Annotated in this window: 117 protein-coding genes, 3 tRNA genes and 2 pseudogenes (1 of these 122 running past the window's edge); 29 read left to right on the top strand and 93 right to left on the bottom strand. The window is 35.3% G+C overall.

Going from position 1 to position 115,343, the window contains the following annotated elements; all coding sequences use genetic code 11:
* The 12 genes from LS70_RS05250 to LS70_RS05195 form a co-directional block, all read right to left on the bottom strand.
* Positions 1-120 carry the 5' portion of a bifunctional diaminohydroxyphosphoribosylaminopyrimidine deaminase/5-amino-6-(5-phosphoribosylamino)uracil reductase RibD gene (locus tag LS70_RS05250; RefSeq protein ID WP_034290752.1) on the bottom strand. Its footprint begins 930 nt before the window's first position, so the window shows 120 of its 1,050 coding nt (coding positions 1-120); it begins with the start codon at positions 118-120; its stop codon lies off the left edge, out of view.
* A gap of 3 nt (positions 121-123) precedes the next feature.
* Entirely contained in the window at positions 124-591 is a 468-nt protein-coding gene (rimP, locus tag LS70_RS05245) for a ribosome maturation factor RimP (protein ID WP_034290755.1), read from the bottom strand.
* 1 nt (position 592) lies between these two features.
* Positions 593-961 (bottom strand): 30S ribosome-binding factor RbfA, encoded by a 369-nt coding sequence (gene rbfA, locus LS70_RS05240; protein WP_034290758.1) that lies wholly within the window; start codon positions 959-961, stop codon positions 593-595.
* A complete protein-coding gene (infB, locus tag LS70_RS05235; protein WP_034290761.1) occupies positions 961-3,696 on the bottom strand; it encodes a translation initiation factor IF-2 in 2,736 nt (911 codons plus the stop codon). The genes rbfA and infB overlap by 1 nt, the downstream gene beginning before the upstream one ends.
* Positions 3,689-3,934 carry a DUF448 domain-containing protein gene (locus LS70_RS05230; RefSeq protein ID WP_034290764.1) on the bottom strand — a complete coding sequence of 82 codons (246 nt, stop codon included), beginning with the start codon at positions 3,932-3,934 and terminating at the stop codon, positions 3,689-3,691. The genes infB and LS70_RS05230 overlap by 8 nt, the downstream gene beginning before the upstream one ends.
* A 49-nt stretch (positions 3,935-3,983) precedes the next feature.
* On the bottom strand, positions 3,984-4,877 hold the full coding sequence (gene thrB / locus LS70_RS05225; protein WP_034290767.1) for a homoserine kinase: 894 nt from the start codon (positions 4,875-4,877) through the stop codon (positions 3,984-3,986).
* A gap of 9 nt (positions 4,878-4,886) precedes the next feature.
* Complete coding sequence (locus LS70_RS05220) at positions 4,887-5,447, bottom strand: DUF6115 domain-containing protein (protein ID WP_052083431.1); 561 nt, start codon at positions 5,445-5,447, stop codon at positions 4,887-4,889.
* Positions 5,440-5,985, bottom strand: a complete 546-nt coding sequence (locus tag LS70_RS05215) for a hypothetical protein (RefSeq protein ID WP_034290770.1) — start codon at positions 5,983-5,985, stop codon at positions 5,440-5,442. Before LS70_RS05215 ends, LS70_RS05220 begins: the two co-directional genes overlap by 8 nt.
* Entirely contained in the window at positions 5,986-6,843 is an 858-nt protein-coding gene (mqnP, locus tag LS70_RS05210; RefSeq protein WP_034290773.1) for a menaquinone biosynthesis prenyltransferase MqnP, read from the bottom strand.
* 8 nt (positions 6,844-6,851) lie between these two features.
* On the bottom strand, positions 6,852-7,394 hold the full coding sequence (locus LS70_RS05205) for a DUF502 domain-containing protein (RefSeq protein ID WP_034290776.1): 543 nt from the start codon (positions 7,392-7,394) through the stop codon (positions 6,852-6,854).
* Positions 7,395-7,440: 46 nt separating this feature from the next.
* On the bottom strand, positions 7,441-8,592 hold the full coding sequence (locus LS70_RS05200; RefSeq protein WP_236096442.1) for a ComEC/Rec2 family competence protein: 1,152 nt from the start codon (positions 8,590-8,592) through the stop codon (positions 7,441-7,443).
* A 159-nt stretch (positions 8,593-8,751) separates the two neighbouring features.
* On the bottom strand, positions 8,752-9,573 hold the full coding sequence (locus LS70_RS05195) for a universal stress protein (protein ID WP_034290782.1): 822 nt from the start codon (positions 9,571-9,573) through the stop codon (positions 8,752-8,754).
* Positions 9,574-9,835: 262 nt separating this feature from the next.
* On the opposite strand from LS70_RS05195, the gene LS70_RS05190 reads away from it, so the two are divergent.
* Positions 9,836-12,409: an ATP-dependent Clp protease ATP-binding subunit gene (locus LS70_RS05190; RefSeq protein ID WP_034290785.1), complete on the top strand. Its 2,574-nt coding sequence runs from the start codon at positions 9,836-9,838 to the stop codon at positions 12,407-12,409.
* A gap of 155 nt (positions 12,410-12,564) precedes the next feature.
* On the opposite strand, the gene flgG is transcribed toward LS70_RS05190, so the two are convergent.
* The 3 genes from flgG to LS70_RS05175 all read right to left on the bottom strand — a co-directional run bounded on the left by flgG (position 12,565) and on the right by LS70_RS05175 (position 15,864).
* Complete coding sequence (flgG, locus tag LS70_RS05185; protein ID WP_034290788.1) at positions 12,565-13,356, bottom strand: flagellar basal-body rod protein FlgG; 792 nt, start codon at positions 13,354-13,356, stop codon at positions 12,565-12,567.
* Between the two features lie 18 nt (positions 13,357-13,374).
* A complete protein-coding gene (locus LS70_RS05180) occupies positions 13,375-14,208 on the bottom strand; it encodes a flagellar hook-basal body protein (RefSeq protein ID WP_034290791.1) in 834 nt (277 codons plus the stop codon).
* 162 nt (positions 14,209-14,370) lie between these two features.
* Entirely contained in the window at positions 14,371-15,864 is a 1,494-nt protein-coding gene (locus LS70_RS05175; RefSeq protein ID WP_034290792.1) for a flagellin B, read from the bottom strand.
* Between the two features lie 260 nt (positions 15,865-16,124).
* On the opposite strand from LS70_RS05175, the gene LS70_RS05170 reads away from it, so the two are divergent.
* Positions 16,125-17,414: an O-acetylhomoserine aminocarboxypropyltransferase/cysteine synthase family protein gene (locus LS70_RS05170; RefSeq protein WP_138109369.1), complete on the top strand. Its 1,290-nt coding sequence runs from the start codon at positions 16,125-16,127 to the stop codon at positions 17,412-17,414.
* 9 nt (positions 17,415-17,423) lie between these two features.
* Positions 17,424-18,311 (top strand): homoserine O-succinyltransferase, encoded by an 888-nt coding sequence (locus tag LS70_RS05165; protein WP_034290795.1) that lies wholly within the window; start codon positions 17,424-17,426, stop codon positions 18,309-18,311.
* Here the strand turns inward: LS70_RS05165 and LS70_RS05160 are convergent.
* The 5 genes from LS70_RS05160 to LS70_RS05140 form a co-directional block, all read right to left on the bottom strand.
* On the bottom strand, positions 18,298-18,762 hold the full coding sequence (locus LS70_RS05160) for a hypothetical protein (RefSeq protein WP_034290798.1): 465 nt from the start codon (positions 18,760-18,762) through the stop codon (positions 18,298-18,300). The two genes, LS70_RS05165 and LS70_RS05160, sit on opposite strands and share 14 nt — an antisense overlap.
* Positions 18,763-18,766: 4 nt before the next feature.
* Positions 18,767-19,240 carry a hypothetical protein gene (locus LS70_RS05155; protein ID WP_052083432.1) on the bottom strand — a complete coding sequence of 158 codons (474 nt, stop codon included), beginning with the start codon at positions 19,238-19,240 and terminating at the stop codon, positions 18,767-18,769.
* Positions 19,240-22,500 carry a carbamoyl-phosphate synthase large subunit gene (gene carB / locus LS70_RS05150; protein ID WP_034290801.1) on the bottom strand — a complete coding sequence of 1,087 codons (3,261 nt, stop codon included), beginning with the start codon at positions 22,498-22,500 and terminating at the stop codon, positions 19,240-19,242. The genes LS70_RS05155 and carB overlap by 1 nt, the downstream gene beginning before the upstream one ends.
* Positions 22,501-22,576: 76 nt before the next feature.
* Positions 22,577-23,191: a guanylate kinase gene (gmk, locus tag LS70_RS05145; RefSeq protein WP_034290804.1), complete on the bottom strand. Its 615-nt coding sequence runs from the start codon at positions 23,189-23,191 to the stop codon at positions 22,577-22,579.
* Positions 23,191-25,032: a hypothetical protein gene (locus tag LS70_RS05140; protein ID WP_081949867.1), complete on the bottom strand. Its 1,842-nt coding sequence runs from the start codon at positions 25,030-25,032 to the stop codon at positions 23,191-23,193. Before LS70_RS05140 ends, gmk begins: the two co-directional genes overlap by 1 nt.
* 80 nt (positions 25,033-25,112) lie before the next feature.
* On the opposite strand from LS70_RS05140, the gene LS70_RS05135 reads away from it, so the two are divergent.
* Positions 25,113-25,646, top strand: a complete 534-nt coding sequence (locus tag LS70_RS05135; protein ID WP_034290807.1) for a phospholipase D-like domain-containing protein — start codon at positions 25,113-25,115, stop codon at positions 25,644-25,646.
* A gap of 25 nt (positions 25,647-25,671) precedes the next feature.
* On the opposite strand, the gene pseH (LS70_RS05130) is transcribed toward LS70_RS05135, so the two are convergent.
* The 12 genes from pseH (LS70_RS05130) to aspS all read right to left on the bottom strand — a co-directional run bounded on the left by pseH (LS70_RS05130) (position 25,672) and on the right by aspS (position 36,200).
* The gene (gene pseH, locus LS70_RS05130) at positions 25,672-26,193 is read right to left on the bottom strand and encodes a UDP-4-amino-4,6-dideoxy-N-acetyl-beta-L-altrosamine N-acetyltransferase (protein WP_138109368.1); all 522 of its coding nucleotides are present in this window, start codon (positions 26,191-26,193) and stop codon (positions 25,672-25,674) included.
* Positions 26,150-26,824 (bottom strand): formyltransferase family protein, encoded by a 675-nt coding sequence (locus LS70_RS05125; RefSeq protein WP_138109367.1) that lies wholly within the window; start codon positions 26,822-26,824, stop codon positions 26,150-26,152. Before LS70_RS05125 ends, pseH (LS70_RS05130) begins: the two co-directional genes overlap by 44 nt.
* A 163-nt stretch (positions 26,825-26,987) precedes the next feature.
* Positions 26,988-28,196: a UDP-4-amino-4,6-dideoxy-N-acetyl-beta-L-altrosamine N-acetyltransferase gene (pseH, locus tag LS70_RS10210; RefSeq protein WP_161594703.1), complete on the bottom strand. Its 1,209-nt coding sequence runs from the start codon at positions 28,194-28,196 to the stop codon at positions 26,988-26,990.
* A complete protein-coding gene (locus tag LS70_RS05115) occupies positions 28,181-28,870 on the bottom strand; it encodes a hypothetical protein (protein ID WP_034291455.1) in 690 nt (229 codons plus the stop codon). The genes pseH (LS70_RS10210) and LS70_RS05115 overlap by 16 nt, the downstream gene beginning before the upstream one ends.
* A gap of 57 nt (positions 28,871-28,927) precedes the next feature.
* Positions 28,928-29,464 (bottom strand): UDP-4-amino-4,6-dideoxy-N-acetyl-beta-L-altrosamine N-acetyltransferase, encoded by a 537-nt coding sequence (gene pseH / locus LS70_RS05110; protein WP_138109366.1) that lies wholly within the window; start codon positions 29,462-29,464, stop codon positions 28,928-28,930.
* A gap of 3 nt (positions 29,465-29,467) precedes the next feature.
* Positions 29,468-30,214 carry a cytochrome c biogenesis protein CcdA gene (locus tag LS70_RS05105; protein WP_034288429.1) on the bottom strand — a complete coding sequence of 249 codons (747 nt, stop codon included), beginning with the start codon at positions 30,212-30,214 and terminating at the stop codon, positions 29,468-29,470.
* 9 nt (positions 30,215-30,223) lie between these two features.
* Entirely contained in the window at positions 30,224-31,498 is a 1,275-nt protein-coding gene (locus tag LS70_RS05100) for a TRAP transporter large permease (protein ID WP_138109365.1), read from the bottom strand.
* A gap of 17 nt (positions 31,499-31,515) precedes the next feature.
* Positions 31,516-32,118 carry a TRAP transporter small permease gene (locus tag LS70_RS05095; RefSeq protein ID WP_052083458.1) on the bottom strand — a complete coding sequence of 201 codons (603 nt, stop codon included), beginning with the start codon at positions 32,116-32,118 and terminating at the stop codon, positions 31,516-31,518.
* Between the two features lie 44 nt (positions 32,119-32,162).
* Complete coding sequence (locus LS70_RS05090; RefSeq protein WP_034291102.1) at positions 32,163-33,185, bottom strand: DctP family TRAP transporter solute-binding subunit; 1,023 nt, start codon at positions 33,183-33,185, stop codon at positions 32,163-32,165.
* 152 nt (positions 33,186-33,337) lie between these two features.
* The gene (gene ppa, locus LS70_RS05085) at positions 33,338-33,856 is read right to left on the bottom strand and encodes an inorganic diphosphatase (RefSeq protein WP_034291101.1); all 519 of its coding nucleotides are present in this window, start codon (positions 33,854-33,856) and stop codon (positions 33,338-33,340) included.
* 10 nt (positions 33,857-33,866) lie between these two features.
* Positions 33,867-34,439 carry an adenylate kinase gene (locus tag LS70_RS05080; RefSeq protein ID WP_034291100.1) on the bottom strand — a complete coding sequence of 191 codons (573 nt, stop codon included), beginning with the start codon at positions 34,437-34,439 and terminating at the stop codon, positions 33,867-33,869.
* A 9-nt stretch (positions 34,440-34,448) separates the two neighbouring features.
* The gene (gene aspS, locus LS70_RS05075) at positions 34,449-36,200 is read right to left on the bottom strand and encodes an aspartate--tRNA ligase (protein ID WP_034291099.1); all 1,752 of its coding nucleotides are present in this window, start codon (positions 36,198-36,200) and stop codon (positions 34,449-34,451) included.
* Between the two features lie 554 nt (positions 36,201-36,754).
* Here aspS and LS70_RS05070 point away from each other — a divergent pair.
* From LS70_RS05070 to LS70_RS05060, 3 genes and pseudogenes are all read left to right on the top strand, one after another.
* Positions 36,755-37,980: pseudogene (locus LS70_RS05070) on the top strand (phosphoethanolamine transferase).
* Positions 37,977-38,330, top strand: coding sequence for a diacylglycerol kinase (locus LS70_RS05065; RefSeq protein WP_034291098.1), 354 nt, complete (start codon positions 37,977-37,979; stop codon positions 38,328-38,330). The pseudogene LS70_RS05070 and the gene LS70_RS05065 overlap by 4 nt, the downstream one beginning before the upstream one ends.
* A gap of 101 nt (positions 38,331-38,431) precedes the next feature.
* Entirely contained in the window at positions 38,432-39,166 is a 735-nt protein-coding gene (locus tag LS70_RS05060) for an LEM-3-like GIY-YIG domain-containing protein (RefSeq protein ID WP_034291097.1), read from the top strand.
* A gap of 65 nt (positions 39,167-39,231) precedes the next feature.
* On the opposite strand, the gene LS70_RS05055 is transcribed toward LS70_RS05060, so the two are convergent.
* Both LS70_RS05055 and LS70_RS05050 read right to left on the bottom strand, forming a co-directional pair.
* Complete coding sequence (locus tag LS70_RS05055) at positions 39,232-41,751, bottom strand: molybdopterin guanine dinucleotide-containing S/N-oxide reductase (RefSeq protein ID WP_034291096.1); 2,520 nt, start codon at positions 41,749-41,751, stop codon at positions 39,232-39,234.
* Between the two features lies 1 nt (position 41,752).
* A pseudogene (locus LS70_RS05050) lies at positions 41,753-42,330 on the bottom strand (cytochrome c3 family protein).
* 194 nt (positions 42,331-42,524) lie between these two features.
* On the opposite strand from LS70_RS05050, the gene yedE reads away from it, so the two are divergent.
* The 4 genes from yedE to LS70_RS05030 all read left to right on the top strand — a co-directional run bounded on the left by yedE (position 42,525) and on the right by LS70_RS05030 (position 45,310).
* Positions 42,525-43,586 carry a YedE family putative selenium transporter gene (yedE, locus tag LS70_RS05045; protein ID WP_034291094.1) on the top strand — a complete coding sequence of 354 codons (1,062 nt, stop codon included), beginning with the start codon at positions 42,525-42,527 and terminating at the stop codon, positions 43,584-43,586.
* 2 nt (positions 43,587-43,588) lie between these two features.
* Positions 43,589-43,801 (top strand): sulfurtransferase TusA family protein, encoded by a 213-nt coding sequence (locus tag LS70_RS05040; RefSeq protein WP_034291092.1) that lies wholly within the window; start codon positions 43,589-43,591, stop codon positions 43,799-43,801.
* A 103-nt stretch (positions 43,802-43,904) separates the two neighbouring features.
* Positions 43,905-45,074, top strand: coding sequence for an aminotransferase class V-fold PLP-dependent enzyme (locus LS70_RS05035; protein ID WP_034291090.1), 1,170 nt, complete (start codon positions 43,905-43,907; stop codon positions 45,072-45,074).
* A gap of 8 nt (positions 45,075-45,082) precedes the next feature.
* Entirely contained in the window at positions 45,083-45,310 is a 228-nt protein-coding gene (locus LS70_RS05030; RefSeq protein ID WP_034291088.1) for a DUF3343 domain-containing protein, read from the top strand.
* A gap of 253 nt (positions 45,311-45,563) precedes the next feature.
* On the opposite strand, the gene LS70_RS05025 is transcribed toward LS70_RS05030, so the two are convergent.
* The 6 genes from LS70_RS05025 to LS70_RS05000 all read right to left on the bottom strand — a co-directional run bounded on the left by LS70_RS05025 (position 45,564) and on the right by LS70_RS05000 (position 49,525).
* Positions 45,564-46,319, bottom strand: a complete 756-nt coding sequence (locus LS70_RS05025; RefSeq protein ID WP_034291086.1) for a phosphate ABC transporter ATP-binding protein — start codon at positions 46,317-46,319, stop codon at positions 45,564-45,566.
* Positions 46,297-47,187: a PstA family ABC transporter permease gene (locus LS70_RS05020; protein ID WP_034291085.1), complete on the bottom strand. Its 891-nt coding sequence runs from the start codon at positions 47,185-47,187 to the stop codon at positions 46,297-46,299. The genes LS70_RS05025 and LS70_RS05020 overlap by 23 nt, the downstream gene beginning before the upstream one ends.
* 10 nt (positions 47,188-47,197) lie before the next feature.
* Positions 47,198-48,040: a PstC family ABC transporter permease gene (locus tag LS70_RS05015; protein ID WP_052083455.1), complete on the bottom strand. Its 843-nt coding sequence runs from the start codon at positions 48,038-48,040 to the stop codon at positions 47,198-47,200.
* On the bottom strand, positions 48,037-48,921 hold the full coding sequence (locus tag LS70_RS05010; RefSeq protein WP_201273966.1) for a phosphate ABC transporter substrate-binding protein: 885 nt from the start codon (positions 48,919-48,921) through the stop codon (positions 48,037-48,039). Before LS70_RS05010 ends, LS70_RS05015 begins: the two co-directional genes overlap by 4 nt.
* A 68-nt stretch (positions 48,922-48,989) precedes the next feature.
* Positions 48,990-49,229: an EexN family lipoprotein gene (locus tag LS70_RS05005; RefSeq protein WP_034291084.1), complete on the bottom strand. Its 240-nt coding sequence runs from the start codon at positions 49,227-49,229 to the stop codon at positions 48,990-48,992.
* A gap of 221 nt (positions 49,230-49,450) precedes the next feature.
* A tRNA-Asn gene (locus LS70_RS05000) sits at positions 49,451-49,525 on the bottom strand.
* A 147-nt stretch (positions 49,526-49,672) separates the two neighbouring features.
* On the opposite strand from LS70_RS05000, the gene LS70_RS04995 reads away from it, so the two are divergent.
* Entirely contained in the window at positions 49,673-50,383 is a 711-nt protein-coding gene (locus tag LS70_RS04995; protein ID WP_034290095.1) for a YebC/PmpR family DNA-binding transcriptional regulator, read from the top strand.
* 81 nt (positions 50,384-50,464) lie between these two features.
* Positions 50,465-50,791, top strand: coding sequence for a thioredoxin family protein (locus tag LS70_RS04990; protein WP_328591100.1), 327 nt, complete (start codon positions 50,465-50,467; stop codon positions 50,789-50,791).
* Positions 50,792-50,815: 24 nt separating this feature from the next.
* On the opposite strand, the gene LS70_RS04985 is transcribed toward LS70_RS04990, so the two are convergent.
* The 11 genes from LS70_RS04985 to LS70_RS04935 form a co-directional block, all read right to left on the bottom strand.
* On the bottom strand, positions 50,816-51,259 hold the full coding sequence (locus LS70_RS04985; protein WP_442906999.1) for a YqaA family protein: 444 nt from the start codon (positions 51,257-51,259) through the stop codon (positions 50,816-50,818).
* 2 nt (positions 51,260-51,261) lie between these two features.
* Entirely contained in the window at positions 51,262-52,587 is a 1,326-nt protein-coding gene (locus LS70_RS04980) for a sodium-dependent transporter (protein ID WP_034290102.1), read from the bottom strand.
* Between the two features lie 154 nt (positions 52,588-52,741).
* Positions 52,742-54,187 carry a glycosyltransferase family 2 protein gene (locus LS70_RS04975; protein ID WP_034290104.1) on the bottom strand — a complete coding sequence of 482 codons (1,446 nt, stop codon included), beginning with the start codon at positions 54,185-54,187 and terminating at the stop codon, positions 52,742-52,744.
* 35 nt (positions 54,188-54,222) lie between these two features.
* Positions 54,223-55,950 (bottom strand): ATP-binding protein, encoded by a 1,728-nt coding sequence (locus LS70_RS04970; protein WP_034290106.1) that lies wholly within the window; start codon positions 55,948-55,950, stop codon positions 54,223-54,225.
* Positions 55,938-56,819 carry a cation diffusion facilitator family transporter gene (locus LS70_RS04965; protein WP_034290194.1) on the bottom strand — a complete coding sequence of 294 codons (882 nt, stop codon included), beginning with the start codon at positions 56,817-56,819 and terminating at the stop codon, positions 55,938-55,940. Before LS70_RS04965 ends, LS70_RS04970 begins: the two co-directional genes overlap by 13 nt.
* 69 nt (positions 56,820-56,888) lie before the next feature.
* Complete coding sequence (locus LS70_RS04960; protein WP_236096441.1) at positions 56,889-57,395, bottom strand: hypothetical protein; 507 nt, start codon at positions 57,393-57,395, stop codon at positions 56,889-56,891.
* Positions 57,370-58,257: a UDP-3-O-acyl-N-acetylglucosamine deacetylase gene (gene lpxC / locus LS70_RS04955; protein ID WP_034290108.1), complete on the bottom strand. Its 888-nt coding sequence runs from the start codon at positions 58,255-58,257 to the stop codon at positions 57,370-57,372. The genes LS70_RS04960 and lpxC overlap by 26 nt, the downstream gene beginning before the upstream one ends.
* Positions 58,254-58,871 (bottom strand): septum site-determining protein MinC, encoded by a 618-nt coding sequence (locus LS70_RS04950; RefSeq protein ID WP_034290110.1) that lies wholly within the window; start codon positions 58,869-58,871, stop codon positions 58,254-58,256. Before LS70_RS04950 ends, lpxC begins: the two co-directional genes overlap by 4 nt.
* 9 nt (positions 58,872-58,880) lie before the next feature.
* The gene (locus LS70_RS04945) at positions 58,881-60,329 is read right to left on the bottom strand and encodes a M23 family metallopeptidase (RefSeq protein ID WP_034290112.1); all 1,449 of its coding nucleotides are present in this window, start codon (positions 60,327-60,329) and stop codon (positions 58,881-58,883) included.
* Positions 60,330-60,509: 180 nt separating this feature from the next.
* Positions 60,510-61,631, bottom strand: coding sequence for a sugar transporter (locus LS70_RS04940; RefSeq protein WP_034290114.1), 1,122 nt, complete (start codon positions 61,629-61,631; stop codon positions 60,510-60,512).
* 102 nt (positions 61,632-61,733) lie between these two features.
* Positions 61,734-62,330, bottom strand: coding sequence for a peroxiredoxin (locus tag LS70_RS04935; RefSeq protein WP_034290116.1), 597 nt, complete (start codon positions 62,328-62,330; stop codon positions 61,734-61,736).
* Positions 62,331-62,471: 141 nt separating this feature from the next.
* Here LS70_RS04935 and metK point away from each other — a divergent pair, with 141 nt between their 5' ends.
* Positions 62,472-63,632 carry a methionine adenosyltransferase gene (gene metK, locus LS70_RS04930; RefSeq protein WP_034290118.1) on the top strand — a complete coding sequence of 387 codons (1,161 nt, stop codon included), beginning with the start codon at positions 62,472-62,474 and terminating at the stop codon, positions 63,630-63,632.
* Positions 63,633-63,758: 126 nt separating this feature from the next.
* On the opposite strand, the gene LS70_RS04925 is transcribed toward metK, so the two are convergent.
* The 3 genes from LS70_RS04925 to ileS are packed head-to-tail and all read right to left on the bottom strand — an operon-like array spanning position 63,759 to position 67,507.
* Positions 63,759-64,589, bottom strand: coding sequence for an FkbM family methyltransferase (locus tag LS70_RS04925; RefSeq protein ID WP_034290120.1), 831 nt, complete (start codon positions 64,587-64,589; stop codon positions 63,759-63,761).
* Positions 64,590-64,591: 2 nt separating this feature from the next.
* Entirely contained in the window at positions 64,592-64,720 is a 129-nt protein-coding gene (locus LS70_RS10310) for a hypothetical protein (protein ID WP_268902944.1), read from the bottom strand.
* Positions 64,721-67,507 carry an isoleucine--tRNA ligase gene (gene ileS / locus LS70_RS04920; protein WP_034290122.1) on the bottom strand — a complete coding sequence of 929 codons (2,787 nt, stop codon included), beginning with the start codon at positions 67,505-67,507 and terminating at the stop codon, positions 64,721-64,723. It lies immediately after the preceding gene.
* 105 nt (positions 67,508-67,612) lie between these two features.
* Between ileS and LS70_RS04915 the strand changes: the two genes are divergently transcribed.
* The 4 genes from LS70_RS04915 (at position 67,613) to LS70_RS04900 (ending at position 71,475) form a co-directional block, all read left to right on the top strand.
* Complete coding sequence (locus tag LS70_RS04915) at positions 67,613-67,918, top strand: hypothetical protein (RefSeq protein WP_138109364.1); 306 nt, start codon at positions 67,613-67,615, stop codon at positions 67,916-67,918.
* Between the two features lie 12 nt (positions 67,919-67,930).
* Positions 67,931-69,925 carry a hypothetical protein gene (locus LS70_RS04910; protein WP_034290128.1) on the top strand — a complete coding sequence of 665 codons (1,995 nt, stop codon included), beginning with the start codon at positions 67,931-67,933 and terminating at the stop codon, positions 69,923-69,925.
* Positions 69,926-70,022: 97 nt separating this feature from the next.
* Positions 70,023-71,258, top strand: coding sequence for a malic enzyme-like NAD(P)-binding protein (locus LS70_RS04905; RefSeq protein ID WP_034290129.1), 1,236 nt, complete (start codon positions 70,023-70,025; stop codon positions 71,256-71,258).
* Positions 71,259-71,268: 10 nt separating this feature from the next.
* Positions 71,269-71,475, top strand: coding sequence for a hypothetical protein (locus tag LS70_RS04900; protein ID WP_034290131.1), 207 nt, complete (start codon positions 71,269-71,271; stop codon positions 71,473-71,475).
* Here LS70_RS04900 and LS70_RS04895 read toward each other — a convergent pair.
* The 16 genes from LS70_RS04895 to LS70_RS04820 all read right to left on the bottom strand — a co-directional run bounded on the left by LS70_RS04895 (position 71,472) and on the right by LS70_RS04820 (position 84,351).
* Entirely contained in the window at positions 71,472-72,038 is a 567-nt protein-coding gene (locus LS70_RS04895) for a thiamine phosphate synthase (protein ID WP_034290133.1), read from the bottom strand. The two genes, LS70_RS04900 and LS70_RS04895, sit on opposite strands and share 4 nt — an antisense overlap.
* Positions 72,022-72,705 carry a F0F1 ATP synthase subunit A gene (locus tag LS70_RS04890; protein ID WP_034290135.1) on the bottom strand — a complete coding sequence of 228 codons (684 nt, stop codon included), beginning with the start codon at positions 72,703-72,705 and terminating at the stop codon, positions 72,022-72,024. Before LS70_RS04890 ends, LS70_RS04895 begins: the two co-directional genes overlap by 17 nt.
* Before the next feature lie 65 nt (positions 72,706-72,770).
* On the bottom strand, positions 72,771-73,331 hold the full coding sequence (locus LS70_RS04885) for an RDD family protein (protein WP_081949803.1): 561 nt from the start codon (positions 73,329-73,331) through the stop codon (positions 72,771-72,773).
* An 8-nt stretch (positions 73,332-73,339) separates the two neighbouring features.
* Positions 73,340-73,951, bottom strand: coding sequence for an orotate phosphoribosyltransferase (pyrE, locus tag LS70_RS04880; protein WP_034290136.1), 612 nt, complete (start codon positions 73,949-73,951; stop codon positions 73,340-73,342).
* Positions 73,952-73,964: 13 nt separating this feature from the next.
* Positions 73,965-74,525, bottom strand: a complete 561-nt coding sequence (gene frr, locus LS70_RS04875) for a ribosome recycling factor (protein WP_034290138.1) — start codon at positions 74,523-74,525, stop codon at positions 73,965-73,967.
* Positions 74,526-74,534: 9 nt separating this feature from the next.
* Positions 74,535-74,852 (bottom strand): preprotein translocase subunit SecG, encoded by a 318-nt coding sequence (gene secG, locus LS70_RS04870; protein ID WP_034290140.1) that lies wholly within the window; start codon positions 74,850-74,852, stop codon positions 74,535-74,537.
* A gap of 153 nt (positions 74,853-75,005) precedes the next feature.
* Positions 75,006-76,529 (bottom strand): 2-isopropylmalate synthase, encoded by a 1,524-nt coding sequence (locus LS70_RS04865; protein WP_034290142.1) that lies wholly within the window; start codon positions 76,527-76,529, stop codon positions 75,006-75,008.
* 124 nt (positions 76,530-76,653) lie between these two features.
* The gene (gene pssA / locus LS70_RS04860; RefSeq protein ID WP_034290144.1) at positions 76,654-77,382 is read right to left on the bottom strand and encodes a CDP-diacylglycerol--serine O-phosphatidyltransferase; all 729 of its coding nucleotides are present in this window, start codon (positions 77,380-77,382) and stop codon (positions 76,654-76,656) included.
* On the bottom strand, positions 77,382-78,011 hold the full coding sequence (locus tag LS70_RS04855; RefSeq protein ID WP_034290146.1) for a hypothetical protein: 630 nt from the start codon (positions 78,009-78,011) through the stop codon (positions 77,382-77,384). The genes pssA and LS70_RS04855 overlap by 1 nt, the downstream gene beginning before the upstream one ends.
* 9 nt (positions 78,012-78,020) lie before the next feature.
* The gene (gene ftsH, locus LS70_RS04850; protein ID WP_034290148.1) at positions 78,021-79,946 is read right to left on the bottom strand and encodes an ATP-dependent zinc metalloprotease FtsH; all 1,926 of its coding nucleotides are present in this window, start codon (positions 79,944-79,946) and stop codon (positions 78,021-78,023) included.
* Positions 79,947-79,955: 9 nt separating this feature from the next.
* On the bottom strand, positions 79,956-80,792 hold the full coding sequence (gene prmA, locus LS70_RS04845; RefSeq protein ID WP_034290150.1) for a 50S ribosomal protein L11 methyltransferase: 837 nt from the start codon (positions 80,790-80,792) through the stop codon (positions 79,956-79,958).
* 2 nt (positions 80,793-80,794) lie between these two features.
* The gene (locus LS70_RS04840) at positions 80,795-81,169 is read right to left on the bottom strand and encodes a chemotaxis response regulator CheY (RefSeq protein ID WP_034290152.1); all 375 of its coding nucleotides are present in this window, start codon (positions 81,167-81,169) and stop codon (positions 80,795-80,797) included.
* A gap of 117 nt (positions 81,170-81,286) precedes the next feature.
* Positions 81,287-81,997, bottom strand: coding sequence for a 1-(5-phosphoribosyl)-5-[(5-phosphoribosylamino)methylideneamino]imidazole-4-carboxamide isomerase (gene hisA / locus LS70_RS04835; protein WP_034290154.1), 711 nt, complete (start codon positions 81,995-81,997; stop codon positions 81,287-81,289).
* A gap of 8 nt (positions 81,998-82,005) precedes the next feature.
* The gene (hisH, locus tag LS70_RS04830; protein WP_138109363.1) at positions 82,006-82,608 is read right to left on the bottom strand and encodes an imidazole glycerol phosphate synthase subunit HisH; all 603 of its coding nucleotides are present in this window, start codon (positions 82,606-82,608) and stop codon (positions 82,006-82,008) included.
* Complete coding sequence (locus tag LS70_RS04825) at positions 82,608-83,513, bottom strand: PDC sensor domain-containing protein (protein WP_034290156.1); 906 nt, start codon at positions 83,511-83,513, stop codon at positions 82,608-82,610. Before LS70_RS04825 ends, hisH begins: the two co-directional genes overlap by 1 nt.
* Positions 83,503-84,351 (bottom strand): 3'-5' exonuclease, encoded by an 849-nt coding sequence (locus tag LS70_RS04820; protein WP_034290200.1) that lies wholly within the window; start codon positions 84,349-84,351, stop codon positions 83,503-83,505. The genes LS70_RS04825 and LS70_RS04820 overlap by 11 nt, the downstream gene beginning before the upstream one ends.
* Positions 84,352-84,437: 86 nt before the next feature.
* Between LS70_RS04820 and LS70_RS04815 the strand changes: the two genes are divergently transcribed.
* Positions 84,438-85,223 carry a pyridoxine 5'-phosphate synthase gene (locus tag LS70_RS04815; protein WP_034290158.1) on the top strand — a complete coding sequence of 262 codons (786 nt, stop codon included), beginning with the start codon at positions 84,438-84,440 and terminating at the stop codon, positions 85,221-85,223.
* Positions 85,224-85,352: 129 nt separating this feature from the next.
* On the opposite strand, the gene LS70_RS04810 is transcribed toward LS70_RS04815, so the two are convergent.
* From LS70_RS04810 to rpsT, 3 genes are all read right to left on the bottom strand, one after another.
* A tRNA-Ser gene (locus LS70_RS04810) sits at positions 85,353-85,443 on the bottom strand.
* A 64-nt stretch (positions 85,444-85,507) separates the two neighbouring features.
* A complete protein-coding gene (prfA, locus tag LS70_RS04805) occupies positions 85,508-86,578 on the bottom strand; it encodes a peptide chain release factor 1 (RefSeq protein ID WP_034290160.1) in 1,071 nt (356 codons plus the stop codon).
* Positions 86,579-86,610: 32 nt separating this feature from the next.
* Positions 86,611-86,886 (bottom strand): 30S ribosomal protein S20, encoded by a 276-nt coding sequence (gene rpsT / locus LS70_RS04800; RefSeq protein WP_034290161.1) that lies wholly within the window; start codon positions 86,884-86,886, stop codon positions 86,611-86,613.
* A gap of 80 nt (positions 86,887-86,966) precedes the next feature.
* Here rpsT and glmM point away from each other — a divergent pair, with 80 nt between their 5' ends.
* The 3 genes from glmM (at position 86,967) to LS70_RS04785 (ending at position 88,904) form a co-directional block, all read left to right on the top strand.
* On the top strand, positions 86,967-88,304 hold the full coding sequence (gene glmM / locus LS70_RS04795) for a phosphoglucosamine mutase (RefSeq protein ID WP_034290163.1): 1,338 nt from the start codon (positions 86,967-86,969) through the stop codon (positions 88,302-88,304).
* Complete coding sequence (lspA, locus tag LS70_RS04790) at positions 88,298-88,786, top strand: signal peptidase II (RefSeq protein ID WP_081949806.1); 489 nt, start codon at positions 88,298-88,300, stop codon at positions 88,784-88,786. The genes glmM and lspA overlap by 7 nt, the downstream gene beginning before the upstream one ends.
* A 42-nt stretch (positions 88,787-88,828) precedes the next feature.
* Positions 88,829-88,904 (top strand) — tRNA-Val (locus LS70_RS04785).
* 34 nt (positions 88,905-88,938) lie between these two features.
* On the opposite strand, the gene glmS is transcribed toward LS70_RS04785, so the two are convergent.
* Complete coding sequence (glmS, locus tag LS70_RS04780) at positions 88,939-90,732, bottom strand: glutamine--fructose-6-phosphate transaminase (isomerizing) (protein ID WP_034290204.1); 1,794 nt, start codon at positions 90,730-90,732, stop codon at positions 88,939-88,941.
* Between the two features lie 144 nt (positions 90,733-90,876).
* Between glmS and galE the strand changes: the two genes are divergently transcribed.
* Both galE and LS70_RS04770 read left to right on the top strand, forming a co-directional pair.
* On the top strand, positions 90,877-91,896 hold the full coding sequence (gene galE / locus LS70_RS04775) for a UDP-glucose 4-epimerase GalE (RefSeq protein ID WP_034290165.1): 1,020 nt from the start codon (positions 90,877-90,879) through the stop codon (positions 91,894-91,896).
* Between the two features lie 4 nt (positions 91,897-91,900).
* On the top strand, positions 91,901-93,022 hold the full coding sequence (locus LS70_RS04770) for a phospholipase A (protein ID WP_034290167.1): 1,122 nt from the start codon (positions 91,901-91,903) through the stop codon (positions 93,020-93,022).
* A 43-nt stretch (positions 93,023-93,065) separates the two neighbouring features.
* Here LS70_RS04770 and dnaK read toward each other — a convergent pair whose 3' ends face one another.
* Both dnaK and grpE read right to left on the bottom strand, forming a co-directional pair.
* Entirely contained in the window at positions 93,066-94,946 is a 1,881-nt protein-coding gene (gene dnaK, locus LS70_RS04765; RefSeq protein WP_034290170.1) for a molecular chaperone DnaK, read from the bottom strand.
* A 26-nt stretch (positions 94,947-94,972) separates the two neighbouring features.
* A complete protein-coding gene (gene grpE, locus LS70_RS04760; protein ID WP_034290206.1) occupies positions 94,973-95,521 on the bottom strand; it encodes a nucleotide exchange factor GrpE in 549 nt (182 codons plus the stop codon).
* Between the two features lie 270 nt (positions 95,522-95,791).
* On the opposite strand from grpE, the gene LS70_RS04755 reads away from it, so the two are divergent.
* Both LS70_RS04755 and LS70_RS04750 read left to right on the top strand, forming a co-directional pair.
* A complete protein-coding gene (locus LS70_RS04755) occupies positions 95,792-96,643 on the top strand; it encodes a M23 family metallopeptidase (RefSeq protein ID WP_034290172.1) in 852 nt (283 codons plus the stop codon).
* Between the two features lie 9 nt (positions 96,644-96,652).
* Positions 96,653-97,270: a class II aldolase and adducin N-terminal domain-containing protein gene (locus LS70_RS04750; RefSeq protein ID WP_034290174.1), complete on the top strand. Its 618-nt coding sequence runs from the start codon at positions 96,653-96,655 to the stop codon at positions 97,268-97,270.
* Here the strand turns inward: LS70_RS04750 and LS70_RS04745 are convergent.
* Positions 97,267-98,478 (bottom strand): NAD(P)/FAD-dependent oxidoreductase, encoded by a 1,212-nt coding sequence (locus LS70_RS04745; RefSeq protein WP_034290176.1) that lies wholly within the window; start codon positions 98,476-98,478, stop codon positions 97,267-97,269. The two genes, LS70_RS04750 and LS70_RS04745, sit on opposite strands and share 4 nt — an antisense overlap.
* A 158-nt stretch (positions 98,479-98,636) precedes the next feature.
* Between LS70_RS04745 and LS70_RS04740 the strand changes: the two genes are divergently transcribed.
* On the top strand, positions 98,637-99,650 hold the full coding sequence (locus tag LS70_RS04740; protein WP_034290178.1) for a hypothetical protein: 1,014 nt from the start codon (positions 98,637-98,639) through the stop codon (positions 99,648-99,650).
* Between the two features lie 47 nt (positions 99,651-99,697).
* Positions 99,698-101,473 (top strand): Na/Pi cotransporter family protein, encoded by a 1,776-nt coding sequence (locus LS70_RS04735; protein ID WP_034290181.1) that lies wholly within the window; start codon positions 99,698-99,700, stop codon positions 101,471-101,473.
* 27 nt (positions 101,474-101,500) lie between these two features.
* Here LS70_RS04735 and LS70_RS04730 read toward each other — a convergent pair whose 3' ends face one another.
* From LS70_RS04730 to LS70_RS09935, 14 genes are all read right to left on the bottom strand, one after another.
* Positions 101,501-103,258: a peptidoglycan D,D-transpeptidase FtsI family protein gene (locus LS70_RS04730; protein WP_034290183.1), complete on the bottom strand. Its 1,758-nt coding sequence runs from the start codon at positions 103,256-103,258 to the stop codon at positions 101,501-101,503.
* A gap of 3 nt (positions 103,259-103,261) precedes the next feature.
* The gene (fliE, locus tag LS70_RS04725) at positions 103,262-103,579 is read right to left on the bottom strand and encodes a flagellar hook-basal body complex protein FliE (RefSeq protein WP_034290185.1); all 318 of its coding nucleotides are present in this window, start codon (positions 103,577-103,579) and stop codon (positions 103,262-103,264) included.
* A 10-nt stretch (positions 103,580-103,589) separates the two neighbouring features.
* Positions 103,590-104,090: a flagellar basal body rod protein FlgC gene (flgC, locus tag LS70_RS04720; RefSeq protein WP_034290187.1), complete on the bottom strand. Its 501-nt coding sequence runs from the start codon at positions 104,088-104,090 to the stop codon at positions 103,590-103,592.
* Positions 104,091-104,102: 12 nt separating this feature from the next.
* Positions 104,103-104,537 (bottom strand): flagellar basal body rod protein FlgB, encoded by a 435-nt coding sequence (gene flgB, locus LS70_RS04715; RefSeq protein WP_034290189.1) that lies wholly within the window; start codon positions 104,535-104,537, stop codon positions 104,103-104,105.
* Between the two features lie 62 nt (positions 104,538-104,599).
* Positions 104,600-105,382: an AAC(3) family N-acetyltransferase gene (locus LS70_RS04710; protein ID WP_052083405.1), complete on the bottom strand. Its 783-nt coding sequence runs from the start codon at positions 105,380-105,382 to the stop codon at positions 104,600-104,602.
* 2 nt (positions 105,383-105,384) lie between these two features.
* Positions 105,385-105,618, bottom strand: coding sequence for a phosphopantetheine-binding protein (locus tag LS70_RS04705; RefSeq protein ID WP_034290191.1), 234 nt, complete (start codon positions 105,616-105,618; stop codon positions 105,385-105,387).
* On the bottom strand, positions 105,611-106,408 hold the full coding sequence (locus LS70_RS04700) for a formyltransferase family protein (protein WP_052083406.1): 798 nt from the start codon (positions 106,406-106,408) through the stop codon (positions 105,611-105,613). Before LS70_RS04700 ends, LS70_RS04705 begins: the two co-directional genes overlap by 8 nt.
* A gap of 3 nt (positions 106,409-106,411) precedes the next feature.
* Positions 106,412-107,323, bottom strand: a complete 912-nt coding sequence (locus tag LS70_RS04695) for an AAC(3) family N-acetyltransferase (protein ID WP_138109362.1) — start codon at positions 107,321-107,323, stop codon at positions 106,412-106,414.
* Complete coding sequence (locus tag LS70_RS04690) at positions 107,320-108,039, bottom strand: hypothetical protein (protein WP_034291361.1); 720 nt, start codon at positions 108,037-108,039, stop codon at positions 107,320-107,322. The genes LS70_RS04695 and LS70_RS04690 overlap by 4 nt, the downstream gene beginning before the upstream one ends.
* Positions 108,026-108,277: a phosphopantetheine-binding protein gene (locus tag LS70_RS04685; protein WP_034291358.1), complete on the bottom strand. Its 252-nt coding sequence runs from the start codon at positions 108,275-108,277 to the stop codon at positions 108,026-108,028. Before LS70_RS04685 ends, LS70_RS04690 begins: the two co-directional genes overlap by 14 nt.
* The gene (locus LS70_RS04680; protein ID WP_034291363.1) at positions 108,271-109,563 is read right to left on the bottom strand and encodes a DUF4910 domain-containing protein; all 1,293 of its coding nucleotides are present in this window, start codon (positions 109,561-109,563) and stop codon (positions 108,271-108,273) included. Before LS70_RS04680 ends, LS70_RS04685 begins: the two co-directional genes overlap by 7 nt.
* A complete protein-coding gene (locus tag LS70_RS04675; RefSeq protein WP_138109361.1) occupies positions 109,535-111,205 on the bottom strand; it encodes an AMP-binding protein in 1,671 nt (556 codons plus the stop codon). Before LS70_RS04675 ends, LS70_RS04680 begins: the two co-directional genes overlap by 29 nt.
* Positions 111,206-111,276: 71 nt before the next feature.
* On the bottom strand, positions 111,277-112,383 hold the full coding sequence (locus LS70_RS04670) for a hypothetical protein (RefSeq protein WP_034291495.1): 1,107 nt from the start codon (positions 112,381-112,383) through the stop codon (positions 111,277-111,279).
* Positions 112,384-112,395: 12 nt separating this feature from the next.
* The gene (locus tag LS70_RS09935; RefSeq protein ID WP_161594702.1) at positions 112,396-112,560 is read right to left on the bottom strand and encodes a hypothetical protein; all 165 of its coding nucleotides are present in this window, start codon (positions 112,558-112,560) and stop codon (positions 112,396-112,398) included.
* A gap of 491 nt (positions 112,561-113,051) precedes the next feature.
* Between LS70_RS09935 and LS70_RS04665 the strand changes: the two genes are divergently transcribed.
* On the top strand, positions 113,052-113,258 hold the full coding sequence (locus LS70_RS04665) for a hypothetical protein (protein ID WP_138109360.1): 207 nt from the start codon (positions 113,052-113,054) through the stop codon (positions 113,256-113,258).
* 544 nt (positions 113,259-113,802) lie between these two features.
* Here LS70_RS04665 and LS70_RS04655 read toward each other — a convergent pair.
* Both LS70_RS04655 and LS70_RS09930 read right to left on the bottom strand, forming a co-directional pair.
* A complete protein-coding gene (locus tag LS70_RS04655; RefSeq protein ID WP_034291495.1) occupies positions 113,803-114,909 on the bottom strand; it encodes a hypothetical protein in 1,107 nt (368 codons plus the stop codon).
* Positions 114,910-114,921: 12 nt separating this feature from the next.
* On the bottom strand, positions 114,922-115,086 hold the full coding sequence (locus LS70_RS09930; RefSeq protein WP_161594702.1) for a hypothetical protein: 165 nt from the start codon (positions 115,084-115,086) through the stop codon (positions 114,922-114,924).
* Between the last annotated feature and the right edge of the window lie 257 nt (positions 115,087-115,343).

The raw sequence follows: 115,343 nt of genomic DNA, 5'->3' as shown, positions 1-115,343 counted from the left end.
TAAAATCGCTCCATTTTTATCAAGCACAAGAGAAGCAACTGCGGGATTTGGGAGTGTTTTTAGCTGTTCTTTCCACGCACATTGCAAGCATAAGTCTAAATAAAAATGATGCGCTAGCATTTTTTACCACTCAAAATAAGTTTGTGCCTTTTTAATCACATTAAATGGAATCTTTGCACCATTTTCTAAAATCAGCATATCTTCCCCAACACTTACTAACTTGCCTTTAAATTCTTTCTTGCCATCAATTTCTTGGAGAGTTTTAATCTTTACAAGCTCATTTACTGCACCTTGATAATGGGAAGATGTTTTTAATACGCGTTCAACTCCCGGAGAGCTTACTTCTAAAAAATATTTTTCAAAATTTGGCATCTCTACATCTAATAAAGGAGATAAAGCAAGGCTGACTTCTTGGCAATCTTCAAGATTGACTTTTTGAGAATCCATCAAATTTGCATTGCCTTGTTTTGTAATACAAACACGCAAAATTTGATTTTCATTTTCCTTTAGGCTTAAAATATCATACAATTCGAATCCCAAACTTTCTACTAAATTTTTAATCTTCTCTTCTAGGTTTGAAGAAAGTGTCATTTTAAGATTCCTTTTCTTTATTTTGACGTTCTTTTTGCAAAGTTTCAAAAATCTTATCAAGGCGATTTTCTTTCTCCAAACTTCCATCAAATAAAAATTTAAAATCTGGACAACGAAACCAACCTGTTTCCTCTAAACAAAATTCCTTAATCAAACTATGTGCTTTTTTTAATTGTTTTAAAATTTCTGCTTTTTCTTTATCTGTGGCAAAAGGCGCACTTAAAAATACTTCCGCAGAATATTTACCACGAGAACAACGCACATCGACAACATTTAGTGCATTTAAGCGCGTATCACTTAGATTTGCCAATGCACTAGGCAGAATCTCTTTTAACAAAGATTGCGTGCGCGCTAACTTGATTTCCTGCATCAAAGCGTCCTTTGTTTCTCCACTTCCCTATAAGTTTCAAACACATCACCTACTTGAATGTCGTTATAATCTTCCAACATAATTCCACACTCAAAGCCCTTAGCAACTTCTCTTACATCGTCTTTAAAACGTTTTAAAGAAATAATATTTCCATTGTGGATTACTACACCATTGCGGATTAAACGCACTTTTATTCCACGCTGAATCGTCCCTTCTGCAACAAAACATCCCGCAATTGTGCCAACTTTTGCAATACTAAAAATTTCTCTAACTTCAGCTTGTCCTGTATTTTCCTCTTCCATAACAGGTGATAAAAGCCCTCCTAGTAAGGCTTTAATATCATCTAGTAAAGAATAAATAATAGAATAAGTTTTAATCTCAACTCCTAATTCTTTCGCTTTATTCTTTACACTACCTGTTGGACGCACGTTAAAACCTAAAATCACACAATTTGTACTAGCTCCTGCTAAAGTTATATCACTTTCTGTAATTCCACCAATACCTTTATGGATAATATTGACTTTTACTTCTTCATTTTGAAGTTTCTCTAAGCTTCCGCGAATTGCCTCCAAGCTTCCTTGTGTGTCTGCTTTAATAATCACTGGAAGGCTTTTTAGTTGCCCAAGAGCAACCATTGAACTCAACTCGTCAAACGAAACTTTTGTAGAATGTGAAAGCTCTTTTTGGCGTAAATGCGCAGAACGTTTTTGTGCATAATCTCTAGCAATGGTATCATTTTCCACTGCTAAAAGGATAGAACCTGCTGGCGGCACTTCATTTAATCCCGTAATTACACCAACACCAGATGGTGCAATGCTAGCAATAGAACGTCCTAAATCATCGCTAATTGCCCTTACGCGACCAAAAGCCGTATCAGCAATGATGCTATCTCCAACTTTTAATGTTCCATTTTGAACGATTAATGTCGCTACTGGTCCCTTTCCTTTTTCTAAGCTACTTTCAATCACAACTGCGCGTGCAGGACGATTTGGATTTGCCTTTAAATCTAAGATTTCAGCTTGTAAGAGGATTGTCTCCAACAAATCATCAATCCCTTCACCTGTTTTTGCAGAAATATGCACAAATTCATATTCCCCCCCCCATTCTAGCGGAGTAAATCCAAGCTCTGCTGCTTCTGCTTTTAGCTTATCTGGGTTTGCATCTGGTTTGTCAATCTTATTTACAGCAATGATAATAGGTGCATTTGCTGCTTTTGCGTGATTTAATGCTTCAATAGTTTGGGGTTTTACACCATCATCAGCAGCGATAACAATAATTGCTACATCTGTAACAGAAGCTCCTCTAGCACGCATTTCACTAAATGCTTCGTGTCCTGGTGTATCAATAAATGTAATTTCTTTCCCGTTTTTACTAATCGTATAAGCTCCAATATGTTGCGTGATTCCTCCTGCTTCACCAGAAGCAATTTTTGTGTTTCTAATATAGTCTAACAAAGAAGTTTTTCCATGATCAACATGTCCCATAATCGTAACAACTGGGGCACGCACAACTAAGTGTTCTTCTCTATCTTCACCATTATGTAATTGCGTATAATCTAACTCATCAGCGGTATTTAATAATTCAATTTCTACACCAAACTCTTCAGCTAGAATTTCAATAGCATCTTTTTCTAAAAAATCATTTTTAGTAATCATCATTCCAAGGCTAAAAAGCACTTTAATCACTTCTCCTGTGGTTCTTCCGATTCTTTCTGCAAATTCATAAGCCCTAATTTCCTCTGGAATCTTAACTACACCACTTATAGCTTCTTGCACTTTTTGCACTTTAGGGGCTTTTTTGCGACTTGAACGTCTTGTGCTTCCTTGTTCCATAAAAGGATTATGACGTTGAACTTTAATGCGTTCGGTTGTCGCCTTACGCTCATTCTCCTCCTCGTCCATATCACGTTCATCTTGCACGCTTAAATCAAACAAAATGATTCCATCTTCCTCGTCTTCATCATCATGCATACTTTGGAACTCTCGATTATCCAACAAATCCATTTTCTGCTGCCCAAGATTCTTACTTGTTTGCAAGCCTGTTTTATCTTTTTTCTTTTTTTTATCTTTATGTTGTATATGATTCTCTTCTAAATTTCCAAGTAAATCCTGCAAAGTGCGTGGAGATTCTTTACGTTCTTCTTTTTGCTCTTCTTGTTTTTGACTTCCTGTATCTTTAAAATCACGCTTTTTAACAATACGCAATCCTGTGCGTTTAATTGCAAGATTATCTTGTATTCCATCACTTTTCTCTTTTAATATCTCACTTGAACTCTGATTTGCAGTATCTTGCACGTTTTCTTGCGTATTTTTAACATTTTCAAATTCTTTTATATCTTCTTGTGTAGAATCTTTAGACAAATCCGCCACAACTTGTGTTTTTGAGTCTTTAATAACCTCTTTCTTTGATGACTTTTTTGACTCTTTGGCTTCGTCTTTTATTTTACTTTTTGTGCTAGATTTCGCACTCTCTTTTGCATTTTTTTTACTTTCATCTTTTTTGGATTCTGTGTTTTTAGACTTTGTTGCCTTGCTTTTTGGCACACTTGCTTTTTGCGCGCCTTCATTTGGATTTATTCCTGATAAAATATAATTATATAAAACATCAGCCTGTGTGGCAGTAACAGTGCTTGAAGCAGTTTTAACTTCAAACCCTAACTCCTCTGCTTTTTGTAAGACTTCTTTACTTGTTTTACTTAATTCTTTGGCAATTTGACTAATACGGACTTTATCCATATAAAAAAATCTCCTTTAATGCGGATTTAATCATCTCTTTGTATTTTTTATCCAATCTACAAACTTTTATAATGTGTTCGCTTAATTTTGGCGCACTTTGACAATTTTGACAAACATAAAAACTTCTGCCAATTCCTTTAAAAGTTTGCAACTTAAAATCTTGATATTGCAAGCGCAACAAAGATTCTTGCGGAAATCTTCCTCTGCACACAATGCACATTCTAATCGGACTAGACATAAACTCTCATTATAGCAAACCAGAACTTAAATTCATCACCAAAATGCTCTTAGTCATCATTTTCAAGCGACACTCCAACATTGTCAAAATCTAAGCTCAAAACCCTAAGTTTTGAGAATTTTTGGCTAAGTGTATCAAATAAACGTTTTGCATCATCTCTATAACACAAGTTAAAAAAGCTTGAACCGCTTCCTGATAATGTGCTCATCAATGCACCATTTTGCAATGCAGCGCGCTGCACTTCAAAGAGTAAAGGAATCTGCTTCATTCTATAAAATTGGTGCATTCTATCTTGACTAGCTTCACGCAATAAATCAAAACGTTCTGTTATAAATGCACTTGAAAGCAAACTTGCGTGCGAGAGATTAAAGACTGCATCTTTTTGAAAATAACGTTTAGGGAGCGTTTGACGTGAAAGATGTGTAGAAGTTGATTGATTTGGAATCACAATCACTGCTGCAATACTTTTTGGCAAATCCTTATGGATAAAACGCACCTCTCTATCTCGATTTGCTAGCATACAAACATTAAATCCTCCCATACATGCTGGAGTAATATTATCCGGATGCGATTCATAATGTAAGGCAAGATTTAGAATTTTTTGCTTATCAAAGGGAACTTGCGCAGCCTTAAAAGCAGCAGAAATTGCTCCAATAATTACTGCTGAACTGCTCCCTAGACCCCTTGAAATTGGAATTGCATTATCAAATGTAAATTTAAAAGGAAGTGTTGAACCAATAAGTTTCTTTAATTGCTCATTAAAGATTCTTACAAAAACATTATCCGCACGCAATTTAGGATTCTTAGAACCCTCTCCATGAATTTGGATAGAAGTGATTTTAGAAGGTTTTAGGCTAATATGATTATATAAACCTAAAGCCAAACCTAAGCTATCAAAACCCGGTCCTAAGTTTGCACTTGTTGCAGGGACGCGAAACTCCATCTCTATTCCTTAGCCTAGATTTGCAAATTTTAGAGTAAATTCCACTTCACCTTTACCAATGCGCAATTCTTTGGCAATAGAATCCACACTCCAACCATCTTTAAACATTGCAATAATACGCCCTTCATCAATATTTGTAGGGTTTGTCGGTGTATAGGCAAATTCTTTGATTCTATCTTCAAGCGCAAAAATCTTATGTTCTAAATGCTCTAAATTTTCTAAATGAGTTTTATTCGCTTGCCATTGGGATTTTAGCGATTCCATATCATTGCGCAATGGCACTACTTGCGCACTTAAATTTGTATCAAGTAAATTTTTCATCTCCAAGCGCGTATCTTGATAAATTTGCGCCTTAATGCTGGCTTTAAAACGTTCTAACTCACTTTCTTGTTCTTTTATGCGTTTTTGCAGGCGATACACTTCTTTGTTTAGTTCTTCAATAGATTTCTCATAACGCCTTGTTCGCTTATTATTTTCACTTTCTTTAAGGTATAAATACACAATTAAAAGAATAAAAACAATAGCAATTCCAATTCCGCCCCAAAGCATTAGATTTATATCACTACCCATTTTCTGCCTTTTTGCTATTCTTAATAGAGCGGATTAACGCTCTCTCCTTGCTTGCAACATAGCTATCCCATTCTACCTCATCACGCCCATGAATACGTTCAATCCAAGCTAATCCAGAATGATAGATAAAATATGCAGGGACAATGCGCGTAGGAAAAGTTGGAATCTCTATTCTACCATAATAAAGTGTGTTTTCTAAAAGTTTGGAATCTAAAAGCGCAAAACAACTATGCCCAATCGTGCAAATACTCCCTTTATTTTCTAATGCAACATAATTTTTAGTTACCCCACTTATACGAGACTCTAACGATTCTATCTTTCTATAAATCTCTACGAGTAATTCTAAAATCACCACATTATCAGATTCTAAATTTCCTTTTTTGGCACGCGTTAAACGCAACCATTCGCCAATAGGGTCTTCATCGCTTTGTGTGAGTTTATTAAATTCTTGCGCAAAGGCTTCTGCATTATTATGCACAACTTCATATTCAATCTTTAAAATTGTTTCAATTAAACGACTTTTGGCAAATTCTTCCATTTAACCCCCGATAAAATTCATCACACAAAACCCTAAAAACACGATTCCTAAATAACCATTTACCGTGAAAAATGCGCGTGGGATATGGCGAAAATTTTTAGAAACCAAATATTGCTCAAAACACAAAGCGACAACTGCAACACACAGCCCAATCCACATCCACTCTCCAAGACCTGCTGTTTTAATAAATAAGCCCCAAAAAATAAGTGTTAGAATATGAAAAACACGCGAAATCCAAAGTGTTTTTTTCACACCAAAAACACTAGGAATAGAATACAAACCTTCCTTTTTATCGTGTTCTATGTCTTGTAAAGCATAGAGCAAATCAAATCCAGCTACCCAAAATAATACTCCAACACATAAATACACACTCCAAAGCGGAATCTCTCCACTTGCTGCTGCAACTCCCGCAATAGGTGCAAGCCCCAAAGAAAGCCCTAACACCAAATGCACCGAACTTGAAAATCTCTTCATCAAAGAATAGCTTGCAAGAATAATAAGAATCGGAAAAGAAAGATAAAAACACAAAGGATTAATAATATAACCCATTGCAATAAAAATTAACGCATTAATAATAATAAAAAATAGTATTGCTTGCGGAGAAATTCTCCCATCTACACTTGGACGATTCTTTGTGCGCGGATTTGTTTCATCAAATTTTCTATCGACATAGCGATTAAATGCCATTGCAAAATTCCTAGCACTTATGCTTGCAATAATCCCAAAAATAAGCAACTTAAAACCAAACCAACCTTGTGCTGCTGTAAGCATAGCAATAAAAATAAATGGCATAGAAAAAACACTATGCTCAAACATTACAAGTTCTCTAAAATCTTTAATTTTTTGCAAAAACTGCATAAAATTCCTTATTTCACACCCAAAGAGATAATTTTCTTAAAACCCTCACTCACAGATAAATCCGAGATTCTAACCTTATCTTTTGCGATTTTTAGCACAAAGCCTGAAGTTGGATTTGGTGTTGTTGGCACAAACACCCAAAATACATTTTCTTCTTCTTTTGTGATAAAACCAATAAGCTCCATATTCCCGACATCGACATACGCCACACCCAAATATCCCTCTTTATTCTTTCCTAAAAAGATATTTAAAACTTCTTTGATTCCAGAATAAACACTTTTGACAAAAGGGATTCTACCAATAACCACTTCTGTAATTTTGATGAACAATACTTCTTTATTTTTATCTACTAAATGCCCAACATAATAGAGCAAAACCACACTTAAAATAAAAATCAAAAGTGTGATAAAAAGATTTGCGTTTGTGATTCCAAAGATAGAATAAAAGATTTTCGCGCAAAACTCATAAACAAAAGAAAAAATCCAAAACAATAACAAAAAAGGCAGAATCGCAAAAAGCCCTTTACTAATCTTGGAAATTATGGTATCCACAAAAATTCCTTACTTGTAAAATTACACAAATTCTAGCTTAAAAACCCTAAAAATACAAATATAATCCATAGCAAAAATATGCAAGATTAATTCCCAAAAGCACTAAAAATACAATTTTGTATTTAAGAGCTACAAAAGTGAGGATATTACAAAGGATTAGCAAAAAGATTCCGGGATTTAGTGCAATAGTATGTGTCTTAATCCCCAACCACCAAAGCAAAGGTGCATCTAGGATTCCACCAAACCCAAATAAATGCGCTAAAAATATAAAAGGATAATAAAGGCTAAAAAGTGGTGTTAAAACTAAAGAATACAAAGATAAAGCAGAAAATGGGGGAAAGAAATAATACACAATAATTCCCATTAAGAAAAATGTAGAAGCATTAAGGGCGATTCCATATAATAGCTTCTTTATAACACCCTTTGGCAATGCAAAATATTTAAAAAAGAGAAAAATATAAAGCACACCAAGGCAAGAAAAATAAAAACCCACAGAAAATATAAGTTGCGGAAAAAGGGAGAGCAGAATCATAACACACCAAAACAGCATTTCAATACGCCAAATATCAATTCCCCTCCATAATGCAAAAAATACAACCGCACTCATTGTAACTGCGCGTAGATATGATGGAGATTGCGTAAGGATAAAATAATATGCTAAAAGCAACACAAGCACTAAAAAACCAACATCAAAAAAGAAATTCCTAAAAGGAAAAAATCTTGCTTGCAAGGGTTTATACAATAATCCTAAAATAAAAAATCCCATTGCGCTTAAAATCCCTGTATGAAAACCCGAAATTGCAAAAATATGCGCAATCCCATAGCTTTGCGCTAAATCTCTCCATTCCTTTGGTAGCCCATCTGCTAAAAAAATCGCAAGATAAAATTCCCCCATAATTTGCGTAGAATGTTGGGATAAAATCCTTTGGCGTAAATCCTTTTTAAAACTAGAATCCTGCAATAAGATAATACTAAAACTTGGAGCATAAAAACCTTTTAAAAATTCCCAAAAACTTATATTTTTAAACACCAAACGCAACAATACTTGTCTATGCTTAATATCACGCAAATCTTCATAACTTGTTGTATAAAAAACTCCAAAATCACTTTTTAACTTTAAAACAAAATAAGTTTTATTGTCTTTTTCTTTTGTATATTGCAGCAAAACTTCTGCTTGCACTTGCGGTGTTTGCTGCATTTTTAAACTATAAAATTGATAATACTTCCAACAAAGGGTAGAACAAAAAAGAATGATTAAAATGCTCAATAAAACAAAACGTTCTTTAAGGCTAAAAAATAGGGGGATTAATAAGGGTTGCATTGCGCTAAAGAATCGCGATAAGCGATTCTTATTGCATTAAAATTTACAAATAAAAACATCTACATGAGAATTTTGCAAAACATCTAACGCGAAAAAGCTGATTTTACCACTTGTTGGCAATGCAATTAAAGAAGCATTTTTAGATTCTGCGACACTCAATAACCTTGTATAAGATAAGATTCCGCTATCTAGCACAACTTCGCTTTTTCCCGGAAAATTCTTTAGGAGTTTTTTAGAAATTTCTTTTGCTTCATTTTCAGAATCTTTATTGAAATTTGAAATTTGGTCATCATCTGCACCATAATGCCCTAAACGTAACTCAAAAGGACGCGCAATCATATGATAGAAAATCAAATTTGTATTAGGGAAGAATTTGCGCGTTGCTTTTGCTGTTTTTAAAGAATGCTCTGAAAAATCTGTTGGAGAAAAAATATTAACATAATCTGGCAAAGATTCATTTTTAGTTACAAGCACAGGAATTTCAGACTTTCTTACAATCCTTTTTGCCACAGAACCTAGCAAAACTTCTGTTAAATGCTGTGTCTCTCCTGCTGCACCAATAACCAACAGCCGACATTCTCTATTTTTTATATGTTTATGAATCTCTTTATGGATTGTCCCAACATAACAAAACTGCGAAATCTCCACTTCTGGATTTGGAAAATTATCTGCAATAAACTTTGCTAAAGCTTCTTTTCCAGCTTTTTTATCCTTTTTAGGGTCGTGAAAAACGGAATATTCCACAATATGCACAATATCAAGCGAATATTTTAATTTTTTTACTAAATACATCGCCTTTGTTATGCTTGTTAAACTGCTTTTTGAAAAATCTGTTGCGACTACGATTCTATCTTTCATAACAAACCTCCAACTTGTTACAATAAAAGTAAATAGCTTATATTATACCAAAGATAAATATTAAATCAAGCCAAAGATTCTATAAACCTTGAATTTTTTGCAAACATTTTCAAAACTACCCATACCTTAAAAATTTTGCATAAAATTACATATTTTAGTTTATAACATTTAGAAAATCTTAGTAATTTATTATTATGAAACTTGACAATATTAGACTAAAGTTATATAATACACACAATTTTTAAACAAACAAGGAGTTCTTATGAATCTTTTAGAAAAACTCACAAATGCCTTACAAGAAATCTTAGAACAAGGCGCATCACTTGCCTTGCATAATCAAAATCAAGAAATCGAACCTATCCATCTCTTTTGGGCAATGCTAACAAACACAAATTCCTTGCTTAATCAAGCTCTAAATCGCCTAAATATTGATAAAGTAGCTCTTGAGCTTGAAGCAAAAAGTCTTGCTAACAATCTCCCAAAAAGTAGCAATGTTTCAAAAGAGAATCTAAAAATCTCTAACAATTTAAGTCAAGCTCTAAGCCAAGCCGATGGGCTAGCAACGAGCAATGGGGATTCTTATATCGCCCTAGATACCTTTATTTTAGCAAATCTACAAGAACCAACGATTAAAAATCTTTTTACAAAATATTTAGATATTAATGAGCTTAAAAAGACTTTTGAAGCAATGCGCGCAGGAGCAAAAATAGATTCCAAAAGCAGTGATGAAAACTTAGAATCCTTAGAAAAATTTGGGATTGATTTAACAAAAAAAGCCATTGATGGCAAGCTTGACCCAGTCATTGGCAGAGATGAAGAAATCACGCATATGATGCAAATTTTAATCCGCAAAACCAAAAATAATCCGATTCTACTAGGAGAACCCGGCGTTGGAAAAACCGCTGTTGTAGAAGGGCTTGCACAAAGAATTGTCAAAAAAGAAGTGCCTTTATCCTTACAAAATAAACGCGTAATTGCCCTTGATATGAGTGCGTTAGTCGCTGGAGCAAAATATCGTGGCGAGTTTGAAGACCGCTTAAAAAAGGTGATTGATGAAGTCAAAAAAAATGGAAATGTTATTTTGTTTATTGATGAAATCCATACTATTGTCGGAGCGGGCGCGAGTGAAGGAGGAATGGACGCTGCAAACATTCTAAAACCCGCTCTTGCAAGGGGAGAACTCCACACCATTGGCGCAACCACGCTTAAAGAATATCGCAAATACTTCGAAAAAGACGCGGCATTGCAAAGGAGATTCCAACCTGTAATGCTAAATGAACCTAATGTCAATGAAGCCTTGCAAATCTTGCGCGGAATCAAAGAAAGACTAGAAGCGCACCATAATGTAACCATAACAGATAGCGCGTTAGTCGCCGCTGCGAAACTTTCAAACCGCTACATTACAGATAGATTCTTGCCTGATAAAGCGATTGATTTAATCGATGAAGCTGCAGCAGAACTTAAAATGCAAATAGAATCCGAACCAAGTGAGTTAGCAAAAATCAAGCGCGAAATGGAATCTTTGCAAGTCGAAAAAGAAGCTCTATTAATGGAAAAAAACGATAGAAATAACGCACGCATTGAGGAGATTAAAAAAGAAATTGAAAACAAAAATGAAAAGAAAAAAGCCTTAGAAGCGCAGTTTGAAAATGAAAAACAAGTCTTTAATGCGATTGCAAATATTAAAGTCAAGATTGATTCTCTAAGGACAGAAAGCTCGCTTGCAAAGCGCAATAGCGATTTTAACAAAGCCGCAGAAATTGACTATGGCAAGATTCCAGAGCTAGAAAAAGAACTCCAATCCCAAAATGAAAAATGGGAGAAAATGCAAGAAGCAGGAACACTGCTAAGAAATGCAGTCTTGCCAGAATCCATTGCCGCAGTGATTAGCCGCTGGACTCAGATTCCGATTAAAAAAATGCTACAAGATGAAAAAGATAAAATTCTAGGCATTGAAGAGGAGCTTAAAAAAGATGTTGTCGGACAAGATAACGCATTACACGCTATTGCGCGCGCTATCAAGCGCAACAAAGCGGGCTTAAGCGAGCTAAATCGCCCTATTGGAAGTTTCTTGTTTTTAGGACCAACAGGGGTTGGAAAAACAGAATCCGCAAAAACTTTGGCGCGATTCTTATTTGATAGCGACAAAAACCTTATCCGCATTGATATGAGCGAATATATGGAAAAACATGCTGCAAGCAGACTTGTTGGCGCACCTCCGGGATATGTCGGCTATGAAGAAGGCGGGCAACTCACAGAAGCAGTGCGCAGAAAACCTTATAGTGTCGTTCTTTTTGATGAGATAGAAAAGGCACACCCAGATGTCTTTAATATGCTTTTACAAGTGCTTGATGATGGGCGATTGACAGATAATAAAGGCGTAACTATAGATTTTAGAAACACAATTATCATTTTGACAAGCAATATCGCAAGCAGCGCAATTATGGAAATTAGCGATTCTAATGCACGCGAAAAAGCGGTTAAAGAAGCTCTAAAAGGCTATTTTAAACCAGAATTTCTAAACCGCTTAGATGATATTATTATCTTTAATCCTTTAGGTTTAGAGCAAATCACGCGCATTGTGGATATTCTCTTTAAAGGAATCCAGAAAAAACTTGTAGAGCGCGATATTCACATTACATTAGAAGACAGCGCAAAAGAGTTTATCGCGCAAGCAGGATTCGACCCTGTTTATGGTGCTAGACCACTTAAACGCGCACTTTATGAAGAAGTAGAAGACCGCTTAGCAGATTTGATTTTACAAGACAAAATCAAAGAAGGTAGCAAAGTTAGCTTCTACGCGCAAGAAAATAGCATACAAACTAGAATCTCTTAAGATTCTAGGCTTATTAGATTCTCAACCAAACTTCAAAAAACCCTAGAATCACACTTGATGCAATGAAAGATTTTATAGCAATAAGCTAGAATTAGATTCCACAATTTTTAAAAGCAAAACTAAGAAACGCAACCCGCGCTCTTAGTTATCTAGCGTTAGTTACGTTTAAGTTGATTGACAATTTGGAGCATAGAATCCGCTGTTTGGATAGACTTAGAATTGGCTTCATAGGCTCTTTGCCCGACAATTAAATCTGTCATCTCCTCTACCAACTTCACATTGCTTGTTTCTACAAATCCCTGTCTTAGCAGCCCGAAGCCATTAAGTCCCGGAGTGCCAACGATTGGGTCTCCTGAAGCGTTGGTGTTGAGATAAAGATTATCGCCTAGCGCGTGCAAGCCTGCGGGGTTGATAAAATTCACGGTTTCAATCTGTCCTAACTGATTGACTTCAGTAGCGTTGCCTTGCACAACGGTTACCGTCCCGTCTGTTCCGATATTGATTTCTCTTGCGTCATCTGGAATCGTGATATTTGGCACGAGTAAATAACCTTGAGAATTGACGACATTACCCTCATCATCACGTTTAAATGCTCCATCACGCGTATAGGCAATCGTGCCATCAGGAAGTTCAATTTGAAAGAATCCATTGCCCGTGATTGCAATATCAAGGTTTTGCTCTGTTTCTTTGAAGTTTCCTTGAGAAAATAGCTTTTGAACCGAAGTAGGGCGCACACCTAATCCCACTTCAATTCCTGTTGGGCTAAGAGTAGTCTCTGAAGTGCTTGAACCTGCGTATTGAATCACTTGGTGGAACAAATCCGCAAATTCAGCGCGTTCCTTGCGATAGCCAAAGGTATTGACATTGGAAATATTGTTTGAAGTAACATCAATAAATAATTGCTGTCCTAACATACCTGTTGTTGCTGTATAAAGTGCGCGCATCATGGTTTATCCTTTATTATATTATGCTTTTGCTGCTAGTTTAGTGATTGCTTCTGTGTTTAGCTCGTCCATATGTGTTTTTAACACTTTAGAATACGCTTCTACAAGACGATTTGTTTCAATAAGCCCTGTCATTTCATAAACGACATTAATATTACTTTTTTCTAAAAACCCTTGTCTTACTGCCCCGCTTTGCTCCAAAGCTTCGCGCTCATTTGTGCGTTCTTCTGGATAAGAGTAGAGATTATCACCGATTTTTTTGAGATATTTTGGATTCTCAAAAGACACAACGCCGATATTTGCCATTAACGCCATTTCGCTAATACCTTCGTTATTTAAGTCTCTTGTATAAATATTTCCATTGCTATCCACTTCTACTTGGAATCCATCAATAAACTCAATATATTGCGGAGCGTCCAAATATTCGCGCGGAAGCACGGGATAGCCTTCTTTATTGACCAATCTGCCTTGTTCATTTAGCACAAATGAACCATCACGCGTATAGCGGATTCCATCTGGAGTTTCTATCATAAAATACATATTTTCTTTGCTTAATGCAAAGTCAAAAGTATTATCCGTCATCATCATTCCGCCGACTTTATTATCTGTATATTCCTCCACAATGTGTGGGACACGATTTAAAGAGCGGTTATAAAATTTCGCTGCGTCTTTTGTCTGCTCATCGATAGGCAAAAACTCTTTGTATTGCTCATACAAACGCATAAAATCGCCAATCACAACATCATCGCGTTTAAAGCCTGTTGTATTAGCGTTTGCAATGTTATTTGCTATCACATCTAAGCGGTTGATTTGCGTAACCATACCACCGACAGAATTATAATATCCACCTTGCATTTTCAGCCTTTTTACTAAACTTTTCTAAGGTTAAAGCAAAAGGTATTCCACAATGCAAATTTTTAAAAGAATCACTAAAAAATAAAAAGAAAAAAGATAAAGAAAGAAAAAAAGAGAGTTAAAAAGCACAAAAGAATCCAAAAAGGATTCCTTTGTTTAAAACTACTGAAGTAGTCTTAAGATATTTTGTTGAACTGCGTTTGCTTGGCTCATCGCATAACTTCCAGCTTGAGCTAGAATGTTAAGGTTAGAGTAGTTTGCAGATTCCGCAGCGAAATCTACTTCACGGATTCCACTTTCAGCAGACTTAACATTTACTTGAGTTACAGTAATGTTATTGACTGTTGATTGCATTTGTTGTTGCACAGAACCTAAGTCTGAACGAATGCTATCAAGTTGTTTAATCGCAGATTCTGCAATATCCATTACTAGCATAGCACCTTTAAGAGATGTAACACCTGATGGATAATTCAAATCTAATGCTGAACCTACCGCTGTAGTAGTAATACCAAGAGATGCTAGAGTATCACCATTAAATGCACCTTTGATATTTCTTAGAGTTGTTACAGCTTGCGCAACTGATGCTGAAGTAACTGCAAATTGTCCGCCTGTATTTGTTCCTGAAACTTTAATATCATTTGCACCAAGTTGAGTAAGATTCAATGAACCAATAGTTATTCCAGCTGCAATGTTAACAGCCCCTGACATACCTTCACCTTGGATATTAATCGCTCTACCATCTGTAGAAGTCAATCTCAATGCACCATTTTTATCAATAGAAGCTTGAACACCTGTTGTGTCTTTTAGGTTATTAATAGCTTGGACAAGACGACCATCACTATCGTTTTCTTTAATATCTAAAATCGTTCCGATGCTTACACCATTGATTGAAAGGCTTACGATATTTCCACCTACAATAGCTGTGTCATCTCCTGATACCTCTACGGTTGCTGTTGCGCGCACACCACCAAGTTCATCAGAATATTTGTTGATAGTCTCAGCGACTACACCTAGACCTGTTCCAGCACTTGTTGAAACCACAACAGATTGTAAATCAACTTTTCTATTACCTACCGTAAATGTTAATTGTAAGCTTCCTGTTGAACCACTAAATACTTCTGCTCCGTAGCTCTCTGTTCTTGCGTGTCCGATTTTATCAGAGCTTGTCGCACCGATACTTGCGCGGACTGTTTGGTTAGAATACGCACCAACTTGGAATTCTTTGTTTGTAAATCCACCAGCGAGCAAAGACAAACCATTATAACTTGTAGTTGCAGCAATGTTATCCAAAGACTCAATTAAGCGGTTAATATCAGATTGAATCGCTTTTCTTGTAGTTTCTGTTTGACCATCTTGCGCAGCTTGAGTTGCTTTTGTCTTGATTGTATCAAGAATTTTAACTTGCTCGTCCATCGCTTTATCCGCAATTTGGATAATTCCCATACCATCGTTTGTATTTCTAATCGCTTGTCCTAAAGCATTTGCTTGAGAACGCAAACTATCAGCAATCGCCATACCTGAAGCATCGTCTTTTGCAGAGTTGATTCTTAACCCTGAACTTAACTTTTGAAGTGAGCTAGCTAAGCTAGTTTGTGTAAATGTGCTTTGAGCTGTTGCGTTTAACGCATTAACGTTAGTATTGACTTGAAATGCCATCTTAAACTCCTTTTATTTGCGCTAATCCTTCCTTGGATATGCGTTAGATGAAATTTAGCTAAGCCAAAGACTTGATTGCCTTGTAAAGTTTAGCTATGCAATTATATCGGATAAAAAACAAAAAAGATTAGACAAAAGAAGAGAAAATTATAAAAAATTTACAAAATTTTAAAAAAGTAGAATAATTTTTTATAATACATATTGTATTTTTAATATTTTATGCTATAATTCTGAAAATTTTAAATAAAAAGGACAAAAAAATGGCAACACAAAACTACAAACAAGAGACTTTAGCACTCCATGCAGGCTATGATTTTGATACACAGCGCACACTTAGCGTGCCAATCTATCAAAATACAGCTTATAGCTTTGAGAGTTTAGAGCAAGCAGCAGCAAGATTTGGTTTGCAAGAACTTGGAAATATTTATACAAGACTTACAAATCCTACCTATAAAATCTTGGGCGATAGACTAGCAGCAGTAGAAGGCGGGGCTTTTGGTGTCGCAGCAGCAAGCGGAACAGCAGCAATCTTTTATGCACTTGTCAATTTGGCACAAAATGGCGATAATATCGTGTATTCTAATAAAATCTATGGTGGCACACAAACACTTATCGCGCATACACTAAAACGTTTTGGGATTCAATCAAAAGTTTTTGATATTGATAATATTGAAGAATCTTTAGAAAAAGCGATTGATTCTAACACTAAAGTGATTTTATTTGAAAGCTTATCTAACCCACAAATTGCAATCGCAGATACAGAAAAAATCACAAAAATCGCCAAAAAACACGGAATCGCAACGCTTTGTGATAACACGGTTGCCACACCATTTTTACATAAGCCTTTTGATTTTGGTGTGGATATTGTCGTGTATAGCCTTAGTAAATACATTAATGGACAAGGAAATGCGATTGGCGGAGCGATTATTGAGCGCAATGGATTAAATGATTTAATCGTCAATAATCCACGCTATCCAGCATTTAACACACCTGATGAAAGCTATCATGGATTAGTTTATGCAAGCTTAGCAGGTGCATTACCGATTTTTGGCGTGCGCTTAATCACAGAATGGCTAAGAAATATCGGCGCAACACTTTCTCCACAAAATGCGTGGTTGATTATTCAAGGGCTAGAAACGCTAGAATTGCGTATCAAACGCCATAGCCAAAATGCACTAGAAGTTGCGCAATTCTTACAATCACACCCAAAAGTTAAAGGCGTCTTCTATCCGGGCTTAAAAGAGAATCCTTATAACGCGCTTCTACAAAAATACTTTAAAGATTCCAACTCTAGTGGGCTTTTGAGCTTTGAAGTGGAAAGCTATGAAGAAGCAAAAAAAGTTTGCAACGCACTAGAGATTTTTGAGATTGTTGCAAATATCGGCGATTCTAAATCGCTTGTGATTCACCCAGCATCAACAACACATTCTCAACTAAGTCAAGAAGAGCTCAAATCTGCAGGAATCACACCTTGCATAATCCGCTTAAGTATCGGATTAGAATCTCCAAAAGATTTAATCGCGGATTTAAAACAAGCATTAGAAAAATAAGGATATTAAATGCCCCTTGTGATTCCAGAAGATATTCCAGCATTTTCTCTGCTTAAGCAGCACGCTTTTATTATGGGCTGCAATCGTGCAAAAACGCAAGATATTCGCCCATTAGAAGTGCTGATTATCAATCTAATGCCAACAAAGATTCAAACAGAAAATCAAATTTTATCTTTGCTTGCAAACTCTCCTTTGCAAGTGAATATCACACTTTTAGCCACAGCAAGCTACACAGGAAAAAACACGCCAAAATCACATTTGGATAGATTTTATGTGAATTTTGATGGAATAAAGAATAAAAAATTTGATGGGGCGATTGTTACAGGTGCGCCTATTGAGCATTTAGAGTTTGAAGAAGTCAAATACTGGAATGAGCTTATTTGCATTATGGATTTTTTAAAGACGCATTGCACAAGCACGCTTTATCTATGCTGGGGAGCAATGGCGGGATTATATTATTTTCATAAGATTCCAAAAATCTCTTTAGATTCCAAACTTTTTGGAGTGTTTGAGCATTTTTGGGTCGAGCAAGATTTAATCCTAAATGGGCTTGATGAGTTTGTCAAGATTCCACATTCTAGGCATTCTGGGATTGATGAAGCGCGAGCTAGGGCAAATGCGCATTTAAAAATTTTGCTTGAAGGTGAAGAGAGCGGAATCACCGCGCTAAAAGATGATAAAGATTTTTTCATCTTAGGGCACCCAGAGTATTCTAAAGAAACATTAGACTTAGAATACAAGCGCGATTTAGAAAAAGGCTTAGAGATTGCAAAGCCAAAAAACTACTATGGCGCGGAACTTCAACCCATTTTTTCTTGGCGTTCAAGTGCTAGCGTGCTTTTTGCAAACTGGTTAAACTTCTCTGTCTATCAAGATACGCCTTTTATTTTGCAATAGGCTTTTCATGATAGACAAGATTCCGCTTGCGCGTCTCAAAATCATCAGAATCTGCGCTTAAATACACAATATAACGATGATTTTCATAAAGGCTATGGATTACTTTTTGCTCACCATTTAGAGTGATAATCTGTTCTTTGGCTAAAAAAATGCTTCCTACGCTTCTTCCAAAAGGTGGGATAAATAGCAATAATTCGCACGCTAAAAGCACAAAAAATAGAATCTTAAAAAAAGAACCGATAAAAGGGAGCATTAATCCTATCCCAAAAATCCCAACAAGAATAAAAAATCCAGCAGGATTAAAAACATTTCTAAAAAAAGGATTAAAAAATTCTCCGATTCCATAATACTGCATATAGCTAGAATAAATTGTTGCCCAAAAAATGGCGAATAATAAAAAAACCAACACAAACCCTAGCAAAAAAGACTGCACAATATTTACGACTTTCATCATCTCACCTTATTTTTTTAATCATTGTATTTGTGATTTTATACATTTTTGATGGTTTTTGCGCACTTAAAAACCGCCAATCTAACACCAAAATATCAGCACTTTGCAGCGCAAATTCCAAATTAAATTCCGCATTGTGCGCATTTGCGGAACTTGAATACAAAAAAGGAAAAAACTCTAGCATAGCACTATGTGAAACTTCTTTGCCCATTTCTTTTGGCACAAGACGAATCGCTAAAGATTCTTGATTTAAAGAGTTTTTACCCCGATAAACAAAAGTGCTTTTTGTGCTTTTGCGCACCCTATTTTTATGCGCATTAGGGACGCGCACAAGGTTTTTTAGCTTATTTAATGTATCAAGTGTCAAAAGCACATTTTGCTTTGCATTGCGCCCTTTTATGCGGTTTAATGTTTCAAAATTTTCACACAAAAACCCTGCTGTTGTGTCGCTTTGTGCAAGAAAAATCAGAGATTTCATTATTTAAGATAATCTTGAATAGCTTTTGCTACATTTGGATTTTTGTTTTTAATCTCACTAATCGCACTCACTGCGACAAACGCTGCTTCTATGGTTGTGAAATATGGCACATTATGGCGCAAAACTTGTGTGCGGATTTTATCTGTATCATCTTTGCTTGATGCAGCATCGCTTGTATTAATCGCTAATGCGATTTCACCATTTGCAAGCCTATCGCCGATATTTGGACGCCCTTCACTGATTTTTAGCTCCTCTTCACAAGCGATTCCATTTTGGTTTAGAATCTCTGCTGTGCCTTTTGTCGCACAAAGTGTAAAACCTAAGCTTTGCAAATCTTTTGCTAGAGGCAGAGCTTGAGGCTTATCAAATGCACGCAAAGAAATAAAAACTTTGCCACTTGTTGGCAGAGCGTTTTTACACGCCATTTGGCTTTTTGCAAAACTTAGCCCAAAACTCTCACTAATCCCCATCACTTCACCAGTAGAGCGCATTTCAGGACCTAGAAGCATGACTGCTCCACTTAATTTATCAAAAGGAAAAACAGATTCTTTAACTGCAATGTGCTTAGAATCTTTTGGTTTATAAAGCCCATTTTTAAATTCTACTTTCTTAAAAGTATCATAACGCTCCAGTGCTGCTTTTAGATTTTGATTCACCATAACATCTGTTGCGACTTTTGCAAGCGGAATCCCTGTTGCTTTACTCACAAAAGGCACGGTGCGGCTTGCTCTAGGATTTACTTCAATCAGATAAAGCGTATCTTCAAAAATCGCATATTGTGTATTCATAAGCCCTATAACACCCAAGTTTCTAGCAATTTTTGCAGTGGTTTCCTCTATCTCTCTGATTTTTTCATTTGCAATACTAATTGTAGGCAAGGAGCATGCAGAATCCCCGCTATGGATTCCAGCTTCTTCAATATGCTGCATAATCCCTGCGATATACACATCTTTGCCATCACAAATAATATCCACATCAAGTTCAACAGCATTGTTTAAGAACTTATCAATCAGCACAGGGCTATCCTCACTCACGCTTACTGCTTCACTCATATATTCTTGTAATTCTGCAACATTATACACAATGCGCATTGCACGCCCGCCCAAAACATAGCTAGGACGCACAAGCACAGGGAATCCGATATTTTGTGCGATTGTTATGGCTTCTTCTTTGGTATAAGCTGTGCCATTTTTGGGTTGGATTAGCCCATTTTCTTCTACAAATTTTGCAAACTTCTCCCTATCTTCTGCAATATCAATCGTTTTTGCGCTTGTTCCGATGATTTTTGCACCAATGGTTGTAAGTTTTTTGGCAAGTTTCAAAGGAGTTTGCCCACCAAAATGCACAATGATTCCATCGGGATTCTCTCTTTCAATCACGCTGCGCACATTCTCAAAAGTGATTGGCTCAAAATACAACACATCGCTTGTATCATAATCTGTGCTTACCGTCTCTGGGTTGCAATTATACATAATACTTGTATAACCCATATCGCGCAATGCAAAGCTCGCATGCACGCAACAATAATCAAACTCGATTCCTTGCCCAATGCGATTTGGTCCCCCTCCAATAATCATCACTTTTTTGCGCGGATTTTCTTGATTTTGCGCATTTTCTACCATACCTGCAAATGGAATCGTAGAATATAAATAAGCTGTTTTTGTCGCAAACTCTGCCGCGCAAGTATCCACTGTATTATAAGCAAGCTGCACGCCTACTTTTTCTCTAAGTGTGTAAATATCTTCTTCGCGCAATTCTAATGCTTCATTTTTGTTAATCACAAACGCAAGCATTTTATCGCTAAAACCACTTGCTTTTAATGTTCTTAAAAACTCTGCATTGCTTAATTCCTCAAAAGAGATTCTTTTCTCTAAGGCAACAATTTCTGCAATTTGCCCTAAGAAATAAGAATCAATTTTACACCATTTTTGCACTTCTTCCACGCTCACACCACAGCGGAAAGCATCGGCAACATAAAGCAATCTTTGCGCATTTGGTCGGCGTATTTCGCGTTGGATTTCGCTTAAATCCGTGCTTAAAGGATTAAAACCAAAGATTCCGGTCTCCAAACTATTTAGAGCTTTTTGCAAAGATTCTTTAAAAGTCGTTCCAATCGCCATAACCTCGCCAATAGACTTCATAGAAGTTGTAAGCGTGGAATCTGCTTGTGGGAATTTTTCAAAAGTAAAGCGCGGAATCTTTGTAACAATATAATCAATACTAGGCTCAAAGCTCGCAGGCGTTCCTGTCATATCATTTTTAATCTCATCTAAAGTATAACCCACTGCTAAAAGGGTAGCAACTTTGGCAATCGGATAACCTGTAGCTTTTGAAGCAAGTGCAGAACTCCTTGAAACGCGTGGATTCATTTCAATCACCGTCATTCTGCCACTTTGTGGATTTATCGCAAATTGCACATTGCTTCCACCTGTATCTACGCCAATTTCTCGCAAAATCGCAAAAGAAGCATCGCGCATTCTTTGATACTCTTTATCTGTAAGCGTTAGCGCAGGTGCTATGGTGATAGAATCTCCCGTATGCACGCCCATAGGGTCGAGATTTTCAATACTGCACACGATAATACAATTATCCACACTATCGCGGATAACTTCCATTTCGTATTCTTTCCAACCTAGCAAGGATTCTTCGATTAAAATCTCATTAATCGGGCTAACTTCTAACCCATTTTGCGCTAATGCTTTAAACTCATCAATATTATAAGCAACGCCACTTCCTCCCCCTGCTAGCGTGTAGCTTGCGCGAATAATTAGCGGAAAGCCAATTTCTTTTGCTGCGTCTAATGCTTCTTCTAATGTATAGGCATAGCGGGATTTGGGTAAATCCATTCCGATTTTTAACATTGCTTCTTTGAAAGCTTGCCTATCTTCACCCTTTTTTATGGCTTCAGGTTTTGCACCTAAGAATTGAACGCCATCAAGCATTCCTTTTTCAAACATACGCATTGCAATATTTAGAGCAGTTTGTCCGCCCATTGTGGGCAAAATAGCATCAACTTTTTCTTTTTTTATAATATCAGCAACAATTTCTTCAGTAATAGGCTCAATATAAGTTCTATCAGCAAATTCCGGGTCTGTCATAATTGTCGCAGGATTTGAGTTAATCAAAACAACTTTATAGCCGAGCTCTTTTAGTGTTTTTGCAGCCTGTGTGCCAGAATAGTCAAACTCGCAAGCTTGCCCAATCACAATAGGACCAGAGCCGATTAACAAAATAGTGTGAATATCATTGCGTTTTGGCATGGAATCTCTCTAAATATTTGGGTTAAAATTTGATAATTCTAACGTTTTATGACTTAAAGTCTTGTAGAAAATAGTTTTATTTTTCCCAATTTTGCAAGAAAGACTGCATTTCATAAAGAGAAGTTTTGCAAAATGCACTTCTTGCAATACATAGTAGCTTGCTTGTAGAATCTTCTAAATCATCATTAATGATTAAATAATCATAGTTTTCTAAACTTCTTACCTCATCAAAAGCATTTTCTAGGCGTTTTTGGATAACGCTATCTCCATCACTTCCGCGACTACCTAATCTCTCTTGTAAAATACTTTTATTTGGCGTTGTAACAAAAACACTCGTTGTGTGGCGCGGAAAAGCTTTTTTAAGATTGGCTTGCCCTTGCACATCAATATCAAAGACAACAAGTTTGTCTTCTTCTAGTGCCTTAATCACTTGTGCTTTAGAAGTGCCATAATAATTATCATGCACCTTTGCCCATTCTAAAAACTCTCCCTTAGCAATCCCTTCTTCAAAGCTTTCTTTGGAGATAAAATTATAATGCACGCCGTGGATTTCTCCCTCACGCTTTTGACGCGTTGTTGATGAGATAGAAAAATAATGATTAGGAAAAGCTTGCGCTAATTGTTTATATAAAGAGCTTTTACCTGCTCCACTAGGACCAGATAAAATAAGAATCGCTCCTTTTAATTTCATTATTGCTCATCTTTTTTAGGAAATTGAATGCTAACATTAATCGTTGCACCACTTAATAAATCTTTTAAAGATTGTGTTTGGAGCGTTTGTAACGCACTAATTAACGATTCTAGGGAATTTGCTTGAATATTGCTAGGAAGCTGCGATTCTGCAGTTTTTGGTGTATCTTGAGCGACAATTGGTGTAGGGATTGGCTCTTTTTGGATAGGCTCTCCTAGTGCTTCTCCCATTCCTTCTAAACTAAGTGCGTCAAACTCATCATCTGTTGCTTGCTCGATACTTTCTAGCCCTTCTATATCTGATTGTGATTGACTTGATTGTGATTCTAGCTCAAAATCTGCTTCGGATTCTTGTGCTTCTAATGACAATTCTTTTAATGCTTCCTCTTCTGGTGCGATTTCTTCTTCTGGAATCTCTTGTGTGGCTTTGGTATCTTCTTGTATTTCTGCACTTTCTTGTGTATCATCAAGACTGAAACTCTCCAAATCAAGCTCTGCTAGAGTATCATCTAAACCATCTCCTTCTGCGCCCTCTGCACTGATTGTATCTTGTGCATTTTCAGATTCCATATTTACATTTTCTAAACTTTCTTCTAATCCTTCTGGCAAAGATTCTAAAGACTCTTGCTCTTGTGAAGATTCTTGTTCTAACCCTATATCTGCACCCTCTGCGCCAAGCTCTAAATCCTCTAAATTTAATTCCAAATCATCACTTATATCTTGCGCTTCAGAGATTGCATTTTGAGATTCTATTGTTTCTTGTAATTCTACTTCTGCACCGCCAACTTCTTCTTTTTGCGCTTGTTCATCAAGATTTTCTTCTTGACTAGCATCTTCTAAGCCACCAAGGTCGAAATCACCTAAATCTAACTCCATATCTTGTGCAATATCGGCATTTTCAACATTTGAAGATTCTGTGCTTTCTGATTCTATTTTTTGTGATTCTTCTGCGTTAGAATCTACATTCATCATCTCATCTAAAGTGGAATCAAAATTATTTTCCTCATCTGCAATGTCCTTAGAATCTGCAGAATCTGCAACTAAATCTCCTAATTCTTGTTCTAATGCTAAATCTTGATTTTCTTCTTTTTGTTCGGTTGTTTCAAGCTCGTTTTCTAAAGTATCTTCTACTACTTCGATACCATTTTCTGGAGTATCAGAAATTTCACTAAGCTCTTTATCAAAATCTACCATAGAATCTGCACTCTCATCTGTAGAATCTTTAGAATCATCTAGCAAATCTTTAATCGCATCTACATCTCCTTTGTCTAAAACTTGTGGAGCTTCCTCTGCATTCTCTGCTGATTCTTCAGATTCTAAACTCTTTTCATCTGAAAGTCCATCATCACCGCCAAAGTCTAGTTGCACATCACCATCATCTAAACTTAGCTCTTTATTGTCCTCATCTAAACTTAAATCATCTAAATTTGAAAAATCAATCTCATCATCTAAGTTTAAATCTCCTAAATCATCGCTATTATCAAGCTCTAAAATATCACTTTCCACTTTTTTATGCTCTTCTTTTTCTAAACCAATCCCAGAAATCTCACTTAAGATTTTCACTAAATCTGTTGGCAAAAATGGCTTTTGGATATAAGTATCAAAACCTTCAATGCGCTCTGTTGCCTTAGAATAGAATAAAATCGTTTTTACCACAGCATTTTCTGCCTTATATGTAGCAAAACCTTCTGCTTCAAAACATTCATCATCTATTAATACAATCTCGGCACTAATACTAGTATCCACTTCTTGAGTTTCCACCATTTCTACACCAAGCTTAGAAGCACTCAAACCTACAAGCTTATTGATAATCGGATTTTTGTTGATGAGATATAACTTCATAAATGCTCCATTTCTCTTTGCTTAATCAAAGAATTGCTACAATTTTATCAATTTGTATCTTAATTTTTATAAGGATTGTAATGTTTAAAAAAGTTTTCACTCTGTTTTGTTTAAACACATTGTGTTTTAGCATGCTTAATGCTAGTAATTTGTATTTTATGCCAAAAGAACAAAAAAGGGCATTAGAAGCACTTTTACACACGATTAAAAACACACAAAATACATTAGATATTGCAATTTACAGCTTCACAAACCGCGAAATTAGCAAAGCAATTAGAGATATTGCCAAAAAAGGTGTGAAAGTTAGGATTATTTATGATAAAAAAAGCAATCAAAATGCCAACAAATCCACAATTGGCTATCTTGCAAAGCTTAAAAACATAGAAACTTGCTTGCTTGAAGGGGAACGCTCAAAAAATGGAAAATATAATGGCTTAATGCACATTAAAATGGCAATTAGTGATAGTAAATACCTTATGCTAGGGTCTGCAAACTGGTCAAAAAGCGCGTTTGAAACAAATTATGAAACATTTTTAATCTTAAATGATACAAAACTTGCGCAACAATCCAACAAGGCATTTGAAGAAATGTTTAGCAAATGTGAAAAATATTAACAAAATAGTAAGATTCCACAAAATCTTACCGCTTAAGCGACATTTCTAGCACTTCCTTGTTGCCAACTAATTTTGTGCCATTGCTTAAAAAGCCAAATTTTTTGTGCAAATTAATCACTGCTTTGTTGCTACAAAATACTTCCAAACATAGCCTTTTTGCGCCCAAAATATGAAAAACATAAAACAAGCTAATCTGCTCTAACACTCGCCCGATTCCGCCAACTTTTAGATTTGGATTTGCAAAAAATCCAAATTCCACTTCCTTAGCATTTCTAAAAATAAAATTAACACTTCCGATGATTTGGCTGCAAAATTTTATAGCAAAATACTGCTTGTTTGGATTGTGCTTTAAGGATTCCACAAAGGCAAAATGCTCATTAAATGAAATTTCATGTTGGTTATAAAGATTAGATTTTACGCGCAAATCATTGCGGTATTTTAGAATCTCTTTGTGTTCGCACTCCCTTAAATCAACATAATTTTCAAGCTCCAAACAAATTGCGTCAATTATTTGCCCCCCCCCCCGCACTAGAAGTAGAATCTGCATAAATTTTTAGAATAAATTTCTTGCCATTTTTATAAAAAAACGCCGGAAATTCCTCATTACTCACAATGCGCAGGAGATTAAATTGCGATTCTATACTCTTTGTAATATCAAGTTCGCTATCTTCTTGCGTGCGCTTTTTATAAAAACTTGGCTCACCAATTTGCGGTTTTGGTGAGAGATAGAGATTTTTAAACCCTTCTAAAAACTCCAAACACATTTGCTCACACATTATCGCTTGCTTCTCTCTTAACTCCTCATAAAGCTCCAAACCGCTTAGAGACAAAGTTTTTTGCAAATAAATCTCTCCACTATCTGCTTTGGAATCTGCGCTAAAAAGCGTGAAAATGATAGAATCCTTACCTTCTAAAACTTGCCAAAATAGTGGCGACCAACCCTTGCCCTTTGGCAAAGAAGAAGCATGAATGACAAGATTTAAAGAATGTTTATCTAAAAATTCTTGTGCAATGATTTGATGATAAGAAAGAATAAAAACAATCGCATAGGATTCTTTAATATCTAAATGAGAAAAATACAAATCACATTGCGGAATCTTTTTTTGCAAATCTTTGGCATAAGGGACAAACCACTGATTAGGAGAAGTTAAGATTGCGATTTTTTGTTTTATGCACATAAATCGCTCCTATCATCAAGGCTTGGAATCTGTAAATGGCTGAAACTTAGGAATTTATTAGGGCTTTTAAGTTGTTGAAAATTTGTTAGATTTGCAAAAAGATTGGAATCTTGGGTATAAATTATACAATCTTGATTTTTATAACTTTGCAATAAAGAGGCAATTAACTCTCTAAAATGCCCCCCCCCCCCGCAGAGTTATTAGGAATCGCAGTTTGGGATTCTGTATTTTTGCAGTTTGTATCACAAGTGTTTGCAGAAATCTCTGAAAGCTCAAAATAGCTCATCGTTGTATCCTTTTTGGTAAGACAAAAGCCAAATTTTGTATAAAGCGCGATTGCTTTTGTGTTATGATTAAACGCACAAGCATGAAGCCTTAAAACACCTAGCGTATTAAAAGCATACAGCTTAATTTGCTGAAGCAAAAGATAGCCCACACCTTTAAGATTTGGATTAGAATATAACCCAAACTCGCAAGAATCTTTTGTTATATTTGTAAAATAAATTACCCCCAAAGGTTCTTCATTTTTAAGCAATAAAAAATATTTTTTATCTGTGGATTCCCTAAGACTTTCAATAAAGTGCAAATGCTCCTCTTTTACTATATTCTTTGTGCGCATAAATTTGGAGATATTTGCGTCATTTCTCCATTCAAACACAAGTTGTTTTTGTAAGTCATTTAAATTTTCAAAATTTACTAATTCAATATCTTTTCTCACATCACGCACAAGGATAAAAGATTCTGCATATTCCATTCCTACGCGCATTCCTTGCAATCTCGCTTGAATTTCTATACCCTTAAGGCTTCGTGGGTGTGGATACTCACAAAGCTCTGATTGGTAATACCGCATTGCTTTAATTTTATCTTCTATTGTTTCGCTAATATCAAAAAACACATTACCGCCAAAACTCACTCCAAAATTCCACTCCGTAGAAGATAAAATCTCAAAACTATAAATTTGCTTCACACATTCATTAGGTAGCGGACGCGTAGCAGTAAGAACCGCTTGATAGGTAATCTTATGGTCAATATTTAAATCATTTTCAAAATGCGTAAAAATAATATTTGGTTTAACAATATTTTTGATTTTTTCTACTGCTTTTACAATATCAAGCAAACTCACAGAATCAAAACAATTATCAGGGAAATATTCTCTAAAAACTTTTTTAATACCAATGCTTTTGTTTGCTAATTCAAATTCTTGATTTAGAATCTCTAGCTCTTCTTTACTTGTTGTGCCTCTGCTTGTTTTGCCCTCACCAAGTATTAGCGTATAAGCTTCCGCACCTTGTTTAATAAATCTAGCAACACTTCCAAAACAACCCAAAACTTCATCATCTGGGTGTGCAGCTACAATTAAGATTCTTTGCATATTTTAAACTTTCCTTTCAAAGATTTTTGCTTTGTTTTAACGCTACTAAATTCTATTTTGAATGGATTAAAATCCAAAAAAGCTCTAGGATAGGCTGGGGCGTCCAACATTCTTATAAAATCATAAACTTGAGATAAGGTTGGGTTTTTTAAGCTCTCTAAATTGCTTTGTTCTGGCTTTCTTCTCTTAAAATTAGTGATTGTCCCACTTTGGGATTGTGGGATTGGTTTGTTGTTTATTATGTTTGGAATCATTTTGAAAAAAATTATCTTAGAAGCTTTTTTATAGATTTTTTTAGCACTTCCTTTAGAAATATCTAGTGATTTTTTAAGATAAATTTCACCCCCATCTAAAACTTCGCATACCCTTAGAGCAGAAATCCTTGTCTTTTTTACGTTTTGCAAGATAAGATTTTGCAAAGGGCTTCCACCGCGCCCAAATGGCAAATCTGTCATATGAAATACAATGCACTCATATTTTGCATAAATATCTTGTGGAATCCTATATGACCAATGCGGAAAAAATATAAATCTAGGCTTGATAGAATCAATAAAAGCTAAAGTTAAATCTTTGTGATTTTCTATTAATGTTGTTTGAATATTGGGAAAAATTTTTTGGAATTTCTTAAAATTTTTAAGATTCCAAGTTTTTGAAGTTGCTATTATAATTCTCATGCAGCAACTTTTTGTAAGTGATTTAAGAAATGATTAAAGTTAAAGGCAATTAACTCTCTAAATGCCCCCCCCCCCCGCAGAGTTATTAGGAATCGCAGTTTGGGATTCTGTATTTTTGCAGTTTGTATCACAAGTGTTTGCAGAAATTTCTAAAAGAAAATAGCTCATCGTTGTGTCCTTTTTGGTGAGACAAAAGCCAAATTTTGTATAAAGCGCGATTGCTTTTTTGTTATGATTAAACGCGCAAGCATGAAGAATCTTAACCTTTAAAACTTCAGAAGCATATTGTAGCATAGCTTCCATAAGCTTAGCCCCAAATCCTCGCAAATCAGGATTTTGATAAATCCCAAATTCACAAGAGATTCCAAGCTTTATATCCACAAAACATACGACACCCAAAACCTCATCTCCATCTATAACCAAAAAATATCGCTTTGATTTATCTTGTTTTAAAGATTCTATAAATTTTAAATGCTCTTTTAGGGGAATTGTTTGCGTTTTCATCAATGGGGCAATATGCAAATGATTGCGCCAAGCAAAAACCAAAACTCTTTCTACTGCATTTAAATCAACAAAATTTTTAAACTCTATCATAATTTAAGCCAAAACTCTTACAAAATATTCTGATATTACGCTCATTCCTCCACTTGCTACTAAGATTCCAATACTTATAAGCAAGATTCCAGCGCACCATTCAATCACCCTAAAATAGGCTTTAATCTTATCCAAAAAATAAAAAGCATATCCAATGAGCAAAGCACAAAGCAAAAAGGGAAGCGTAAGCCCAAGTGTATAAATGACAAGCAATGTGATTCCACTTTGTCCATCTAAACTTGCTAAGGCAATAATACTTGCTAGAATCGGACCTACACAAGGTGTCCAACCAAGCGAAAAACTAATGCCAAGCAAAAAGGGGGTAAAAAAATCTCTTAAGATTCCAAAGTTTGCATTTGTTCGTAATGTTTTTTGGTAATTTAAAAATGGAATCCTAAAAACTCCTAATGTATGTAGCCCAAAAACGATTAATAACCCCCCAGCAAAATAACGCAAAACAGGGCTTAACAGAATCCCGCCTTGTAAAATTCTAGCTGCCACTGCACCAAATAATACAAAAACGATTCCAAGCCCTAAGACAAAAAACACTGCACTTCTTAGAATCTTAAAACGTTTTTTTAAATCTAAAGAACCACTACTTTTTAACTCTTCAAGTGAAATTTCAGAAATATAGGAAAGATATGCAGGGATAAGGGGCAAAACGCAAGGGCTAATAAAAGTCAGAATCCCAGCTATTAGGCTCATCAAATGCGGAGCATTCTCAAAAAGCCCAAGTAATGATTCTTCCATTGATTTTAACTACCCTAGCAAACTAGGCAACCAAAGCGAAATTTCTGGGATATAAGTGATAAGCCCAAGCCCAACTAAAAGCACACAAAGCCAAGGAATAATGGATAATGTAATATCTTTTAAACTTAGTCCCGTAAGCGAGCTAGCTACAAAGAGATTTAACCCAACAGGGGGCGTTAGCATTCCAAGCTCCATATTTACAATCATCACGATTCCAAAGTGAATCGGGTCGATTCCAAGTTTCATCGCAATAGGCAAAAGCAAAGGCGTCATAATCATCACAACCGAGCTAGGCTCCATAAACTGCCCCATAATAAACAAAGCAATATTAACGAAGATTAAGAACATCCACCAACTCATCTGCATATCTACAAGGTATTCTGCAATCATATGCGGGATTCTCTCACCTGTTAAAAAATGTGCAAATACAACAGCAAAACCGATAATAAAGAAAATCATCGCTGTTGTAATTGCTGCATCTAAAAAGACGCTATACAAGTCTTTAAACTTAATATCCTTATACACGAATAAAGACACAACAAACGCATATACTGCGCTAATCCCTGCTGCTTCTGTGGCAGTAAAAATTCCAGCATAGATTCCACCAATCACAACAAAAACAATCAACAAAGCCCAAAAAGCTTCTTTGAATTTCGCCCAACGCTCACCAAAACTAGCGGGTTTAGTCGCCTTAAAACCTAATCGTTTTGCGCCAAAATACGCATACACCATCATCATTCCGCCAATCATCACGCCCGGAACAACACCAGCCATAAATAATTTTTCAATGGAAACTTCCGCAGTTACCCCATACACAATCATAACAACAGAAGGTGGAATCAAGATTCCTAAACTTCCTGCAGAAGTAATCGCCCCCACAGAATAACTCTTAGGATAACCCGCTTGTGATAATGCAGCAAACATTACTGAACCAATCGCAACTACCGTAGCAGGAGAGCTTCCACTCACCGCCGCAAAGATGATACACGCCAAAATTGCACTCATTGGAAGACCACCGGGCAAATGCCCGACAATGCTTCTCGCAAAATCTACGATTCTTTGTGCTGAACTTCCTTTGCTCATCAAAGAGCCTGCCAAAATAAACATAGGAATCGCCATTAATGCAGGTTTTAAGCCATTTAGCATAATCTCTGGCACCGCCATAACATCATAAGAGCTAAAGAACAGCATTGTTAAAACAGCACTCACACCAAGTGAAATTGCGACAGGCACACCGAGTAACAACAACCCAAACAAAACAATCAACAAGAATGCTACACTCATAAAAATCCTAGATTTTACTAATCTTTAATCACAGAATCGTGAATCATCTCTTCTTCAGCATTTTTGACAACTTTATCAGCATCTATCCATGAAACTTCATAGATTTTTTCTACTGAACGATAAGTCGCTCCCAAAAAAGCAATCGGCAAACAAAGGAGAAATACCCACAAAGGAACGCTATGTAGTGCTTCGCTCATATAACCAATTTCATAATTTAAATGACAAACCATTAAGCTTGCATAAAACATAAAGCCCAAAAATACGGAGTTTAAAATATGTGTCGCAAGTACACAAGTTTTAGCAAGCACCGGAGGAAATTTCTCAATCAACATTGTAACTGCAATATGCACACCTTTTCTAAAGCCATACGCTGCCCCAAAAAAAGCTGACCATAAAAAGCAATATCTTGCCACTTCCTCCGCCCAAGTGAGCGAGCCAATCTCGGGATAGAATCCTGCGATATAGCGCATACAAACATTAATCGCAGTAATTATGATTCCAAGTGCCATTCCAACCACAGCAACATTTTTATTGATTCCCGCAATAATCGTATCTAAGATAGCAAAAATCCTATTCACAACAGGGTCTTTATGTGCCCACAAAAAAGGCTTTTGAATCATCAATAATAAATTGCGCAAAGTAAAACCTTTTTAAAAATAATGATTTATTTTGTATTAATTGTTTTTTCAATCAAATCTTGCCCTATTAAATCATAAAACTTAGGATAAATTGCAAGCATCACATCTTGCCATTGTTGTTTTTGCGCCGCATCTAGCTCATAAACTTTTGTGCCTGTTTTATCATCGGCTTTTAATTTATCTAACAACATTTTTTCTTCTTTAGCACTTTCTTCACGCTCAAAAATTGTTGCTTCACGCATTGCTGTTGTAAATTTTTCTTGTAAATCTGCTGGCAATTCTTTCCAAAACTTCTCACTTGCAACAACTAAATATCCCAAATAGCCGTGATTTGAGATTGTAATTGAGCTTTGCACTTCATAAAATTTAGAATTATAAAGATTAGAAAGTGGATTCTCTGCTGCATCAACCACACCTGTTTGTAATGCAGAATACACTTCGCCAAAAGGCAAAACTTGTGGAATCGCTTTAACTGCTTTAGTCTGCTCTTCTAACACTTTAGAACTCATAATTCTCATTTTTTGACCTTCTGCATCGCTTGGTTCAATGATAGGTTTTTTGTTGGTGCTAAATTGTTTAAAACCTGCGTCCCAATAATCCAAAGCAATATAGCCTTTGCTTGAAATCACATCTTTTAAGATTTGTCCTACTTCGCCGTCCATTACATTATGCAAATGCTCTGTGTCGCGGAAGATAAAAGGAACATCCCAAAGGTTAAACTCTTTTGCAAAAGGAGTAAATTTTGAAAAACTCGGTGCTGCAAGCTGCACATTATTGCGCTTTAACTCTTGAAAAACTTTATCATCATCTACAAGCTGTGCTGATGGGAAAACATGGACTTTGATTTGCCCATCTGTTAGCTCTTCTACTCTCTTAGCAAAATAATTAGCCGCTTTACCCTTTGGAGTATTCTCACTTACAACATGAGCAAATTTTACTTCATAGACTTTTTTGTCTCCTGAAACACTTGCTGTTGCGTCTTTGTTTTCACCGCCACAACCAATTAACGTAAAAGCTGCTAGCACTGAAGCTAAAATAATCTTTTTCATTTCTTCTCCTTTTGGAATCTTAAATTTAAGAATAAAATATTTTACAAGGTTTTGTTACAAACTTAAGATAAAAAATCCCAAATCCTTTACAATTTATTTACAACCCTATAATTCTAGTATCAAAAATTACTTTTAGTAACAAAAAATAGCAATTATTTGTAATTCTTAATTGCCTTATCCAAAATCTCTTTAGCAGCATTTAAGTCTTTATATTCCTTGACTTTTACCCATTTATTTGGCTCTAAAGCCTTATAAGTTTCAAAGAAATTTTTGATTCTGTCTAATGTAATTTGTGGCAAATCTTTTAAACTTTGGATTCTGTCATATCGTGGGTCTATTTTTGAAACTGGCACTGCGATGAGTTTCTCGTCCATTCCGCTTTCATCTTCCATAATCAAAACACCAATCAAACGCGCTTTAATCACACTTCCTACTTGCAAAGGATACTCATTTAGCACAAGCACATCAGCAGGGTCTCCATCATCACTTAAAGTATTTGGCACAAACCCATAATTTGCTGGATAAAACATTGCGCTATACATTACTCTATCTACAACGACTGCCCCGCTCTCTTTATCAATTTCATATTTAATATTAGAACCATATGGAATCTCAATAACGACATTTAGCTTATCTGGGTTGCTTCCTACTTCAATTTTACTTAAATCCATTTTCACTCCTTTAAATTTTGCTTTTTATAAAGTTTTCCATTTCGCTTGTAATCTCTTCGATTGTGCGCTCTCCATTAATCTTTTGTAAAATGCCTTTATCGCCATAAAATTTTTGAATCTCTTTTAGTGGAGCTTGATAAACTTTCATACGATTATTAAAAACTTCTACATTATCATCAGCTCCTCTAGCGCGTCCTAATACCCTATCACAAGCAGTTTTCTCACTAACTTCTACTTCAATCACGCTTGTTAATGCAATCTCTTGCTTATCTTTTAGAATCTTATCAAGCTCTAGCATTTGCTCTACACTGCGCGGATAACCATCAATCAACACAACATTTTTTGGAGCATTAGAAATCGCATCAACAATTGTTTTTACGACAATTTCCAAAGGCACAAGATTCCCCTTGCTTGTAAAACTATCAATAAGTTTGCCAAGCTCGCTTCCACTTGCTACTTCTGCGCGCAATAATTCTCCTGTGGAGTAATGCACCATAGAATCGCCATTATTTTTGCTAATAATCTCCGCATCAGTTGTTTTTCCGCTTCCGGGAGCTCCAATAACTAGAAATAACTTTTTCATAAATTCTCCTTATTTTTTAGTTTCTCTTACTCTAATATGCAATTCTCTTAATTGCTCTTCATTTGCAGCACTTGGCGCGTCTGTTAAAGGACAAGTCGCCTTTTGTGTTTTAGGGAATGCAATCACATCGCGGATAGAATTTGCTTTGCAAAGCAACATAATAATCCTATCTAATCCAAATGCGATTCCACCATGAGGTGGCGCACCATATTGCAACGCATCAAGAAGAAAACTAAATTTATTTTTGGCTTCCTCCTCGCTAATGCCAAGCAAGCTAAACACGCGACTTTGAATCTCTTGTTTATGGATTCTAATACTTCCCCCACCAATCTCAAAACCATTTAAAACCACATCATAAGCCACAGAGCTAATCTCTTCAATATCCTCTACATCTAAATCTTTTGGCATTGTAAAAGGGTGGTGCAAAGCAGAAACGCTGCCATCTTCATTGCGCTCAAACATTGGAAAATCCACAACCCATAAGAATTTATAGAGATTCTCATCAATAAGCCCCATATCTTGTGCGACTTTCTGACGCAAGCGTCCCATATAATCCCATACGACTTTTTTCTCTCCTGCGCCAAAAAACACTATATCGCCGACTTTAGCACCCACGCGCTCTATCAAAGTCTTAAGATTTGCTTCACTTAAGAATTTAACAAGCGGACCTTTTGCGCCTTCTTCTTTGATTTGGATATATGCTAAACCTTTTGCGCCAAATTTTCTGACAAACTCTTCTGCTTCACCTAAAGTTTTACGCGTAAAGAATGTATCGCCTTTAGGAACGCAAAGTGCCTTAAATCGGTTCTTTTTAGAATCTTGCGCAATTGATGAAAAAATTGCATTACTAGATTCCACAAACAAATCTCCCACTTCTACTAATGGCAATGCAAAGCGCAAATCTGGCTTATCGCTACCATAAGTTTCCATAACTTCCTTATAAGTATGGTGTTCAAAAGGAGTATTGATTGTGATTCCACAAGCTCCAAAAATCGCTTTAAGCGTAGCTTCAGCAGCCGACATAACATCTTCTTGTGTGCAAAAACTCATCTCAACATCAATTTGCGTAAATTCTGGTTGTCTATCTAAGCGCAAATCCTCGTCCCTAAAGCATTTTGCGATTTGAAAATATCTATCAAATCCACTAACCATTAAGAGCTGTTTAAAGAGTTGAGGGCTTTGTGGAAGTGCGTAAAACTCCCCATGATGCACACGACTAGGCACTAAATAATCCCTTGCGCCCTCTGGAGTCGCTTTTGTTAAAATTGGAGTTTCTACTTCTAAAAACCCTAAATTACTTAATGTATTACGCGTTGCTTGTGCGACTTTACTGCGTGTGATAAAAATCTCTTGCAAACGCGGATTCCGTAAATCCAAATAACGATATTTTAAACGCACATCTTCGCCCACACTCTCATCACCCACAGCAATCGGCGGTGTTAAGCTTTTGTTTTCAATCCTTAATGTTTTGACTAAAACTTCAATTTTTCCTGTTTTTAGCTTGGTATTCTCTAATCCCGCGCCTCTTGCGCGCACTTTTCCTTCTGCGACCAAAACATACTCATCGCGCACTTCACTTGCAATTTTATGTGCCTCTTGGCAATCTTTTGGGTCAAAAACAAGTTGCACCAAACCACTACGATCACGCAAATCAATAAAAACAACGCCTCCATGGTCGCGGTAAGTGTTACACCAACCGCATAAACGCACCACTTCTCCAATATTTTGCTCGCCCAAATCTGCGCAATAATGGCTTCTCATCTTTTTAACTCCTAAAATTTTTACAAAACAAGGGAATATTCTAACAAAAAATAATAAAAGGTAAAATTAATCCACAAAATAAACCTTACAGAATTACCAAAGAATATATCCTAAAAATTCAATGCAATTACAATTAAAAATTTTTATCATTTATCATTCATTAACATTCATAAAATACAATTCCAGACTTTATTTTAAAATTTACAAAGGAATCTTAATGTGGTCATATAAGCTTTTTGCCCCAAAATTCACTTTATCGTGGCTAAATTTTGTCTTACTTAGTGCCTTTTTCCTAACCTGTATGAATTTTAATTTTTTCATTCAAATTTATCAAAACTTAGATGCTGATTCTTCTTTAGCTCTAAAATTCTCTTTTCTTGTGATTTACTTTGCTCTAGCAATTAGTGTATTATCAGCCCCCCCTCATACTCTTCCTTAAAATAAACTTATACAAAATCTTACTTATCTCCTTAATATGGATTAGCTGCCTTAGTGCATATTTTATGTTCTTTTAAGACAATATTCTAAAGACCGATACACAAGAAGCTTTTAGTTTGCTTTCTCCTAGTTTGCTGATTTTTATTTTTCTTTTTGGGATTCTGCCAACTTTGTTGATTATAAAAACACGCATTATTTATCCTAGCACCATAAAATGGCGTTTTCTCCTTCCCTTGCTAACCTTTTTAGGTGGATTACTTTTTGCTGTTGGGATTTTTTATTCGCAGAGCCAAACTCTGATTCCATTTTTTAGGAATCATAATTTTCTAAGGGTTTATGAAACCCCTATGCGTCAAATTTATTCCGCCGTCCTTTATACTAAACAATCTTTACCCCAAAAAGAATTTGAAATGATTGCCAAAGACGCGACTTTAAAGCCAGATTCCAAAAGAAAATTAATGATTTTTGTCGTAGGTGAGACTGCAAGAGCTGCGAATTATTCTTTGGGCGGATATTCTATTAATGATACGAATATTTACACCAAAGAAGAAGCGATTACATATTTTAATAACTTTTATTCCTGCGGGACTTCTACGGCGATTAGCGTTCCTTGTATGTTTTCGGATTTATCTAAAGAGAATTTTTCAAAATCTGCCAATTATCGGGAAAATGCTTTAGAGATTTTGCAAAAAGTTGGCGTAAATGTTTTATGGATAGGCAATAATTCGGGTGGATGTCAAGGTGTTTGCAAAAACCTAGAAAAAGTAAAAACACTTAAAAGCCCTTATGATGAAGCCTTGTTACCAGAGGTTTTAGAACAGCTTAAAAACTTAGAAGAACAAAATCTCATTGTCGTGCATTTACAAGGCTCACATGGACCGACTTATTATCAACGTTATCCAGATACTTTTAAGCGATTCCTTCCGACTTGCGATACCAATGAGCTACAAAAATGCACCCAAGAAGAGCTTAGAAATACTTATATAATACTGTGCTTTATACAGATTTTATTGTAAAATCCTTGATTGATATGCTAGAAGAGATTCCAGAATATGAAACAAGTTTGATTTATCTCTCTGACCATGGAGAGAGTTTGGGAGAGAATGGAATCTATTTGCATGGAATGCCTTATTTTATCGCGCCAAAAGAGCAAATTCATGTTCCTTTTATCTTTTTTAGCAATAATCCAAACCTTATGCAAATCGCACAAACTTACAAAAACTTGCCTATCTCTCAAGATAATATTTTTAGCACTTTGCTTGGATATTTTGGTGTAGAGAGTGAAGTTTATCAAGCTAGAGATGATTTGCTACACACAGATTTTCAACAAGGAGAATCATGAAACCCAAATACTACTTTTTTGCTAATGCAAAATTTGCACTAGAAGGGGTTTTGGCAATGCTCAAGCGAGAAGTTGCCTTCCGCATTGAGCTAGCTTTTATCATTCCTGCTATGGTGATTAGCTTTTTCTTGCCCGTCGATTTAAGTGTGCATTTATTTTTAATCGCTGTGCTTTTTTTGATACTGATTTTAGAAGCGGTTAATTCTAGCATAGAAGCTTGTGTGGATTTAATCACTTCAGAGTTTGCACCTTTAGCCAAAATCGCCAAAGATTGCGCAAGTGCTGCGGTATTTTTTAGCATTCTTTTAGCCCTTTTGGTGTGGGGAGTTGTTTTGTTTTCTTTGTTATAGCGATGATTAACATTATTTAAAAAATTTAGTAATATTTATAAATTTTATTGCAAATTGTTTTTTTTTTGATAAAATGTAAAAAACTCGATAAGGAATAAACAATGCCAGAGATTCAAGAATTTTCACCCGAAGTAGTAGAACAACTAAAATTTTATGTTTATCGCCTTATTGACCCAAGAAATGGTAAAACATTTTATGTAGGCAAAGGGCAAAGAAATAGAGTTTTTGAGCATACAAAACAAGCTTTAAAGCTAACAAAAGAAGAGGATGCAGGAGACCTCAAATATAAAACAATTCAAGCAATCAAAGATGCGGGGTTAGAGGTGATTCATATTATCCAACGCTATGGAATGAGTGAAGAAGAAGCCTTTGCGGTAGAAGCAGCACTTATTGATATTTTTGGAATCGAAAATCTCACCAACAAACAAAGTGGGTATAACACAGAATGTGGAGTGTGTAATGCAATCACACTCCAAAGGGATTTAAGTGCAGAATCCTTTAAAGAGGACGAAACCACACCAAAATTTATCATCATTAAAACTAACGAAACATGGATTAGTCGAAGAGGTGATAACAGATATGAAGCAACACGAAGCGCGTGGAAGCTTAACCCACAAAAAGCAAACCAATATCCCTATGTCCTTTCTGTAACTAATGGAATCGTAAAAGAAGTTTATGAGGTAGATAAATGGGTAAAATGCCCTACGAGAGAGGACAGATATGAATTTAATGGCAAAGAAGCACCTAAATCTATTAGGGATTTATTTGTCAATAAAAGAATCCCAGAATCTTACAGAAAAAAGGGACAAGCAAGCCCATTTTTGTATTCTAAATAAATTCCACTCTCACACAATTTAAAAATCTTAACGTCAATATAGAATCCAAAGGATTCTATACTTCGCTAACTTATAATTTTTGGCTCACTAAATGCAGTAACTTCTGGTAATGTTCCTGTATATTTCTCAAGATTTACCAAACCTGTATGTGCAATATTACCATTTGCTAATTTTGATGTTGGAATATCTAATGTCAAACAATTTGCATTTCCATATTTACATAATCCTTTTGCATCAGGATCATACCAACCTCCCTCACAAAGTCGCACAACACCTTGCAAAATATCATTGCTAACCACGGCTCCAGCTAAAACTTCACCTCTTTTATTAAACACGCGCACAACATCGCCATTTTTGATTCCTAATTTTTTTGCGTCTTTAGCATTAATCAAAATAGGCTCTCTCCCTTTAACCGCATAACTTTCACGCAAAGCAGTATGGCACATTTGTGAATGCAATCTTCCTGCTGGGTGATTAGTCAGTAAATGAAAGGGTGCATCTTTTGTTGCATTCCCTAACCATTCAATCGGTTCAAACCACATAGGGTGCGCTTTGCAATCATCATATTTATACTTTGCAATACTATTAGAATAAATTTCAATTTTTCCTGATTCCGTGCCAAGCGCATTAAGAATCGGGTCTTCTAAGAAATCAGCAAATCGCACATAATCATCACTTTCTAGCGTAGAATTAAAAGTAATAGGTTTGTTTTTATCCCAAAATTCTTCAAAGCTAGGCATTGGTGTAGCAAACTCTGCTCCATAAGCTTTTGTTTGTCGCAATGCGCTTTCATAGTATTCTTTGATAAAATCTTTCGCATTTTTGCCATTTTCAGTGTAAGCATTATAAACTTCCTCGCCATATTCCTTACATAAATCCGCAAAAATCATATAATCATCACGACTTTCGCCAATCGGTAAAACCGCTTGTTTCATTGGCACGATTTGGAGATTGGAATAATCTCCTGCCATCGTTAAATCATCTCTTTCATAAGAACTTGTTGCAGGCATAACAATATCTGCCATTTTTGCTGTTGGCGTCCAATAGATTTCATTAACAACTATTGTTCGTGGTTTGCGCCAAGCTTTAACATTAGTGTTAGTATCTTGATGATGCACTAAAGGATTTCCACCAACCCAATAAATAAAATCAATATCAGGATAGGTGATTTTTGTCCCATTATGGTCTATTTTTTTGCCCGGATTCAAAAGCGCATCTGCGATTCTAGCAAGAGGAAAAGAATAGCTAGCGGCATTTTGTAACCATTCTGCCCCTCCTTGAGCCATTCCTGCTTTAGGCATTCCTACAAATTTTCCATTTTTCCAAATCCCAACAGAACCTGCACTCATTCCGCCAATCACCCCACCTTTAGCCGTTGGGACACCGCCACCACTATAATGATAGCTAAGCCCGAATCCTCCGCCTTTTGTGCCGATTTGTCCAAGCATCGCACAAAGTGTTACCAACATCCAATGCGGTTGCTCTCCATGGTGTGCTCTTTGCATTCCCCAACCACTCATAATCATTGTAGGATTATCATAAAATTTTTCAGCCAAAGATTGAACAATATTTTCTGGGATTCCGCAAATTTCACTCGCCCATTTCACATCTTTTTTAATACCATCACTTTTTCCCTCTAAATATTCTTTAAACTGCTCAAATCCCACAGTATAGTTTTCCAAAAAATCATAATTTACTTTATTAGTAGCTATCAAATGGCTTGCCATTCCTAACATCATCGCAACATCTGTATTAGGTCTAGGCGCAATCCATTCCGCATTAAGAAACTTTGCAGTTTCCGTTTTCACTGGGTCAATACAAATCACTTTAATTTTGCTTTTTTTAAGCTTTTCAAAATATTCTATTCCTTTTTGTTCATTTGCTGTCCATGAAATTCTAAGGGTTGTCATTGGGTCTGCTCCCCAAATCACCACGACTTTGGAATGTTTTAAAATATTTTCCCATGAAGTTTGCTGTTCATAAACCTCTAAAGAACCCACCACATAAGGCATAATCACTTGCGATGCACCCGTAGAATAATCTCCACTAACACCGACAAATCCACCTGTAACATTTAAGAATCTATGCAATAAAATTCTACAATTTTGCATATTTCCGCTAGATTTCCAACCATAACTCCCGCCAAAAATTCCTTGTGTGCCCTTTTTTTCTCTTGTTTTTTTAAGTTCTTTAGCAATTAGCTTGATAGCGTCCTCATAACTAACGCGCACAAACTCTTCTTTGCCTCTTAAATGCGGCTTAGGATTGTCTGGATTCTCTAAATAACTTTTACGCACATAGGGATATTTCACGCGTGATTTATACACCATATCTGCAGTATGATACCATAGCGGATTATCTGTTTGAGTGATTTTATCATAAGGTTCGCTTTTGGTGATTTTGCCATTTTTGATTGTCAAATCCAAAACTCCCCAATGCGCTGCGCTAAGCACTTTTCCATTTTGCATTATTCCTGCCTTAAGTGCTTCTTTTGGCATTTCTTTGCTAAAACTAATATTAGGAATAAGTGGCAAAGCACTTAAACTTGCTCCCAATTTCAAAAACTTTCTTCTACCTAAACTCATTTTATTTACCTCCTTTAAAGTCTTTTGCATTTTTTTGTAGATATTCAATAATTAACCAATGTTCTTTTTTATCAATCCCTGTTCTGCTCACCATTGAACGAAAAGTTGATGGCCATTGATTGACACCAAATTCTTGTTCTTTATGAAGTGCATGACAGATTCCACAATTTTGAGTAAAAGTTCTTTGGCTTTTGCAAACATTTCTTGATTATCCTTAGCAAAATCTCCTTTTTGCGTCCAAATTTCAAGATTTACCAAATCCCATTTTCCTTTTTGACCTACAACTTTTTTAGTAAATTTCAAAGGAGTATCCTTAGAAAAAGCTGCAACCATAATTCTTTGAGAATCATTAAAATAAATCACGGAAGGTGCTTGCGGATTAACATAACCACTAATGCGAACCAATACCCAATCTCCTTGCTCCTTAAGGATTTGAAATGGATTAGTTGGCAACAACCTCCCTACTGCTTTTGTATCTCCTTTTTCAAGATAGAGCGATAAGACTTCTTGAGCATAAAAATTCTCTTTGCAATACAAAAGAGAAACTGCCATTAAGCACAAAAGTATTATTTTCTTCATTGCTACCTCCAAATTTTTCATTTTAAAGAATTTTATCACTTTCCTTTATATCAATTCAAATATATCCTTATGGAATCTTTTTAAACGCAGTTTTTAAGTAAAGTTTGTTTATAATCCAAAATTGGCTTAAGGATTAAGCAAACAGCTCTTCTACATACTTTCTTAGCTGTCATTCACATTTTTTAGGAGTTTTTATGAAGTTGGCAATTTTGCCTATTTTGGCGGGAATTGCGCTTGGGATTGCCGCACCTTTTTTGGTGTATTTTGGGAATCCGGGCAATATGGGAATGTGTGCAGCGTGTTTCACGCGCGATATTGCAGGAGCATTGAACCTGCATCAAGCAGGGATTGTGCAATATATTCGCCCTGAAGTCATTGGTTTAGTTTTGGGCGCATTGCTTGCGTCTTTTTTGTTTAGAGAATTTCGCCCACGCGCAGGCTCTGCACCGATTGTGCGCTTTGGGCTTGGAGTCTTTGCAATGATTGGCGCACTTGTGTTTTTGGGTTGCCCTTGGAGAATGTGGCTACGCCTAAGTGCTGGGGATTGGACTGCTATTGCAGGAGTTTTTGGGCTTATTTTTGGAATCCTAATTGGAGTCTTTTTCCTAAAAAAGGGATTCTCACTCGGACGCAATCGCCCTGCAAGCAAAATCGTAGGACTTGTTTTTCCACTTTTTGCATTAGGACTTTTTGGGTTACTCATTTGGGGACTTATGGGAGAAAATACACCGATTAAATTTTCCACAAAAGGACCAGGTTCAATGCACGCACCATTAATCATTTCTTTAGTCGCAGGATTATTTTTAGGTGCGCTTTTTCAAAAAAGTCGCTTTTGTATGATTGCTGCTGTGCGTGATACGATTTTGATGAAAGATACACATATTTTACAAGGTGTAATTGCGCTTGTTATTGCCGCATTCTTTACAAATCTTGCACTAGGATTCTTTAATCCGGGCTTTACTGGACAACCTATTGCGCACAACGACACACTTTGGAATTTCTTAGGAATGGCACTTGCTGGAATCGCATTCACTCTTGCAGGAGGATGTCCCGGAAGACAAATTATCCTTAGTGGCGAGGGCGATGGAGATGCAGCTGTTTTTGTGCTAGGATTGCTTGTAGGGGCTGCATTTGCACATAACTTCGGACTTGCAAGCTCACCTGCGGGAATTGGAGCAAATGCGCCTGTGGCTGTGCTTGTGGGATTTATGTTTTGCTTACTTGTTGCGATTTTTGCTAGAGAGAAAAGGAGTTAAAAATGGTAGAACTTGATGTGCGTGGGCTTTCTTGCCCTGAACCTGTGCTAAATCTAAAACCTCTTTTAGATAAAGGCGAAAACGAAATTAAAGTGCTTTGCAGTTGTGGCGCGAGTAGCGATAATATCCGCCGACTTGCTACGACAAATGGCTATGTTGTAGAATCGCAAAAAGAGCAAGGTGAGGATTTGGAATTTATTTTGAAAAAATCCTAAAATCTTCTTAAATGCAGAATCTCGCAATCTAAATTTGTGGGATTCTGCACGATTTTAGTCGCGCAAGATTCTTAAAATTTTACGCACCACAAAAGGAATCCAAATGCAACTTTCAAATTCAAACAATTTGATTTATTTAGATAATGCTGCAACAACCTTTCCAAAAGCTCCGGGCGTTAAAGAAGCTGTCATAGAGTTTTTAGACAATATCGGTGCAAGCTCTGGGAGAAGCGGACATTCTCTCTCTATAGAATCTGGTAGAATCCTTTATCAAACGCGGCGACTTTTAGCGGATTTACTCGGTTTAAAAGACTGCAAACGCGTTTTATTTACGCTTAATGCCACAATGGCGATTAATACTTTATTGCAAGGTTTTTTGAAACCAAAAGATATTGTCGTTACTACGCAAATGGAACATAACGCAATCAAACGCCCACTTAATGCGCTAAAAGAATCTTTAAATTTAGAAGTGCGCGAGATTCCATGTAGTCCTACACACGAAGTAGATTTAAAAGCCGCAAAAGCAATGCTAAAGGGCGCAAATCTCCTTGTTTGTGCGCATATTAATAATGTTAGCGGGGCAATGATTCCTATTGAAGAACTTGCACAAATCGCCCATACAAATGGCGCAAAAGTTTTGCTAGATGGCGCACAAAGTGTGGGTTGTGTGCCTATGCAAAATATGATGCAACAAGTGGATTTTCTAGCCCTAAGTGCGCACAAAGGATTGCTATCTCCAATGGGAGTTGGTGCGCTTTTAGTTAGCGATTCCTTTGATATAGAGAGAATCCAACCACTTTATTTTGGTGGCACAGGAAGTGCAAGCGAAGCAGAGATACAGCCTAATTTCTTGCCCGATAGATTTGAAAGTGGCACATTAAATATGCACGGAATCGCTGGGCTTAAAGCGGGTTTGGAGTGGATTAATTCTAAAGGAATCGCAGAGATTCATAAATATGAATTGCTTTTAAGAGAACAGCTTATTAATGGGCTTTTGGGAGTGAAAAATATCAAAGTTTATCAGACGCAAGGAAGTAGCAGTGGAATCCTATCCCTTGCAATCTCAAACCATACATTATCAGAAGTGGGAATGCGCTTAGATAGAGAGTTTGGAATCTGTGTGCGTGTGGGTTTGCACTGCTCTCCATCAAGTCATAAAAGCTTAGGAAGCTTTGAAAATGGCGGAACAATCCGCTTAAGCCCCGGAATCTTTAACGCAGAAAAAGAGATTGAAGCAACAATTCAAGCATTGCGACAAATTGCGCTAAGTTAGGGGTGATGATGGAGAAACAATTAATAGAAGGCTATGTTTTGGTTTTTACGACTTCAAGTGCGTTTGAGAGTGAAAGCATTTTACAAAATCTTGGAATCACAATTAAGCTCGTGCCAACACCGCGAGAATTTTCAAGCGATTGTGGAATCGCAGTTTGGTTTATGTGTGAAAATGTAGAAAAGATTAAAAATGCTTTGGATTCCGAAAAAATAGAATATGAAATCCGATGCATATAAAGAAATTCTAACCACATTTTACACACAGGATAGCCTATTCCACACCTTCATATTTTGTATTGCCCAAGCGCATAAACCGCACACAAACTGGATTTCAAACTTAAAAATCAAGAAAAGCAAAAGAATTGCGTAAGATACAAATTATAAATTCTTAGACTCTGTTTATGCAATCACACCTTTATCCTTTGACATACAAACGCCTTGGCAGAGATTTAAAATGATGTAAAAATCTCATAAGACAACAAAGATATTCTTATAAATCTCCCAAAGTAGCTTCCAATGCCTCTTTATCTTTTGGTATTTCTAAGATTTGGCTTCTACCATTTTTAGTTTGCATAACTCCCAAAGAATCCGCAATCCTTAAGGCTTGGTCAATATTGTGTGAAACCATTACTAAAGTGTGCGTGCGTGAGAGCTCTACGAATAGTTCTTCAATGATTCTTTGAGAATGTAAATCCAGCGCACTTGTAGGCTCATCAAGTGTTAAGATTTTTGGCTCTAGGCTTAGAATCCTTGCAAGAAGCAATCTTTGTTGTTCGCCACCAGATAGGCGCAAAGCATTTTCTTTTAAGCGATTTTTCAAAGAATCCCAAAGCCCAACTTGTTGCAAAGATTCGCAAATTTTTTGCTCCATTGTGTGCTTGTCTAAATTTGTAAGCAAAGAAAGCGGCAAAGATAGATTCTTTTCAATGCTTAGATTAAAGGGTTGGGGTGCTTGGAAAAGCATGCCGATATTTTTGCGCAAAGTTTCTAATGGAATCTCTTTAATATGCGTCATTTTTGGCGTTTGTCCTTTAGGAGCGTAATGCACATAAATATCCCCCGCAACTTCCCCACCCATTTCTTCAACAAGCCGATTAAGACAACGCAAAAAGGTGCTTTTACCACAGCCAGAAGCCCCTAGAAGCGTGAAGATTCCATACTGCTTAATCTCTAAATTAATCTTAGAAAAAATCTGCTTTTCCCCAAAAGAAACGTCTAGATTTTCAATTTTTAGGCTTAAAGACATTAAAATTCCTTTTTGAGATTCTTTGCAAAACGATGCCTAAAAACAACAAGAATCCACACAAACAAAGCAAGACTAAGCTTGCCCCCATTGCATTTTGTAATTCTAATTGCGTTTGGTAGTTTTGGGAGTTATAATAAATATAAAACGAAAGCGATTCAAACTTGCCCAAAAGTCCATTTGGTAATCCGGCATTTGCAACTGCGCCAACAAACATCACAACAGCAGTATCTTCTGCTACACGCCCAAGCGCCAAAATCACACCACTTAGGATTCCATTGCGCGCTTGCGGAAGCAAGAAATGCCATAAAATCACACCCCTTTTTAAGCCTAGTGCGCAAGCATTTAGCATTAAATCTTGTGGCACAGACAAAAGGGATTCTTTGGTTGTGGCAATGAGTGTGGGCAAAACAAGCAATGCAAGACAGCTTGCAGCAAGTAAGAGGCAACTATTTGCTTGTGGGAAAAAGTGATTTTTAAGCCATAAAATACTTAAGAATCCAAATAAGCCCATAATCACTGATGGAATCCCAGCAAGAATATCTATCATCGTATTTAAAAGCCATTTTTGGCGCACAGAAGCATAAAAGCTAAGATAGATTCCGCAGCCAATACCGGGTGCAATAGCAAGCAATAAGCTTAAAATCACAAGCCACAAAGTCCCAACAAGTGCGGGGAAGATTCCATCAAATACCGCGACTTTGCCCAAAATTGCGGACAAGGGCGAAGCATTGCCAAAGAATAATTGTAAATCTAACACAGAGATTCCACGCCAAAGCACCCAAAGCAATAATGCCAAAACCGCCAAACCCACACAAGCCGAGCCTAAAATACTAAAACCATAAAGGAGTTTTGCAAGGTTGCGCTTCATCTATGGAATCCTAAAGCAATTTTGAATCTTTATGCAAGATTCCACGCGCAAGTAGAACCAAGATAGCATTAACGACAATCAGCAAGAATCCAGAAACAAAAAGCGCGTTATAAGCGTCCCCAATAGATTCATTCGCGGTAATTAATGCAATATGCGCACTCAAAACGCGCAAAGGGTCAAAAAGGGAAGTCGCCAAAATCGTTGCATTAGAAGAAAGCATTAACGCAATCATTGTATCACCAAGTGCGCGTCCAAGCCCAAGCAAAAATGCTCCTAAAATCACACTTTTTGCCTTTGGAATCACGACAAAAAGCAATGTTTCAAAATCGTGCATTCCAAGTGCTAATCCATTTAAATGTTGGCTAAGAAAGGGCTTTTTGAGTCCAGATTCTAGGAGCAAAATCATCGTAGGCAAAATCACAAGACTTAGCACACAGATGCAAGCAAGGAGATTCCGCCCACTTCCGCCAAAAGATTCTCGCAAGAGCGGAATCAGCAAAAATAGCGCACCAAAAGCATAAAGCACGGTGGGAATAGAACCCATAAAGCGCACAAGAAAGCTTAAATAGCCTTGCAAGATTTTGCTAATTTTGGATTTTGTGGGCAGAATCAAAAAGCACGCAATCCCCAATGCCAATGGAAACGCGACAAACAATGTGCTAAAACTTAAAGTGAGTGAATTAACAAGCATTGTCAAAACCCCAAATTCATTTGCTTTGGGATTCCAACTAAAATGCAAAGTTAGGCTAGGATTTGACGCAAGAGTTTGCAGTCCAAATCCCCCAATCACGATAAACAGTAGGCAAATGCCACTTAGTGCAATGAGTGTCGCTAAAGTCGCGACAAGTTTCATTTAGGTAGCGGAATATAGCCTGATTGTTCAATAAACTGCGCACCATCGTCAGAATAAATATAATCCACAAAAAGCTTTGTAAGCCCTTGTGGCTCGCCTTTTGTGTTCATATATAAAAGTCTGCTGATTTGGTAAGAGCCTTCTTTGGTTTTCTCTTGATTTGGCTCTACGCCCTCAAATGCGATTCCTTTAATGCTTGGGTCTAAATGCCCGATTCCAACATAGCCAATCGCATTTTTATCTTGTGCAATCGCAATTTTCATTGCTCCATTAGAGCTTACAACATTTGCAGATTGTGGAATCTCTGTGCCTTTATTTAAACCTTTGGATTCAAAAGTATCGCGTGTTCCGCTTCCATCTTCGCGGACATAAATGTTAATTGCGCCATCACCTCCACCAAGCTCACTCCAATTTTTGATTGCACCACTAAAGATTTGGGTTGCTTGTTCTTTGGTAAGATTAGAGAGGGGATTTTCTTTATGCACTGCAATTGCTACGCCATCAACTGCAAAAGGAAAAGAAACAAGATTGTATTTTTCAATTTCTTGTGGTTTAAGTGCGCGTCCAGTGTTGCCAATATCTGCCAAGCCCTCGCCAGCTTTTGTGATTCCAGCACCTGTGCCACCACCTGTAATTGTAATGGTGATGTTTGGATTAGATTCCATAATAGCTTGTGCTGCCTTTTTCATCACGGGAATATGTGCTGTGCCACCTGCAATATCAATTTTGCCTTGTTCTTTGGCAAAAACTGCCAAAGCACCACTTGCAGAGGAGTTAGATTTAGATTCCATAGAATCTTTAGAGTTAGACCCACACCCGACAAACGCGCCAAATGTGAGCAACAAAACTGAAGCTGATAAAAGTGTAGAAACTCTTAGCATTTGTTATTCCTTAATGTAAAATTTAAAAGCCAAATTGTAATTAAATTGCCTTTAAAATGTATTAAGCTTTAATGCACTAAGAAATTTTCTTTTTTGAATGATTTTCTATAATTTGCTTGATAAGCATTTTCGCAGTCTAAATGCTCATTACGATTTCTCTTTAGAAGCTTTTTATTGCATTCTTGAATTTTCACTTCTAGTTCCTTAGTGTTTTTTGGGTCAGAATAATATTCCACAGATTTTGGCTCACTAGAGCAAGCAGAAAATACACTCGCAATAACTACACCAAAAAAACCCAACTTAACCACATTTTTCCTTAAATTTTATCTTTAGCTTTCATTTGCAGATATGTATTGTCTCTTTTTTAAAAGCTAAAAAAGATTATACCCCCCCCCCCCCTTAAAATTACTTAAAATAAAATTAATTTCAGTTAAATTTTAGGCAAAAATAGAAATTAAAGATTTATATTTTTAGGATTAAATTTGCTAAAAGAAATTTAAGGATTTTTAAAAAATTGTAGATTAAAAAGTGGCTCCGGATGTAGGATTCGAACCTACGACCAAGCGGTTAACAGCCGCCTACTCTACCGCTGAGCTAATCCGGAATAAGTAAGCTCATTTAAAATGAAGTGTGATTATATACAATTAAGTATTCTATGTCAAGAAATTCTGCGGAAATTTTGGTAAATGTTTGGGATTTTTAAACTTTAAAATACTACAATTCCACTTTTATTCCACATTGAAGGTAATTTATGGGAAGAGCGTTTGAATATCGCAGGGCAAGCAAAGAAAAACGATGGGATAAAATGTCTAAACTTTTTCCAAAACTAGGTAAAGCAATTAGCATCGCCGTCAAAGAAGGTGGCAGCGGGGACCCGGATATGAATTCCAAGCTTAGAACTGCAATCCTTGCTGCAAAAGCGCAAAATATGCCAAAAGATAATATTGAAGCAGCTATTAAGCGAGCTTTAGGCAAAGACGGAATCCAAATTACAGAAGTTAATTACGAGATTAAAGCACCGCATGGAGCGTTATTTTTCGTAGAATGTGCCACAGACAATACGACAAGAACAGTTGCAAATCTAAAAAGCTATGTCAATAAACTTGGCGGACAAATGCTGACAAATAATTCTTTAGAATTTATGTTTTCACGCAAAGCACATTTTGAAATTAGCAAAGATGGAATCGCAGATTTAGAAGAATTAGAACTTAATCTCATTGATGTAGGATTAGATTCTATGGAAGTTGAAGAAGATATTATCCATATTTATGGAGATTACACAAGCTTTGGCACTTTAGCAAATGCACTAGAAGAAATAGCCGATGTCAAAAAAGCAGCTTTAGAGCGAATTGCTACAAATCCGGTTGAGTTTAGCGAAGAACAACTTGTGGATATTGAAAAATTGCTTGATAAAATTGAAGATGATGATGATGTGCAAGCAGTTTTTACAAATATTGCGTAACATTATCACGGAATCTTAAATGTTTTGCTATCTTTTAAGCAAATTTATCACACAATGTAAGCCTAAAATTCAAAACAAGGAATGATTATGTTAGAGAAATTGACAAAAGATTCTTATCAAAATGCAGTAAAAGAAGGTGTATGTATGGTGGCAGTTGGTGCGCCTTGGTGTCCTGATTGCCGCAAAATTGAGCCAATTATTGGAATGCTAATGCAAGAATATGGCACAAAAATGAAATTCTTTGCTGTAATGGCGGATGAGCAAGAAGCACTAAAAGAAGAACTCAATGTGCGCAGAATCCCAACGCTAATTTTCTACAAAAATGGCGCAGAAGTTGGCGAACGCCTAGTTGAACCAAACTCCAAACCTCTTATTGAAAACGCAATCAAAGCAGCATTAGAAGCTTAAGGCTTCTGTGCTTGCAAACTTCATTTAAAAATTTATTTTGTTATAGAGCGCAATTAAGACTAAATAGCGCGCACCTTTTCCAAGTGCTATAAAAACACAACTTTTGATGATAGAATAACGATACACCCCAAGCCCAAAGACAAACACATCTCCAACAATAGGCAAAAAACTAAAAAATGCGTAGATAAAGCCTCTTTTTTGGATTCCATCTTTATAACGATAGATTTTTGCGTGCATTTTCTCAAAATGCTTTAAACAATAAGTATCCCCCAAATATCCGATTCCATAAGTTGTTAATGCACCGAGTGTATTTCCAAGTGTAGCTACAATCCACACCAAAAACCAAGAATAATCTAAAACTAAAAACCCAACCACAAAGGCTTCAGAACCCAAAGGATAAAGGCTGCTTGCCAAAAAACAAACTAAAAATAACCCAAATAATCCTAAAGATTCCAAAAAATCCATAATGCCTAAATCAAGCTTACCATTGCTAAAAGGATTCCAAGTGGAGCAACAAAACGAATCACAAAATACCAGCTTTCAAAATAGATTCCCTTTAAATGCCCCTCACTCATCGCATATACGCGCTCTTTTGGTAAAATCCACCCCATATAAAGACACATAAACACACCTGCTAATGGAAGTAAAAATGAGCTTGTAATATATGCAAACCAATCAAAAAGATTTTTTCCAAAAAATGTTAAATCCTCTGCAAACATTGCTGTATTGCTAAGCAAAACAACTACACCCAAGAAATATGCGCAAAGCACACTTATTAAATTTGCGTTACGGCGCTTCATTGTGTGGCATTCGATTAAATAACTATTTAAAGGCTCTAACATAGAAACCGCTGAAGTAATCCCCGCAAAAATCAATGCTATAAAAAATAAAAACGCAATCACTTGCCCAGTTATTCCCATATTTGCAAAAATAAGCGACAAAGAAACAAATACTAGCCCAACACCTTCTGTTGGCTCTGCTCCATAACCAAAAATGAAAGTGAAAATCACAAGCCCAGCAATAAGACAGAAAAAGAAATTTAGCAATGCAACAACCACTGCAAAACGCACAAAATTTCCATGTTTTGGCATAGAGTTAGAATAGGTTAAAATTACTCCAACCCCTAAAGAAAGGGAGAAAAATGCTTGTCCAATAGCTTTTACCACGACCTCTGAAGTAATCTTGCTAAAATCAGGTTGGAACAAAAATCTAAAGGAATCCCAAAATGCCTCTTGCATCATTGAATACACCAAAAGCCCTAGAAAAATAAACAATAATAAAGGCATTAAAATCAAATTTAATTTCTCAATCCCAGCTTTTACGCCACGATTTAAAACATACGCACAGAGTGATACGACCACAAAATGCCATAGCATTTGCCAAAGAACCTGATTAGAAGCAAAGTCCCCCCACAAATCCTTTGTCCCCTCTAGTGTAGTTGGCATTCCAAAAAGACTTAAAAACATATAATGCACAAGCCATCCTAGCACCACTACATAAAAAGAAAAAATCAATACGCCAGAAATCATCATAAATCCGCCATATTTTAAGAATCCTAAATGCTTGGGTGCAAATGTTTCAAATGCACTAACTGCATTTTGCCCGCTTGCTCTTCCAAATAGCATTTCTACGATAAATACACTCACTCCAAAAAATAAAAATGCAAGCACAAAAATCAAAACAAAGGCAAAACCGCCATTTTGTCCAACCAAATAAGGAAAGCTCCAAATCCCTCCAAGTCCAATTGCACTTCCAGCAGTGGATAACACAAATCCTGCTTTAGAAAATCTTGTCATAATACCGCCTATTTTTCAAAGTAATTTAAGATTCTACCACATTTGAAAGCAAAAAATAACAAAAAATTTCAGCACCCTTTGCGAAAACACATTCTTGACAAAAAGCCTAACGCGCCTCACAATACAACACAGTTTCACCTCACATTTTTATTCCTTAATTTTTATCCTTTTTAACCTTACCATGTAGTCTTTTGTTTTCTACTTCTAGCTCTTTTACTCTTCCTAAAAGCTCATTAATAATGTTATTTTTCTCGACAATAATCCTATTTTCCAAGAATAGAACTTCTTTTAATAATCTAACTTCTTCAATGCGCTTTTGATTTGCAGAATTTAAATATTCTGCAATCTTATCAAAAGGACGATAATAAGGATTATAATTTGGCAACTCTTCAATGCAGCTCAAAAAGATATTAAAACAGATTCCAAAATAATAATCCATATTCATTCTAAATGGAGTGTGCATAAAACTCAATGATTCACTGCTATAACGATTCAACATTCCGCCAATTAAAATTTCAATATTAGGTTCATCTAAATGCCGCTTGATAATATCGAAAAAATATAACTTTTGAATAAACCAGCTAAGTGATACATAGAATTTTCTTGCTACAACTAAATCTCCCCCAAACGCTTCAACAAGCGGACGTAAAAAACCCGGTAAAAATATATTTTCAACGTCTTCAGAACAATATGTTTCTCCTCCGATTCTTATTCTATAATAAATTAATTCTTCTGCTAAGATATACATATTTTTACATTGTAGCAATAAGCACACACCAAAGAGATTATCCTCTCGCATTACCTGATTTAAAAAGCGTAATTTAGTGTTTTGTAAAAATTTAAAATCAATGAAAACTTGCCACATATAAATAATGCTAGCACAATTTCTTTCTTTTGCATCTTGCAACCAATCTTTTGTGCTTATTTTACGAGACGTGTGTAAAATATCTAAATTTTTTACATGTGCGGCAATCTCTTCTGCGCCTTTTTCAACAATCTTTTCAAAACCAAACCAAACAATATCCATTCCTTCTGCTTTTTGCACACACTTATCTATCAAATCTAACTTACAGCAATCATCAGAATCAAGGAAATAAATATAGTCAATCTCACTTGGTGTTAAAAGCTCTCTACTCAAAATTCCCTCTTGTTTTTTATAAATGACACCAATTTGATAGGGATTTTCATTGCTGATTCCATAAAAAACTAATCCATTTTCTACATTTGCTTCTTTAATTTCATAGACACCGCTAAAATAATCCATACCGATATTTCTTGCAATAGAAACACCTTCATTAAAAGGCTTTACAATCACAGTAATACGCGCATCTTTTCTAGCATATTCCAAAGAAACTTCTACACAAGGCTCATGATTTCCATCATGCACAAGAACAATCTCTAAATCTTTGTATTTTTGATGAATTACACTCTCTAAACACTCTTTATAAAAATCAACAGGAGTATTATAAACAGGAATTACGATTCCTACTTTTTTGTTTGTATTTTTTACCTTTTTGGCAGCTTGAGCTTTCGTGCTTTCACTTGTTTTTTTTGCTGGCTTTTGTGTTTGTGCTTTTGCTTGACTTTTTGCCTTTGCCATAACATTCCTTTTATAGTTTTCAGAATTATAACATATTAAATATGGAATCCCATTTCGCGCGCTCCATCGAAATTTGACTTTAACTCTCTTTGGATTTCATCTAAAAAGCTCTGCGTGTTAAACTCAGGATTCTTAGTGCTTGCAACCTTATAAGCTGTATTTTTTACCACTAATGCAATTTGTCCGCCACTTAATGCGAACTCTGCTAATTTTTTCATACTAAAATCTTTAGCATAAGGAGCATTTTTAGGTAAAAGCTTTTCCCATAAACACACACGCTCTTCAAAATTTGGCTTTTTAAACTCAATCTTATAATTGAATCTCCTAGAAAAAGCAGTATCTAATGTTTCAAGTAAATTTGTTGTTGCAATCAAGATTCCATCAAATTTTTCAATTTGCTCTAAAAAAATATTTTGCATTTGATTGTGCATTTTATCCGCTCCACTTCCACTTGTCGTGCGCGTGCTTAAAAACTGGTCTGCTTCATCTAAAAGCAAAATAGGAGTTTGTTTAGAAGTTGCACAAAGCTCTTTATAAGAGTCAAAAATTTTACGCACATTTTTTTCACTCTCGCCCACATACATTGATAAAATCTTAGAACAATCAAAGCTAAGCACAGGCTTTTTAAGCGACTTTGCAAGTGCAAGTGCTGTCATTGTTTTGCCTGTCCCAGCTGCACCATAGAAAATAATCTTTGCATCAATGCCACGTTTTTTATCCTTAATCCCCCAATCTTTTAAACGTTGCAAGACTTTGGAGTCCATTTGTTGCAGCAAAACTTCAAGCGTATTTCTTGTGCTTGTGCTCAACACAACTTCATTTAGCGTAACTTTAGGACGCACAAACTCAAAAATTTCTTGCTCTTCAACCAACATTTCAAAGCTAACATATTCTTTTTTGCTATGACTTTGAGGATGTGTGATTTTCTTTAAAATCGTATCAGGAATAAAAAATATCCGACTCACCCAGCCAAAAGAATTTAAAATCTCATCATAATCGACTAATCCTTTTTCTACCAAGCGACTTCTATCATTTAAAAGCGAACGATTTTTCATTCTCTCATAATCATTCATGCTCACTAAATCAATCAAAGTATTAAGCTCTCTGCCTTCACTTTCTTTTCCAAGATATTCTTCTCTTACAAGGGCTGTAAAAATGATTCTTTCTTGCGCATTGAGATTAAACTCTTTAAACAAACTCTCCAAATTTAGCTTTTCTTTTGTTAGCTTCAAACGCTCTTGAATCCTATTTTGCAAAAGCTCATATTTCTGCATTCTTTTTTTCAAAAGCGGAGAAACATGATTATCTTTTTTGTGCGGGCTTAAACCATGCAATAACTCAATACAAGTAAATTGGTCTTTTAAATACTCTAAATGGTCTCTGTAAGGGGTGATTTTGGGTAACTTTGGATTAATTCCACCCTTTTCAAGAAGTTTTAAAAAACTTGTGCTTAGGCAAATTGTTACATCTAATAATTCTAATAAAAGCTCTTCTTGACTTAGGTTTTTTGAAAAAACATGTTGCACAATCCAACCCGCGTCTAAAAGATTCTTAAAACAAGGCAAATATTTTAGTGCTTCGATTTCATTTTTTGGTGTAAAAACTGCATTAATTGCTTCAAGACAAGTTATCTGGTTACCTTTTAAAAATTCTGTGCATAAATGGTGTAAAATTAACGCCTCATCTTTGCTGCATTTTAAAAATGGATAAATTTTTGCCTTATCAATATTATTGATTTGCAAAAAATCAATCAAATACTGCATGCTTGAGACCCCTCATCATCATAAGGGTCAAGATGCGTAATCACAATCCAATTCCCTTCTAAACTTTGGATTTTGCACTCAATAGAATCTGCAATATCATGCGCATCTCTTAGCAAAATCCTTGAATTAAAAACTAAATGCACCTCCACAAAATTTGTATTTCCGCTTTGACGCGTTTTTAAATCATGGTAACTTTCCACTTGCTTTTCAGAATCCAAAATTTCCTTAATCGCATTGAGTTTTTCATCATCTAATGCCCTATCTAGCAAAACTAATACACCCTCTTTTAGCAATCCAAATGCAGAATACACGACATATAGCCCAATCGCGATTCCAAAAAGTGCATCAATGCTACTAAATCCGGTAACCTTAACAAGCAGTAATGCCATAAGCACAGCTGCATTACTTAAAATATCTGTTTTATAGTGCAAAGCATCGGCTTTTATCACTAAATTTTTACTCTTTTTTGCAACATAACTTAAATACAAAACAAGTGCAGTTGTTAAAATCAATGAAAAAATCATTACATATAAGGATAAATCAATGCGCGCTAACTCGCTACCAAAGATAATTTTTTTAAAAGATTGATATAAAATAAAGATTCCAGAAACTAAAATTACACTGCCTTCAATCACAGCCGCGAGAGATTCTATCTTTCCTCTTCCATAATTAAACTTCAAATCCGCTGGCTTTTCTGCTTTTGTAATTGCATATAAATTAAACAAAGACGCAGATAAGTCTAGTAGCGAGTCAATCGCACTTGCAAGAATCGCCACAGAACCACTTAAAATTCCAGCAATAAACTTTACTACAATTAACACGCAAGCAACCGAGCTTGAAACTATTGTTGCTTTGCGTTGAATGCTCATTTTGGGTTTTTGTGTATTTGTATCAATCAAACAATTATGGGGAAAATTTGCAGTATTCATCATTACGCCTTAAACAGGAGGTAATAAATATAAAGGTTTTAAATTTGTATCAAACAAACTTGTATCTAAAACTTCAGGCAGAGAAAAAGGCTCAAGTTTAGGAAGCGTATCATAATTTTTAATTGCGATTCCATATGTGTTATTCTCCACTTCCACATTATCTTCTCGCACAAAATAGCAATTTCCATAAGCTTTAATAGGAGTGCTTTTGTTAAAATGAAAAGCATGTGCTGCATAAAGCTTAATCCCTTTTGCAATTTCTAAAGTTTTAGCAAAAAGATAAATTAATTTTAACGCCATAAAACTCCCTGGACCACGCACAAAATATAGAGTATCAAATTCTATCCCTTGTTTTTGTAGTTCCATAAATTTAGGCACTAAACCATCGCTAATAGGAAGCGTGATACTACACTCTAAACGCAAAACAAGAGATTCATCATATACACCAACTAAAGTTGGCTTTCCTGCAACATTTGGCAAAATTAAAATTTTATGCATTTTGCAAGGCGTATTCATAGACTTGTTGCGCCTCTTCACTCTCTAAAATCTCATACGCATTGCTATCTTCAAAGAGTTTTTTAGTTAGCAAATGATTAAGTTTATGGCTTCCAGCATAAGATACGTATGCTCCAAGAAGTGGAATCCCAAGCAAAGCCATATCGCCTATAGCATCTAAAATCTTATGGCGCACAAACTCTTCTTTATAGCGCAGACCATCTTTATTTAAAATGCTAGATTCATCAAGCACAATCGCGTTTTCTAAAGACCCGCCAAGCGCAAGCCCGATAGAGCGCAAATACTGCACTTCACTTAAAAAACCAAAAGTTCTAGCACGCGCAATTTCTTCTTTATAATTTTTCGTAGAGAAATTAAACTTATATTTCTGTGTGCCAATTGCTGGGTGAGGAAAATGTATCGAAAAATCAAAGACACAATGTTCATTTGGCTCAAAGCGCACAAACTTATCACTATCTTTAACTTCAATAGGTGCTTTAATTTTTAGAATCTTTTTTGCTGCATTTTGCTTGATTATCCCAGCTTCTTCCAAAAGCATACAATACCCAATACTGCTGCCGTCCATAATTGGCACTTCTTCATTATCAAGAGTAATTTTAAGATTATCAATTCCATAGGCGTGGATTGCAGAGAGCAAATGCTCAATCGTAGAAACTTTATGCCCATCTTTTGCAATCACAGTTGCCATTGTCGTATCCACAACACTTTCTGGTTTTAAGGGAATACTAACACCCACATCATTACGATAAAAATGGATTCCACAATTTTCATCTAATGGCTCAAGCATCATTTTCACAGGAACACCTTTGTGCAGCCCGATTCCGACTAATTCTACTTTTTTTGCTATGGTTTGCTGTTTCATTGTAATTCCTCTACAACAATGGAATCTTGTTTTTTATAAATTTTATTACGTGGATACTTTATCAGTTCTTTATCCACGATTTCTCCTTGTAATAAAACATTTCCTTCCCCAACATATCCTAAAATCATATATTCTCCATCACAAAACACATTTCCATCAATTTTGCCAAAAATTTGCACATTACCACCACTTTGAATATGCGCACCGCTATTGATTCTGCCAAAGATTGTTAAATCTCCTTTTGTGATAATCTCCTCTCCACTACGAATTGTGCGGTGCAAAACTAATGTAGTTATTTTTTCTTGCAAATTTGTATTTTGGGATTCTGCATTTTTAGATTCTGCATTTTGGTGTTTTATTTCAGCACTATTTATAGCATTTTGCGCTTTGGTATCTAGCCCCAAACTTCCTTTATTTTCAGACTGCATAAAGTTTAAGTTTTTATTAACTAAATACTCATACAAAGGCGTGTAATCTCCGTTTAAAGGATAAGTAAAAACTAGCAAAAGACTCTGCAAAAAACTTAAATTTTTATCAATGTAAGCAATAGTTTCTTGCGCTTCACCCTCTACAAAAATAAATGCGCGAAAATTCTTCTGCCTCGTTTTTACCATTTTATTCCCTTAAATTTTATCAATAATTTCCTTTGCTTCAGCAATCACACCAGTAATATTAAGTTTAATCCAATTTGCGTCCATCCACTCTGCATTCCACACTTCATAGCCTTGCACTAATACACTAAAATGCAAATGGTCTCCAAGTGCTAATCCCGTGTTACCTGTGTTTGCAATCACACTATTAGAATCCAACACATCGCCAACATCAACATTTGAAGTCGTTAAATGCGCATACAATGTGGAAAGCCCAAGCCCATGATACACCACAACACTATTACCATCAATTCCTACAAACTCATTAAGTGTTACAACACCCGGATTATTCAAAATCACAGGAGCTTGCTTGATGCTTGCTAAGTCTAACCCCATATGATTGGACTCACTCACATTCTCTCCTTGATAGGTAAAAGTGCGGTGATCCCCAAAGCTCGCCATAACTGCCCCATTTCTTAAAGGAGAAAAAGGCTTAATCACAAAATCTTCCACTTGCGATTCTACATCAAATGTTGATGAAGCCTTAAAGATTCTATCAAAACTCTGCTGACGCACAATCTCATTAATATAGCGAAACACTTCTACTTTATTTTCAAATTCATCTAAACTTCTCTCACCAATCTCCTCTACAAGAGCTGAAATCTTGCCATCAATAAAAGAATCTGTAAGTGGAATCGTAGAATCCTTATATTGTTTCTTTTGTTGAAAATAGCCAATAGGAGCAATACTTACATTTCCCGCGCTATCTTTAGCAATAATTTTTGGAGTGAAATTATCATGAAATTTTGACCATGCAATTAAAGAAATATAAAACCCGTCTTTATAAAATGGTTGTGCTTTAAATTCTAAATTTCCATTTGTGATTGTAATATCCTCTAAATTCTCATCAATTGCACTAAAAATCACAAGTGCGCTTCCACCTTGTGTAACTTTATAAGAGTTTGCAATCACACTAACTTGTGGTTTTTTAGAATCAATAGCAATATGGAATTGTTGTGTTGTTGTATTTCCCTTAAAGAAATTCCATTTGCTTGTATCCGTTACACTCACTTCAAGCATAATAGACTTTGCATTACTTTTCACTTCTTCTGGCTTTTGGATTCCAATACAAAAACTCTTTATAGGAGTGGGTGTAATAATGTTTTGCGCCAAAGGAGAAAGATTTGCATTTTTTGCCACACACTGCGCATCTTGTGTATTGATTTGTTGTGCATCAAGTGGAATCTTTTGCCCATTATCGATGAGTGCTACACTATAACTTTTAATCGCAACATTATCGCTAATCTCAATAGGAAAAGAATCTTTAAGATTCCAAGTCGCTTTATCTTTGATTGTAATTTGTGGTGCTTCTTTTTCAAAAGAATCAGAAGTTAGAGTGAAAATTCCTCCTCCAATTAGCAAAACAATCAAAATTAAACTTAAAATTTTCACAAAACCATTTCTCATATTAGAATTCTGCATTGTTTTCCTTCTAAGTATATTTTTCTGTGATTCTAGCTAAAAAGTGCTTATTTGGAGGTAAAAAATTGACTTTAACCAAACAACTTACAAAGTTTTAATCACAAAAGTTATAAATCATCAATATTACAATAATATTATTACTTATTAACATTAGTTAATCTATAAAATCTCACAGGGATTTTACTTAAATCCTTTATAATACACACAAACACAAAATGCTATAAATGCCCCAAAATAACCAACACTTCCAACGCTTAAATATTCTGTAATAAGACCACCAATATAAGCACCGCTTCCGATTCCAACATTATAAATTCCAGAAAAAATAGACATAGCAACAGAAGTGCCAACAGGGACTAAATGTAGCACTCTTGCTTGAAAAGCAAGCCCAAACATTGTGATAGATAAACCCCAAAGCACACAAATAAATACCATACTCAAAGGATTAAAACTTGAAATTTTTAAGCTTAAAAGCGCAATAAAAACTCCAAAAATAGCAAAAGTCAAGAAAATATCTTTATATTTATCATGGTATTTTGAAAATAAATATCCTCCCAAAATTCCCATTGAACCAAAAACTACAAGTGTTGCTGTGATTCCATTTCTGCTAAAATTTGCATTTTGTGCTAAAAAAGGTTCGATATAACTATATGCAATAAAATGCGCAGTTATCAAGCACATTGTGATTCCATAGACGCTTAAGAGTTTTGGTGTTTTTAGTAATTGTGGCAAAGAACGCAAAGAAATTGCCCCTCCGCTAGACATTTTAGGTAAAGTTTTAAACAAAACCAAAAAGACAAGAAACGCTACGATTCCAATGATTAAAAAACTAATCCTCCACCCAAAATATAAACCTATCATACGTCCTAAAGGAAGCCCTGCAAGCAAAGCTATACTGGTCCCAACAATCACAAAGCTAATTGCCACGCTCTCTTTGCCTTTTGGTGCTGCACGCACTGCCATAGGAGTAGCAATAGACCAAAATAAAGCGTGTGCGCAAGCAACTCCCAATCTTGAAATCATTAACATCCAATAATTTTCTGCAAGAGCAGAAAAAATATGGCTTAAAATAAAAAGTCCCACGACAAAAAGCAAAAGTCGCCTTAAATCAAAACGTGAGCACATAAGCATTAAAGGTAACGATGCAAGTGCAACCACCCACGCATAAACGCTCATTAAAAATCCAGCCTTTGCTTCTGTGATTCCAAAATCTGTGGCAATAAGTGTTAAAAGTCCAATGGGGATAAATTCTGAAGTGTTAAAAATAAAAGCTGCAAAGCTAATCGCAATAACTGCTTGCATTGCCGTCCTTAAAATCTAAAAATAAGGGGCACATTATACTACGATTCTGTAAGAAAAAATTTAAAAGGCAAGATTCTAAAAAAATAGAATCTTGCGTAAAAATTATAATTTATCAGCGTTTTGTGCTAAATATTGTGCAACACCTTCTGTTGTTGCTTTCATTCCTTTATCACCTTTGTTCCAACCTGCTGGACAAACTTCTCCATGCTCTTCAAAGAATGTTAGTGCATCACACATTCTTAGCATTTCGTCCATATTACGCCCAAGTGGTAAATCATTAATCACAGCATGGCGAATCACTTGATTTTTGTCAATCAAGAACGAACCACGAAGCGCAACAGATTCATTAAAGAGAACATCATAATCTCTTGAAATTTGCTTATTTAAATCCGCAACCATAGGGAATTGCACATTTCCGATTCCACCCTGATTTACTGGAGTGTTTTTCCAAGCAAAATGCACAACATCAGAATCAATAGATACACCAATGACATTAAAACCTTTTGCTTCAAAATCTTTTACTCTGTGGTCCATTGCAATAATTTCTGATGGGCAAACAAATGTGAAATCTAATGGCCAAAAGAATAAAACTGCACCATTTCTTCCTAAATTTCTTGAAAGTTCAAAATCATCAACAATTTGATTATTTGCCAAAACCGCTTTAGCCTTAAAATTTGGAGCTTTTTTTGTTACTAACATTCTTAATCCTTTATAAAAATAATTTATTGATAAAAAATATCAATTAAAGAATAATAACGCATAAAATATAAATGTAAAATTAAAACTTTTAAGTTTATCTAGGGTAGAATTTCAAAATACTTTAAAATACAAGGTGAATTTATGCAAAAAGAGTTTCTTTTCACTTCTGAATCTGTAACTGAAGGACACCCGGATAAAATGGCAGACCAAATCAGTGATGCGATTTTAGACTACATTATAGAGCGCGACCCTAAAGCGAGGGTAGCATGTGAGACATTGCTTTCTAATGGCTATTGTGTGATTGCGGGTGAGCTAAAAACTCACACTTATGCTCCCATGCAAGATATTGCAAGACGCGTTGTGCGTGAGATTGGCTATATTGATGCAAGATATGGCTTTGATTATCATAGTGCAGGTGTGCTTAATGGCGTGGGTGAGCAAAGTCCAGATATTAATCAAGGCGTAGATAGAGAAGATGGTGAGATTGGTGCGGGAGACCAAGGACTTATGTTTGGCTATGCTTGCCGCGAAACTGATGTGCTAATGCCTTTACCAATTTACCTCTCCCACAGAATCACAGAAGGTTTGGCACGTGCGAGAAAAGACGGCACTTTACCTTTTTTACGCCCTGATGGTAAATCACAAGTTACAATTAAATACGCTAATGGCAAGCCTGTTGGCATTGATACAATCGTTGTTTCTACACAACACAACCCAGAAACTTCCCAAAACACATTAAGAAGCGCAGTTATTGAAGAAGTGGTTAAAAAGGTATTACCAAAAGAATTTGCAAACGATAATATCCGCTATTTTGTGAATCCTACAGGTAAATTTGTTATCGGCGGACCACAAGGAGATGCGGGACTGACAGGACGTAAAATCATCGTAGATACTTATGGCGGAAGTTGCCCACATGGTGGTGGTGCGTTTAGCGGAAAAGACCCTAGTAAAGTAGATAGAAGCGGAGCGTATGCAATGCGCTATGTCGCTAAAAACCTTGTAGCAAGCGGAATCTGTGATAAAGCAACAATTCAAATTGCGTATGCAATCGGTGTGGTTGAGCCTGTTTCAATCCTCGTAAATACACATGGCACAGGCAAATTTGAAGATTCTAAAATTGAAGAATGCGTGAAGCAAATTTTCCGCTTAACTCCACGTGGGATTATAGAATCCCTAGATTTGCTTCGCCCAATCTATCAAAAAACTGCAAGTTATGGACATTTTGGACGCGAATTACCAGAATTTACATGGGAGAAAACAGATAAAGTAGAAGCAATTAAAGACTACTTCAATCTTAAATAAATCTTCACTGCTAGAGATTGGAATCTCTGGCTTTTAGATTTTTCTTTCATAGTCTAAACATATAACGCATAAAGTTTCTTAACAGCAGAACACGCCTTATCATAGACTTTCTAGCTTCCTAAAACATCAAGATTTCTGTTTTATAGTAATAATCTCTTTATAAATTGTATCAAATGCAGAATTTGTAAAAGATTCTTGTTTATATGCACTATGATGTAATTGCAATATAGCAAGCTTTGCCGCATTTTTTGCCGCGATTTGCTTCTCACTTACAGATTCTAATGGTAAAAATAAATGTGTTGGCGAGTATCCAAAAGTATCCCAACACACATATTCCATACTTTCTAGCATACGCTCTACTTTGACAAAATCCTGCACAAAATTTGCTTCTGCATAAATAATAGGACGATTTTTAGCAATCAATTTGCGTGCACCATCTAACACCTTATGTTCCATTCCTTCTACATCAATCTTCATTGCAACAACTTTTTCTTTAATCTTTAAACTATCTAATGGCTTACAAATAATCCCCCCCCCAGCAGTATTACCTTGTGTTAGGGACATTGCGCCAAAATTATGCGGAATCTCTGTTGCAAAATACGCCATCTCTTCACGATTTGACACACCCATTTCATACACTTTAATCATTTTTTCAAACCCATTAAGTTTAATACTCTCTTTTGCAATCGCACTCATTTTTGGATTTGCTTCAAAAGCAATAACTCTTAAACCATTTGCAGCAAAAAATAAAGAATGGTTTGCAATATTCATTCCCACATCAAGCACCAAAGAACCCTTTGGAATCCTTGTAAGCATAGTTTGAAGCATATCATATTCATAAGGAGCTTTACTTTGATAGACAATTCTTTGAATATAATCTGTTTCTTTAAAGGGTAAATACATTTTATATCGCACGCCTTCTTCTTTTAAATCCAAAGTTATTACATCCTCTTGCATTTTTACCTCTTATTTTTTAGAAATTTTAATATGGCAAACCCAAGCCACATCGCAAATACCACGACAAAAATACTTACTAAGGTTTCATCAAGTCCAACAGGTTGCGTGAAGTCAAAAAATCCTTCAAACATTTAAACTCCTAAAGCCTTTGCACAGCGCGAACAAGGCTCATTGTCTTGCTGACTGATAAACTGCCAACAACGTGGGCATTTATGCCCATTTGCAGGATAAATATTATAATTTTCTCCATTAAAAGTAAAACTAGCAAGAGCATTTTCTCCACTTTCTTTTTTGATAGCACTCACCATTAACCAAAGATTTAATTCCTTAAAAGCTTCCATAGAAGATGGAATCCCGAGATCAACTTCAAGTGTGGATTTGATTTTAGATTCCTTTTTTAAAGTATCAATTTGCTCTAAAAAGCTAGAACGCAATGCAAGCAAAACTTCAAAATCAAAACTTGGTGCATCAAAATTTGGCAAAGGCTCAAAAACCAAATCCAACACATCATAGCTTTCTGTATTTACGATTCCACAGCATTCTAGCAATGCTTTACTTTGCACATAACCCAAAGCTTCATTAATCGTATAAGTAAGAATCGGAGCTAAAAGCCCAAACAATCTCCCGCAAATCAAAGCCATTACGCTTTGTGCAGCTTTACGCTCTAAAGAATCGCGTGCATTGCAATACAAATTATCCTTACATAAATCCAAATAGATTCCACTTAATTCCACATTTAAAAAATAATTTAATTCTTGCAAACCTTTAGAAAACTCATATTCTTCAAATAATTGATTAACATTAGTAAAACACTCTTTTGCACATTTCAAAATCCATAAATCAATTTGTGAAAAATGTCCAACTTCTAAAGAGTCTAGCGATTCCACATTTGCTAGCAAAAAGCGGATTGTATTGCGGATTTTGCGATAATTATCACTGACTTGTTTTAAAATATTTTCTGAAATTCTTTGGTCATTTTGATAATCACTTTGTGCAACCCAAAGACGCAAAATTTCACTCCCAAAATCTTTTAAAATCTTTTCAGGCAAAATCACATTACCCTTAGATTTGCTCATTTTCTCACCATTTTCATCCATTGTAAAGCCGTGCGTCAAAATACTCTTATAAGGAGCGCATTCATTAAGCACACAACTTACAAGCAAGGAACTATGAAACCAACCCCTATGTTGGTCGCTACCCTCTAAATACAAATCCGCAGGATAGCCACCACTTTCATATTTTGTGTTATTCAACACCGCTTTCCAAGTGCTTCCGCTATCAAACCAAACATCTAAAATATGATGCACTTTTTCTAAATGCTTGCTTTGTGTTTTATATTTTGGTGGTAACAATTCCTCCACACTTTTGCTCCACCAAGCATCACAACCCTCTTTTGCAAAAATTTCTGCGATAAAATCTAAAACTTCAGAATCTAGCAAAACTTCTCCATTGCGCTTATCTTTAAAAAACGCAATCGGCACTCCCCAATCCCTTTGCCTTGAAATGCACCAATCAGGACGCTCTTCAATCATTGAACGAATCCGGCGGCGTCCATGTTCTGGATAAAACTGCGTTGCATCAATCTGCTCTAATGCAATTTGACGCAAAGTCTTACCGCTATTTCCAAAAGGTTCGTCCATCATAATAAACCATTGTGCTGTAGCTCTAAAAATAATAGGCTCGTGTGAGCGCCAACAATGCGGATAAGAGTGTTTAATCTTAGTGTGTCTTAAAAGATTCTCCCCTAAAAGCTCAAAAATTCTTGTATGCGTATCAAAAACAAATTTTCCTATAAACTCATCAGGATTAAATAACAACTGCTCTTTAATTAGCGTTGTATCAAAACGACCTCTATCATCAACAGGCATATGCACAGGCAAATCGTATTTCAAACCTATAAAATAATCATCTTCACCATGTCCGGGTGCTGTATGCACGCAACCGCTCCCCTCACCCACTGCGACATGTTCGCCTAAAATAATTTTAGAATCCTTGCCATTTAGCGGATTGATAGCATATTTATTTTCTAAAAGTCTTGCGTCAAACGTCTTTAAGATTCCATTCTCTACAACTCCAATTTCGGCAAGCTTTTCTACTTGTGAAGCAAGCACGATTTTGCCATCTTTTGTCAATGCGTATTTTTCATTAGGATTTAATGCGATTCCACTATTTGCAGGCAATGTCCAAGGTGTTGTCGTCCAAATCACACATTGTGCTTTTGTGATTCCATATTCTTTAGCATTAAGCGCATTTAACGCATCGTCTTGTAGATTAAAAGCAACAAAAATAGAATCACTTTCCTTTTCTGCATATTCCACTTCAGCTTCTGCTAATGCAGTTTGACAAGCCCAGCTCCAATACACAGGCTTACTGCGTTCTTTTAATAAACCTTTTTTTGCAACCTCACAAAGTGCTTTATAAATCTCTGCTTCAAACGCAAAATCCATTGTTTTATAAGGATTTTCAAAATCTCCCCAAATCCCAAGTCCTAAAAATCCATCTTTTTGGATTTCTACAAACTCTTGTGCATGCTTTCTGCAAAGCTCTCTAATTTTTGTTTTAGGCAAAGAATCCTTTTTTTCTTTACCAATTTTCTTTTCTACTTGCTGTTCAATCGGTAACCCATGGCAATCCCAACCCGGTGTATAAAAGACTTTTTTACCTTGAAAATAGTGGTATTTCACAATCATATCTTTTAGAATTTTATTTAACGCATGCCCGATATGAATGCGCCCATTTGCATAAGGGGGACCATCATGGAGATTAAAAGCGGCTGTTACTTTTTGACGTTTTTTTAGCATCTTCGCATAGATAGCATCTTCTTTCCATTTTGAGTAAGTTTTTGGTTCATTTTGTGGCAAATTTCCACGCATAGGAAAGTTTGTAGAAGGTAGAGCAAGAGTATCTTTATAATCCATAAAATTCCTTTATTTTGACAATAGGGGATAGATTTTACCTTGATTTCTTTTAAAACAGCATTATTTTAAGTTCTTTTGAACCATTTTTTTATTAAACTCCCTCTTATGAAAAAATTATTATTTTTATTGAATTTTGTTTGTATTCTTGGCTTTTTAAGTGCTTGTGGTCAGGGGGGTGATGATAAAGCTTTTCTTTATAAAAGCTCAAATTGTGATGATACCAAACGTGATTGCCTTCTTAAATGTCGCAAAGATGGTAAAGGACAAGCAAGGTGTCTTGATGAATGTGAAAAAGTGCGCGGAATGTGTGAAGCAGTTAAAACAAAGGGTTGTTTGCAAGATTGTAATGCAAGGCATGGAAAAAATACACCAATTGCTGAGCAGTGCAAAAAACGCTGTCAAGGCTTATAACATACACGTATAATGAAAATCTTACTAAAATCCAAAATCGCTTTAAGTATTTTTGGATTTCTCATTTTATGTGTCGGAGTTTCATTGCTTGTATTCTCACCTTTGGGGAATACTTTTATTGCAAATTCTTTATCTAAAGCATTAGAATCCCAAACAGGCATTATTTGGGAAGTTAGAAGTTTTAAACTCACTCCAAATACCTTTAGTTTAGATTTTTGTGCGCAAGAACAGAATTTAGAACTCTTTGCAAAAGGGAATTATTCTCTTTTAACGCAAAACCTAAAGGGTGATTTTTTATTAAATTCTAAAGGCTTCACGCTTCCACTTAATAAATATTTAAAAGTCTTAAATATCGAAAACAATGTGTGGATTGAAGGCACATTTTCTGGGGAATTTTCTAACTATTTCATCCAAGCTAATAGCAATATTTTACAAGCAAGAAGTGATTTAAGCGTAACTTTTTCTTATCTAAAACCACAAAGTTTTACTCTCACCACCAAAGAAGCAAGTCTTGCAAAAGCCCTTGAGATGCTTGACGAACCTCCATACGGAGATGGAATTTTAAATCTTGATTTACAACTTAATCGTCATTTATCAGACGCGCAAAATACCTTTGATGGAAATATTGTGCTAAATATTGATGGAGGAGATTTAGATTCCAACGTCTTTTTAAAAACCTTTAATCTTAATATCTCTCCCACTCATTTTCTTGCTCAACTTCAAGGAATGATTCACCAAAACACGCTAGAATATAATTTTAATCTCTATTCTAATATTGGGGATATACTTCTAGGGGGCACAACAAATATCCAATCCCTCTCTACAAACACAGACTTTAGTGTCAAATTACAAAGCCTATCCCCTCTTTCTCCTTTTTTCAAGATTCCTTTAAATGGGAGCTTTCTAGCTAAAGGGACAGCAAGAGGGGATGTGAAAAATATGTTAATTCAAGGTGGAATCACGCTTGAAAATTCCCCTCTTGACTTTCGCTTAAGCCTACAAAATTTAAAACCTCATACTTTTGAACTAAATAGCCAAAATCTTCAAGCAATGGCGCTTTTAAAACTTTTAAATCAACCTGCATATCTCAATGGTGCTTTAACACTTAAAGTTTTACTACGAGACTTCACAAGAGGAATATCGGGTGTCGCACAGATACAAGGAAAAAATCTTTTCATCAACAGCCCTTTACTTGAAACCCATATAAAAATTGGCTTTCCTTCTACCGCATTTAGCTTAGATTCCAAAATGGAACTTGCACAAGGGCAAGGCGTGCTAGACTATGCTTTGGATTCCAATGTTATAAGTTTTGAAAGCCAAGGAGGAAGTATCGCATTAAAACCCTTCCAACTAAACCTCCCACAAACCATCAATGTTAATAAACTTCAAAACCTGTCCTATCATAATAAAACTTTGCTAAATGGCTCACTCTTGCTAAATGGAATCGCAACACAAGATTCTTTAGAGCTAAATGGCACAATCACGCAAGGCAATAAAGAATCCAAAACAAGCCTTATGCTTAATCAAAATCATTTAAACTTATCTTTGGATAATCTCACCACAGAACAAATCTACACAATTTTTCCCAAAATTCCTTCTTTTCTTACAAACGCTATTAATGGGCGTTCAAATCTTCATATTCAACATGATTTTACCCAACAAACTCAACACATTAATCTTGATTTCATTACATTAAAATTACGCAATAGCACACTTTTAAAAAAAATCCATACTGCGCATTGCAAAAATTTAAGCAATGCTACATTTAACGGATATTTCTATAATCAACTTCAAACAAACAACACATTTCAGAGTAAAATTTCTTTGCAAAATCCCATAGCACCAAATAAGGATTCCAAAATTATACAAATTCAAGCCCCTAAAATTATTACAGATTTAAACACTCAAATGTTAGAGGGAAATCTCATCTTAAAATGCGATAAATCTCTACATAATATAAGTTTGGAAGGCTCAATCCAAAATCCTAAATTCATTAGAATAAAATAAATCCACAAAATTTAATCTTTTTTAAAGCTAAATTCATTTTATCTTTATATTAATTTCGTTTAAATGCGTTGAAATTTTTACTCTCTTAAGGCTTCATATGGAAGATTTAAAGCAAACTTACCCCGACTCTCTACCTTATCATCAAGGTGGCAAAATTGAAGTTATTGCGCGCACAAAACTAGACAATGAACATGATTTATCCCTTGCTTATTCTCCCGGTGTTGCTGTGCCTTGCAAAGAGATTCAGCGCGACCCACATACAGCTTATGAATACACGGCTAAAGGGAATCTTGTCGCCGTTATCTCTAATGGCACTGCGGTTTTAGGGCTTGGCAATATTGGCGCACTTGCAGGAAAGCCTGTTATGGAGGGAAAAGCAGCATTATTTAAAAAATTTGCAGATATTAATGCGTTTGATATTGAAGTTGATGAAACAGACCCCGATAAATTCATTGATATTGTGCGCTCCATTGCACCGACTTTTGGAGGGATTAACCTAGAAGATATTAAAGCTCCAGAGTGTTTCTATATAGAATCACGCCTTAAAGAGATTCTTAATATTCCTATTATGCACGATGACCAACACGGAACAGCCATTATTTCAACCACTGGAATTATCAATGGACTAAAAATCACCAACAAAAAAGCGGAGGATTTAAAAGTTGTTGTCTTAGGTGCTGGGGGCGCAGCCATTGCTTGTGCTAAAATGGCTAAAAATTTAGGTGCAAAGAATATTATTATGTTTGATAGCAAAGGTGCTATTAGTGCGTCTCGCAAAGATTTAAATGGATTCAAAAAAGATTTTGCGATTCCTTATGAAATTGATTCTTATAAAGAAGCACTAGAAGGCGCGGATGTCGTGCTTGGATTATCTCGTGGGGATATTTTGAGTGCTAAAGATATTGAAGGAATGAATCCTAGTCCTATGATTTTTGCAATGAGCAATCCGATTCCAGAAATTGACCCACAAATTGTAAAAGAAGCACGCCCAGATGCGATTATCGCAACAGGCAGAAGCGATCATCCCAACCAAATCAATAATGTTTTAGGATTCCCTTATGTTTTTAAAGGTGCATTAAAAGCGCGCGCAAGATGTATCAACGAAGAAATGAAGTTAGCTTGCGCTCACGCACTTGCTGCTGTTGCTAGAGAGCCGATTCCTAATGCTTTGAAAGAAAAATTAGAAAAAATCCATAAGAGAAAATTTGAATTTGGCAAGGATTATATTATCCCTAGTCCTTTTGATACGCGCCTTAAAGAGTTTATCTCTAATGCTGTTGCCCAAGCTGCAATTGATAGCGGAGTAGCACGCATTAAAAGCCTAGAATCTTAAAGGTAAGAATATGGAAGAATTTGCCTATAAACTTGTAATGTTTGGCTTTAGCGCGCTTTGCGAAGATTTAGATGAAGTCAAACGCCGTTTAAACATCTATCCTACGGAGAGATATGAGCTTGAAAATGGAGATGAGTGCTTTTTAGTAGAACTCTCCACACGCACAATCTATCCTATTGTTTTAAAAGATAATCGCTTTGTTATTGAAGGACTTTAATGCAAAAAATAGCGAATTGAAGCAAAATTTTGAATTTGTGTTTGTTTTAATGCTGAAATCTCATCGTTAGAAATGATTCCACCAAGCGCAAAAATCTCCGCTTGATAATCCTTTGGATTAATGCGTTTTAGAAAATCAACCCCCAAAGGATTTCCTTTATTTGGGGTTTTAAAAATAGGGCTAATTGTAATGCCATTAGCACCATTTTTATCTGCTTTTTCTAAACTTTGCATATCATGCGCACTATAAAAAACATATTGCAATTGCTTTTTATATTCTGGAATTTTATCAAGCTGCATACTATTACAATGCACACCATCAAATCCAAACTTACACGCCAATGTAAAATCTGTATTTAATAAACTTACAACCCCAAAAGCATCATTTAACTCTAAAAAAATTTCTATTAAACGCAAATCAAACTGCATTGTTTTATCGCGATATGCAGCGAAATCTAATTTATACTTCTGCAAAATATTTTGATAAAATTTACGGAATTCTAAAGGAGAGCTAGGATAAAGAAAAGGAGCAGTGATAAGGTAAGCCTTAATGGGCTTCCTCACTTTCTAAAACTGCTCCTGCTAGGAATACATAAGTTAGAATCATAAAAATAAAAGCTTGTAAAAACGCCATAAATGTAAGGAGTAAAAATGCTGGGAGTGGTGCAACCCAAGGAGCTAACATCAACATTACAAGCAAAAACATATCATCGCCTTTAATATTTCCAAAAAGACGGAATGAAAGAGAAACTAATCTTGAACAATGTGAGATAATCTCAATGGGGAACATCAAAGGAGCTAAAGGCTTAATAGGACCTGCAAAATGTGCAAAATATTTTACAACACCAAAAGTGCGAATCCCTTCAAAATTATAAAACACAAACACAACCAATGCAAGAGTCAATGTAAAACTAAGACTAGATGAAGGAGCTTCAAAGCCCGGTATGATTCCAATCATATTTGCTAAAAATACAAAGATTGCAATCGTTGCTGTTAGAGGCAAATATTTGCGTGCTTTTTCTTCACCAATAACATCTTTTGCCATAAAAATCACGCCACCCAAAAATGCTTCAAAAATATTTTGCATAGTTCCGGGAACAACTTGAAGCTTTGAAGTTGCCGCTCTTGCTAAAATAATTGCAATAACTGCAACTAAAACAGTATGAATTGCGATAATAAAATCGTGGTCATGACTAATTAGTCCAAAAAAGGTAAATAATCGTCCATCCATCTAAAGACTCCCTTTACATTGATTTAAAAGTTAATAATTATGCCAAAAGTAAATTTAATTAATAATTAACCTTTTCTTAGCACAATTGTTTTGAATAAAATATCATGTAACGCTTTTCTGTCTTTACGCCATAATGGAAGCAAGATTCCAACAATACTTGTGCCAGAAAGTAAAAATCCAAAAAAACGCAAGAGTGCAAAAATAAATGTTACCTTTTTTCCATTTTCACGCACAACCCACAAATCATATGCTTTTTTACCGGGCGTCTGCCCTTTTAGTGCTAAAAGTAATGCGACAATACTTCCATAAATCAAAACACCAGCAAAAGGCGCCCAAGAAGAATCACGAAACTCTTGCGCACTACCTATTACACCATAGGTTAAAACATACAAAAGCGGCATATAAATCATAAAAGTATCAATAACTTGTGCTTTGCCACGCTCAAGAAATCCTGCATGAAACAAAGCTTTAGAATCGCTTTGCTCAAGTTCTGAAAGTAATTTTTGTGGGAGATGTTTTAGAGTTTGCGATTCCAAATTTAGAGTTTTTTCTTTGGAATCTTTTTCTTGGACATTTGCTTTTTTAGAGCTATATTCCTTACCTTGTTTAACTTTTCTCCAACGCACTGCCTTTCCTAATTGCCGCGACTTCCGGGTTTAATTGCTTTTGTGCCTTGCTTACACAAAGGACAATTTTGTGGATTATATGTTTCAAAAACAAAATCTTCTAAAGCAAACAAAGGCAAACTATCATCAAGTTTGCATTCTGGTGTTTCTATATTTCTTAAAACATTGAAACGATTACAGATTCCACGATTTGCCAATGCTGCAAAACCAACAATTTTTGCTCCTAGATTTTGCACGACTTTTGCAGATTCCATAGCAGAACCACCCGTAGTAATAATATCTTCGCAAATTAAAATTTTTTCTTTTGGTTTTACTTCAAAACCTCGCCTTAATGTCATCACACCTTCTACACGCTCTGTAAAAATAAAACGCACTCCAAGTGCTCGTGCCAACTCATATCCAGCTAAGATTCCTCCAAGCGCTGGAGAACAAACGCAATCTACCTCAACCTTTGCTGCCCTAACTTGCTTTGCAAGAGATATAGCCAACAATTCTGCAACTTTTGGATTTTCAAGCACTTTTGCGGATTGCAGATAAAAAGCAGAATGTTTTCCGCTACTTAATAAAAAATGTCCTTCTAAAAACGCATTTGCATCTTTATAAACTTGTGCAATATCCATAATAACCCCTTATTTAGATTTTTAACAAATCTTCCTCTTTATGCTTAACTAGCTCATCAATTTTCTTTGTTGCATTATCGGTAAATTTTTGAATCTCATCTTGCCCTTTTTTAGACTCATCTTCACTAATTGCTTTGTCTTTTTCAAGCTTTTTAATCTTATCATTTGCATCTTTACGAATATTACGAATTGCAACTTTAGCTTTTTCACCAATATTTTTTGCCTCTTTTGCGATTTCTTTTCTCTGCTCACTTGTCATTGGAGGAAAAAATAGCTTAATTGTTTCTCCATCATTGTTTGGATTTACGCCAATATTTGCCTCTTGAATTGCTCTTTCAATATCTTTTAGGAGGTTCTTTTCCCAAGGAGTTACCACAATCGTGCTAGCATCTTGTGCTATGACTGAACCGACTTGATTTAGCGGGGTTGGCGTATCGTAATAATCAATACGAATATGGTCTAAAATAGAAACAGAAACTTTACCACTACGCAAAGTTCCAAATTCCTTTTTCATCGCTTCAATGCTCTTATCCATTGTTTCTTTTGCATGCGCATAAACTGCTTGTAATTCCATAGGATTCCTTTATTTGGATTCTGTATTGTCAGGAGCTACCGGAACAGCTGGAACAACAGAAGACTCCGGAATATTTGCTCCATCGACAATAGAACGCTTTGCGTCTTGTGTATAAAGATACCCAAGCGCGATTGTATTTAACACAAAGAGCAATCCAAGCCCAAAAGTAAGTTTAGCTAAAAACCCTGCTGGACCTTTTGCGCCAAACAAACTCTCATTACTGCCGCTATAAGCACCAAGCCCCATACTTGAACTTTTTTGCATCATTACAACAATTGTAATTAAAATCGCAAATACAAACTGCAAAACCAACAAAATTCCGCTCATTCTTAAAAACCTTTAAATTTTGAAAATAAAAATTGCGTAATTTTATCCAAACTTATATAATAAAAGATTAAAAATCACGCAAAACAAGCAATTCACTAAAGCCTATTGACAAACTTCAGCAACTTAACAACAAGCTAATCAATCAAACTTTTACTAGACAAATTGACGCATTGATAAATAGCTATTTAACGCACCAATATACGCCTTTGCTGTTGCTTGTAAAGTGTCTAAATGTAACCCATGCCCAATAAATGCAGGTTTATCTGACTCAAATTCCACCTTGACAACCACCTTTGCCAAAGCATCTTTGCCTTCACTTACAGCTTCCACTTTATAATCTTTTAAGATTCCATTATATCCACTAATTCTATCAATAGTTTTCAAAATCGCATCTACACTTCCATTACCAATAGCCGCATCAATTTTGCTTGAGCTATCACGCTTAATAGAAATTGCTGCATAAGGCACACCATTAGAATCACTACTAATTTGCATAGCAAGCAATTCAAAAATCTGTGGAATCTTGGTAGATTCTGCTGTTAGGATAGAGCGAATATCCTCATCATACACTTCTTTTTTCTTATCGCATAACACTTTAAACTTCTCAAATGCGCTATCAAGTTCTTCTTGTGTTAAATTATCAAAGCCTAAACTGCTCAACTTATCTTTAAACGCAGCTCTACCACTATGCTTACCAAGCACCAATCCATTATCTTGCGGAATCCCAATATCATTTGCCGACATAATTTCATAAGTTTCGCGGTTTTTAAGCATACCATCTTGATGGATTCCACTCTCATGCGCAAAAGCATTTTTACCTACAATTGCTTTATTTGGCTGTGGGCGGATTCCAGTAATATCAGCAACAAGCTTACTTGAAGCATAAATTTCTTTGGTATTAATGCGCGTCTCTAAATCACCAAAAATATCTTTACGCGTTTTTAAAATCATAACCACTTCTTCTAGTGCAGTATTTCCTGCCCTTTCTCCTAATCCATTAATTGTGCATTCTAGCTGCCTTGCGCCATTTTGGATTCCAGCTAAGGAATTTGCAACAGCTAAGCCTAAGTCATTATGGCAATGCACTGATAAAATTGCAGAATCCTTCACACATTCTTTTAATTCTTTGATGATATATCCAAGCTCTTGTGGCAAGCGATAACCCACTGTATCCGGTAAATTTAATGTTTTAGCTCCTGCTTCAATAACAGCAAGCGCAACTTCTTTTAAAAACCCTATATCACTTCTACACGCATCTTCGCAACTAAACTCAACATCTTCGCACAAACTTTTTGCCAAACTCACTGCTTCTACTGCGCGTTTAATCACTTCATTAGGCTGCATTTTGAGCTTAAATTCCATGTGAATTGGGCTTGTAGCAATAAATGTATGGATACGCTTTTGTTTTGCCTTCTCTAAAGCTTTTGCAGCTTGTTCAATATCTTTTGGAACAGCCCTTGCAAGCGAGCAAATTGTAGTTTTGCTGACTGCTTCTGAGATTCTGCTAATTGCTTCAAAATCTCCCGGGCTTGCTGCGGCAAAACCAGCTTCCATAACATCAACGCCCAAACGTTCTAATTGCAAAGCTAATTTGATTTTTTCTTCTGTATTCATAGAAGCACCGGGGCTTTGCTCACCATCTCTTAAAGTTGTATCAAAAATCTTAATCATTTCCATATTGTTATCCTTAAAGTTTATATTATAAAAAAGCCTACAAAACTACAAATCCAGAGGCGAGAGCAAAGAAAGTGTTAAGAGATTTTTAAACACACAGCAATAAAAACTAAATCGCATTCGCATTTTAATCCTTACTAAAGCGTCTTGCAAATAAATAATATACCGCACGAATTGGACCAAAACACACATAAAGTGTGATTAATGTAACGATAGTAAAAATTGGATAAATAAACAAAATTGCCAAAACTAGCATTAGTATTACAATAATCTTACTAAAACTCAATTTCTCTAAATTGATTTTTTTAAAGCTAGGATAACGAATATTGCTTACCATTAAAAGCGATACAACAAGACTTGCAATCATCAAAAACAGCAAAATTGCGGAGGAATATTGCGGATAGATTCTACTTAAATACATCTCAAATAATAACCAACTAATAATAAACACAGCTGCTGCTGGAATAGGAAGTCCGATAAAAACATTTGGCTCATTGTTGGTTGTCGTAACATTAAAGCGCGCTAAACGGATTGCCCCAAAAACAACATACAATCCTGCAACAACAACACCAAATTTTCCATAATGGAATCCTGTGTAAAAAAATAAAATCATCGCCGGTGCAACACCAAATGCAACCACATCTGCCAAAGAATCAAATTCCACACCAAACTTACTTGTTGTTCCAGTCAATCTTGCAACGCGCCCATCAAGCCCATCAAAAATCAAACTCACCAAAACTAACCAACAAGCAATCCAAAAACGTCCCATAAATGCATAAGAAATCGCTAAGATTCCAAGGTAAATGCTAGCTCCCGTGAAAAGATTTGGCAAAATATAAAGCGGGTCAATGCGCATTATTGTCCTTCAAATTTTGCAAGCAATGTTTGTCCTGCATAAATTTTATCTCCAATATTCACTTTTAATTCAGACTTTAAAGGCATTTTGAGCACTGCATTACCACTTAAAAAGAATCCTAAACGCTCACCTAATTTAAAATCTAAATCCCAAAAATACAGAGTAATTTGCGAAAAATTCTTTGGATAAAGCACCAAATCTAATGTTTCTTCATCATCACTTTCACGTTTAAAAGCAATTTTCACATGTTCGCCATTTATGCTATCCCCATTTTTTAACCCATAAATATGTTCTAACTTCATAGCTTCCCCAGCTTTACCAAGTTTAGCTATTGGCATTCTTAACATTCCACTAAAACAAATTGGCTTTTTAATACTCAAATAAATTCCGCCTTCTTTATTTTCAATATTCTTAATCACTCCATCTAAAGGTGCAAGCACGCAATCATTAGCAATATCTTCTGGAATACGCTCTAAATTACGATAAAAATAAACTACACATACAAACAACACAAGAAATACAAAAGCAAGAAAATTCCAACCCAACAATCCTGCGAGCAAAAATCCAAGCAATGCAACAATAATAGGCTTCCATCCCTCTCTTGCAATAAGTTCTGTGGTTGTTTTCATACTCTCTCCTTAGGCTTCTTCCTCAGTTACAAGACGCGATTCCATATTATGCTCCTCTTCATAATTTCTGATAATCTCACGCACTTTTTCACCATCAATATTTTCTTTTTCAAACAATTCTTTGACAATATTTTCAATCGCCTCTCTATAAGTTTCCAAAGAAGTTTTAACTGCTTCAAAACGCTCATTAAGGATAGTTTTAATGTGTTCGTCCATTTTTTGAGCCATTTCCTCGCTGTATTCCCTTGTGCTACCTAATCCACCATTTAAGAATACATTGCGCTGTTTTTCAAGCACCATTAATCCTGCAACGTCCGTCATTCCATAGTAGCTTACCATTGCTTTAATAATATCTGTTGCGCGTTCTAAGTCATTACTAGCACCTGTTGATATTTCTCCAATAAAAACTGCTTCTGCGGCTCTACCCCCTAATAAAACATCTACTTCTGCTAATAATTCATGCTTTTGCATTAAATATTTATTCTCTTCTGGCGTATTTAACGTATAACCAAGTGCTGCTAAACCACGCGGTATAATAGAAACTTTTGTAACTTTTTTTGCCCCTTTTGTAATCTCTGCAATCAGCGCATGTCCGCTTTCATGGTATGCAACAATTTTCTTTTCTTTAGGAGAGATTCTACGTGATTTTTTCTCTAATCCTGCAATTCCTCGCTCTACTGCTTCTAAAAAATCACTTTGTTCAACTTCTTTTTTATTATTACGTCCAGCAAGAAGTGCTGCTTCATTGACAATATTTGCTAAATCTGCTCCCGCAAGCCCAGCTGTTAATTTCGCCACTTCAAATAAATCAACATTACGCGCTAATTTAATATTTTTAATATGCACTTTTAAAATCTCTACACGCCCTTCAAAATCTGGCTTATCTACAAGCACTTGTCTATCAAATCTACCCGGTCTTAAAAGCGCAGGGTCAAGCACCTCTGGACGATTTGTCGCTGCTAAAACAATCACTGGAGAAGCATCAGAGCTAAATCCATCCATCTCTGCTAAGAGCTGATTAAGTGTTTGCTCTCTTTCATCATTCCCGCTTATCATTCCGCCTGCTGCACGACTTTTTCCAATCGCATCAATCTCATCAATAAAAATAATGCTAGGAGCTCCCTTTTTAGCATTTTCAAACAAATCACGCACACGACTAGCACCAACACCCACAAACATTTCAATAAAACTACTACCGCTTACAGAAAAGAAAGGCACATCTGCTTCCCCTGCAACTGCTTTTGCTAAAAGTGTTTTTCCAGTCCCTGGAGGTCCTACTAAAAGCACACCTTTTGGAATCTTAGCACCAAGCTTTGCATAGCGTTCTGGATTTTTCAAAAAATCTACAACCTCTACAACTTCATCTTTAGCTTCAGAGTTACCCGCCATATCCTCAAACTTAACATTTGGTTTTTCTGCATTAACTAGACGTTTAGAGCTTCCAATCCCTAAGATTCCATTCCCCATATTTTTTTGCATACGGCTTGCCAAAAACATCCAGATTGCAAAGAAAATAAACACAGGCAACACCCAGCCAAAAAGCATATCACTCAGCCAATTATTCTCGCTATATCCTGTATATTCCACACCTTTTTCATCAAGCAAAGGAATAAGTGTATTATCTGGGCTTACACGTTGTGCATTATAAACAATTTTACTCTCACCACTTTCTGAAGTTGCCTTAATATTTGTCTGTCCAATTGCTACAAAATCTACTTGTTTATTTTCAATAAGTTTTTTTAGTTCGTAATAATTAATCGTTCGCGTTGTGTTTGCACCGCTTAGTTTGCTCACCTCACTATTTGGAGACATCATTTTAAATACTACAATAGCAACGATTGCAAAAATCACAAATACCAAAAGTGGATTTTGATTAAAAAACCCATTTGGTTTCTTATCTTGAGAATTTTGATTATTATTGTTTGGTCTTTGCATAAGTATCCTTTATTTTTGTAACGCTAAAGTTACCCACTCTGTATTGGTTTCTTGTGATATAACCTTAAAATTTTTGAATTTAGCAAGAACTTTTGAGAGATATTTCTCTAAAATTCCTGATAAAATCAAATACCCGCTCACTTTTACAAAATCTTGCAAAGGAAGTGCTAAAATAATATCAGCTAAAAGATTTGCTATCACTATATCAAAAGATTCTTTTTCTTGAGGAATCGTATTTAAAGAACCTAAGAAAATTTTGTCTAAAATCACATTGTTTTTTTGCATATTTTCCTTTGTAGAATTCACAGCAACTTCATCTGTATCACAAGCCCACACTACTGCGCCACTCTTTTTTGCACAAATGCTTAAAATTCCACTTCCACAACCTACATCTAAAACTTTTTTATCTTTAAGCTCCAACGTATTTAGCGTCTTTAAACAGCCAAAAGTGCTTTCGTGATGTCCGCTCCCAAAAGCAAGTGCAGGGTCTATAACAATATCAATTTTATCTGCTTTTTCTACATGCCAAGAAGGATGAATATAATATTTTCCACATTCAATAGGAGCAATAGAGCTACGATATTTAGCAATCCAATCTTCATTTGCACAAACACTTACGCTTAATTCTAATCTAACTTCTTCGCCAAAGATTGTTTCAACTTCCTTAGCATATGACTTTAATTGCGCTTTTAAAGATTCTATATATTCTTCGGATTCTTCGGTGCGAATAAGGAATCCCTTTTCAATCTCTTCAATTGCCTCACCAGTTATTTCAAGGGCTTTATCTTGCAATAACCATATATAATTCTTTGCTTCGACTCTTAGGCAATGATAACAAGGCTTCATTTTTAGTCATTTACGCCCAAAACAACTTCTAATTTTTCTTTTAAAACTTGAGGAGTAAAAGGCTTAACAATATAGTTATTAACTCCAGCTTTTAATGCAGTGATAACTTCAGCTTTTCCACCCTCTGTCGTAACCATAATAATGGGGATATCTTTGAAACGCTCATCAGCACGCACTTTTTTAACCAAATCTAAACCATTCATTTCAGGCATATTCCAATCTGTAATCAGAACTTTAACATCAGGATTAGCATTCATTTTCTCCCAACCCTCAACACCATTTTCGCCTTCTAAAATATCTTCATAACCAAGTCTTGCCAAGGTATTCTTGATAATTCTACGCATTGTAGAGCTATCATCAACAACAACCATTTTCAAAGCTAACTCCTTAAAAATTAAAACTTCTAATTAATAAAACTCTATTTAGAAAAAATAACTAAGTATAATAACACAATTTCTTATAGAAAAAAATAAAATTCCATAGATTTATGTGTGCTAATCTTCAAATTTCCTAAAAATTTCTTGCAAGTTAATCTTACCTTCATAAAAAGCTTTACCCACAATTACACCATTAATACCCGCATTTTCTAACCCTGCAAAGTCTTGCAGGCTTGATAATCCGCCACTTGCGATTGTAAAAATTGCACTTTTTTCTTGAATTTTTTTTGTAAAATCAATATTTAAACCATTTAACATTCCATCGCGTGCAATATCTGTGCAAATAATCGCTTTGACTTTGCTTCCTTTAAAAAGCTCTGCAAACTCCCATGCTAAAACATTTCCACTCTTAGCCCAACCTTCTGTTGCGACTTTTCCGTCTTTTGCATCAATTCCAATCACAATTGCATATTTTTCTGCCATTTTTAATGCAAAGTCAGGATTCTTCAAAGCAATAGAACCCAAAATTACACGCTCAACTCCTAAATCTTCATAATGCTGAATCGTCTCTTCATTGCGGATTCCACCTCCAACTTCAATTTTAAGCTTAGATTCTTTGCAAATTTGCGCAATCACTGCACGATTTTTTGGCTCTCCTGCAAATGCACCATCTAAATCCACAATATGCAAATACTTTGCTCCAATCTCTTCAAAATGCTTTGCTAATTCCAAAGGATTCTCTGCATAAACCTTTGCACTCTCCATCAAACCTTGACTAAGACGCACTGCGCAACCTTCTTTTAAATCAATTGCTGGAATAATCTGCATATCTCTCCTTATAAGTTAATGAAATTTTCAAGAATCCTAAGCCCAACATTATGTGATTTTTCTGGGTGGGGTTGGATTCCAAAAATATTATCTTTTTGCACAATAGAAGCAAAATTCACTCCATAATTGCTAACACCGGCTGCATTTTCTAAATTTTTTACATAAAAACTATGCACAAAATACAAATAAAATGCAGAATCCAACCCTTGCAATAGCGGAGATTCTTTATTTTTATGCACCAAATTCCAGCCCATATGTGGAATCTTCATTGTTTTATCTTCTAAGGAGAATCGCACCACCTCTCCTTCTAATAATCCAAGCCCAAAATGTTCTCCAAACTCATAACTTTTATTAAAAAGCAGTTGCATTCCTAGACAAATTCCAAGCAAAGGCTTTCCGCTTTTGGCAAACTCTAGCACAGCTTCTTGCATACCAGATACAGCCAAATGTTCCGTTGCATCTCCAAATGCACCAACACCGGGCAAAATCAAACGATCATATTTTTTAAGATTCTGTGGATTTTCTTCAATAACTACTTCTTCTCCTAAGCTTGCCATTGCATTTCGCACACTTGCAAGATTTCCAATCCTATAATTCACAATGCCCAGCATTAATCCCTCTTAAACTTTGCTGTAAAGCGCATATATACTGCAAGTCCAATAAGCAAACACGTTACAGCACCGATTAAATACACTGCATAGATTAATTTTTCAGGTTCAATAATGGTAAATTTAAACACCAACATCAAAGCTTCAATCGCTAGTGCAATTACAATAGAACCCAAAAAGCGTGTCATTGTTTTATGCACCATTTTAGAATCTTGAGACTTTTGCCTTCCTAGCACTTCTTCTTCAAAAATCGCACGCACTAAATCAAAGATTGCTAGAGATAGCGTAATAAGAATAGTGGCTTCAAACACATCTTTAATATCTAAGCTATTAAACCGAGAAAGCCCGTCCCACATACTAATCCCACCTTTTACAAACAATAGTGTGCTAACCAAAAATAATGCCAAAGACATTATAAAATACACAGCTTTACCAAAACTAGAAAGGAATCCAAACAAGGGTGTTGGTCGCACTAGCAAACAAGTTTGCTCTAAAGGAATATCCATACACACTACATACATAAGCTTGCCCTTATCATTATATAGTGGATAAGAAACAGTTACGACTAAATTTCCACTAGCAAGCGAAGGATAAGGGTCTGTTAAAATACATTTTTTCTCTTTTATTGCACGATAAAAATACGCTCTATCGTTGTGATTTTCTCCTTTTTTACATTCTATTTTAGAATCCCTAGAGATTCCATCTAAAACCAAACTCCCACTCGCATCTAAAACATAGAGTAACTCAAAGACCCTAACTTCACGCTCAATTTTCTGTAATCCATCAATAATTTTATTTAACTCAATATGAGGCAAATTATTTCTAATATTACGTTGAAGTAAAAAACATAAATAGGCTCTAATCTCGTAGCGCATTTCACTAAATTGCATAATTTCTTTAGAAAGCATTGGAATCCTTATAGTGATTTATTTGCGCGCTAATTGTATCAAAAAACACAGAATAATATTCCTTGTCTTTCGGCAATTTCTCACGCCACTGCTCCAAAATCATTATATAATCTTGCACACTTAAGTTTCCTTTTAAAATTTCATAATTTAAATACAATCCATAAGTATTTAGCACATCACTTTGACAATACGTATCAATCTGCTCTAAATTCCCCGCATAATACATATCTAGCACCATATCACCACTGGTATTATATTTGCCCGGAAATCCTACTAAATTTGCAAGCACATCAAGTTTGAGATTCCGTACTGCTCCATAATTTCCCAAAGCTTCTAATAAATCTAAATGGAATCGCTCACAATATCTTTGACGATAATTCTCCCATTTATTTTTATTAAATTGTGGATTGTTTTCTTCAAAATACGCACTTGCACTTAAGCGATACTGCATTGCGCGCAAAAGTAACATTGGTATATCGAATCCTCTTCCATTGTAGCTTACAAGCTTAGGTTGCTTTTTGTTAATATAATCCAAAAATGCTTGAATTAAACTTCTTTCTCTCTCCTTTTTAGAATCCCCTACTGCCTTAAAATTTCCCACTTTATTAAAATTTCCATACTCATCACAAAATACTGCAGCAATACTCACAACTTGATGATAACAAATTGGCAAAAATGCAGTCCCGCTTTGCTCTTTTTGTATTTCCATAGCCTTTTGACTAAGCTCTAAATCCGTGCATACACCCACATCAACATTGCGCTCTAAAAATTCCTTCCTAAAACCTTGTTTGAGCAAATCCACATCTAAAATCGTCTCACAATCAAACACCATTACCAAAAGCATTCTCCTAAAATGAATTTCACTTGCATATTTTAAAGTAATTTTAGTTAGAATCCAAATTGATTTAAACAGAAGGCTTAATAATGCTACTTGGAGTAAATATTGACCATATTGCAACCTTGCGTGAAGCAAGAAAAATCAACGACCCAGACCCTTTAGAAGCAGTTTTTATTGCAAAAAGAGCAGGCGCAGACCAAATCACTATCCATTTGCGCGAAGACCGCCGCCACATACACGATAGCGATGTAATAAGAATTCTAGAATCCTCTGCGTTGCCTTTAAATATTGAATGCTCAATTAATCCTAATATTATTGACTCGATTTTAAAACTCTCCCCTAATCGTATCACGCTTGTTCCAGAAAATCGTCAAGAAGTTACAACAGAAGGTGGGCTTGATGTGGTGCAACATTTTGACAGAATTGCTGAAATCACACAAGCTTTAAAACAAAATTGTATAGAAGTTTCTCTCTTCATCGACACACAAATTGACCAAATTTGCGCTTCTAAGGAAGTTGGCGCACAAATGGTTGAGCTTCACACAGGTGCTTATGCAAATTTATATGCAATGCTAAATTCTAACCTCTCTCGCTCACATCATGTTATAGAATCTCTAAATCTTCCACGCTCCACATTAAAAACACATTTACAAGATTCCATTGCAAGTTTGCAAGATGGTGCTAAAGAAGCAAAATGGCTAGGACTTGAAGTTGCCGCAGGACATGGATTAAACTATCATAACCTAGCACCCATTTTAGCAATTCCTGAAGTTATGGAATTAAACATTGGACAAAGTATTATTGCCCGCTCAATTTTTACTGGTTTAGAATCGGCAATCAAAGATATGGTTGCCTTAATAAAGTCTAGCTAGGCTTCTAAACTATTACTACATTTAAAACACTACTATGATTTAATGCTTTAAAAATGCAAAAAAAGAATCTTGAATTAAATAGATTTTAAAACTTAAAAAGAAATCTAAAGACTTGGAAAATTAAAAGAGTGGCGGACAGAGAGAGATTCGAACTCTCGGTAATCTTGCGACTACGCATCCTTAGCAGGGATGTGGTTTCAGCCAACTCACCCATCTGTCCAAAAAAAGAGTTGTAATTATAGCTTTTTTAGGTAAAAAGGAGCTTAAAAGACCGCTAAAAAGCCTTATGCGATTCCGCTATTTTGCAAAGCTTCTGCTTGAAAATATGCCACAATAGGGTCAATTACAGAATCCAAGTTGCCACTTAGCATAATTTCTTCTAAACTATAAAGTGTAAGCCCAACGCGATGGTCTGTTAATCGGTTTTGCGGATAATTATAAGTGCGAATTCTCTCGCTTCTATCCCCGCTTCCTACTTGAGATTTTCTAGCCTCCGCATTTTGCTCCATTTGCGCTTCTAGCTCTGCTTCGTAGATTCTAGCTTTTAAGATTTTCATCGCTTTATCTTTGTTTTTGTGTTGAGATTTTTCATCTTGCATAGACACGCTAATACCCGTTGGTAGATGTGTGATTCTAACTGCGGAATCCGTTGTATTTACACACTGCCCACCATGCCCACCAGCACGGAATACTTCAACTTTTAAATCATTGGGATTAATAGTAACTTCCACATCATCGACTTCGGGCATAATTGCAACTGTGATTGCCGAAGTATGCACACGCCCTTGCGATTCCGTAGCTGGCACGCGTTGCACACGATGCGTTCCACCTTCGTATTTTAACCTCGAGTACGCACCTTTTCCTTTCACAAGCGCAATAACTTCCTTGTAACCTCCAACACTATTTTCACTTGAGCTAATGATTTCTACTTTCCACGATTTTAGTTCGGCATAGCGCACATAAGCACGAAATAAATCGCCAACAAAGATTCCAGCTTCATCTCCTCCTGTGCCTGCACGTAACTCTAAATAAATGTTTTTATCATCATTAGGGTCTTTTGGGAGCAATAAGACTTTAATCTCTGATTCTAAAGTTGCATTTTGGGATTCTGCTTCTTTAATCTCTTCTTTTGCTAAATCACCTAATTCTTTATCATCTAATAATGCCTTATTTTCTTCGATACTTTGAAGATTATTGAGATATTTGCGCGCCTTTTCTACAAGCTCTTCTAAGTCGCTTTGTTCTTTACTAAGCTCTGCAATACGCTTAACATCATTTAAGATATTGGAATCGACAAGCAATGCACTAATCTCATCATAACGTTTAATAAAGGGCTGAAGTTTGGAGGCTAACATTGTAAGAGCTTTTAGAGGGACAAACGCTAATTTTAAGCGTTTGCTAAGGCGAGTTTTTTCACAGAAGCATTTAAGCGGCTAACCTTTCTAGCGGCAGTATTTTTAGTTAAGATTCCTTTGCTTACATAGCTATGGAAATTTTGATTAATTTGTTGCATTGTTTCTTGAGCTTTGTTTAAATCTTTTGCATCAAGTGCTTCTTTTAAAGCTCTTGTCATATTTTTAATTCTTGTTTTGTAGTAGCGATTTCTCTCTGTGCGCTTTTTTGTCTGACGAATACGTTTCTCTGCTGATTTATGATTTGCCATAGGGTGTTAATCCTTTTGTAAAAAATTTAAGCTAAAATTCTATTTAACATTTTATTAAAAGCAAATAAAAAGGCACGATTATGAAGTTATTTGGAACAGATGGCGTAAGAGGTGAAGCAGGTGTAAAGTTAGACGCATTTTGCGCACTCAAACTTGGAATTGCCGCAGGAATTTATTACAGAGAACACACAAAAACAAATAGAATCTTAGTAGGAAAAGACACAAGACGCAGTGGTTATATGCTAGAAAATGCCCTTGTTAGCGGGCTAACTGCAGCTGGGTATGAAGTCATACAAATTGGTCCTATGCCAACACCCGCAATCGCCTATCTCACAGAAGATATGCGCTGTGATGGCGGGATTATGGTCAGTGCCAGCCATAATCCTTTTATGGATAATGGAATCAAATTTTTTGGGCGCAGTGGATATAAGATTGATGAAAAAGATGAAGAAGTGATTGAAAAGATTTACAATGATTTCAATACACTTGAAGCAGCGCAAAAGAAAGGCAAAGAAATTGGTTCATCTAAAAGAATTGATGATGTTGTAGGACGTTATATCGTGCATATTAAAAATTCTTTCCCAAAAGATTTATCCTTGCATGGAATCCGCGTTGTGCTTGATTGTGCAAATGGAGCTGCATATAAGGTCGCACCAACAATTTTTAGTGAGCTTGGAGCAGAAGTTTTTGTAATTAATGATGAACCTAATGGCTTCAATATTAATGAAAATTGTGGCGCAACACAACCACTGATGTTACAAGAAGAAGTGCGCCGCGTGCGTGCAGATATTGGATTTGCGCTTGATGGCGATGCAGATAGACTTGTTGTTGTTGATGAAAAAGGGGAAGTCATTCATGGTGATAAACTCATTGGCGTGCTAGCTTTAGCCGCTAAAGAATCTAAAATGTTAAAAAATAACGCTGTTGTTGCAACAATTATGAGCAATTACGCATTAGAAGAATTTTTAAAATCGCATGGAATCGCACTTGTGCGCTCTAATGTTGGGGATAAATATGTGCTTGAAGCAATGCTTGAAAAAAATTTAAACTTTGGCGGGGAACAAAGCGGGCATATTATTTTTAGCGATTTTGCAAAAACAGGAGATGGATTAGTAAGTGCCCTGCAAACAATGGCATATATTTTAAAATCCAAAAAACCCGCTTCAAAGGCATTAAATTGCTTTAATCTTTATCCGCAGATTCTAAAAAATCTTTCTGTTAATGCTAAACCAAATTTGGAATCACTAGAGAATTATCAAACATTTTTACAAAGTATTGAAGCGCACAATATCCGCCATTTAATCCGTTATAGCGGCACAGAAAATAAACTGCGGATTCTACTTGAAGGCAAAGATGAAAAATTATTAGAAAAGGTAATGCAAGAATGTGAAACATATTTTAAGGGCAAAATTTGCTAACAAAGGATTTGCAAAATAGAATCTGGATTGGCTTTTTTGCTTCTTTGTGTGTTGTGCTTATGCTCGATCAGGCAATTAAGTGGTATTTTTTATTTAAAGGCTACACGCAAGGCGATATGATTTTTGAAGGGAGTGTGATTTCGCTATTGCTCGTCTATAACAAAGGCGTTGCATTTTCAATGTTTGCATTCTTGCAAGAATGGCTAAAATACTTACAAATTTTACTTTTAGTTGGAATCTTTGTGTATCTTTGGAAACATAAAGAGATTATTAAAGTGCATTATATTGCACTTGGAGTGATTTTTGGCGCAGGGATTTCAAACATTTTAGATAGATTTATACATGGTGGCGTGGTGGATTATATCTTTTGGCATTATAAATTTGAGTTTGCAATTTTTAATTTTGCTGATGTGATGATTAATATAGGTGTTGCCTTAGTTCTTTTTAGCGTATTTTTAAGAAAAGATAAAAGTGTGTCGTGATAGAATGCGCGTTTCTTTAAAAAATGTTTGAAAAAAATATTTGGTCGCGTAGCTCAGTTGGTAGAGCACTACCTTGACATGGTAGTGGTCGCTGGTTCAAGTCCAGTCGTGGCCACCATTATTTTTAACTTCTTCATCAAAAATAATAAACTTTACTCAACCGTAACACTTTTTGCTAAATTTCTTGGCATATCCACATCATTACCTAAACGCACAGCAACTTCAAGCGCAAAAACTTGAAGCACAACCATCATTGAAAAAAATTCAACCATATAATGTTTTGCACTTGGAATCGCAATCCAATCATCACAACCTTCGTAATATTCAGCACTTAAAGCACAAATCATCGCATCACGTGCGCTAAGCTCTTCTACATTGCTTTTGACTTTATCATAGAGTAAATTTTGTGGCATTAATGTAACGCAAAATAACCCTAAGTCCGCCAAAGCAATAGGTCCATGCTTCATCTCTCCACTAGGATAGCCTTCTGCATGCAAATAGCTAATTTCTTTTAATTTTAATGCCCCTTCTAATGCTAAAGGATAGAAAATATCGCGTCCAATAAAAAAGAATCCATGTCCATGTAAATAGCGGCGCGATAAACGTTTTATGTGTTCATGGAGTTTTTTATCCACTTGTGTAGCCTTACTTGCTTCTAACATTGTGTTTGCTTCGTTTTTAAGCATAGCTTTATCTAGGATTCCACGTTTCTGCGCTAAAAAATTTGCTAAAATCCACAACACCATAACTTGTGTCGCAAAAGCCTTTGTGCTTGCCACACCCTTTTCAATCCCCGCACGCGTTAGCAAAGAATAATCACTTTCTCTAACAATTGAGCTATTATCTACATTACAAATTGCAAGCGCAGTTAATCCTTTTTGTTTAGCGAGCTTTAAAGCTTCAAGCGTATCAGCTGTTTCTCCACTTTGAGAAATCACAACAAATAATTCATTTTTATGCAAAATAGGTTCTTTGTAGCGGAATTCACTTGCAATTTCTACTTTTGTTTTTAGCTTTGCAATGCGCTCAATGAGATAACTTCCTGCTAAACTTGCATGATAGCTTGTCCCACATGCGCAAAGTGTAAGAGAATTGATAGAATCTAAATTTAGCGATTCTAACTCATCAAGACAGAATCCCTCTTCACTAACGCGCCCCATCATTGTTTCAAGCAATACTTTATGTTGTTCATAAATTTCTTTTTCCATAAAGAAAGTAAAGCCATCTTTTTGCGCAGAGAGTTTATCGCCACTTAAAGGCTTAATATTTTTTAATCGTGCAAAACTTTCTAAATCCATTTTTCCGACTTCTCCGTCTTCTAAATAACAAACTTCACTAGCAAGCCCAATCAAAGGCGCATCAGAAGATGCGAAAAAAACTTCTTTTGTCTTTGTATTTCTCGCAATAATCAACGGAGAACCATTTTTGGCATAAAAAATTGTATCTGGAGATTTTTGCGTGATAAGCAAAATCGCATACGCTCCTTTTAAATCAGAGATTGTTTTTTTAAACGCGCTAAATGGATCATTTCCTTGCGTTACGTAAGATTCAAAAAGATGCACAATCACTTCAGTATCTGTTTGAGAAGAAAAAACACAACCTTGCTTTTGTAAAGATTCCTTAATGCTTTGATAATTTTCAATAATTCCATTATGCACGATATTGCTATAATGTCCAATGTGTGGATGCGCGTTAATTTCTGTTGGTTTTCCATGCGTCGCCCAACGCGTATGTCCAATCCCTAAACCAAAACCACTAGAATGGAATCCCTCACATTTACGCTCCAAATTAATAAGCTTTCCTACTGCCTTAAAAGTATGCAATTCTCCATTTTCTAAAACAGAGATTCCAGCAGAATCATAACCGCGATATTCTAACTCTTTTAAGCCACTAAGTAAAAGAGATTTTTTTTCATTATTTCCAATATAACCTACGATGCCACACATAATTTTCTCCAAAAAAATTGATTGTGGCATTTTTGCATAAAATGCGTAAAGGAATGGTAAATGTGGCAAATTTGCTTCAAAACTCTTAAAAATTTTGCCCTTTATGTTAAAATGTATGTTTAAAATGTAGGCAAAAGGATAAAAGTGCAAACCTTTTTATTTACGGGAGCTGCTGGGTATATCGGCTCACATACAGCGTATTATTTTTTGAGCAATAGTGATTGTAAAATTGTAATTTTTGATAATCTTACAACAGGTTTTTTAGAAAATGTAGAGTTTTTGCAGCGCACATTTTCTGGACGCGTAGAGTTTGTTTTGGGAGATTTAGAAAATAGTGAGATTTTAAGAGAGACTTTTAGGCGCTTTAACTTTAATGGAATTGTGCATTTTGCTGCAAGTTTAATTGTGCAAGAATCTGTGCAAAAACCGCTACTGTATTTTAAAAATAATGTTGCAAATACAACCAATCTTTTACAAATTGCACAAGAATTTCAAGTCAATCGTTTCTTATTTAGCTCAACTGCGGCAGTATATGGAGAACCAAAAGGAGACGCAAAAGTTGTAGAATCTCTCCCAAAACTCCCCATTAATCCTTATGGAGAATCTAAATTAATGATTGAGAAGATTTTGCATGCGCTAGAGGTCGCAAACCCTAGCTTTAAAAGTGTGATTTTGCGCTATTTTAATGTTGCTGGGGCATTAATGGACAAACGAGGCGCATTAGGACAGAGAGCAAAAAATGCAACACATTTAATTAAAGTTGCGTGTGAATGTGCTTGCAAAAAACGTGAAAAAATGCAGATTTTTGGAGAAGATTATCCCACAAAAGATGGCACTTGCATTAGGGATTATATTCATATTGATGATTTAGCAAGCGCACATTTTTACGCGTTACAAGCATTGATAGAAAATGCAGAATCAGAAATCTATAATGTCGGTTATGGCAAGGGATTTAGTGTCAAAGAAGTGATTGCTTGTGTTAAAAAAGTAAGTGGAACAGATTTTATTGTAGAATCCGCGCAAAGAAGAGAGGGCGACCCTAGCGTGCTTGTGAGTGATAATCAAAAAATCTTAGCAAAAACACAATGGAATCCCAAATATGATGATTTAGAAACAATCTGTAAGAGTGCGTATTTGTGGGAAGAAAAACTAAAAAAGGATTAAGTTAATGAGATTTAGAGTCTTAGGCGCATTATACCTTCCTTTAGTTGTTTATAGCGATGTGTTAAAGGAGAGATTGTATGAAAAATTAGACTTTAGCGAAGATGAACGCGCTAAAGTTTTAATTTTAGACAAACAAATGCAAATTTTACAAGTTATCAGCGTGCAAAAAGGACAAAAAGAGCTAAAACTAAACTTTCAGGATTCTGATGAACTATTTATAACTTTTGTAGAAAATCCACAGCATTTAGCCTCTGCTCCTTTAGCAAAAGATTCTAAATATTTACACAACCTTGCAAATACAGAATCTAAAGAAATTCCAAAAGAATCTGCCACAACACTTAAAGAAGGCATAGAAAATGCAGATTTTGAAGGGAGCATTAGTCGCTATCAAGCGCGTTTTGAACGGAATCGCTTTTTTGGAGATTTTTTAGGATTTGAGCCTTATAAGTTTAACTACCTTTTACCAGCAAATGTTAATTTTAATAAAGATGAAAGTCAAGCAAAACGCACAGAAGCTAAGTTTCAAATTAGTATCAAAAAACTGCTTGTTGATGATTTATTCTTTAAAGATTTAGATTTATACTTTGCTTACACGCAGCAAAGTTTTTGGCAAATTTATGACAATGAAAACTCACGCCCTTTTAGAGAAAGCAATTATGAACCTGCTTTGTATTTTAGTTATCCCCTAGAAAACTACAATGTATTTTTTGATAGAGTAAATTTTGGCTATGTGCATCAAAGCAATGGTGGAGATTTATTAAAATCAAGGAGTTGGGATAGGCTTTTTGTAGAAGGTATTTATGGACATGAAAATTTTGCTTTAGGGCTTAAAGCTTGGTATCGCTTTAAAGAAAGTGCAAATAAAGATGATAATCCAGATATTTTAGATTATATGGGATATGGTGAATTAAGCTTAGGTTATGGGATTAATAAACATCTCTTTACGCTTACTTTGCGCAACAATTTACAATCTGATAATAGGGGAGCAATTATGCTAGATTACTCCTATCCTTTGTATAAGAATCTTTATTTGTATGTGCAATATTTTAATGGCTATGGAGAAAGTTTGCAAGATTATAATCGCGCTGTTGAGAGAGTTGGTGCGGGATTTTTGTTTGCAAGATAAAAGCGCAACTCCAAAAATTTGGAATCGCACTTGATGAAGTGCATTACTCCACTTCTGCGTCAATCACATCATCATCTTTTTTGTTGTTAGATTGCGCATTTGGATTTTGTCCATTATCATCTTTTTTATACATTGCCTCTGCAAGTTTATGACTTGCTTCTGTAAGCTCTTTAACTTTTGCGTCAATCTCTTCTTTGCTTGCATTTTCGTTTTTCAAAGTTTCTTGCAAAGCATTGATTGCGTTTTGGATTTTTTCTGCTTCATTGGTATCAATTTTATCTTTCATTTCATCTAGGCTTTTTTGGCTTTGATACACTAGGCTATCCGCTTGATTGCGCACTTCAATGATTTCTTTTTTCTTTTTGTCTTCTTCTTTGTTAAGCTCTGCGTCTTTGACCATTTTTTCAATTTCAGAATCTGATAACCCGCTAGAACCTGTGATTTTAATCTCTTGTTCCTTGCCTGTTGCTTTGTCTTTTGCGCTAACCGTTAAGATTCCATTTGCGTCAATATCAAAAGTTACTTCAATTTGTGGCACACCTCTTGGTGCTGCTGGGATTCCACTTAGCTCAAAGTTTCCTAACATTTTATTATCACGCGCTAGCTCTCTCTCGCCTTGTAAAACTTGAATCGTAACAGCAGGTTGATTATCTTCAGCCGTAGAGAAGACTTGATTTTTCTTTGTTGGAATCGTTGTTCCACGTTCAATAATTCTAGTCATTACCCCACCTAATGTTTCAATTCCTAAGCTTAAAGGCGTAACATCAAGCAATAAAACATCTTTAACATCACCTTTTAGCACTCCTCCTTGAATCGCTGCCCCCATTGAAACAACCTCATCAGGATTAACGGATTTATTAAGTTCTTTATCGATAAACTCTTTGACTCTTTCTTGCACTTTTGGAATTCTAGTAGAACCACCAACCATTACAACTTCATTAATTTCGCTTTTGCTCAAATCTGCATCTTTGATAACATTTGCAATTTTATCAATGGTTTGGTTGATATACTGCTCAATTAAGCTTTCAAATTTTGCGCGTGTAAGCTTTTTAACCAAATGTTTAGGACCACTTGCATCTGCGGTAATAAATGGCAAATTCATTTCAGTTTCTTGTGCGCTACTTAGCTCTTTTTTCGCATTTTCAGCCGCTTCTTTAAGACGTTGCAATGCCATAACATCGCCTTTTAGGTTGATTCCATTTTCGCTTTCAAATTCTGACGCTGCCCAATCAATGATTGCATTATCAAAATCATCTCCACCTAAAAACGCATCCCCACCTGTTGCTTTTACCTCAACGACATTATCGCCTGTTTCAAGCACGGTAACATCAAATGTTCCACCACCTAAATCATAAACAACAATATTTTCAGAATGCTTTTTATCCAAACCATACGCTAGAGCCGCAGAAGTCGGCTCATTAATAATTCTTAAAACATTTAATCCCGCAATTGTTCCAGCTTCTTTGGTTGCTTTTCTTTGAGCGTCATTAAAATACGCTGGCACGGTAATAACCGCTTCGGTTACTTCCTCGCCCAAATAACTTTCTGCGTCTGCTTTTAGTTTCATCAAAATCTTAGCTGAAATTTCTTGTGGGGTATAAACTTTTCCCGCAATCTCAATCGCACACGCTCCATTTCTATCAACAACTTTGTAAGGAAGACGTTTTTTAGCCTCTTGTGCTTTATCCTCATTAAACATTAATCCCATGATTCTTTTAATAGAATAGATTGTTTTTTCAGGATTCGTGATTGCTTGACGTTTCGCAGGGTCGCCAACTAATACTTCGCCTTTATCTGTAAAAGCCACGATAGAAGGTGTAGTATTTTTCCCTTCTTTATTTGCAATGATTTTTGCCTCATTACCTTCAAATACAGCCATTGCAGAGTTTGTTGTTCCTAAATCAATTCCTAATACTTTTCCCATTTTTTATCCTTTATGTTAAATTTAATTTATTTGGCGATACTTACCATAGAGGGTCGTAAAACTCTCTCTTTATACTTATAACCTTTTTGCATTACTGCAACAATTTCACCAGATTCGTGCGCATCACTTTGCACTTGCATAATCGCATCGTGAAAATTGGGGTCAAATCCACCATCAGTAGAAATAGGTTCAATCCCGTGTTTTGCTAGTGTTTTTAGCAAATTATCTAAAGTCAGTGCAATTCCTTCTTCAATTTTGCTTAAAATAGAATCGGATTCCTCTGCATTTATCTTAGAATCTTGAATACTTTTTAAGGCAATCTCAAGAGTATCAAGGCTTGGAAGCAAGTCTTTAGCGATTTTTTCATACGCATATTCTAATGCTTGGTCTTTATCGCGAATCAAACGCTTCTTAGTGTTCTCAAAATCCGCATAAGCACGCATATATTGCTCTTTTAGTTCGCTAATTTGTAATTGCAATGCTTCATTACTTACTTCGTCTTCTACTTTTTCTTGGATTTCATTTTCTTCTTGCGAATCGTCAAAAGCTGGATTCTCATTTTGCTCTTCTTGCATATTCTCTTGCACTTTCGCTCCTTAAAATATTAAATTTGAATATTTAAAATTGAATTTTAGCAATTATTCTTTCAAATTTCAAGCAAAATTATATAACTTTAGTCTATTATTGTCAAGATTAATTAATAAACTAAACTAAACTTTCTTAAAAATTAAAATTTAATCTTTCAAAAATACATGGTTTTATAGTGTTATACATGGGATTTTTTTGCTTTTAAGTAAAACTGCGTTATGCTTATAAAATTTTAAGAATCAAATAAAGGCATTACAATGCAGAGCATAAAAAAGTATTGCGTTATTGTTGCAAGTGTTTTTGCGTTTATCCATTTACCCTTAAAGGCAGTAGAACAACAAACAGAAAAAAATCCAGAATTTGTTGTAGAAAATGGCAAAACCATAATTCTTAGCACAAAACTAGCAAATCCAAAGCCCATTGTTGTGAATAAAAAAACTTACCATTGGGTTACTCACCCAAATGATACAACACGCAAAATTGCAATTTTAGCGATTCCCTACTATACAAAGCCTAGTTTAGTGAGATTAGAAAATGGTGATGCAGTAGAAATTGTGCAAGGAAATTATAAAAAAGAAGCAATCCAAGCAAGCCCAAGCAAGGTCAAACCAAACCCTAAAAACCAGGAGCGGATTAAAAAAGAGCGCGATGAAGCTAATGCAATTTATAGCAATTACAGCCAAACGCGTCTTTGGGATTCTGCTTTTGCCTACCCTATGCAAAGCAAAATTACAAGTGCTTATGGAAATGCACGCACATTTAATGGAGAAGTCAAAAGCTACCATAGTGGCACAGATTTTAGAGCTGCCATTGGCACAGAAATTTTTGCGAGCAATCGCGGTAAAGTCGTGATTGCAAAAAATCGCTTTTTAGCTGGTGGTTCTGTCGTTTTAGACCATGGAGAAGGCGTATTTAGTATGTATTATCATTGTAGTGAAATCAAAGTGCAGGTGGGACAAATCGTAGAGAAAGGTGATTTAATCGCTCTAAGTGGAGCAACAGGAAGAGTGAGCGGACCGCATTTGCATTTTGGAATCCTAGTGCGTGGCGCACAAGTAGATCCACTGGATTTTATTACACAAGTCAATGGTCTTTTTGCAAGCAATTAGGGGGATTCTATGGATTATAATATTGATGTGGAAATTTTAAAAAACCTCAAAACAATTTCACTTTCGATGTTTCGTAAGAATTTTTTTGGAATCTTTCATGGCTCTCTTTCTACCAAATTAGAAGAAGGGTATTTTTTGATTAACAAAAAAGATGCAATTTTTGATGATTTGGGTATGGAATCGCTAATTATGCTTTATCACAAAAGAGATTATCGCTGGAATGAAGCAAGTATTGACGCTTTTATTCATTCATTGATTTATCAAAATATTCCAAATGCCAAATACATAGCCTATGGAATGCCACCTTTTACTGTCTCTTATACACTCACGCATAATAAAATTATTCCCAAAGACTATTTTGGCTATAGAATGCTAGGCACATTAGATATTTATGACCCAAAGGATTTTGATAATTGGTATGAACGTGCTGATATTGAAATAAACCGCTATTTTAAAGAAAGCGATAAAAAAATTATGGTGATTCGCGGATATGGTGTTTATGCTTATCATCGTGATTTGCAAATGCTCTCTAAACTCTTCGCACTTTTAGAAAACACTTGCAAAATCCTGCATTTTAGTTCAATTTTAGAAGCTAGCAAGCAAAATCAAGATTTATTTGATATTTAGTTGCTTGTTCGATAGCGAAATTGCCCTTTTTTAAAGACCATATTTAAACCCCCAATACTATATAGCCATTTATTTTCAATAGTATTTTTCATAAATGCCGCAATCTCTCCTTTGACGTTTTTATGATAGACAATTCCTACACCATCTGTATGTCCTATGGAGCAAACCGTCCCTCTATGGTTAAATTTAAAAGGCTTGGTAAAATCTTTGCCTTCCAACTTTGCGCATAAAAGTTCTGCAACATAATCCCCCATTTGTGCAGCAAGTTGTGCTGTTGGCGCGTGGATTGCATCTTTATCTGCTGCAATAGCACAATCACCTACAACATAAATATTATCAAAATCCTTACATTGAAGTTGTGCATCAACACAGATTCTACCATTTTTGTTTGGAATGCTAGAATGCTCTACAATCTCACTTCCTTTAACGCCTGCACTCCAAATTATTGTGTTACCATAGACGCTACTAGACACACCGTTAGATTCTATAACGACTTCACCTTCTTTAATTTCTTTAATATCTGCACTCGATAAAATCTCCACACCTAAGTTTTTCAGTTTAGATTCCGCACTTTTTGCAAGCGCACTGCTAAACACCGGCAAGATATGTTTAGAACGCCCAATACAAGTTACTTTTGGAATATTACGGTCAATGCCACAGATTAAACAAAGCTCATCAAGCTGTGTGGCAAGCTCTGCGGCAAACTCAATTCCTGTAAATCCTGTGCCACAGACGATAATTTGCAAGTCATTAGGGTTTTTGGTATGCACAAATTCTTTAAATTTATTTTCTATATTTTTATCAATCTTTAAGGCTGCATTTAAAGATGAAAGTTTATAGGCGTATTTATCTACCCCTTTAACACCAAAATTATTGGGCTTAAATCCAAGTGCAATTACTAAAATATCATAAGAATATTCTCCCCCATTACCAATAACTTTATTTTCCTTTGGGGAAATTTGTTTGATTTTATCTTTAATAAAACACACTTTGTTTAAATCTAAAACTTTGCGATAATAGATTCTTGCTTTTCTTGCACTTAGAGTTCCTATTGCTACTTTGTGTAACAGAGTTGTTTGGTAATGGTAATCGTGCTTGCTAATTAATGTAATTTCTGCATTTCCTTGATATTTTCTTTGAAGTCCTAAAGCCACCTTTAATCCACCATATCCACCACCAGTAATTAGAATCTTTTTGGGTTGTTGCATCACCAATCCTTACTATAAACTTAAGTTTTATATTAAGATAAAGTTGTTGATAGAATCCTAAAAAGGTTAAAAAAATCTTTATTTTAAGAGCGTCAATGTGTATTTAAGGAATACTTTTTGCTTAAAATTAAAAAATTTTAAACACTATAAGGATAGCAATGCAAACGATTTATACAAATCAAACACATTCTGAAGCAAAGTTTATCAATTTTCCTAAATATGCAGAAGAAATGCCTTTCAATACCTTTTGCTTTGAAAGTGCTTTAAACCCTAAAGAAGAACAAGCGCAAGAAAAGGCAGAAATTTCACAAGATGATTTGACTTTAAACACAAAAATCATTCAAGACATTGTTGGGATTCCACAAGAGAACGAAGAGTTTTTACAAACATTGAAATTTCTAGCAAATTCTAAAGGAGAGGGTTTAGAAACAAAAGAAATAAAAAAACTAGAAGGAGAATTAAATCCCTTTTCCTATCCTAGAACTTTAAGGGTTTTAGAAGATTTAATGCATGAAAAAATCAATGCGCTTTACGCACAATCACAAAATTCTGAGGATTCTACATTGCAAACTTTATTGCTGTTTAAAGAGCAATTCTTGGAGTTTCCAAATGTAATGAAATCTTTAAAAGATGAAGCAACACGTGCTGCTGAAATGCTTGCTTTACTTTCTCCAAAATCTTTAGAAGAAGATAAAGGGGGAATTTATTTTCAAAGGGCAGAAGAATTGCAAAAAAGCATTGCTGCTTTTGCAGATGGTGCAAACAGCGGTATTGCTTGGATTAAAGGTTTTTTTGGAACGATTGCAGAGACATTAAGCCCTTTTGAAAAGGAACTTGTTTCTAAGCATATACAGATTTTCCAAGCATATTGGAGCGAACAAACAGATACCAAAAAAGGGATAACACTCAACAATGGAATGGTGTATGAAGAATATAGTGATTCTAATGGAATTAATGGATTTAATCTTATTGTTGATAATAGAATTCTCGCATACAGAACAGAGGCACTAAAAGATGGGAGCGTTCAAGCAGTCCTTGCAATCTTTGATAAAATGGCAAAACAAGATGATGTAGTCTCTTTAGTTGGTATTAGTGGCGAAATGGTAGCATCTTTTGAGGAGATTGAAAAACAAGGTTATCAAGCAATCGGACTAAAAACTAAATTTTTATAAGCTTTAGTAAGATATAATTTCGCTTTATCACATTTAGAGAGATGCAAATGCAAAATATTAAACGCTATTCTTTGATGATTTTAGCTGTGGCTTTAATGTATTTTTTGGTTGTCCTTCCAGAAATTGCACAAATTTTAGCAGGAGTTGCAATTTTACTCGTAGGAATGATGCAATTAAGCACAGGATTCAAAACATTTAGTGGGGGGATTTTAGAAAATATTCTTACAAAATCTACAGACACACGTTTAAAAAGTATTGTGTTTGGGGTTGTAACAACAATTCTTATGCAATCTTCTACGCTTGTATCTGTAATCTCCATCTCGTTCCTTTCTGCTGGATTAATTACACTTGCACAAGGTATTGGAATCTTATTTGGAGCAAACTTAGGAAACTCTGCTGGTTCTTGGTTGATTGTTGGATTAACAAGTATCAATATTTCTATGCTTGCGATTCCTTTAATCGTATGTGGAGTGCTTTTAGGATTCCAAAAAGACAGCGTTCTAAAAGGAATTGGAGCAATTTTTATGGGAATTGGCTTCTTCTTTTTAGGCGTAGATTATATTAAAGTAGGATTTGAATCTTATAAGGAAATTGTAGATTTATCACGTTTTAACTTTGAGGGGTTTAAAGGAGTATTAATCTTTGTAGGACTTGGTGCGCTCACAACAGGAATCGTGCAAAGTAGCCATGCAACCCTAGCGATTATTATCTCTGCGCTCATTAGTGGGCAAATTGGTTTTGAAAATGCTCTTGCCGCGACACTTGGGACAAGTGTTGGGGGAGTAGTAACTGCTGTTATTGCAAGCCTTAGCACAAACATTGAAGGTAAAAAGTTAGCAATCGCAAATTGTATTTTTAATTTTACAATTGCATTAATTGTAATTATTTCATTTCCATTTTTTGTAAAGTTAGTCAATATCATTGCAGAATTTTTAGGAATCAGTGCAGAAAATTATGCACTAAAAACAGCACTTTTCCATACTTTGTTTAACCTCGTGGCGGTGCTTTTCATCTCCTTATTTATCCGACAAATTGTCTATGTGCTTGATAAAATAGTCAAAGCCCCAAGAGATAGGGATATGGACGCTCCTTTATATTTAGATTCCAACATTATAGAATATCCAGACGCAGCTATTGATGCTTTGCAAAAAGAATCTGTGCATTTGTATAACAATGCTTATGCGCTTATAGCACACACTATTGGCTTCAATCGTAGTGATATTAGAGGCAAAGAAAGTTTTGATTCCATTGTCAAAAACAAAAAATGGTTTAGTGGTGATGTGGATTTAGATTATTTATATAAACGTAAGATTAAGGTGCTTTTTGATGCAATAATGGGATTTTCAACAAAAGCTCAAGGATATTTAGTAGAAGATGAATATAGAACAAATCGTATTTATTCTTTTAAGATTGCGGCACGCAACCTTACAGAAGCGACAAAAAACTTAAAACTTATCCAAGCAAATATAAAAGCATATTCTAAGTCTAAAAATCCTTATTTAGCAGAAAAATATAATACAATGCGCAAGGACTTAGGAATGCTCTTAAGAAGCGTAGAAGAACTAAAAGTGATGAAAGATGAAAACATGCAGTTAATCTTAAAACAACTCCTTGCTGCAAAAGACATGCCAAAAGAGTTTGATTATAAAAATATGCGTGATGTAGAAGAACTCATCAGTGAAGAAAAAATTAGTATAGCAAATGGAACTTCTATTTTAAATGATAGCGCATTTATTGCTGATATTGCCTCACATTTAATTGAAGCGATTGGTATTATTTTTACAAAAGAAGAATGGCAAGAAGAGCCTTCTCAAGCAGAATAAGCAATTAAAATTAGAATCGCAAGAGAGCTACTGCTTTAGATACCCCTCTTTAATAAGTAGCTCTACCACTTCTCTAAAAAGTGGGACGGCTGTGCGTGCAGCAAAATAAGCATTCGTTTCATTAGGCTCAAAAACACTAATACCAAAAGTGTATTCATTACCCGCTTTATCACTCGCAAAACCAAAGAAAGAGCTATTGTATTTGCTTACATATTTTCCTCCTTGTGCAATATGAGCCGTTCCTGTTTTTCCTCCTATGGTAATTCCTGGGACTTGAGCAGTCTTTCCTGTGCCATCACTGACGACTTTAATCAGTGTATTTTTGACTGCATTTGCTGTATTATCACTAATAATCCTAATAGGAGTTTGGTGTTTTATCTTATAGCGAATTAACTTAGAATCTTGAAGATACTCCACCAAATAAGGCTCATAAGCGATTCCATGATTAATAATTGTATTATAAGCTTTTAACATTTGGATAAAGGTTGTGCGCAAACCATAGCCATAAGAAGCAGTTGCACGATACACTTCACTACGAAATCTCCTAGAATCTGGAATAATACCCATACGTTCATAAGGCAAGTCAATCCCGCTTAAATTTCCAAAGCCAAAAGCTTGCAAACCCGCATTATATTCTGCTGGGCTTAGGCGTTGTGCGATTTTTGCCATACCAATATTACTAGAATAAAGCAACACTTCTTCAACACTTGAAGATTTTAATTTATGTGTATCTGTGATAGTGAATTTATCTAGCTTGAAACGCCCATTTTCCAAATCAATAATTTCATCTTGTCGCACTAAATTTTTATCTAAAAGCATTGCATAAATAATAGGTTTAATGATACTTCCGGGTTCATAAGAGTATTCAATAGCATTTGCATTGAGTTTTGCGTAATCTTGTCTTGTAATAGCATTGGGGTTAAAGCGCACATTGCTTGCTAAACTTAGAATCTTCCCGCTTTTGCTTTCCATAATGCCTACTAGAATTTCTTTTGCTCCCAATTCTAACGCATAGCGGTCAATCAAACGTTCTACTTTTTTTTGCAGTTTTAAAGGAATAGAGCTAATCACATCATAGCCATCAACGCGCTCTTTAAAAGCGGAATTCTTATTAAGTATAACATTAAAACCAATATCACGCTCGCCAATCATTAACAAATCACTATTTGGCTCAAGCTCTGCATCAAAACTTTTTTCAATCCCTTTAACACCATTTACACGTGTAGTTTTAGAATCATTTTCTTTATTAATATAGCCCAAAATTGGCTCCATACTATCTCCATAGAGATAATCACGCGATTCTCCACTCTCAACTATGGATAATCCATATTTAAAAATATTTCCATTTTTATCTTCATAGCTTTGAAAAACATCAAGTTGATTGAGTTTTAAATTCAGTTGCTTTAAATAACTCGCGCTTTTAGAATCTATACTATAAGAGAGTGTTACATTGCCTTTTTGTTCTAGCTTTTTTCTGACTTCTTGCTTTGGAATCTTGCTATAAATACTAAAAAGATTAATAAATAATTCTTTTTTTTGTGGATTAATATTATAGGTATTTACCACAGCTTTATAAACCTTTTTACTAGAAGCTAGTAAAAATCCATCACTGCTATAAATATTCCCCCTAATTGCACTTTCAATGCGTTTGGTTTGGAGATTTGGAAGTTTGCGCTCTGTAAAATTGCGGTAAAAAATCGTTCCTAAGAAAATACAAAATCCTACGGCTATTAAGATAAATAGCAGCAGGATTTTCCCTGCTTTTTTAGATTGTGTGCTATTCACAGATTACATTTGTGTTTTGATTAATTCTTTATAAGCACTAATTGCTTTGTTGCGCACTTCAAGCATTAGTTTCATGCTATTTTCTGCTTTTCCAATAACAACAGCTGCTTGATGTAAATCTTTAATTTGACCTGTTGCCATATCTGCCATTGCTTGTTCGGTTGTTTTTTGGTAAGCATTGACTTCATCTACTGCTTCTTTTAGCATACTGCCAAAACTTTTTGTAGGTGGATTTAAGTCATGGTTTGGCGATAAATTAGGGACATCTTGAAGTTTAGAGTTAAGCTTCTCTAAATCCACCCCATATTTTTTAATTTCCATTTATAATCCTTTATGCCTGGAACATTGAAATTGCTGTAGAAGCCATATTTTTGGCACTTTGGAAGACTGCGACATTTGCTTGATAAGCTTTTGATGCCTCAATCAAGTCTGCCATTTCTACAACAGGATTAATGTTTGGATACGCAACATAACCTTCAGAATTTGCATCTGGATGGCTTGGTTCGTATTTCATTTTAGGTTGAGTATCATCGCGCACGATTTTATCAACATAAACACTCATTAGCGTAGGCTTGGGCTTACGCTGCTCATCAAAACTATCCATTTCATCTAATGGATCTTCATATTCTAACAAATTATTGCTTTTTTCATACTTTTGATTTAAAACTTTATCAAAATCAAATGCTTTTAGCACTAATTCTCTTCTTCTATAAGGTCCGCCTTCGTCCGTTCGCGTGGTATTTGCGTTGGCAATATTACTTGAGATTAAATTTACTCTTTGGCGTTGGGCTGAAAGTCCATAGCCGCTAATATCAAAACTTGATAAAAACATTTATTCCCCTTATTAAATATTTCTTGAAGATTCAACAGCATAAGTATAGATTCCACCTTGCTTACGCAATGCTCCAACAATTGCTTGATACATAATATCATTTTTACCCATTTCACTTGTTTCAATATCTAAATCTACGCTATTGCCATCATTTCTTGCTAAATGTCCATCACGATAAAACATTGTTGGTTGATAAGGATTTATATCTTTTGCTGGCAACAAATGATTTTTGTTAGTAATTGCGACATCAAGCTCCAAATCACGATTGCGATTAAAAATCTCATCTGCTTTTAATGCCATCATTTGTTCAAAATTTACATCTTTTGGACGATACATAGGAGTAGAAACATTAGCGATATTACTAGCAATCATATCACGGCGCAATGCTCTATGGTCTAGTGCTTCTTGTGCTAATTCACGTGCTGGGCTATAACTAAAAATACTCATAGTAACTCCTAAAAAGATAAACTTACCATAGAGTAAAGCAAGTTTTGTTCCAAAATATCTATTTATAGAGATTCTTTTAAAAAAAATTTGGAATCTTTTTGGAATTGCTCTAAAAGCGTATTAAAAGCCATTTTATAATCCATAACTCCAATATCCCCTCCTCCAAATTCCATAACTTTTAAAATCCCTAAATCTTTTAAAAAATGTGCAATTTTTACATAATCAAGAATGCTATCTTGGTCGAGATGTCGGACTTTATAGACGACACTTTTTTGAGATTCCAAACCCAACTCATCTTTTAAGATTCCGCTAAAAGTTTTGTCAAAACGATAAGGAACATTTGCAACAGACTCGACAAAATGCACAAAAGTATATCCTAGATACTGATTACCAAATGTAAGAATTTTGCTATTAAGATGAAGCATTTTATCAAAAATAGAATCTTTACCTAGTGCTTCATTGCTAATTTGACATAATTCTTTAGCTAACTTCCCTTTAATAGCAAAAGAAAAAATCGGGCAATGTGTGCGTATTGCTCCATTTTTTAAAAAGAAATCTCCTAGCATTCCAACTTTTGAAGGTGTATTACACACATCAAAGATTTTATTTTCACAAAAACTATAAGTAAAAGTTGGAATCAATACATTTCCCTCATCGCCACAAATCTTAACAAAAATATCAAGAATGGCTTTATTAAAAGTTTCTTTGCTCTGCAACGCAATCCCAAAACGCCAAATCTCTGTATGCACACAGATACTATCTCCGCGTTGAACTCCAAGCGCACAAAGAGTATCTTCTAGCATTTGTGTTGTGTAAATTTTATCTTTAAATTTAACAAGCTGCATCGCTAATTCTTTAATAAAACATTCTTTTTGCTTAGAAAAGTTGAAATTGTATTGAGATTTGTGTAATCTTCAATATCAATCTCTTCTCCAAAAATACTAACTTGATAATGCCTTTCTAGTTTTTCTATCAAAGCCATTAGCGCAAACGAATCCAAAAAACCATCAGCGATAAAATCGCAACTCTCAAGGTTTATATCTGGAATTGTCTCTTGCAAGATTTGTTTTAAACTATTCATTAGATTCCTTTAATGTTAGATGGATTGCGTCTTTTTCGTTTTTGGTGTAGTTTAAAATCGTATAGATTTTGCCATTTTGCATAACTTTTGGCAGAGGAATTGCTCCGCTTTTTTGACAATCCATAGAACGCAAAAAAGCCCATTGTTTTTGTGTATTCCAAGTTGTATCCAAAAAGCCATTATTTGGTAAATCTTTTTTAAGATGCAGAGTAGATTTTTTGAAATGTTCTTGTTTTGTGCAATCAAAATTCCATTCTAAAATTTTGTCTTTAATTTCTACAAAAGCGTTATAAGCACTTTTTAATTGCTCTTGCGTGAGCGTAAAATAAGTATATTCCAAACCTAAATCAATGTGCTTTTGAAGTATAATATCCCCACAATCAATATCTTTATTCACACAATGCCAAGTGATTCCACTTTCTTTATCTTCTTCAAAAATGCTCCACATTTGCGCATTTAATCCACGATGAGCAGGGAGCAAAGAATTGTGATAATTGATAATTTTTAGAGTATTTTTCTCTAAAATTTCAGGCGGAAAGATATAATAATTATTTGCGCTAATGATTAGGCATTCTTGTGTAATACTAGAGAGATAATCCTTTAAAGCAGAACTTTGCGTAAAATTTGTATAGGATATTTTTTGTTTTTTACAATAGTTACCAAAAAATGAAAGATTAGATTCCTTAAAAGAAGCGCATTGTAAAGCATAAGAAGAGGATTGTAACGCTTTTAAAATCCATAAAGGTAAATTTCCATTGCCCAAAATTAAAATTTGTGCAAACCTTACCATACATTACCCCCTAGTCTTTTTACTTAGAGTAATGTAAAAATAACAGCTTATTAAAGCTGTATAAAGAGCGATTAAATCCCCCCCCCCCCCGCTAAAGTCTTCTCTCTCAAGGGATTCTACTTGTGCTTCTTTGTCATAACAATAATAAGCCTTAGGGGGATTAGTTAGCAAGAAAAAAGGTTCTTCTTTAAGGCGATTTTGAAGAAAACTAAAAAGCTCTTGTGTTCTTAATACATAGATTCCACTTGCTCCAAGAGGGAAGAATTGCAAGATTCCATTTGCTAATAATTCCTTTAAAAGTCGTACATAACTTACCTTTGCGCCATCATCCATCGGGCGGCAAAAATGATAAAACTCTGTTTGGAATCTCTCGCTCTCCATTGTGATAATTTCTCCCAAAAATGGCTTAAAAAACCTATATTTCACACCACACATAGCCTCAACATAAACGACAAAAGTGCAAACGCGTATATCAATACCCAAAAACAGCATTAAAGCATTTTGTTCCTTTAAGCGAGAATACACACTATCTTTGCTAAAAGGATTATTTTCTAATGTGTTTGCAGAAAGAATTGCTTGAGCATTTTCACCAAAACCTACGAAATTAAACATCGGGTGATTGCTCCGATATTTAGCTACCTTCCGCAAACTTTCATTCAAGATTCCAATCACGCTTTTTTGCTCCCTTAAGTCGCAATAGTGTGTTTTGGGAAAATCATAATTAAAAGTCGGCACAATAAGCGTGTTTCGCGCACTCAAATCCAAACAAAAATCCCTAAAAACTTGTGGAATCCTAGAAAACTCTTCTCCCTCTAATCGTCCTAAATTCTGTAATGCGCTATGGATTAAAAGCGTATCTTTATCTTTTAGGATTTTAAAAATTTCTTTGACTTGCTTAAAATTATAGCTTTTCATAAGAAATCCCCATAAATCTCTGCTATTTGCGTATAAATTTGCACAATGGATTCCTTAAATTCCTCATTATTCCAAGCTTTATTGCTTAACAAACTCCATTCAAGTTTATGCAAAAATTTATCTTTCTGTTCTATCGTATCAATATGCACATTGCCTAAATATTTTTGCAAAGACATAGCCAAAACTTCCGCAGCGCGAAAAACAAAAATAAAAAGTGGAATCTCTAAAAGGACTTGAAGATTTTGCCTAAGCTGCTTTTCTAGCTCTATACTATGCACTCTAGCCAAAGTGCAAGGGTGAGTAAGGCTGGAACTATAAAACAAATCCATCAACGCTGCTGGAAAGAATCCTAAAATCTCTCCTTTAGCACTAACACGCGGAAAATAAGGATAGATTCTACATAGAAGCGGACGCATTGAGTGTGGGTTACAAAGCCCAGAGCATTCACAAGAGAGAAAATATAGCACAAATTTTTTACCATTTTTGAGCGTAAATTCCTCTTTTTTTGCGGGTGTTGTTATGTTTTGGATTCCACCTTTTTGCCTATAATATTCATATTCTCCTTCTAAAAGTGCAAGTGTAACGGCTTTTTGGTTTAAAATCTTGAAGTTTTCTCCTAAGAAATTTTTACAACAATAAGAATCGCAAGTTGAATAACAATCTTTAAAATACACAAATTCCAGCTTATAAAGCTCTTCCCAATTAATAACTTGCATTTTGATTCTTTAAGGATTCTACAATCTTGCAAAACTTGCCAAATGTGCTAAATTCATCAGGGTCAAACTCGCTTAAATCAAGCTCAATCCCTAATTCCTCTTCAAGTGTGCTTAAAAGCTCTAAAAAACTCATAGAATCTAAACTCTCGGCACTAAAAAGTGGTAGATTTTCAAAATCCCCTACATTGAGTGTTGGATTTTTATCTTTTAAAAACTCAAAGATTCTTTTCTTTAACATTTTTTCTCCTTTTTCTTTAGTAGCCCACTTGCAATAAACTTTTCTAAATATTCTTCTAAATCCAACAAATTAAATCCACAAATCTCCGCAATTTCAAGTAAATCAAGCTTACCATCACAATACATTAAAAGATTGCGCATATCTTTGATTTGATGGATAGAATCTTTGGTGCTAAGAGTTGGATAAAGCCCTCTTTTGCCAAGCTGTGGCTCACAAAGAATCGTATTTTCATACACATCATTGATTTCTACCGCTTTTAGCACGCGCAAGACATATTCTAAACTCTCGCTCAAACTTTGCGCACTAAGCAAACTCAAATCATCTAGGCTTGTGTGATACTCTAAATATTCTCCAAATTTTGTCCGCATTAGTGTGCAAAATGGTAAATCAACGCCCGGCGCACAGTATTGTCTCTCATCACTTCCACGCTCCAAATAGGAATATGTTTTAAAATTTTTATAAAAATGCTTTAAAATGTGTTTTGTGGCTCTATCAGCTAAGTTATTTTCGCTTTTAGAATGCAGCACAGAGTAATTTCTATTATCCCCTATGCAAGTTAGAATAAATCCTGCGACACAAGATTCCTTTAGCGCGTTTAAATGTCTGCTTAAATAATAAATGCTTCCTATTGTCTCTGGCACAAATAAGATTCTATAAGAATAGCGATTTTCTCTTTGGCTTAAAAGCTTTGCAAGAGCGTAACACATTAGGATTCCGCTTAATTCATTATTTGCCATTTGTGGATGACAAATATAAGTGCTAAGCACAATTTCTTGCTTACTTTTTCCTGGGATTCTTATCTCTCCATAACTCATTGCGCCATTTTCTAGCTTACTATCAATTATGACTTGAAATTTCTCTTGTGAGTTTTCATACTCTTTTTGAAGTGCTTTAAAACTCGCAAAATCTAAACAGAATCCAAAATACTCTTTGTAATAAGAAGTAATATAAGGAATCGCTTTGGGCTGCTTTTCTAAAAAATGCAAATGCTCTTTTAGCTCTGCAAAGGTTAATTGAACGCGCGTTGGAATAGAATAACCCACCAAATGCAAATTATTCTCTTTAAAATCGCAGATTTTCTCTCCGCTTGGCGTGATAATATAAGCATCTTTAACATTCCATTCCTTTGGAATCTTCCAATCAAAAGCCCGCGTGTTAGTTGGAATCTCATAAATCTCCAAAGTCGCAGTTTTTAAAGAATCTTTTAAGATGTTTAATGTTTTGCGATTCCCATCTCCGCTTAAAGAACGTGGAATCTTAAAAAGGGTTTGCGCTAGCGCATACATTTCCTTGCCATAATCTAGGAAGCAAGTAATTGTGGGGGGGGGGGGCAATATGATAGACTAGCCAATCTTTAATGGCATTTCTATCAACTTTTCCATTTGCATTAAGTGGGAATTTTTCTAAAGAAAAAATCTGTCGTGGAATCATATAATGCGGGAGTTTTTGACGCAATGCGCTTAAAATCTCTTGTGCATTACAATTTGTATCCTCAATCACAGCATAAAGCACATCAAGTGCATTTTCTTTTAGCACAATCGCACGCGCTCTTTTATTGCTCACCACACTTAGCGCATTATCAATCTCTAAAAGCTCCACGCGGAATCCTTGAATTTTCACCTGCTCATCAATACGACCTAAAAAGCAATACGCATTTAATGTGGTGTCAAATTTACCTAAATCTCCTGTTTTATACCACCTAACCCCATTTTCTTCTATGAATTTTTCTTGTGTTTTAGTAGAATCCTTATAGTAGCCAAGTGCGATTTGTGAAGTCTCTTGCGCAGCCTTTGCACTTCCTAGTAGAATCTCTCCTGCTTCGCCATTTTTTACTTCCTGATTTTCTGCATCTCTTAAAGATAGCGCAAGCCCTTTAAAGGGCAATCCAAGCGGCAAAATTGTCTCTTGTAAAGACGGAATTCCATTTGCAATTCCACCTTTTTGAATAAAACGATAATATGTAAAGCTAATTGTCGCTTCTGTAGGACCATAGAGATTATCAAGTAAAGAATTTGGAGCAGCCTTTGCAAAGGCAAGCGCAGACTTCAAGGGTAGTGCCTCCCCGCAAAACAAAGAGATTCTAAGGCTTGGCAAGGAATTTTCTTTTAGAGTTTTTAAGTTTTGCAAATATGCAATTAAAGATGGGGGAGCAAAAAAGACGCTAAGTTGCTTTTGTGTGATAAATTTCATCGGATTTAACAACCAAATTTGCGGAATCACAACAAGCGTCGCTCCAGAAAGTAATGTGCAAAAAATATCGTGCATACTCAAATCAAAAGTTAAATCAAAAAATTGTGAGATTCTATCGTGTTGTGTAAAATGATATAAATCTTGTATGCGCTTGACATAAGCAATAAGATTATTGCGACTTACCAAAACTCCTTTTGGGATTCCAGTGCTTCCGCTTGTAAAAAGCAAATATGCTGGGTTAGAATCCGCTTTGTTTTGCGGAATCTTAAAAGTGGAAATCTCAAAATTCTCTAATCTAGGAATTTCTAGGAAGTTATGTTGTGGAAATTGCTTTGCTAGTTCTGTGCTGCTTATTCCATAGCATAGAACAAAAAGTGGCTTTATGGAATCTGCAATAGAGCAAAAAGATTTAACACATTCTGTGCATAAAAGCATTAATTTAGATTCCGCGCGTTCAATCATATTGCTTAAACGCTCATTTGGAAACTTAGGATTTAAGGGAACATAAGTATAGTTAGCAAGCACACAAGCCACAACACTAGTATAAACCTCTAAAGAACGTGCGCCAAATAAAATTACGCTATTTTCTTGCGCGAAGTTTTGGCGCAGAAAGTTAGCTAGTGCCTTACTTGAAGTTTCAAGCTCCGCATAAGTGATTGTCTTCTTATCCACTTCTATGGCGCAATTACTTGCGTATTGCTTAAAAACATTTTCAAATGCTTTACTTAAAGAATCCATACTCACCCTAGCTTAAAATAAATGTGTGATTATATCTAAAATTATTAAAAGTGTTGTTATAACTTTAAGCTTCACACCTGCACATCAAGCATTGCTTCTTGTTTAGGTTGTGTGTTTGTAGATTGATAAAAGTTATCAACATTTTGTGTGATTTCTTTGACAATAGAAATGACTTCATCTTCAAAGTTAGGATTATTTGCTAGATTCTTTTCTAAAGTATCTTTAGGGAGTTTGGTTAAGTTTTGGATTTGTGAAAAAATATCAGTTTGTTCTTGTTGATTATTTGTATCTTGTGTTTGTTTTGCTTTAGGATTTCCTTTTGCATTATCAAGCATACTTTGTAAATCTTGGACTGAAGTAGATTCTAAAGTTTTATCACTAAGTTTAACACCTTCTTTGCTTAATTGCTCTTGGAGAGATTTTTTGAGCATTTTAGCATTCTCTTCCATCATTTCAAGTGGAGCAAAGTCTGGAATCGGAAGTCTTCTTTTTTCCATTTCTACAGCAATTTCATAAAGACGTTGTTTAGCTTCTTTAACAGTCCTTCTTTCATTATAAAGTATTTTGCCATCTGCATTTTTATCTTGCTCTAGGCTTTGATTTAATGCACTTTCTATGGAATTTGGTGCAGTCAATGTCCACTCTTTCCCATCTGTAACTGCGTGAGCCCTTTGATAATTATCCGCAGCAATAGGCTGAATCTTATTTCCAAATACAGCTACTAGAACAGTTGGTATAGTAGTAAGCTGTAATTTCTCATCATCATCTAAAGTTCCATCTTGATTAATATCTGCTCCAAGATAACCTCTTTTATAGGCAATATCTCCAAACCAACCACTAACAAACTTTTCTGCTTCACCTTTTAGGAGAATATTATCTCCATCTCTCTTGATAGAATTTTCACCAAAAAGATTTTGAAGATTACTTAGATTTTTATCACTTAGTCCTACTTTAACATAAGCATGATTAAGTGGGTCTCTAAAATAGACATTATTAGAATAAGCACTCCCATTGCTTGTTTTAATGCTGCTAATTTGTAGTTCTTCTGCTTTTGGTTCTGTGAAGTTTGGATTGAGTGCAGAGTAATCAACACTCCGCATAAGCCATTCAATATTAACAACATTCTCCGGGCTTAAGTTTTTAGCGTTTGAATTGTGAGTATTTAAACCTAGTATCATATGGAATAACTCTTATTTTCCAATATACCAACTCATAAACGCATTAGAAAGAATTGCTTGATTAGAGGTTTGAGGATATTTATTTGCATTATAGTTATTTGTCCAAGGCTGTTGAATATAAGTATGTCCATACCAACTAGCAGTAAAAGGTCTATACCCTCCTACAACTTCACGCATTTCTTTATCATTTAAAACTTTTATGCCTTCACTTTGTTCATTTAAAGCACCATTTGTCGCAATAGCAATTACATCAACTTCAGCACTAAAACCTAGACTGCTGATAAATAATAAACTTAAAAGTATTTTTTCATTTATTCTATATCTCCTTGTTATTTTCTAACATTTTTATTTTAAATTATTTTTTGTTAAATCTTGTTGTTTGAAAAAATATTTTTTTATAATATTTAGTTAGATGTTACTTTTTGGGATTTTATTTTTTTAATGTAACAAACAATGATAACCTTAAAGAAAAGCTTTTTGCAAAAGTTTTTTAGTTAATTTTAATAAAATTTATCCCCTTTTTGTAAAGCGTAGCATAACAACGCGGGTGGCACTGGGTGTCCCTCCTGTTGGAGTAAAAATTAATTATACTGATATTCTTGTTTTATTTTTATTTACAAGATTTTGATTATAATTCCTTTATGAGTAGAAAAGAAAAAATAAAAGCAATGATTGATTTTTACAAATCTCTTATTTTAGCATTATTAACTGCATTGTTTGGTGTATTAGGATATACTTTTATTAATTATGAAAAATATTCTCTTGAAAACACATATATTGTGGTTATGGTTGTTGTATTCTTGCTTGTTACCATAGCAATACTGATTAAAAGTTTTTTAAAAGAAGTAAATAAACTAGAAAAGGAGAAAGAATGACAACAGGTTTTATAGCACTAATTGTTTCTTTTGTTGGGTTTTTCGGTGCTTTATTTTATGTGATTTACAAATTATCAAAGGCATAACTACAGAGAGGAAATTTAATTTATTTCTCTCCCACCTTTTTACCGTTGCATTTCTAAAGCACAAATCTCTTCATATAATAATCTTTTCTAATAATTTTGTTCCCTTCTGAATTCAATAAAAAAGGGGTGAAATTGACCCAGGCGAAAGAATAGTTACGATTGAAGATTCCCAAGAACTTTTTGTAGAGAATTGCAATAAAACACAGCTTACCGCGCCAAAAGAAGAGAGTGAAATATATTCTTATCAATCCACGATTAATAATTCTATGTGTTTGTATCCAGATAGACTATTTTTGGTGAGATTGATATTAGAAACACTTTTACATTTTTAGGGATCGTGTTATAATTCTGTAATGATGATGTCTGAATCCTCGTGATTCGTAAATAGCTTCCATAGGAATGGTGATTTTCGCTTCTAAATATTGATTATTCTCTTGCCCCAACTTTACCAAACTATTTCACACCTGCACATCAAGCATTGCTTCTTGTTTAGGTTGTGTGTTTGTAGATTGATAAAAGTTATCAACATTTTGTGTGATTTCTTTGACAATAGAAATGACTTCATCTTCAAAGTTAGGATTATTTGCTAGATTCTTTTCTAAAGTATCTTTAGGGAGTTTGGTTAAGTTTTGGATTTGTGAAAAAATATCAGTTTGTTCTTGTTGATTATTTGTATCTTGTGTTTGTTTTGCTTTAGGATTTCCTTTTGCATTATCAAGCATACTTTGTAAATCTTGGACTGAAGTAGATTCTAAAGTTTTATCACTAAGTTTAACACCTTCTTTGCTTAATTGCTCTTGGAGAGATTTTTTGAGCATTTTAGCATTCTCTTCCATCATTTCAAGTGGAGCAAAGTCTGGAATCGGAAGTCTTCTTTTTTCCATTTCTACAGCAATTTCATAAAGACGTTGTTTAGCTTCTTTAACAGTCCTTCTTTCATTATAAAGTATTTTGCCATCTGCATTTTTATCTTGCTCTAGGCTTTGATTTAATGCACTTTCTATGGAATTTGGTGCAGTCAATGTCCACTCTTTCCCATCTGTAACTGCGTGAGCCCTTTGATAATTATCCGCAGCAATAGGCTGAATCTTATTTCCAAATACAGCTACTAGAACAGTTGGTATAGTAGTAAGCTGTAATTTCTCATCATCATCTAAAGTTCCATCTTGATTAATATCTGCTCCAAGATAACCTCTTTTATAGGCAATATCTCCAAACCAACCACTAACAAACTTTTCTGCTTCACCTTTTAGGAGAATATTATCTCCATCTCTCTTGATAGAATTTTCACCAAAAAGATTTTGAAGATTACTTAGATTTTTATCACTTAGTCCTACTTTAACATAAGCATGATTAAGTGGGTCTCTAAAATAGACATTATTAGAATAAGCACTCCCATTGCTTGTTTTAATGCTGCTAATTTGTAGTTCTTCTGCTTTTGGTTCTGTGAAGTTTGGATTGAGTGCAGAGTAATCAACACTCCGCATAAGCCATTCAATATTAACAACATTCTCCGGGCTTAAGTTTTTAGCGTTTGAATTGTGAGTATTTAAACCTAGTATCATATGGAATAACTCTTATTTTCCAATATACCAACTCATAAACGCATTAGAAAGAATTGCTTGATTAGAGGTTTGAGGATATTTATTTGCATTATAGTTATTTGTCCAAGGCTGTTGAATATAAGTATGTCCATACCAACTAGCAGTAAAAGGTCTATACCCTCCTACAACTTCACGCATTTCTTTATCATTTAAAACTTTTATGCCTTCACTTTGTTCATTTAAAGCACCATTTGTCGCAATAGCAATTACATCAACTTCAGCACTAAAACCTAGACTGCTGATAAATAATAAACTTAAAAGTATTTTTTCATTTATTCTATATCTCCTTGTTATTTTCTAACATTTTTATTTTAAATTATTTTTTGTTAAATCTTGTTGTTTGAAAAAATATTTTTTTATAATATTTAGTTAGATGTTACTTTTTGGGATTTTAT

This window comes from Helicobacter sp. MIT 11-5569, from assembly GCF_000765695.2.
In the GTDB taxonomy this organism is placed as follows: domain Bacteria; phylum Campylobacterota; class Campylobacteria; order Campylobacterales; family Helicobacteraceae; genus Helicobacter_D.
The sequence above is the reverse complement of the archived record's forward strand: the minus strand, read 5'-3'. Positions and strand labels throughout refer to the sequence as shown.

Excerpts from the sequence above, each read along its gene's own strand:
- rimP (WP_034290755.1), bottom strand. The coding sequence starts at position 591 with ATGACACTTTCTTCAAACCTAGAAGAGAAGATTAAAAATTTAGTAGAA.
- rbfA (WP_034290758.1), bottom strand. The coding sequence starts at position 961 with ATGCAGGAAATCAAGTTAGCGCGCACGCAATCTTTGTTAAAAGAGATT.
- infB (WP_034290761.1), bottom strand. The coding sequence starts at position 3,696 with ATGGATAAAGTCCGTATTAGTCAAATTGCCAAAGAATTAAGTAAAACA.
- LS70_RS05230 (WP_034290764.1), bottom strand. The coding sequence starts at position 3,934 with ATGTCTAGTCCGATTAGAATGTGCATTGTGTGCAGAGGAAGATTTCCG.
- thrB (WP_034290767.1), bottom strand. The coding sequence starts at position 4,877 with ATGGAGTTTCGCGTCCCTGCAACAAGTGCAAACTTAGGACCGGGTTTT.
- LS70_RS05220 (WP_052083431.1), bottom strand. The coding sequence starts at position 5,447 with ATGGGTAGTGATATAAATCTAATGCTTTGGGGCGGAATTGGAATTGCT.
- LS70_RS05215 (WP_034290770.1), bottom strand. The coding sequence starts at position 5,985 with ATGGAAGAATTTGCCAAAAGTCGTTTAATTGAAACAATTTTAAAGATT.
- mqnP (WP_034290773.1), bottom strand. The coding sequence starts at position 6,843 with ATGCAGTTTTTGCAAAAAATTAAAGATTTTAGAGAACTTGTAATGTTT.
- LS70_RS05200 (WP_236096442.1), bottom strand. The coding sequence starts at position 8,592 with ATGCAGCAAACACCGCAAGTGCAAGCAGAAGTTTTGCTGCAATATACA.
- LS70_RS05195 (WP_034290782.1), bottom strand. The coding sequence starts at position 9,573 with ATGAAAGATAGAATCGTAGTCGCAACAGATTTTTCAAAAAGCAGTTTA.
- LS70_RS05190 (WP_034290785.1), top strand. The coding sequence starts at position 9,836 with ATGAATCTTTTAGAAAAACTCACAAATGCCTTACAAGAAATCTTAGAA.
- flgG (WP_034290788.1), bottom strand. The coding sequence starts at position 13,356 with ATGATGCGCGCACTTTATACAGCAACAACAGGTATGTTAGGACAGCAA.
- LS70_RS05180 (WP_034290791.1), bottom strand. The coding sequence starts at position 14,208 with ATGCAAGGTGGATATTATAATTCTGTCGGTGGTATGGTTACGCAAATC.
- LS70_RS05175 (WP_034290792.1), bottom strand. The coding sequence starts at position 15,864 with ATGGCATTTCAAGTCAATACTAACGTTAATGCGTTAAACGCAACAGCT.
- LS70_RS05170 (WP_138109369.1), top strand. The coding sequence starts at position 16,125 with ATGGCAACACAAAACTACAAACAAGAGACTTTAGCACTCCATGCAGGC.
- LS70_RS05165 (WP_034290795.1), top strand. The coding sequence starts at position 17,424 with ATGCCCCTTGTGATTCCAGAAGATATTCCAGCATTTTCTCTGCTTAAG.
- LS70_RS05160 (WP_034290798.1), bottom strand. The coding sequence starts at position 18,762 with ATGAAAGTCGTAAATATTGTGCAGTCTTTTTTGCTAGGGTTTGTGTTG.
- LS70_RS05155 (WP_052083432.1), bottom strand. The coding sequence starts at position 19,240 with ATGAAATCTCTGATTTTTCTTGCACAAAGCGACACAACAGCAGGGTTT.
- carB (WP_034290801.1), bottom strand. The coding sequence starts at position 22,500 with ATGCCAAAACGCAATGATATTCACACTATTTTGTTAATCGGCTCTGGT.
- gmk (WP_034290804.1), bottom strand. The coding sequence starts at position 23,191 with ATGAAATTAAAAGGAGCGATTCTTATTTTATCTGGTCCTAGTGGAGCA.
- LS70_RS05140 (WP_081949867.1), bottom strand. The coding sequence starts at position 25,032 with ATGAAGTTATATCTCATCAACAAAAATCCGATTATCAATAAGCTTGTA.
- LS70_RS05135 (WP_034290807.1), top strand. The coding sequence starts at position 25,113 with ATGTTTAAAAAAGTTTTCACTCTGTTTTGTTTAAACACATTGTGTTTT.
- pseH (WP_138109368.1), bottom strand. The coding sequence starts at position 26,193 with ATGCAGATTCTACTTCTAGTGCGGGGGGGGGGGCAAATAATTGACGCA.
- LS70_RS05125 (WP_138109367.1), bottom strand. The coding sequence starts at position 26,824 with ATGTGCATAAAACAAAAAATCGCAATCTTAACTTCTCCTAATCAGTGG.
- pseH (WP_161594703.1), bottom strand. The coding sequence starts at position 28,196 with ATGCAAAGAATCTTAATTGTAGCTGCACACCCAGATGATGAAGTTTTG.
- LS70_RS05115 (WP_034291455.1), bottom strand. The coding sequence starts at position 28,870 with ATGAGAATTATAATAGCAACTTCAAAAACTTGGAATCTTAAAAATTTT.
- pseH (WP_138109366.1), bottom strand. The coding sequence starts at position 29,464 with ATGATAGAGTTTAAAAATTTTGTTGATTTAAATGCAGTAGAAAGAGTT.
- LS70_RS05105 (WP_034288429.1), bottom strand. The coding sequence starts at position 30,214 with ATGGAAGAATCATTACTTGGGCTTTTTGAGAATGCTCCGCATTTGATG.
- LS70_RS05100 (WP_138109365.1), bottom strand. The coding sequence starts at position 31,498 with ATGAGTGTAGCATTCTTGTTGATTGTTTTGTTTGGGTTGTTGTTACTC.
- LS70_RS05095 (WP_052083458.1), bottom strand. The coding sequence starts at position 32,118 with ATGATTCAAAAGCCTTTTTTGTGGGCACATAAAGACCCTGTTGTGAAT.
- LS70_RS05090 (WP_034291102.1), bottom strand. The coding sequence starts at position 33,185 with ATGAAAAAGATTATTTTAGCTTCAGTGCTAGCAGCTTTTACGTTAATT.
- ppa (WP_034291101.1), bottom strand. The coding sequence starts at position 33,856 with ATGGATTTAAGTAAAATTGAAGTAGGAAGCAACCCAGATAAGCTAAAT.
- LS70_RS05080 (WP_034291100.1), bottom strand. The coding sequence starts at position 34,439 with ATGAAAAAGTTATTTCTAGTTATTGGAGCTCCCGGAAGCGGAAAAACA.
- aspS (WP_034291099.1), bottom strand. The coding sequence starts at position 36,200 with ATGAGAAGCCATTATTGCGCAGATTTGGGCGAGCAAAATATTGGAGAA.
- LS70_RS05065 (WP_034291098.1), top strand. The coding sequence starts at position 37,977 with ATGAAACCCAAATACTACTTTTTTGCTAATGCAAAATTTGCACTAGAA.
- LS70_RS05060 (WP_034291097.1), top strand. The coding sequence starts at position 38,432 with ATGCCAGAGATTCAAGAATTTTCACCCGAAGTAGTAGAACAACTAAAA.
- LS70_RS05055 (WP_034291096.1), bottom strand. The coding sequence starts at position 41,751 with ATGAGTTTAGGTAGAAGAAAGTTTTTGAAATTGGGAGCAAGTTTAAGT.
- yedE (WP_034291094.1), top strand. The coding sequence starts at position 42,525 with ATGAAGTTGGCAATTTTGCCTATTTTGGCGGGAATTGCGCTTGGGATT.
- LS70_RS05040 (WP_034291092.1), top strand. The coding sequence starts at position 43,589 with ATGGTAGAACTTGATGTGCGTGGGCTTTCTTGCCCTGAACCTGTGCTA.
- LS70_RS05035 (WP_034291090.1), top strand. The coding sequence starts at position 43,905 with ATGCAACTTTCAAATTCAAACAATTTGATTTATTTAGATAATGCTGCA.
- LS70_RS05030 (WP_034291088.1), top strand. The coding sequence starts at position 45,083 with ATGGAGAAACAATTAATAGAAGGCTATGTTTTGGTTTTTACGACTTCA.
- LS70_RS05025 (WP_034291086.1), bottom strand. The coding sequence starts at position 46,319 with ATGTCTTTAAGCCTAAAAATTGAAAATCTAGACGTTTCTTTTGGGGAA.
- LS70_RS05020 (WP_034291085.1), bottom strand. The coding sequence starts at position 47,187 with ATGAAGCGCAACCTTGCAAAACTCCTTTATGGTTTTAGTATTTTAGGC.
- LS70_RS05015 (WP_052083455.1), bottom strand. The coding sequence starts at position 48,040 with ATGAAACTTGTCGCGACTTTAGCGACACTCATTGCACTAAGTGGCATT.
- LS70_RS05010 (WP_201273966.1), bottom strand. The coding sequence starts at position 48,921 with ATGCTAAGAGTTTCTACACTTTTATCAGCTTCAGTTTTGTTGCTCACA.
- LS70_RS04995 (WP_034290095.1), top strand. The coding sequence starts at position 49,673 with ATGGGAAGAGCGTTTGAATATCGCAGGGCAAGCAAAGAAAAACGATGG.
- LS70_RS04990 (WP_328591100.1), top strand. The coding sequence starts at position 50,465 with ATGATTATGTTAGAGAAATTGACAAAAGATTCTTATCAAAATGCAGTA.
- LS70_RS04980 (WP_034290102.1), bottom strand. The coding sequence starts at position 52,587 with ATGACAAGATTTTCTAAAGCAGGATTTGTGTTATCCACTGCTGGAAGT.
- LS70_RS04975 (WP_034290104.1), bottom strand. The coding sequence starts at position 54,187 with ATGGCAAAGGCAAAAAGTCAAGCAAAAGCACAAACACAAAAGCCAGCA.
- LS70_RS04970 (WP_034290106.1), bottom strand. The coding sequence starts at position 55,950 with ATGCAGTATTTGATTGATTTTTTGCAAATCAATAATATTGATAAGGCA.
- LS70_RS04965 (WP_034290194.1), bottom strand. The coding sequence starts at position 56,819 with ATGAGCATTCAACGCAAAGCAACAATAGTTTCAAGCTCGGTTGCTTGC.
- LS70_RS04960 (WP_236096441.1), bottom strand. The coding sequence starts at position 57,395 with ATGAATACGCCTTGCAAAATGCATAAAATTTTAATTTTGCCAAATGTT.
- lpxC (WP_034290108.1), bottom strand. The coding sequence starts at position 58,257 with ATGAAACAGCAAACCATAGCAAAAAAAGTAGAATTAGTCGGAATCGGG.
- LS70_RS04950 (WP_034290110.1), bottom strand. The coding sequence starts at position 58,871 with ATGGTAAAAACGAGGCAGAAGAATTTTCGCGCATTTATTTTTGTAGAG.
- LS70_RS04945 (WP_034290112.1), bottom strand. The coding sequence starts at position 60,329 with ATGCAGAATTCTAATATGAGAAATGGTTTTGTGAAAATTTTAAGTTTA.
- LS70_RS04940 (WP_034290114.1), bottom strand. The coding sequence starts at position 61,631 with ATGCAAGCAGTTATTGCGATTAGCTTTGCAGCTTTTATTTTTAACACT.
- LS70_RS04935 (WP_034290116.1), bottom strand. The coding sequence starts at position 62,330 with ATGTTAGTAACAAAAAAAGCTCCAAATTTTAAGGCTAAAGCGGTTTTG.
- metK (WP_034290118.1), top strand. The coding sequence starts at position 62,472 with ATGCAAAAAGAGTTTCTTTTCACTTCTGAATCTGTAACTGAAGGACAC.
- LS70_RS04925 (WP_034290120.1), bottom strand. The coding sequence starts at position 64,589 with ATGCAAGAGGATGTAATAACTTTGGATTTAAAAGAAGAAGGCGTGCGA.
- LS70_RS10310 (WP_268902944.1), bottom strand. The coding sequence starts at position 64,720 with ATGTTTGAAGGATTTTTTGACTTCACGCAACCTGTTGGACTTGATGAA.
- ileS (WP_034290122.1), bottom strand. The coding sequence starts at position 67,507 with ATGGATTATAAAGATACTCTTGCTCTACCTTCTACAAACTTTCCTATG.
- LS70_RS04915 (WP_138109364.1), top strand. The coding sequence starts at position 67,613 with ATGAAAAAATTATTATTTTTATTGAATTTTGTTTGTATTCTTGGCTTT.
- LS70_RS04910 (WP_034290128.1), top strand. The coding sequence starts at position 67,931 with ATGAAAATCTTACTAAAATCCAAAATCGCTTTAAGTATTTTTGGATTT.
- LS70_RS04905 (WP_034290129.1), top strand. The coding sequence starts at position 70,023 with ATGGAAGATTTAAAGCAAACTTACCCCGACTCTCTACCTTATCATCAA.
- LS70_RS04900 (WP_034290131.1), top strand. The coding sequence starts at position 71,269 with ATGGAAGAATTTGCCTATAAACTTGTAATGTTTGGCTTTAGCGCGCTT.
- LS70_RS04890 (WP_034290135.1), bottom strand. The coding sequence starts at position 72,705 with ATGGATGGACGATTATTTACCTTTTTTGGACTAATTAGTCATGACCAC.
- pyrE (WP_034290136.1), bottom strand. The coding sequence starts at position 73,951 with ATGGATATTGCACAAGTTTATAAAGATGCAAATGCGTTTTTAGAAGGA.
- frr (WP_034290138.1), bottom strand. The coding sequence starts at position 74,525 with ATGGAATTACAAGCAGTTTATGCGCATGCAAAAGAAACAATGGATAAG.
- secG (WP_034290140.1), bottom strand. The coding sequence starts at position 74,852 with ATGAGCGGAATTTTGTTGGTTTTGCAGTTTGTATTTGCGATTTTAATT.
- LS70_RS04865 (WP_034290142.1), bottom strand. The coding sequence starts at position 76,529 with ATGGAAATGATTAAGATTTTTGATACAACTTTAAGAGATGGTGAGCAA.
- pssA (WP_034290144.1), bottom strand. The coding sequence starts at position 77,382 with ATGCGCATTGACCCGCTTTATATTTTGCCAAATCTTTTCACGGGAGCT.
- LS70_RS04855 (WP_034290146.1), bottom strand. The coding sequence starts at position 78,011 with ATGAAAACAACCACAGAACTTATTGCAAGAGAGGGATGGAAGCCTATT.
- ftsH (WP_034290148.1), bottom strand. The coding sequence starts at position 79,946 with ATGCAAAGACCAAACAATAATAATCAAAATTCTCAAGATAAGAAACCA.
- prmA (WP_034290150.1), bottom strand. The coding sequence starts at position 80,792 with ATGAAGCCTTGTTATCATTGCCTAAGAGTCGAAGCAAAGAATTATATA.
- hisA (WP_034290154.1), bottom strand. The coding sequence starts at position 81,997 with ATGCAGATTATTCCAGCAATTGATTTAAAAGAAGGTTGCGCAGTGCGT.
- hisH (WP_138109363.1), bottom strand. The coding sequence starts at position 82,608 with ATGCTGGGCATTGTGAATTATAGGATTGGAAATCTTGCAAGTGTGCGA.
- LS70_RS04825 (WP_034290156.1), bottom strand. The coding sequence starts at position 83,513 with ATGCTTTCTAAAGAAATTATGCAATTTAGTGAAATGCGCTACGAGATT.
- LS70_RS04815 (WP_034290158.1), top strand. The coding sequence starts at position 84,438 with ATGCTACTTGGAGTAAATATTGACCATATTGCAACCTTGCGTGAAGCA.
- prfA (WP_034290160.1), bottom strand. The coding sequence starts at position 86,578 with ATGTTAGCCTCCAAACTTCAGCCCTTTATTAAACGTTATGATGAGATT.
- rpsT (WP_034290161.1), bottom strand. The coding sequence starts at position 86,886 with ATGGCAAATCATAAATCAGCAGAGAAACGTATTCGTCAGACAAAAAAG.
- glmM (WP_034290163.1), top strand. The coding sequence starts at position 86,967 with ATGAAGTTATTTGGAACAGATGGCGTAAGAGGTGAAGCAGGTGTAAAG.
- glmS (WP_034290204.1), bottom strand. The coding sequence starts at position 90,732 with ATGTGTGGCATCGTAGGTTATATTGGAAATAATGAAAAAAAATCTCTT.
- LS70_RS04770 (WP_034290167.1), top strand. The coding sequence starts at position 91,901 with ATGAGATTTAGAGTCTTAGGCGCATTATACCTTCCTTTAGTTGTTTAT.
- dnaK (WP_034290170.1), bottom strand. The coding sequence starts at position 94,946 with ATGGGAAAAGTATTAGGAATTGATTTAGGAACAACAAACTCTGCAATG.
- grpE (WP_034290206.1), bottom strand. The coding sequence starts at position 95,521 with ATGCAAGAAGAGCAAAATGAGAATCCAGCTTTTGACGATTCGCAAGAA.
- LS70_RS04755 (WP_034290172.1), top strand. The coding sequence starts at position 95,792 with ATGCAGAGCATAAAAAAGTATTGCGTTATTGTTGCAAGTGTTTTTGCG.
- LS70_RS04750 (WP_034290174.1), top strand. The coding sequence starts at position 96,653 with ATGGATTATAATATTGATGTGGAAATTTTAAAAAACCTCAAAACAATT.
- LS70_RS04745 (WP_034290176.1), bottom strand. The coding sequence starts at position 98,478 with ATGCAACAACCCAAAAAGATTCTAATTACTGGTGGTGGATATGGTGGA.
- LS70_RS04740 (WP_034290178.1), top strand. The coding sequence starts at position 98,637 with ATGCAAACGATTTATACAAATCAAACACATTCTGAAGCAAAGTTTATC.
- LS70_RS04735 (WP_034290181.1), top strand. The coding sequence starts at position 99,698 with ATGCAAAATATTAAACGCTATTCTTTGATGATTTTAGCTGTGGCTTTA.
- fliE (WP_034290185.1), bottom strand. The coding sequence starts at position 103,579 with ATGGAAATTAAAAAATATGGGGTGGATTTAGAGAAGCTTAACTCTAAA.
- flgC (WP_034290187.1), bottom strand. The coding sequence starts at position 104,090 with ATGTTTTTATCAAGTTTTGATATTAGCGGCTATGGACTTTCAGCCCAA.
- flgB (WP_034290189.1), bottom strand. The coding sequence starts at position 104,537 with ATGAGTATTTTTAGTTATAGCCCAGCACGTGAATTAGCACAAGAAGCA.
- LS70_RS04710 (WP_052083405.1), bottom strand. The coding sequence starts at position 105,382 with ATGCAGCTTGTTAAATTTAAAGATAAAATTTACACAACACAAATGCTA.
- LS70_RS04705 (WP_034290191.1), bottom strand. The coding sequence starts at position 105,618 with ATGAATAGTTTAAAACAAATCTTGCAAGAGACAATTCCAGATATAAAC.
- LS70_RS04700 (WP_052083406.1), bottom strand. The coding sequence starts at position 106,408 with ATGGTAAGGTTTGCACAAATTTTAATTTTGGGCAATGGAAATTTACCT.
- LS70_RS04695 (WP_138109362.1), bottom strand. The coding sequence starts at position 107,323 with ATGAAAAGCTATAATTTTAAGCAAGTCAAAGAAATTTTTAAAATCCTA.
- LS70_RS04690 (WP_034291361.1), bottom strand. The coding sequence starts at position 108,039 with ATGCAAGTTATTAATTGGGAAGAGCTTTATAAGCTGGAATTTGTGTAT.
- LS70_RS04685 (WP_034291358.1), bottom strand. The coding sequence starts at position 108,277 with ATGTTAAAGAAAAGAATCTTTGAGTTTTTAAAAGATAAAAATCCAACA.
- LS70_RS04680 (WP_034291363.1), bottom strand. The coding sequence starts at position 109,563 with ATGTATGCGCTAGCGCAAACCCTTTTTAAGATTCCACGTTCTTTAAGC.
- LS70_RS04675 (WP_138109361.1), bottom strand. The coding sequence starts at position 111,205 with ATGGATTCTTTAAGTAAAGCATTTGAAAATGTTTTTAAGCAATACGCA.
- LS70_RS04670 (WP_034291495.1), bottom strand. The coding sequence starts at position 112,383 with ATGATACTAGGTTTAAATACTCACAATTCAAACGCTAAAAACTTAAGC.
- LS70_RS09935 (WP_161594702.1), bottom strand. The coding sequence starts at position 112,560 with ATGCGTGAAGTTGTAGGAGGGTATAGACCTTTTACTGCTAGTTGGTAT.
- LS70_RS04665 (WP_138109360.1), top strand. The coding sequence starts at position 113,052 with ATGATTGATTTTTACAAATCTCTTATTTTAGCATTATTAACTGCATTG.
- LS70_RS04655 (WP_034291495.1), bottom strand. The coding sequence starts at position 114,909 with ATGATACTAGGTTTAAATACTCACAATTCAAACGCTAAAAACTTAAGC.
- LS70_RS09930 (WP_161594702.1), bottom strand. The coding sequence starts at position 115,086 with ATGCGTGAAGTTGTAGGAGGGTATAGACCTTTTACTGCTAGTTGGTAT.